Origin of the sequence: Rossellomorea sp. GAMAL-10_SWC, assembly GCF_049568075.1 — a bacterium.
Classification (GTDB): domain Bacteria; phylum Bacillota; class Bacilli; order Bacillales; family Bacillaceae_G; genus Gottfriedia.
Map to the genome: position 1 here is coordinate 2,248,212 of NZ_CP144911.1, position 115,343 is coordinate 2,363,554.

At 30.6% G+C, this 115,343-nt stretch carries 112 protein-coding genes, 2 other RNA genes, 7 pseudogenes and 1 riboswitch (2 of these 122 cut by a window edge); of the genes and pseudogenes, 30 read left to right on the forward strand and 91 right to left on the reverse strand.

Annotated features, from left to right (window positions below; translation table 11 throughout):
* From V5E38_RS11000 to V5E38_RS11040, 9 genes and pseudogenes are all read right to left on the reverse strand, one after another.
* Positions 1–72 carry the 5' end (the start) of an NUDIX hydrolase gene (locus V5E38_RS11000; RefSeq protein WP_499213323.1) on the reverse strand. 489 nt of this gene lie to the left of the window's left edge, so 72 of the gene's 561 nt are visible here — the first part of the coding sequence; it begins with the start codon at positions 70–72; the stop codon falls past the left edge of the window.
* Between the two features lie 206 nt (positions 73–278).
* Positions 279–1,022 (reverse strand): hypothetical protein, encoded by a 744-nt coding sequence (locus V5E38_RS11005; protein WP_499213324.1) that lies wholly within the window; start codon positions 1,020–1,022, stop codon positions 279–281.
* 205 nt (positions 1,023–1,227) lie between these two features.
* Entirely contained in the window at positions 1,228–1,878 is a 651-nt protein-coding gene (locus V5E38_RS11010; protein ID WP_499213325.1) for an alpha/beta fold hydrolase, read from the reverse strand.
* Entirely contained in the window at positions 1,832–1,969 is a 138-nt protein-coding gene (locus tag V5E38_RS11015) for a hypothetical protein (protein WP_499213326.1), read from the reverse strand. Before V5E38_RS11015 ends, V5E38_RS11010 begins: the two co-directional genes overlap by 47 nt.
* Before the next feature lie 234 nt (positions 1,970–2,203).
* Positions 2,204–3,112 (reverse strand): alpha/beta fold hydrolase, encoded by a 909-nt coding sequence (locus tag V5E38_RS11020; RefSeq protein ID WP_499213327.1) that lies wholly within the window; start codon positions 3,110–3,112, stop codon positions 2,204–2,206.
* Positions 3,113–3,260: 148 nt separating this feature from the next.
* The gene (locus tag V5E38_RS11025; RefSeq protein WP_499213328.1) at positions 3,261–3,971 is read right to left on the reverse strand and encodes a hypothetical protein; all 711 of its coding nucleotides are present in this window, start codon (positions 3,969–3,971) and stop codon (positions 3,261–3,263) included.
* A gap of 1,032 nt (positions 3,972–5,003) precedes the next feature.
* Positions 5,004–5,453, reverse strand: coding sequence for an Imm26 family immunity protein (locus V5E38_RS11030; RefSeq protein WP_499213568.1), 450 nt, complete (start codon positions 5,451–5,453; stop codon positions 5,004–5,006).
* A gap of 66 nt (positions 5,454–5,519) precedes the next feature.
* Positions 5,520–5,870: pseudogene (locus V5E38_RS11035) on the reverse strand (DUF4259 domain-containing protein); the annotation flags it as partial.
* 175 nt (positions 5,871–6,045) lie between these two features.
* Positions 6,046–6,711 carry an HAD family hydrolase gene (locus tag V5E38_RS11040; RefSeq protein ID WP_499213329.1) on the reverse strand — a complete coding sequence of 222 codons (666 nt, stop codon included), beginning with the start codon at positions 6,709–6,711 and terminating at the stop codon, positions 6,046–6,048.
* 210 nt (positions 6,712–6,921) lie between these two features.
* On the opposite strand from V5E38_RS11040, the gene V5E38_RS11045 reads away from it, so the two are divergent.
* Positions 6,922–7,401, forward strand: coding sequence for a DUF3888 domain-containing protein (locus tag V5E38_RS11045; RefSeq protein ID WP_499213330.1), 480 nt, complete (start codon positions 6,922–6,924; stop codon positions 7,399–7,401).
* A gap of 117 nt (positions 7,402–7,518) precedes the next feature.
* On the opposite strand, the gene V5E38_RS11050 is transcribed toward V5E38_RS11045, so the two are convergent.
* The 8 genes and pseudogenes from V5E38_RS11050 to V5E38_RS11085 all read right to left on the reverse strand — a co-directional run bounded on the left by V5E38_RS11050 (position 7,519) and on the right by V5E38_RS11085 (position 14,669).
* A complete protein-coding gene (locus V5E38_RS11050) occupies positions 7,519–7,707 on the reverse strand; it encodes a hypothetical protein (protein ID WP_499213331.1) in 189 nt (62 codons plus the stop codon).
* Between the two features lie 77 nt (positions 7,708–7,784).
* The gene (locus V5E38_RS11055) at positions 7,785–8,045 is read right to left on the reverse strand and encodes a hypothetical protein (protein ID WP_499213332.1); all 261 of its coding nucleotides are present in this window, start codon (positions 8,043–8,045) and stop codon (positions 7,785–7,787) included.
* A gap of 174 nt (positions 8,046–8,219) precedes the next feature.
* Positions 8,220–8,690 carry a GNAT family N-acetyltransferase gene (locus V5E38_RS11060; protein WP_499213333.1) on the reverse strand — a complete coding sequence of 157 codons (471 nt, stop codon included), beginning with the start codon at positions 8,688–8,690 and terminating at the stop codon, positions 8,220–8,222.
* Positions 8,691–9,185: 495 nt separating this feature from the next.
* Positions 9,186–9,488 carry a hypothetical protein gene (locus tag V5E38_RS11065; protein ID WP_499213334.1) on the reverse strand — a complete coding sequence of 101 codons (303 nt, stop codon included), beginning with the start codon at positions 9,486–9,488 and terminating at the stop codon, positions 9,186–9,188.
* Positions 9,489–9,828: 340 nt separating this feature from the next.
* Positions 9,829–11,415, reverse strand: a complete 1,587-nt coding sequence (locus V5E38_RS11070) for a recombinase family protein (RefSeq protein WP_499213335.1) — start codon at positions 11,413–11,415, stop codon at positions 9,829–9,831.
* Between the two features lie 109 nt (positions 11,416–11,524).
* Positions 11,525–12,529: pseudogene (locus tag V5E38_RS11075) on the reverse strand (KamA family radical SAM protein); the annotation flags it as partial.
* 204 nt (positions 12,530–12,733) lie between these two features.
* Complete coding sequence (locus V5E38_RS11080) at positions 12,734–12,862, reverse strand: YjcZ family sporulation protein (protein ID WP_499213336.1); 129 nt, start codon at positions 12,860–12,862, stop codon at positions 12,734–12,736.
* A 235-nt stretch (positions 12,863–13,097) separates the two neighbouring features.
* Positions 13,098–14,669, reverse strand: coding sequence for an L-lactate permease (locus tag V5E38_RS11085; protein WP_499213337.1), 1,572 nt, complete (start codon positions 14,667–14,669; stop codon positions 13,098–13,100).
* 404 nt (positions 14,670–15,073) lie between these two features.
* Here V5E38_RS11085 and V5E38_RS11090 point away from each other — a divergent pair, with 404 nt between their 5' ends.
* Positions 15,074–16,033, forward strand: a complete 960-nt coding sequence (locus V5E38_RS11090; protein ID WP_499213338.1) for an LCP family protein — start codon at positions 15,074–15,076, stop codon at positions 16,031–16,033.
* Between the two features lie 80 nt (positions 16,034–16,113).
* Here V5E38_RS11090 and V5E38_RS11095 read toward each other — a convergent pair whose 3' ends face one another.
* The 3 genes from V5E38_RS11095 to V5E38_RS11105 all read right to left on the reverse strand — a co-directional run bounded on the left by V5E38_RS11095 (position 16,114) and on the right by V5E38_RS11105 (position 18,437).
* Positions 16,114–16,764 carry a histidine phosphatase family protein gene (locus V5E38_RS11095; protein ID WP_499213339.1) on the reverse strand — a complete coding sequence of 217 codons (651 nt, stop codon included), beginning with the start codon at positions 16,762–16,764 and terminating at the stop codon, positions 16,114–16,116.
* A gap of 29 nt (positions 16,765–16,793) precedes the next feature.
* Entirely contained in the window at positions 16,794–18,155 is a 1,362-nt protein-coding gene (locus V5E38_RS11100; protein ID WP_499213340.1) for an NAD(P)/FAD-dependent oxidoreductase, read from the reverse strand.
* Between the two features lie 129 nt (positions 18,156–18,284).
* Entirely contained in the window at positions 18,285–18,437 is a 153-nt protein-coding gene (locus V5E38_RS11105) for a putative holin-like toxin (RefSeq protein WP_353615942.1), read from the reverse strand.
* Positions 18,438–18,596: 159 nt separating this feature from the next.
* Between V5E38_RS11105 and V5E38_RS11110 the strand changes: the two genes are divergently transcribed.
* The gene (locus V5E38_RS11110; protein ID WP_499213341.1) at positions 18,597–18,827 is read left to right on the forward strand and encodes a hypothetical protein; all 231 of its coding nucleotides are present in this window, start codon (positions 18,597–18,599) and stop codon (positions 18,825–18,827) included.
* A 193-nt stretch (positions 18,828–19,020) separates the two neighbouring features.
* Complete coding sequence (locus tag V5E38_RS11115; RefSeq protein ID WP_499213342.1) at positions 19,021–19,245, forward strand: hypothetical protein; 225 nt, start codon at positions 19,021–19,023, stop codon at positions 19,243–19,245.
* A 217-nt stretch (positions 19,246–19,462) separates the two neighbouring features.
* Here V5E38_RS11115 and V5E38_RS11120 read toward each other — a convergent pair whose 3' ends face one another.
* Both V5E38_RS11120 and V5E38_RS11125 read right to left on the reverse strand, forming a co-directional pair.
* Positions 19,463–19,690, reverse strand: a complete 228-nt coding sequence (locus V5E38_RS11120; protein WP_097977278.1) for a hypothetical protein — start codon at positions 19,688–19,690, stop codon at positions 19,463–19,465.
* 277 nt (positions 19,691–19,967) lie between these two features.
* Positions 19,968–20,656 (reverse strand): annotated as a pseudogene (locus V5E38_RS11125) (Crp/Fnr family transcriptional regulator).
* Between the two features lie 360 nt (positions 20,657–21,016).
* Here V5E38_RS11125 and V5E38_RS11130 point away from each other — a divergent pair.
* Positions 21,017–22,009: a hypothetical protein gene (locus tag V5E38_RS11130; RefSeq protein WP_499213343.1), complete on the forward strand. Its 993-nt coding sequence runs from the start codon at positions 21,017–21,019 to the stop codon at positions 22,007–22,009.
* 117 nt (positions 22,010–22,126) lie between these two features.
* A pseudogene (locus V5E38_RS11135) lies at positions 22,127–22,282 on the forward strand (DUF4303 domain-containing protein); the annotation flags it as partial.
* Here V5E38_RS11135 and V5E38_RS11140 read toward each other — a convergent pair.
* A pseudogene (locus tag V5E38_RS11140) lies at positions 22,281–22,450 on the reverse strand (DUF4303 domain-containing protein); the annotation flags it as partial. The pseudogenes V5E38_RS11135 and V5E38_RS11140 sit on opposite strands and share 2 nt — an antisense overlap.
* A 2-nt stretch (positions 22,451–22,452) precedes the next feature.
* Between V5E38_RS11140 and V5E38_RS11145 the strand changes: the two are divergent.
* Positions 22,453–22,592: pseudogene (locus tag V5E38_RS11145) on the forward strand (DUF4303 domain-containing protein); the annotation flags it as partial.
* 246 nt (positions 22,593–22,838) lie between these two features.
* Here V5E38_RS11145 and ade read toward each other — a convergent pair.
* Positions 22,839–24,560, reverse strand: a complete 1,722-nt coding sequence (gene ade / locus V5E38_RS11150; protein WP_499213344.1) for an adenine deaminase — start codon at positions 24,558–24,560, stop codon at positions 22,839–22,841.
* A 32-nt stretch (positions 24,561–24,592) separates the two neighbouring features.
* Positions 24,593–24,695, reverse strand: a riboswitch (purine riboswitch).
* A gap of 233 nt (positions 24,696–24,928) precedes the next feature.
* Here ade and V5E38_RS11155 point away from each other — a divergent pair.
* Positions 24,929–25,687 carry a DUF4397 domain-containing protein gene (locus V5E38_RS11155; protein ID WP_499213345.1) on the forward strand — a complete coding sequence of 253 codons (759 nt, stop codon included), beginning with the start codon at positions 24,929–24,931 and terminating at the stop codon, positions 25,685–25,687.
* A gap of 62 nt (positions 25,688–25,749) precedes the next feature.
* Here V5E38_RS11155 and V5E38_RS11160 read toward each other — a convergent pair whose 3' ends face one another.
* Positions 25,750–26,853, reverse strand: coding sequence for a histidine kinase N-terminal domain-containing protein (locus V5E38_RS11160; protein WP_499213346.1), 1,104 nt, complete (start codon positions 26,851–26,853; stop codon positions 25,750–25,752).
* Positions 26,854–27,163: 310 nt separating this feature from the next.
* Between V5E38_RS11160 and V5E38_RS11165 the strand changes: the two genes are divergently transcribed.
* Positions 27,164–27,553: a YueI family protein gene (locus tag V5E38_RS11165; protein ID WP_097977268.1), complete on the forward strand. Its 390-nt coding sequence runs from the start codon at positions 27,164–27,166 to the stop codon at positions 27,551–27,553.
* A gap of 63 nt (positions 27,554–27,616) precedes the next feature.
* On the opposite strand, the gene V5E38_RS11170 is transcribed toward V5E38_RS11165, so the two are convergent.
* A complete protein-coding gene (locus V5E38_RS11170) occupies positions 27,617–28,966 on the reverse strand; it encodes a hemolysin family protein (protein ID WP_499213347.1) in 1,350 nt (449 codons plus the stop codon).
* 493 nt (positions 28,967–29,459) lie between these two features.
* Here V5E38_RS11170 and V5E38_RS11175 point away from each other — a divergent pair, with 493 nt between their 5' ends.
* Positions 29,460–29,921 (forward strand): MerR family transcriptional regulator, encoded by a 462-nt coding sequence (locus tag V5E38_RS11175; RefSeq protein ID WP_499213348.1) that lies wholly within the window; start codon positions 29,460–29,462, stop codon positions 29,919–29,921.
* A 137-nt stretch (positions 29,922–30,058) separates the two neighbouring features.
* Complete coding sequence (locus V5E38_RS11180; RefSeq protein ID WP_056466342.1) at positions 30,059–30,250, forward strand: hypothetical protein; 192 nt, start codon at positions 30,059–30,061, stop codon at positions 30,248–30,250.
* Positions 30,251–30,294: 44 nt separating this feature from the next.
* Here V5E38_RS11180 and V5E38_RS11185 read toward each other — a convergent pair whose 3' ends face one another.
* From V5E38_RS11185 to V5E38_RS11200, 4 genes are all read right to left on the reverse strand, one after another.
* Entirely contained in the window at positions 30,295–30,852 is a 558-nt protein-coding gene (locus V5E38_RS11185; RefSeq protein ID WP_097977262.1) for a hypothetical protein, read from the reverse strand.
* A 446-nt stretch (positions 30,853–31,298) separates the two neighbouring features.
* Positions 31,299–33,170 carry a hypothetical protein gene (locus tag V5E38_RS11190; protein WP_499213349.1) on the reverse strand — a complete coding sequence of 624 codons (1,872 nt, stop codon included), beginning with the start codon at positions 33,168–33,170 and terminating at the stop codon, positions 31,299–31,301.
* Positions 33,160–35,073, reverse strand: coding sequence for a DUF8727 domain-containing protein (locus tag V5E38_RS11195; RefSeq protein WP_499213350.1), 1,914 nt, complete (start codon positions 35,071–35,073; stop codon positions 33,160–33,162). The genes V5E38_RS11190 and V5E38_RS11195 overlap by 11 nt, the downstream gene beginning before the upstream one ends.
* A 333-nt stretch (positions 35,074–35,406) precedes the next feature.
* Complete coding sequence (locus V5E38_RS11200) at positions 35,407–35,892, reverse strand: GNAT family N-acetyltransferase (protein ID WP_499213351.1); 486 nt, start codon at positions 35,890–35,892, stop codon at positions 35,407–35,409.
* Between the two features lie 154 nt (positions 35,893–36,046).
* On the opposite strand from V5E38_RS11200, the gene V5E38_RS11205 reads away from it, so the two are divergent.
* Positions 36,047–36,532: an Hsp20/alpha crystallin family protein gene (locus tag V5E38_RS11205; protein WP_176522583.1), complete on the forward strand. Its 486-nt coding sequence runs from the start codon at positions 36,047–36,049 to the stop codon at positions 36,530–36,532.
* A 117-nt stretch (positions 36,533–36,649) separates the two neighbouring features.
* On the opposite strand, the gene V5E38_RS11210 is transcribed toward V5E38_RS11205, so the two are convergent.
* Positions 36,650–37,234 carry an SCO family protein gene (locus V5E38_RS11210; protein ID WP_499213352.1) on the reverse strand — a complete coding sequence of 195 codons (585 nt, stop codon included), beginning with the start codon at positions 37,232–37,234 and terminating at the stop codon, positions 36,650–36,652.
* A 171-nt stretch (positions 37,235–37,405) separates the two neighbouring features.
* Here V5E38_RS11210 and V5E38_RS11215 point away from each other — a divergent pair, with 171 nt between their 5' ends.
* Positions 37,406–38,359: an MBL fold metallo-hydrolase gene (locus tag V5E38_RS11215; RefSeq protein ID WP_499213353.1), complete on the forward strand. Its 954-nt coding sequence runs from the start codon at positions 37,406–37,408 to the stop codon at positions 38,357–38,359.
* 45 nt (positions 38,360–38,404) lie between these two features.
* Here V5E38_RS11215 and V5E38_RS11220 read toward each other — a convergent pair whose 3' ends face one another.
* The 4 genes from V5E38_RS11220 to iadA all read right to left on the reverse strand — a co-directional run bounded on the left by V5E38_RS11220 (position 38,405) and on the right by iadA (position 42,341).
* Positions 38,405–39,247, reverse strand: coding sequence for a DegV family protein (locus V5E38_RS11220; protein WP_499213354.1), 843 nt, complete (start codon positions 39,245–39,247; stop codon positions 38,405–38,407).
* Between the two features lie 224 nt (positions 39,248–39,471).
* Positions 39,472–39,657, reverse strand: coding sequence for a twin-arginine translocase TatA/TatE family subunit (locus V5E38_RS11225; RefSeq protein ID WP_088072957.1), 186 nt, complete (start codon positions 39,655–39,657; stop codon positions 39,472–39,474).
* A 176-nt stretch (positions 39,658–39,833) separates the two neighbouring features.
* Positions 39,834–40,880, reverse strand: coding sequence for a BMP family lipoprotein (locus V5E38_RS11230; protein WP_499213355.1), 1,047 nt, complete (start codon positions 40,878–40,880; stop codon positions 39,834–39,836).
* A gap of 294 nt (positions 40,881–41,174) precedes the next feature.
* Entirely contained in the window at positions 41,175–42,341 is a 1,167-nt protein-coding gene (gene iadA / locus V5E38_RS11235; RefSeq protein ID WP_097979336.1) for a beta-aspartyl-peptidase, read from the reverse strand.
* 204 nt (positions 42,342–42,545) lie between these two features.
* Between iadA and trhA the strand changes: the two genes are divergently transcribed.
* Positions 42,546–43,172: a PAQR family membrane homeostasis protein TrhA gene (gene trhA / locus V5E38_RS11240; RefSeq protein ID WP_335480938.1), complete on the forward strand. Its 627-nt coding sequence runs from the start codon at positions 42,546–42,548 to the stop codon at positions 43,170–43,172.
* Between the two features lie 38 nt (positions 43,173–43,210).
* On the opposite strand, the gene V5E38_RS11245 is transcribed toward trhA, so the two are convergent.
* The 15 genes and pseudogenes from V5E38_RS11245 to V5E38_RS11315 all read right to left on the reverse strand — a co-directional run bounded on the left by V5E38_RS11245 (position 43,211) and on the right by V5E38_RS11315 (position 56,498).
* A complete protein-coding gene (locus tag V5E38_RS11245; protein ID WP_499213356.1) occupies positions 43,211–43,915 on the reverse strand; it encodes a lysophospholipid acyltransferase family protein in 705 nt (234 codons plus the stop codon).
* A gap of 146 nt (positions 43,916–44,061) precedes the next feature.
* Positions 44,062–44,718 carry an FMN-dependent NADH-azoreductase gene (locus V5E38_RS11250; protein ID WP_499213357.1) on the reverse strand — a complete coding sequence of 219 codons (657 nt, stop codon included), beginning with the start codon at positions 44,716–44,718 and terminating at the stop codon, positions 44,062–44,064.
* A gap of 110 nt (positions 44,719–44,828) precedes the next feature.
* On the reverse strand, positions 44,829–45,311 hold the full coding sequence (locus V5E38_RS11255) for a dihydrofolate reductase (RefSeq protein ID WP_499213358.1): 483 nt from the start codon (positions 45,309–45,311) through the stop codon (positions 44,829–44,831).
* On the reverse strand, positions 45,308–45,607 hold the full coding sequence (gene thyA, locus V5E38_RS11260; protein ID WP_387326690.1) for a thymidylate synthase: 300 nt from the start codon (positions 45,605–45,607) through the stop codon (positions 45,308–45,310). The genes V5E38_RS11255 and thyA (V5E38_RS11260) overlap by 4 nt, the downstream gene beginning before the upstream one ends.
* Positions 45,608–45,938: 331 nt before the next feature.
* Positions 45,939–46,436 (reverse strand): annotated as a pseudogene (gene thyA / locus V5E38_RS11265) (thymidylate synthase); the annotation flags it as partial.
* A gap of 29 nt (positions 46,437–46,465) precedes the next feature.
* Positions 46,466–47,251, reverse strand: a complete 786-nt coding sequence (locus V5E38_RS11270; RefSeq protein ID WP_499213359.1) for a class I SAM-dependent methyltransferase — start codon at positions 47,249–47,251, stop codon at positions 46,466–46,468.
* A 208-nt stretch (positions 47,252–47,459) separates the two neighbouring features.
* Entirely contained in the window at positions 47,460–47,888 is a 429-nt protein-coding gene (locus tag V5E38_RS11275) for a BrxA/BrxB family bacilliredoxin (protein WP_097979342.1), read from the reverse strand.
* Complete coding sequence (locus V5E38_RS11280; protein ID WP_499213360.1) at positions 47,888–49,042, reverse strand: conserved virulence factor C family protein; 1,155 nt, start codon at positions 49,040–49,042, stop codon at positions 47,888–47,890. Before V5E38_RS11280 ends, V5E38_RS11275 begins: the two co-directional genes overlap by 1 nt.
* A 55-nt stretch (positions 49,043–49,097) precedes the next feature.
* Positions 49,098–49,487: a single-stranded DNA-binding protein gene (locus V5E38_RS11285; protein WP_499213361.1), complete on the reverse strand. Its 390-nt coding sequence runs from the start codon at positions 49,485–49,487 to the stop codon at positions 49,098–49,100.
* 164 nt (positions 49,488–49,651) lie between these two features.
* Complete coding sequence (locus V5E38_RS11290; RefSeq protein ID WP_499213362.1) at positions 49,652–51,541, reverse strand: ABC-F family ATP-binding cassette domain-containing protein; 1,890 nt, start codon at positions 51,539–51,541, stop codon at positions 49,652–49,654.
* Complete coding sequence (locus tag V5E38_RS11295) at positions 51,538–52,185, reverse strand: HD domain-containing protein (RefSeq protein ID WP_499213363.1); 648 nt, start codon at positions 52,183–52,185, stop codon at positions 51,538–51,540. The genes V5E38_RS11290 and V5E38_RS11295 overlap by 4 nt, the downstream gene beginning before the upstream one ends.
* Positions 52,186–52,353: 168 nt before the next feature.
* On the reverse strand, positions 52,354–53,364 hold the full coding sequence (gene galE, locus V5E38_RS11300) for an NAD-dependent epimerase/dehydratase family protein (RefSeq protein ID WP_499213364.1): 1,011 nt from the start codon (positions 53,362–53,364) through the stop codon (positions 52,354–52,356).
* Between the two features lie 5 nt (positions 53,365–53,369).
* Positions 53,370–53,807 (reverse strand): GtrA family protein, encoded by a 438-nt coding sequence (locus tag V5E38_RS11305; protein ID WP_499213365.1) that lies wholly within the window; start codon positions 53,805–53,807, stop codon positions 53,370–53,372.
* Positions 53,804–54,787 (reverse strand): glycosyltransferase family 2 protein, encoded by a 984-nt coding sequence (locus V5E38_RS11310; protein WP_499213366.1) that lies wholly within the window; start codon positions 54,785–54,787, stop codon positions 53,804–53,806. Before V5E38_RS11310 ends, V5E38_RS11305 begins: the two co-directional genes overlap by 4 nt.
* Before the next feature lie 25 nt (positions 54,788–54,812).
* Complete coding sequence (locus V5E38_RS11315; RefSeq protein WP_499213367.1) at positions 54,813–56,498, reverse strand: DUF6044 family protein; 1,686 nt, start codon at positions 56,496–56,498, stop codon at positions 54,813–54,815.
* A gap of 290 nt (positions 56,499–56,788) precedes the next feature.
* On the opposite strand from V5E38_RS11315, the gene V5E38_RS11320 reads away from it, so the two are divergent.
* The gene (locus V5E38_RS11320; RefSeq protein WP_499213368.1) at positions 56,789–59,017 is read left to right on the forward strand and encodes an alpha-galactosidase; all 2,229 of its coding nucleotides are present in this window, start codon (positions 56,789–56,791) and stop codon (positions 59,015–59,017) included.
* A 160-nt stretch (positions 59,018–59,177) separates the two neighbouring features.
* On the opposite strand, the gene V5E38_RS11325 is transcribed toward V5E38_RS11320, so the two are convergent.
* Positions 59,178–59,660 carry a glutathione peroxidase gene (locus V5E38_RS11325; protein ID WP_335481508.1) on the reverse strand — a complete coding sequence of 161 codons (483 nt, stop codon included), beginning with the start codon at positions 59,658–59,660 and terminating at the stop codon, positions 59,178–59,180.
* Between the two features lie 167 nt (positions 59,661–59,827).
* Between V5E38_RS11325 and V5E38_RS11330 the strand changes: the two genes are divergently transcribed.
* On the forward strand, positions 59,828–60,772 hold the full coding sequence (locus tag V5E38_RS11330; protein ID WP_499213369.1) for an MBL fold metallo-hydrolase: 945 nt from the start codon (positions 59,828–59,830) through the stop codon (positions 60,770–60,772).
* A 38-nt stretch (positions 60,773–60,810) separates the two neighbouring features.
* On the opposite strand, the gene V5E38_RS11335 is transcribed toward V5E38_RS11330, so the two are convergent.
* From V5E38_RS11335 to V5E38_RS11355, 5 genes are all read right to left on the reverse strand, one after another.
* On the reverse strand, positions 60,811–62,043 hold the full coding sequence (locus V5E38_RS11335; RefSeq protein ID WP_499213370.1) for a DEAD/DEAH box helicase: 1,233 nt from the start codon (positions 62,041–62,043) through the stop codon (positions 60,811–60,813).
* Positions 62,044–62,571, reverse strand: coding sequence for a hypothetical protein (locus tag V5E38_RS11340; protein WP_499213371.1), 528 nt, complete (start codon positions 62,569–62,571; stop codon positions 62,044–62,046).
* A 123-nt stretch (positions 62,572–62,694) separates the two neighbouring features.
* Positions 62,695–64,566 (reverse strand): ABC transporter ATP-binding protein, encoded by a 1,872-nt coding sequence (locus tag V5E38_RS11345; protein WP_499213372.1) that lies wholly within the window; start codon positions 64,564–64,566, stop codon positions 62,695–62,697.
* Positions 64,563–66,797 carry an ABC transporter ATP-binding protein gene (locus V5E38_RS11350; protein WP_499213373.1) on the reverse strand — a complete coding sequence of 745 codons (2,235 nt, stop codon included), beginning with the start codon at positions 66,795–66,797 and terminating at the stop codon, positions 64,563–64,565. Before V5E38_RS11350 ends, V5E38_RS11345 begins: the two co-directional genes overlap by 4 nt.
* Before the next feature lie 104 nt (positions 66,798–66,901).
* The gene (locus V5E38_RS11355) at positions 66,902–68,581 is read right to left on the reverse strand and encodes a formate--tetrahydrofolate ligase (protein ID WP_499213374.1); all 1,680 of its coding nucleotides are present in this window, start codon (positions 68,579–68,581) and stop codon (positions 66,902–66,904) included.
* A gap of 182 nt (positions 68,582–68,763) precedes the next feature.
* On the opposite strand from V5E38_RS11355, the gene V5E38_RS11360 reads away from it, so the two are divergent.
* Complete coding sequence (locus V5E38_RS11360; protein ID WP_097979382.1) at positions 68,764–69,117, forward strand: permease; 354 nt, start codon at positions 68,764–68,766, stop codon at positions 69,115–69,117.
* Between the two features lie 188 nt (positions 69,118–69,305).
* Here V5E38_RS11360 and V5E38_RS11365 read toward each other — a convergent pair whose 3' ends face one another.
* The 11 genes from V5E38_RS11365 to V5E38_RS11415 form a co-directional block, all read right to left on the reverse strand.
* Entirely contained in the window at positions 69,306–70,076 is a 771-nt protein-coding gene (locus V5E38_RS11365) for a hypothetical protein (RefSeq protein ID WP_069031976.1), read from the reverse strand.
* 143 nt (positions 70,077–70,219) lie between these two features.
* Entirely contained in the window at positions 70,220–70,603 is a 384-nt protein-coding gene (locus tag V5E38_RS11370; RefSeq protein WP_387326738.1) for a DUF3888 domain-containing protein, read from the reverse strand.
* Positions 70,604–70,790: 187 nt separating this feature from the next.
* Positions 70,791–71,921 (reverse strand): stage II sporulation protein P, encoded by a 1,131-nt coding sequence (gene spoIIP, locus V5E38_RS11375; RefSeq protein WP_499213375.1) that lies wholly within the window; start codon positions 71,919–71,921, stop codon positions 70,791–70,793.
* 265 nt (positions 71,922–72,186) lie between these two features.
* Positions 72,187–72,630, reverse strand: a complete 444-nt coding sequence (locus V5E38_RS11380) for a hypothetical protein (protein WP_499213376.1) — start codon at positions 72,628–72,630, stop codon at positions 72,187–72,189.
* A 249-nt stretch (positions 72,631–72,879) separates the two neighbouring features.
* Entirely contained in the window at positions 72,880–73,776 is an 897-nt protein-coding gene (locus V5E38_RS11385; protein ID WP_499213377.1) for a TIGR03943 family putative permease subunit, read from the reverse strand.
* Between the two features lie 12 nt (positions 73,777–73,788).
* The gene (locus V5E38_RS11390) at positions 73,789–74,670 is read right to left on the reverse strand and encodes a permease (RefSeq protein ID WP_387326749.1); all 882 of its coding nucleotides are present in this window, start codon (positions 74,668–74,670) and stop codon (positions 73,789–73,791) included.
* Between the two features lie 69 nt (positions 74,671–74,739).
* Positions 74,740–75,681 (reverse strand): magnesium transporter CorA family protein, encoded by a 942-nt coding sequence (locus tag V5E38_RS11395; RefSeq protein WP_097979388.1) that lies wholly within the window; start codon positions 75,679–75,681, stop codon positions 74,740–74,742.
* Positions 75,682–75,867: 186 nt separating this feature from the next.
* Positions 75,868–76,053: a hypothetical protein gene (locus tag V5E38_RS11400; RefSeq protein ID WP_056466479.1), complete on the reverse strand. Its 186-nt coding sequence runs from the start codon at positions 76,051–76,053 to the stop codon at positions 75,868–75,870.
* A gap of 69 nt (positions 76,054–76,122) precedes the next feature.
* Complete coding sequence (gene uptA, locus V5E38_RS11405) at positions 76,123–76,725, reverse strand: undecaprenyl phosphate transporter UptA (RefSeq protein WP_387326930.1); 603 nt, start codon at positions 76,723–76,725, stop codon at positions 76,123–76,125.
* A gap of 157 nt (positions 76,726–76,882) precedes the next feature.
* The gene (locus V5E38_RS11410; RefSeq protein WP_499213378.1) at positions 76,883–78,517 is read right to left on the reverse strand and encodes a peptide ABC transporter substrate-binding protein; all 1,635 of its coding nucleotides are present in this window, start codon (positions 78,515–78,517) and stop codon (positions 76,883–76,885) included.
* 705 nt (positions 78,518–79,222) lie between these two features.
* Positions 79,223–80,854 carry a peptide ABC transporter substrate-binding protein gene (locus tag V5E38_RS11415; protein WP_499213379.1) on the reverse strand — a complete coding sequence of 544 codons (1,632 nt, stop codon included), beginning with the start codon at positions 80,852–80,854 and terminating at the stop codon, positions 79,223–79,225.
* 387 nt (positions 80,855–81,241) lie between these two features.
* Between V5E38_RS11415 and pssA the strand changes: the two genes are divergently transcribed.
* Both pssA and V5E38_RS11425 read left to right on the forward strand, forming a co-directional pair.
* Positions 81,242–81,976, forward strand: coding sequence for a CDP-diacylglycerol--serine O-phosphatidyltransferase (gene pssA, locus V5E38_RS11420; RefSeq protein WP_097978838.1), 735 nt, complete (start codon positions 81,242–81,244; stop codon positions 81,974–81,976).
* A gap of 310 nt (positions 81,977–82,286) precedes the next feature.
* Complete coding sequence (locus V5E38_RS11425) at positions 82,287–83,225, forward strand: metal ABC transporter substrate-binding protein (protein ID WP_499213380.1); 939 nt, start codon at positions 82,287–82,289, stop codon at positions 83,223–83,225.
* A gap of 34 nt (positions 83,226–83,259) precedes the next feature.
* Here the strand turns inward: V5E38_RS11425 and V5E38_RS11430 are convergent, their stop codons facing one another.
* The gene (locus V5E38_RS11430) at positions 83,260–84,543 is read right to left on the reverse strand and encodes an MDR family MFS transporter (protein ID WP_499213381.1); all 1,284 of its coding nucleotides are present in this window, start codon (positions 84,541–84,543) and stop codon (positions 83,260–83,262) included.
* 194 nt (positions 84,544–84,737) lie between these two features.
* On the opposite strand from V5E38_RS11430, the gene V5E38_RS11435 reads away from it, so the two are divergent.
* Complete coding sequence (locus V5E38_RS11435; RefSeq protein WP_499213382.1) at positions 84,738–85,787, forward strand: YkvI family membrane protein; 1,050 nt, start codon at positions 84,738–84,740, stop codon at positions 85,785–85,787.
* Here the strand turns inward: V5E38_RS11435 and V5E38_RS11440 are convergent.
* The 4 genes from V5E38_RS11440 to V5E38_RS11455 form a co-directional block, all read right to left on the reverse strand.
* Entirely contained in the window at positions 85,784–86,152 is a 369-nt protein-coding gene (locus V5E38_RS11440) for a DUF3979 family protein (RefSeq protein WP_499213383.1), read from the reverse strand. The two genes, V5E38_RS11435 and V5E38_RS11440, sit on opposite strands and share 4 nt — an antisense overlap.
* A gap of 162 nt (positions 86,153–86,314) precedes the next feature.
* Positions 86,315–86,692 carry a hypothetical protein gene (locus V5E38_RS11445; protein ID WP_069031962.1) on the reverse strand — a complete coding sequence of 126 codons (378 nt, stop codon included), beginning with the start codon at positions 86,690–86,692 and terminating at the stop codon, positions 86,315–86,317.
* Between the two features lie 81 nt (positions 86,693–86,773).
* The gene (locus V5E38_RS11450; RefSeq protein ID WP_499213384.1) at positions 86,774–88,939 is read right to left on the reverse strand and encodes a DNA topoisomerase III; all 2,166 of its coding nucleotides are present in this window, start codon (positions 88,937–88,939) and stop codon (positions 86,774–86,776) included.
* Positions 88,940–89,104: 165 nt separating this feature from the next.
* Positions 89,105–89,329, reverse strand: a complete 225-nt coding sequence (locus V5E38_RS11455; RefSeq protein WP_499213385.1) for a hypothetical protein — start codon at positions 89,327–89,329, stop codon at positions 89,105–89,107.
* A 303-nt stretch (positions 89,330–89,632) separates the two neighbouring features.
* Between V5E38_RS11455 and cspD the strand changes: the two genes are divergently transcribed.
* Both cspD and V5E38_RS11465 read left to right on the forward strand, forming a co-directional pair.
* Positions 89,633–89,830 carry a cold-shock protein CspD gene (gene cspD, locus V5E38_RS11460; protein WP_056466512.1) on the forward strand — a complete coding sequence of 66 codons (198 nt, stop codon included), beginning with the start codon at positions 89,633–89,635 and terminating at the stop codon, positions 89,828–89,830.
* A 164-nt stretch (positions 89,831–89,994) separates the two neighbouring features.
* Positions 89,995–90,240: a DUF2564 family protein gene (locus tag V5E38_RS11465; protein WP_499213386.1), complete on the forward strand. Its 246-nt coding sequence runs from the start codon at positions 89,995–89,997 to the stop codon at positions 90,238–90,240.
* 251 nt (positions 90,241–90,491) lie between these two features.
* On the opposite strand, the gene V5E38_RS11470 is transcribed toward V5E38_RS11465, so the two are convergent.
* Positions 90,492–90,680, reverse strand: a complete 189-nt coding sequence (locus tag V5E38_RS11470) for a zinc-finger domain-containing protein (protein WP_335447881.1) — start codon at positions 90,678–90,680, stop codon at positions 90,492–90,494.
* A 13-nt stretch (positions 90,681–90,693) separates the two neighbouring features.
* Entirely contained in the window at positions 90,694–91,350 is a 657-nt protein-coding gene (locus V5E38_RS11475) for a reverse transcriptase-like protein (RefSeq protein WP_499213387.1), read from the reverse strand.
* A 132-nt stretch (positions 91,351–91,482) separates the two neighbouring features.
* Between V5E38_RS11475 and V5E38_RS11480 the strand changes: the two genes are divergently transcribed.
* On the forward strand, positions 91,483–91,863 hold the full coding sequence (locus tag V5E38_RS11480; RefSeq protein ID WP_499213388.1) for a ribonuclease H family protein: 381 nt from the start codon (positions 91,483–91,485) through the stop codon (positions 91,861–91,863).
* A gap of 16 nt (positions 91,864–91,879) precedes the next feature.
* Positions 91,880–92,815, forward strand: a complete 936-nt coding sequence (locus V5E38_RS11485; RefSeq protein ID WP_499213389.1) for a DMT family transporter — start codon at positions 91,880–91,882, stop codon at positions 92,813–92,815.
* A 5-nt stretch (positions 92,816–92,820) separates the two neighbouring features.
* Here the strand turns inward: V5E38_RS11485 and ssrS are convergent.
* From ssrS to V5E38_RS11515, 6 genes are all read right to left on the reverse strand, one after another.
* Positions 92,821–93,003, reverse strand: a non-coding RNA gene (gene ssrS / locus V5E38_RS11490) — 6S RNA.
* A 48-nt stretch (positions 93,004–93,051) separates the two neighbouring features.
* Positions 93,052–93,885: a sulfurtransferase gene (locus V5E38_RS11495; protein WP_499213390.1), complete on the reverse strand. Its 834-nt coding sequence runs from the start codon at positions 93,883–93,885 to the stop codon at positions 93,052–93,054.
* 21 nt (positions 93,886–93,906) lie between these two features.
* Entirely contained in the window at positions 93,907–97,503 is a 3,597-nt protein-coding gene (locus tag V5E38_RS11500) for a P-loop NTPase family protein (protein ID WP_499213391.1), read from the reverse strand.
* 288 nt (positions 97,504–97,791) lie between these two features.
* Positions 97,792–98,295, reverse strand: a complete 504-nt coding sequence (locus V5E38_RS11505) for an isoprenylcysteine carboxyl methyltransferase family protein (protein ID WP_387326796.1) — start codon at positions 98,293–98,295, stop codon at positions 97,792–97,794.
* Entirely contained in the window at positions 98,295–99,386 is a 1,092-nt protein-coding gene (locus tag V5E38_RS11510) for a type III polyketide synthase (RefSeq protein ID WP_499213392.1), read from the reverse strand. The genes V5E38_RS11505 and V5E38_RS11510 overlap by 1 nt, the downstream gene beginning before the upstream one ends.
* Positions 99,387–99,671: 285 nt before the next feature.
* Positions 99,672–101,201, reverse strand: coding sequence for a carboxypeptidase M32 (locus V5E38_RS11515; protein ID WP_499213393.1), 1,530 nt, complete (start codon positions 101,199–101,201; stop codon positions 99,672–99,674).
* A gap of 224 nt (positions 101,202–101,425) precedes the next feature.
* Here V5E38_RS11515 and V5E38_RS11520 point away from each other — a divergent pair, with 224 nt between their 5' ends.
* Both V5E38_RS11520 and V5E38_RS11525 read left to right on the forward strand, forming a co-directional pair.
* Entirely contained in the window at positions 101,426–101,737 is a 312-nt protein-coding gene (locus tag V5E38_RS11520) for an ArsR/SmtB family transcription factor (RefSeq protein WP_387326805.1), read from the forward strand.
* A gap of 116 nt (positions 101,738–101,853) precedes the next feature.
* Complete coding sequence (locus tag V5E38_RS11525; RefSeq protein WP_387326807.1) at positions 101,854–102,372, forward strand: SRPBCC family protein; 519 nt, start codon at positions 101,854–101,856, stop codon at positions 102,370–102,372.
* A 62-nt stretch (positions 102,373–102,434) separates the two neighbouring features.
* Here V5E38_RS11525 and V5E38_RS11530 read toward each other — a convergent pair whose 3' ends face one another.
* The 3 genes from V5E38_RS11530 to V5E38_RS11540 all read right to left on the reverse strand — a co-directional run bounded on the left by V5E38_RS11530 (position 102,435) and on the right by V5E38_RS11540 (position 105,351).
* On the reverse strand, positions 102,435–102,896 hold the full coding sequence (locus V5E38_RS11530) for an RDD family protein (protein WP_499213394.1): 462 nt from the start codon (positions 102,894–102,896) through the stop codon (positions 102,435–102,437).
* A gap of 373 nt (positions 102,897–103,269) precedes the next feature.
* The gene (locus V5E38_RS11535; RefSeq protein WP_069031948.1) at positions 103,270–103,473 is read right to left on the reverse strand and encodes an aspartyl-phosphate phosphatase Spo0E family protein; all 204 of its coding nucleotides are present in this window, start codon (positions 103,471–103,473) and stop codon (positions 103,270–103,272) included.
* 363 nt (positions 103,474–103,836) lie between these two features.
* Positions 103,837–105,351: a carboxypeptidase M32 gene (locus V5E38_RS11540; protein ID WP_499213395.1), complete on the reverse strand. Its 1,515-nt coding sequence runs from the start codon at positions 105,349–105,351 to the stop codon at positions 103,837–103,839.
* Positions 105,352–105,515: 164 nt separating this feature from the next.
* Between V5E38_RS11540 and V5E38_RS11545 the strand changes: the two genes are divergently transcribed.
* Complete coding sequence (locus V5E38_RS11545; RefSeq protein ID WP_499213396.1) at positions 105,516–106,136, forward strand: NAD(P)-dependent oxidoreductase; 621 nt, start codon at positions 105,516–105,518, stop codon at positions 106,134–106,136.
* A 31-nt stretch (positions 106,137–106,167) separates the two neighbouring features.
* Here the strand turns inward: V5E38_RS11545 and V5E38_RS11550 are convergent, their stop codons facing one another.
* Together V5E38_RS11550 and V5E38_RS11555 are read right to left on the reverse strand one after the other, a co-directional pair.
* Entirely contained in the window at positions 106,168–108,099 is a 1,932-nt protein-coding gene (locus V5E38_RS11550; RefSeq protein ID WP_499213397.1) for an ATP-dependent DNA helicase, read from the reverse strand.
* Between the two features lie 230 nt (positions 108,100–108,329).
* A complete protein-coding gene (locus V5E38_RS11555; protein WP_499213398.1) occupies positions 108,330–109,256 on the reverse strand; it encodes a Gfo/Idh/MocA family protein in 927 nt (308 codons plus the stop codon).
* 171 nt (positions 109,257–109,427) lie between these two features.
* Between V5E38_RS11555 and V5E38_RS11560 the strand changes: the two genes are divergently transcribed.
* Positions 109,428–109,646: a hypothetical protein gene (locus V5E38_RS11560; RefSeq protein WP_069031943.1), complete on the forward strand. Its 219-nt coding sequence runs from the start codon at positions 109,428–109,430 to the stop codon at positions 109,644–109,646.
* A gap of 125 nt (positions 109,647–109,771) precedes the next feature.
* On the opposite strand, the gene V5E38_RS11565 is transcribed toward V5E38_RS11560, so the two are convergent.
* From V5E38_RS11565 to V5E38_RS11580, 4 genes are all read right to left on the reverse strand, one after another.
* A complete protein-coding gene (locus tag V5E38_RS11565) occupies positions 109,772–110,923 on the reverse strand; it encodes a THUMP domain-containing class I SAM-dependent RNA methyltransferase (RefSeq protein ID WP_499213399.1) in 1,152 nt (383 codons plus the stop codon).
* A 150-nt stretch (positions 110,924–111,073) separates the two neighbouring features.
* Positions 111,074–111,459, reverse strand: an RNA gene (gene rnpB / locus V5E38_RS11570) — RNase P RNA component class B.
* Between the two features lie 78 nt (positions 111,460–111,537).
* Positions 111,538–111,843, reverse strand: a complete 306-nt coding sequence (gene gpsB / locus V5E38_RS11575) for a cell division regulator GpsB (protein WP_097978859.1) — start codon at positions 111,841–111,843, stop codon at positions 111,538–111,540.
* Between the two features lie 107 nt (positions 111,844–111,950).
* Complete coding sequence (locus V5E38_RS11580; protein WP_499213400.1) at positions 111,951–112,487, reverse strand: SLOG family protein; 537 nt, start codon at positions 112,485–112,487, stop codon at positions 111,951–111,953.
* A 669-nt stretch (positions 112,488–113,156) separates the two neighbouring features.
* Here V5E38_RS11580 and V5E38_RS11585 point away from each other — a divergent pair.
* On the forward strand, positions 113,157–113,885 hold the full coding sequence (locus V5E38_RS11585; protein WP_387326831.1) for a GntR family transcriptional regulator: 729 nt from the start codon (positions 113,157–113,159) through the stop codon (positions 113,883–113,885).
* Between the two features lie 57 nt (positions 113,886–113,942).
* On the opposite strand, the gene V5E38_RS11590 is transcribed toward V5E38_RS11585, so the two are convergent.
* Positions 113,943–114,749, reverse strand: a complete 807-nt coding sequence (locus V5E38_RS11590) for a YppG family protein (protein ID WP_499213401.1) — start codon at positions 114,747–114,749, stop codon at positions 113,943–113,945.
* Positions 114,750–114,949: 200 nt separating this feature from the next.
* Here V5E38_RS11590 and yppF point away from each other — a divergent pair, with 200 nt between their 5' ends.
* Positions 114,950–115,126, forward strand: coding sequence for a YppF family protein (yppF, locus tag V5E38_RS11595; protein WP_084006691.1), 177 nt, complete (start codon positions 114,950–114,952; stop codon positions 115,124–115,126).
* A 134-nt stretch (positions 115,127–115,260) separates the two neighbouring features.
* Here yppF and V5E38_RS11600 read toward each other — a convergent pair whose 3' ends face one another.
* Positions 115,261–115,343, reverse strand: partial view of a hypothetical protein gene (locus tag V5E38_RS11600; protein WP_097978862.1) — the final stretch only. 169 nt of this gene lie beyond the right edge of the window; only the last 83 of its 252 coding nucleotides appear in the window; its start codon lies beyond the right edge, outside the window — the gene reads right to left on this strand; its stop codon occupies positions 115,261–115,263.

Consider the following 115,343-nt stretch of genomic DNA (forward strand, 5'->3'; position numbering starts at 1 on the left):
ACAATCTTTTCTTAAATTTCCAAAAGGAGTTTTAAATATATATTCCGAACTAAGCGTTTTCCATTTCTTCATTCTAATAGCTCCTAATAAATTTGGTTAAATTACTTCTTTAACTAAATTCAACTACAAAAGTATGCGTAAATTTTACAAGAATGTAATAAATTAGACTTCACTTTTTCTATAAATATTTAACTGACCGCCATAAGCCTGAACCCAATTCCAATTATTAAGCCATTACCCAATACAAAACACGAATACAGTGTATTTTGATCTTTTTCCTAAATCAATACGTCATTTGGTTGGATCGTACTAGATTTAATTCTCACATAATCTTTATTTTCCAGTTCTTCATTAAATTCTGCTGGAAGTACCCAATTATTTAAGTAAGATGTTAGTTTGCCCTCATCTTTCTGCAATGCTGCTAATACAGCACCCAAGCAATTCGGTCCATTGTTACTTCCAAATGTATTCAGTAAAGAAGCAATAGTTGGGTATTCACTCTTTAATGCATTCAAGTATGTTATATCCGAAGTAGAATCCATATCTACAAACATATTTGCTACGTAAAGTAATATGTTTGTTCTTATTTGGTAAGGCAAACATTTCCATAAAATACCTTGTAATGTAATCATTTTCGTTCCATCTATATTAATTGAAAAAGTATCAAGAGCATTGTGTACATTAACTGGGATGTCTCCTAAAACGTTTCGTAACTCACCTAACTCAAATATGTAACCCCTTTTGAGGCGTATTTGTTCCCTCAAAACTTCTTTTTGTAACTCTTCCTCCCATATAAGAAACTCCTCATTAGATACAATACCGATATAACTAGCTTTTGCAGAAATATTACACGGCAAGTAAGAGGTTTTTATATCTAATGACAACTCAACTGTTGCACGTGCATTAACTACAACAAAGTCTTGAAGATCCTCAAAATAAAAGTAATTAATATCAGGGACTAATTTTTGATCCCATGCTTTTAAAACTTCTTCTGTAATTCTATTATTTTTTACTTCATACATTATTTCTCACCTATATTTAACCTTAATAAATAAGGATTTTTTAACTGATTTTAATTGCATAATGATATATTTCAACACATTATGAGCAACCCCATGTCCAAATAGGTAAGCTATTTAACATAATAAAAATGACCGTGAAAGCAATCTTCTATTACTTCAATTAATGCATGCTTTAGTTGCACACCTAATTTCTCTATTATTTCTATTAAACAAACTCATAAAATTCTTTTAATGCTTTAATAACTGCATCTGGACGATCAATATGTATTGCATGTGCAGCATCAATTATTATATGCTTACTATTCGTGGACAATTTAACTAGTTCTTCTTGAAATTTACTCCAGTAAATCCATGACTCTGTTGTATGGTAGGGTTGTGTACCACCAGTAACCACAAGAAGTGGCATATTTCCGAGTGACTTAGACTTACTAACTTGTTCAAGACTTTCTTCAAATTCATTTAATGAAGCTTCAAATCTAAATTGACCATAATATTCTTTTTTTACATTATCTGAAAATAAAGGAGCCATAAATTTATTTTGGTCCTCATGAACTGAATCCAAAAGAATTACCCCAGCAACTTCTTCAGGATATTCACTTGCAAATAACCTAACATTTGCTCCACCAAATGAATGTCCAACCAATATATATGGTGGTTTCACGCCAGCTTTTTGAAGTAAAGTACGAAGGTTTTCAACATTTTGCCTACTATGACGTGGTCTATTGTCTTTACCACTTTCCCCAATACCTGCTCTATCATAAATAAACATCATAGTAAACTTTGAAACTTCATTTCTAATTGTTTTCCAATTATTTAAGTCCCAACCCATATCCAGAGTCAAATACCATAGTAACATTTGCATCTTTTTTTCCAAAAAACTCATAATGTAGTTCTATACCACCTATATCTACTTTTTGCTTACCTTCATTTTTCTTAACATTATGCATATTTAAACACCTCCAAAAATCATTATTTTTATATATTAATATTCTCTAAAATAGTAATGATTTCCTTTTTAACTAAATTGAAATAGTCGAAAGGAGCCATCATGGCTCCTATAAGATATTTTACATAATTTTAAACGTTGTTTGTTCAACTAACCTGCCTTAACTCCATAAAAAAACCGACTAAACAGTCGATCATGTTGTTTAACTAAAGCATCAGTTAATTGAATTAGGAAATTACTTAAAACAGTATTCACTTGTAATTCTATATATACCGTCTAGGATTATGTCAGGACGATCTAGAAATACAGAATGCCCTGAATTACCAGCAAATAACAATTCACCTTTTGAAGATAGTTTAACTTGGTTAGTAATTAATTCCGACCATTTCTCTTCAAAGATACTTAATTCCCATAAAGGTATTCCTGTTTTCAATTCTGACTTAATGGTGAATTCTTTATCACGTCCAATTACAATTAACGGTATGTCTGGAAAATCCCCCAATTTTTTGATAGCTTCAGCATCGTTTTTCCATTGTTTAATCTCTGATGCCATCGCTCTATAAAGTGATGGATTTACTTGAAAGTCCAATAATCTCTTTTGAATATCAATAGGTAATTGAAGATGTTTCTTATTCAGAGTTGGCTTAATTGCTTTAGATAATTGTTCAGTATCTTTACTCGCATAACTTAAACATTTTGCGATCCAATCTTCATCCGATTCTTTATCCATAACGGGTAGATTTAAATTATCCAACTCTTTCAATTCAACGGAGGTAGAATCAACTAAGATTACTCCAGCTACCATTTTAGGATAAGATTTAGTAAAGTGTTGAGCACATAGTCCACCATAAGAATGTCCAATTAAATAAATTGGTTCTTCAATCTTAAAATGATTAAGTAATGCTACTAGATCACGTACAGTCGATTCAGTATTATTGATTCCTGCTCCAATTTCACTTTTACCAAGCCCTTGCCGATGAAAAGTGAGGATTCTACTGGTATGACTTAATTTGTCTATAACCTCGTACCACTCATCATAGGAACACCCCATACCTGTAAGTATTACAATTAAAGGTCCTTTCTCTCCTTTGTATAGCACTTCAATTTTATTATTATTTATAAGAATATATCGATTACTATCCATACTACTTAATCTCTCTCCCCTGATGTAACTAATCTGCTATTTAAAACAAAAGATTGTTCAAAAAATAAGACCGCCGAAAGCAGTCGATCATTGTTCAACTAATGCATGCGTTAGTTGCATAAGGAATTGTAATTAGCAATGCACAATTTTAAGTTTGCTTAACAAATATTTTTGAAATCTCCAATTTATCATTCTTTGCTAATGAATTGATTAAATAATGTATACCAGCTTTTCCTGTACTTCCTAAGTCAAAATATGTAATATATTTATTTCTGAATTTCTTAATATATCTCATAAAATTCATATAATGATCGCCTGATTTTTCCGATTCAAGATTCCAATTTTCATATGCACTCTTTAAGGTATCAACTACTAATTGTTTATCGCCTTCATTTTCGGTGCTTAAACTTACTTCTAGGTATATGTCGGATTCAATATTTCCAGAATATTCTACTTCAAATGGAAAAGTAGAAGAATCAACAACAACAGTCATTTTCTTAGATTGCATTTTTATAGCGTTAACTGGAAAATCTTCACACCAGCTAAAAGTAATATCAATGTCTTCCACATTATCAGCAGGGAGAATTTTTTTTTTGTCAGATGAGCTCCATTTAATTGTTACATCTCTACTAAAAGATCTCCAATCAACAGCACTAACTTTCATATATCCAAGTCCATCGGTAGCAAGTTTTGCTCCATCTTCTTCGATCAATATGCCCCATAAACAATTAGTGATTGGTTCATCTAATAGTGTAGAACCACTTTCAGTAAGTTGAGTGATCATTTTTGAAGTAAATGAAGGATGAAAATCATCTACAAATGTAAAATCCAATTTTAACTCTTTCTTTTTTCTTCCCATTTATGTCACCCTTCTAAATTATTAAATAGTGTAACATTACATTTAATTTGTAACTCTTTTAATCAACTATCGCATTAGTTAGTTGAAGAAAATCAAATTTAATTCTTTGAAATAACATAACCTTAGTTAATTAATAGATAGAAAGATACAATATGCGTATCCTCCAACACATAAAAATTGTATCAACCCTAATTTTTTAGTTCTTTTATTATTACTCAGTTGACTACTTATTCCAGCAAATAAACATGTTATTAAACTTAATGAATAGAAAATGACCATATTAATTCTGGTTGAAGAATGTAACATGTCATAAATACCATAAACGGAATAAACAATAAATAGAATTAAGCCACAAAAAGCTAAATAATCAAAGATTTTCTTAACCACACACTCAATCCTCTCTTATTACGATGATAACTTTAATAAGTTTACTTTCAACTAAAGCATTGCTTAAGTTACTTAAATGGTCTTATATTTGTAGAATTATTTTTATTTTATCATTAAACAAAAAAGTATTAACCCATCAAAAGAATCATATAATTGCAATTTCTTATTGAACTAAACTGCCATTTTGTTGAATAAAAAAAGCGATCTTCTATTGAAGAATCGCATGCATTAGTTACATAAAGTAAAAAAGAATAGAATCGATGATCGTCGGCTCTTTGCCTTTTTACTTTAAAAAAGAAAAAAATAAAAACTACTAATTTAACTTTCTAATTCCTTTAAATATTGTCTTTGCAATTTCTTTTCCTCAATGATTTCTTAAGCGATTATTTCGAAAATCATTTCTCTGGTAAACATCTATTTCACTCCTTTAATTTATCGATTAATTTATTCATCAATTCATTATTCTTACTTAAAGTCTGTAATAAGTCATTATTCTCCATTACAATCCTTTATACTCTTATTGCTGCTTATTTATAAATTTATCAACTATATTGATAGTATTTATCATTTTTAAGCATAAACGGAAATAGTTTATTTAATCCTGAAGTAACTAAAGCACTGCATTAGTTCAATAAAAATTATATATTATTGTTTATAAATCATTTCTTTAAAATATTCTTCCCACTCACCATTACCAAATTTTGCATTTACTAAATCTTCTACGATTGAAGGTGAGTATGAATCAAATGTTGGAAGTGAACTTACTTCGTCTAAAGTTGCCCTTCTTATAAATTTCCCATTAATATCAACTACGATTGGTCCTCTTAATTCTTCTATAAGATAATTATTTTCTAATTTTAAATTATTAGGAATCTGCGTTTCACCAATTATTTTCCATTTTCTACTTTTTATTTTTTCGTCATCAACACTTAAACAGAATAAGATTTCACGTTGAATTATTTCATTAACCTTATTAAATTGTTCGGATGTACAGTCAAATATGATAATTAAATCTCCGTATATACCCTGATGAACTAATTGTCCATAAGCATAGTAATTTTTATTAATTGGTATGGTAAAAACTGAACCAAGCACATATTTTACTTCATCTTTCTTTTTCTTTGGTTTAAGAATTTTATCTTTTGAAGAACCCGTTTTTGAATTAATTAGTTTTTCTTTGAATTCGGATAATACTACTTTACGCTTTTCGTAATCTTCATCATTTGATTCTTTCCATAACTCAAGGTCTGCACCTCGTTCAATAAATTCAATAGTTTTTAACTTCACGTGAACAAGAAGGCAATTTTTTTCTAACTGAATAGCTGACAATCCTATATAGACTAGCGATAATATTTCCAAATCATCATTTAGATCGTATTCATCTAAATATTCTTCTAATATTATTTGGGTTGCATCTACAACAGTTTTACCTTCTTCCAAGTAATCTATAAAATCATCTCTTACATCACAAGTAGTATCATCGTCAAAAATACCAGTTCCCCAAGCACCCATAATATACACTCCATTAAAAAATTTTTTTTTTAATTATAACCATATTCGTCCTAAATTGAAATTTTCCTTATTCCACTAAACTGCCATTTTGTTGAATAAAAAAAATCGACTAAACAGCCGATCTTGTTGTTCAACTAATGCATGTGTTAGTTACATATGGTAGTTACCAAAGAATTCAATCAATTAAGTCGACTAGAGGTAAAAGTTCTCCTAAATCATCTATTGTATGTTGTATTTTAATTGAACTGCTCCAAATCGGTTCTTTCTTCCATACAGTTTTCATTCCAACATTCTGTGCGCCAATTACGTCATTTTCTAGATGATCTCCCACATACAAACTTTCTTCTGCTGTAACACTTAGTCTCTCTAATGCCCTTAAAAAAATTTCAGGTTGAGGTTTTTTAATTCCTTCTTGTTCAGAAATTAGAATTGTATCAATTAAATTATGAATTCCTAATGCTTTAAGGTTTAGGTTTTGAAATTTAGTAAATCCATTGGTAATCATACCTAACGCTATTCCTCTATTTTTAAGCTCTTTTAGTACATATTCCATATTTGGAAAAGCAATACAACTATGTTGAAAGGAATTTATATAATCTTCTAGCAGATGTTCCCAAGTTAAGTTAGAAAGTGAGTATTCTTGCACTAATTGTTTATATACTTTGTCTTTCCAAACATATCCCTTTTTATCTAATTCAATGAAACGTTCAATATATTGTTGTTCTGGTACATTTATTAATTCATCTTTGTATTTTTTATACTGATTTTTAATAAATACCTTTAAGGAACTATCGCGATCTAACAATGTTCCATCTAAATCAAAAATTACAGCTTTTATCATTTCAATCCCCCATAAAATTTTGTTTAGTTGAGCAAACATTTAATTTTTCATTTCACTATACTGCCATTTTGTTCAATAAAAAAATCGACTAAATAGCAGATCTTGTTGTTCAACTAATGCAGTGCGTTAGTTGAATAAGAACTCCAATCAATGACTAAGGCTTTGTATAAAAACTCCTTGTACACATATGTTATTAATGGAGGTGTAGGAATGAAAAAAACATTTATAGTCTCAATTATATCAATTTTCATCGGTATATCAGCCTTTTTTGGTGTAACCAATGCAAGTAATAATGAATTAATAGATGTTTCATCAATGAAATTTTCATCGTTAGACAAAGTAAATAATCGATTTTACGAAACCTTTGTACTAGATCTTTATCGTAAAGAAATAATGAACAGTATCAAAAGTTATTATAAAAACAAAAATGAAAAAGTTCGAGGTTACGTGACCCCAGAAGATGAAAAGTATGTTTCCATACAATCAGTAAGAAATGTAAAAGGTTTAGAAGAAAAATTTAGTTATGTATTAAAAATTACAATACGTCCAGTGGAAAAAGATGAAACCATCCTTGGTCTAGATACATTATATTTAGCTGTTGAACCATCAAGGGTAAACATGACTAAACTTCCTAAAGGTCTTACAAAAACGAAGTTATTAAAATATGAGCATAAGGAAATAAAAAAATAGTATTAGTTATTAATTTTTATTTACATAAGAATGTATATAGGCAATAAAAGGGGACTTTCTCATGGAAAGTCCTTTTGCTACTTATCCAACTATCGCATGCGTTAGTTGAATTAGCATTTAAATAAACCATTTGCTTTTATTTTTTAAAACCCTAAAAACAATTAATATAGTTAATAAACCTATAATGATTATCATTACCCAACTATAATCACCAGAAGGCTTTGAAATAAAATCTTTTGATTCTAGATACTCACTTATTAATACAACAATCAAAAAAGGAATTATATAACCAATAATTTTTTTCATTAATTTTACTCCCTTTTTATATTCTTCCAGCCTATTTCTTTTTTCGAATAAATAGGGAATACGCATAACTATTTGAACTATATCGTATCAATGTTTTTTTCATATTTTTTTCTTAAAAAACTAGCTAAAGCAATTAGAGATAGTCCTATTGTTATTCTTGCGGTATGGTAAACCCAATACTTTTCATGGGGAATATAGTCTTTTATAATTCTAAAACCCGCAACAAAAGAATTTCCTCCAATAAAAAACTGTAACCACGAGCCATTTAATATAAACTTTCTATAACAATAAAATGTTCCAATTATAAAAATTATAAAAAATAAAATATCAAAAATCACAATTTTTCTCCCTAAATGTTATAATAGTTGAATTTTATCATACTAACTTCTTACTTTTTGTTTGAAATAATTACCATATCATATTGAACTAAACTGCCATTTTGTTGAATGAAAAAAAGCCGCATATAAGCAGCTCGTGATCTTCAACTATTGCATGCAATAGTTGAAGAAGCATTAACATATTTTTTTATAACCTACAAGCGTCATATTTTCATTTAAACGTTTTGTTTCGCCTGTCAGCCTATAACCCATCTTTTCATATAAATGACAGTTACCTTTTTCTTCTAAGATTGTTCTTAATTCCCAAGTAGTTGCTTGTGAAAATTGTTTCTCAGCTAACTGGATAGCTTTTTGAGCAATTCCCATCCCTTGGTATTCTGGCAAAATGAATATTGGACTAATCCAAAACTGTGTTTCCTCTTTCCAATAAATACAAATTGCCCCTACAAGAACATCATCATGCAAAATTTTATAAAATCCACCAGAAGAATAATTAATTCTCTTAATTACATTATCAATCGGTTCGTTTGCTGGATTTGTGTCGGCATCTTTATATTTCTCTAACAATGGCATAAAGGCTTTCACTTGCATATCAAAAATTACTTGTGAATCTGCGTCTTTTGCTTTGTCTAATTTTATGTTCACTAGTTCTCACCTCTAAGTTTTTTAGTTCCAATTATTAAATTCTATATTTTATATTGTTTTTCCTTGTTCAACTATCCTGCCATTTAGTTCCATAAAAAAATCGACTATGAAGCCGATCATGTTGTTCAACTATTGCATGCGTTAGTTCAATAAGAAAATACTGGTTAGAATCATAAATAACAAAATAACAAAGTGTATCCAAACCATAACTTTTATAATAATTACGGACCATACCTTCTCTTGTAAACCGAAATATATGACAAAGAAATAGAATATAAGACTCGTTATTCCTCTGAACATATTACCATCTGAAAAAATTAGAATTATATTAATTAATGCTGAAATAATAAATAAAATTAAATATAACTTATATAATTTTTCGTTTGCTTTTTTCTCTTTTCCAAATTGATACATAATTTTATTAAACCTCGTTCTTCTCATTTACTCCAATTCGTAATCTTCAAATATCGTTTGCATTAGTTGCATTAGAACAACCTAAATATCAAAAAATAAATCCATTATTCCAATGATAAAAAACATAATTGCACCTATCAACCAAAGATTAAGATCATTAGACTCTTTCTTTTTTAAAATTTTCTCCTCAATCGCATTTGAAAAAAGAATAGCTGCTAATGAAATATGAAACAGTCCTTCGTATATATGATTAGTGTTATCCGACGTAAAAGAATAAACCACATACATCATCATTGGAATCATCAAAATAGTTTGGATAATTACTATTTGTTTAATTCTGTCTTCAAATGATCTGTTCTTTAATCGGCTCATGATAGTCTTCAAATTATTCTCTCCAAAAAATTCTCTTAATTTTATAATAATATTACCATATATTTCTCTTGCATTTGGTTTCTAAAAATTACCAAACCTTATTCAACTATCCTGCCATTATGTTGAATAAGAACAAGCAAATTTATCAATTTTTTATATATTTTATTTTTGTTATGGTTGTGTTTTACTTGTCTAATCATATAGTTAGAAATTTAGTAGGTTTAAGGAATTATTATATAGTTTTGGACACTAATAACTGATATTTCAATTGCTATTATTTTATTCTTTATCTACAAAGAATAATAAAACCATCTAAAACACAACAAAAAAATACCTATGTTAACAAATGTTATCAAAGGTATTCTAATTCAATCGTAAACGGTGCGTTCCGACGTATAGTGTTATTTGGAGATAAGTTTTTCAACTCTGAATCTAGCATACGATTATAATATATCTTACGTATAAACCGTTTTAAGTGTGTATTTATCTCCATAGGATCTGCATTACCATTTTCTATATCATCTAACACAGTTAAAACATTAGATAGCTTATCTGTTACTGTTGCCGTATTAGTATTTGCTAGCTTCATGGTTACTTCTTCTCGCTCTGCTTTTATTGATTCAATAGTATCCGTTATTTCTTCCTTCTTACTTGCTATTTCATTTACTGTAAATATACCGCTAATTGCTAATTCAATTAACTTGTTAAATTGTTTTGTTTGCTCTTCTATTTTCCCATTTATATGAATTAACTGTTCTTCCAAATTGGTTGTTAAATCAGTTGTATCACCATTAAGTAGTAGTTCAATTTCCAGTTCTACTTCACCCCTTAACTTACCCACTTCCTCCATGACTAACTCTTCAACGTAAATAACGTTAATACCCATATTGGGGCATTTAGTACCATCTTCCATTAAGTACTCGCACCCTTTAATGTAATAACTTTCATTTCTATTATTTTTACAAATCACTAGCTTTCTTCCACAGTTATGGCAATAACATAAATCTTTTAAAATGCTTACCCCTGTTACAGAACTAGGTCGTTCTCTTATAATCTTTGCCGTTTCTGCTCTAGCATCTCGAATACCGTTAGCCATTTCCCAATCCGCTACGCTAACAATTGGGGGGTGTGCATTTTCTACCTCTATCGTATTAAGGTTAATATACACATACTTACCATTCTGCTTAACTCGCTTACGATCATTAAACACTACCATCCCCTTATAAGCTGGATTACGAATGATACGTCTAATACTTGGTAAGTTAAACGCTTTACCTGTTGCACTTTTATATCCTTCTGCATTGAGTATATCTCGTATACGATAACTTCCTAAGCCTTCATTTTGCAGCTTATATATGTAACGGATAATATCTGCACTTTTCTCATCTATTTCTAACCGTTTAGTATCCTTATTACGTTTGTATCCATAAGGTACAGTACCACTAACATGCATACCTTGTTTAACCATTGATAATTTATTATTTTTACTACGAGCACCTATTAAGGAGTGTTCTTGTGAAGCAATTAAACTTCCAAAACGGTACATTAATACGTCAGATTGACTATTCGCCAAGTCGTAAATTCGTTCTCTTGTAATGATTGGCTTATTATAATCTACACATGTCTGCAACACTTTTTCACTGATCAGTCCGTTACGGCTTAAACGACTCAACTCAACTACCAATATCCCGTCATATAGTTCAATATCGTTTAACATGCTTTGTAGTTGCGGACGATCGCTTAACTCTGATTTACCACCGCTTAAGACTTCTTGGTACAGTTCGTATGCCCAACCACATTCCTTAGCATATTCCATTAACATGGATCTATGGTTAAGTAATGTGTCTGCGTTTTCGCCTTTCTTCTCTTGAGATATTCTTAAGTAAATAGCAACGTTGTGGATGCTGCTAGCTATGTTATTTTTTTCTAAGGTATTCAAAGTAACCCCCCCCTTAATTATTATTACTGTGCAAAAGGTTAAAACCGTACAAAATTTTGTATAAAATTAATCATACAATGAAATGAAAAGTACTGCATTATAAAAATGCAGTAGGTACTGCATAACCAGAAGTATGACCACGTAACCCTTCAATAATCTCCAACCCTTTTGCAACTGGTGCTCTAAAATGACCAATTCCTTCTGATAAATCACACTGATAAATATAATATGGTCTGACTCTTATTTTTACTAAGTCATGCATTAACTTTTTCATAATTGGTACGCTGTCATTAATCCCTGTTAAAATAACTGATTGGTTCCCAACTGGAACACCAGCATTTGCAAGCATTTCACACGCTTTTTTTGCTTCTTCAGTAACTTCAATGCTCGTATTGAAGTGTGTGTTTAACCATACAGGATGGTATTTTTTTAATATTTCACATAAGTTTTCAGTAATTCTTTGTGGGAATACTACGGGTGCTCTTGTGCCAATTCTAATAATTTCGACATGATCAATTGCTCTTAAATTTTTTAAAATATATTCCAAAATATTATCATTAATTAATAATCCGTCTCCACCTGAAATCAGTACGTCTCTTACTTCTTCATTTTCACGTATATAGGCAATTGCTTCATCTAATTGTTTTTTTGGAACTCCCATACCAATTTGGCCTGAAAATCGACGTCTTGTACAGTAGCGACAATACATTGAACATTGATTTGTAACTAAAAAAAGCACTCGATCGGGATATCGATGAGTTAATCCAGGAACTGGACTATCATCATCCTCTCCTAGTGGATCTTCCGAATCATATTTTGTTTTATTTAATTCTTTACTAATTGGTACAGATTGCATTCTAATGGGACAGCGTGAATCAGTTGGATTCATTAAAGAAGCATAATATGGCGTAATATTTAATGGAATTGTTTTCGTTGATATTCTTACCCCTTCTTCTTCATCTTTCGTTAAATCAATCACTTGTTTCAAGTCATCCAATGTTCTGACTGTATTCGTTAATTGCCATAACCAATCGTTCCATTGTTCATCCGTAACATCTTTCCATAGAGGAATATCTTTCCAATGCCTTTGAGGTTTATAAAGCTGATTTTTCATTTATGGTCCTCCTTGTTTAATAGGACAATTTAAATTAACTAAATTAAGTAAAAGTTTCTAGTTATATACCTACTTCTTTATATGCACTTAATAAAAAGTTGGTGAAAAGTGAAAAGCTTAAAAAACAGTATGAATTCTGTATAAAATGAAATAAACCGACTAACTAATCGTTAGTCGGTATCTGTGGCTGACGCTCAATAGTTTTTAGCAAGTTACAAAAGACGCACCGATGATAATTAATAAAATAAACAATACAACGATTAACGCAAATCCTCCGCCGCATCCCCAGCCACAACCATGGCCTCCGCCGTAGTAAGGTGAATAACCCTTCATTTAGATTGCCTCCTTCACTTAACTTTTAGAAATCACAATAAAGTATATGTAAGGTTTACAATCCTTGTTACATAGGCATTTGACCATATTTCTAGTGAAATTAAATAGATTTTTGGATCTAAACTTAACCTTATAGAGCTAAACTTATAGGTATATGAATAAGTAATCATTTTTTAAAAATCAACTTAAAGAAATAAAAAAAGTCTTGAGAAAAATTCTCTCAAGACTCTAAAACTTAATAAATAAATGATAATATATATGTCCAAATACAAACAAATGCCAGTAATCCAAAACTATATTTTAAAGTCATCTTAGTTAAATTTGATTCATTACCTGTTTCACCTACTGCAGCTGTTGCGATTGCAATTGATTGAGGTGAAACTAGTTTTGCAATTACCCCACCTGCAGTATTTGCTGATACTAATAACGAAGGATTTGTACCTAAAATATTACCTGCTGAAACTTGAATTGGAGCGAATAAAGTATTGTTATTTACAACAGAACCAGTCATAAATACACCAATCCATCCTAATATTGGAGATAAGAATGGAAATGCATCTCCAGTGTGTGCAACAGCTTGACTTAAAGCACTTGTTAATCCTCCATATGTCATCAATTTCGCGATACTAATAATTGCACAAATCATGATAATCGGTATCCAAAATTCTGTGATTGTTTTTTTAAGTAGAGCTAAGCCTTTCCTTACATTTATTGATTTAGAAGAGAAAATAGTAACTAATCCTGCTAATAATATTGCAGTACCTGTTGCTCCGATTAGATCAATGGTGACATTTATTGTAGAACCTGGAACAACGAATTTTATTACCGTAGCAGCTAGTGCTCCTCCATCAGCGAATAAACCTTTAAATGATTTTAAGCTCCAAATTAATACGAAAATTGTTAGTAAATAAAAAGGTGACCATGCTTTAATCACATCACCCATTGAATATGATTCAGTTTTAAACTCTTTTCCATTTAGTAAGAAAATATTTTTAGGTTGCCATTTTTTAAGAAATAATGCTAAAACACCCATTGTTAATAATGAAGGAATAATATCTGCTAACTCTGGTCCTAAAAAGATTGTCATAATAGCTTGAGAAACTGTATAAGTAATAGACGTTACTAAAATTGCCGGTAAAATTTCTTTAATTCCTTTAAATCCATCGATCAACCAAATTAACAGAAATGGAATCGTAAAATTAATAATCGGTAATGTTAGTGCAGTCATAATTGAAACTTTCATTGAAGTTACACCATGTAATCCAAATGTATCAATAATTCCCACTGGTATTCCAATTGCTCCAAATGCACCAGATGCACCATTCGCAATTAAACATAGCATAGCTGCTTGTAACGGTTTAAAACCAACTGAAACTAATAATACCGCACAAATTGCAATCGGTACTCCAAAACCTGCTGCCCCTTCAAGAAATGCATTAAAACAAAATCCAATCAATAAAAACTGAATCCGTTGATCGCTCGAAATACCAACTATACTGCTACGTAAAATATCAAACTTCCCAGATTCAACTGTTATTTTGTATAACCACACAGCCATTACAATGATATAACCAATTGGCCATAATCCTTGAATGGTTCCTTGGGTAACACTTCCAATTGATTCACCAATTGGTAATTTAAAGATTGTTTGTACGATTATAAACGTAATTCCAAGGTTTAATAACGCTGCATATATACCTTTCATTTTTAACACTGTTAAGCATATAAGAAATAATAGAATCGGTACAGCCGCTACTAGTGCTGAAATTGCAAGATTATCAAATGGATTAAAACTATCTACTAACATTTGGTTTTCTCCCTTGTTTAGGTTCTTAGATTTAACCTATAAAATCTAGTGTCCAACCTAATTATTTTATTAAATAACTTCACAAATTTTATTATCATTAATATTGCCTTATTTAATAATTAATATTTATTTCAAACTCTCTATATTTTGTGAAATAATTCACATAAAGTGATAAAAAAAATAATCTATTTACCTAATTTATTCGTTTTTATTTGTGAAGAATTTAACAAATTAAATTTTATACTATGTATTATTACTTAACAATGAACAATTATTTCTATTTATGGAAAAATACGGTATATCTCTATTTTCTTTTTTTGTTATGTATTTTCAAAATATTAGAGGGGAAATATAAACTAAAATACATAAATAGACCAAAAACATATAGAAGGAGTAATAGATTCATGTCAAAGTTCTTGCGCATATGCCTTCTTTCTTTTCTTGTTTTCTTTTTGACCAGTTGTCAAATTAAACCAACAGATCATGGCCAAAGCCAATCAAATCCACTAAGTGAGCAAAAAATGAGCTTTAAAAATAAACTTTTAAAAAACTCATTATTTTTCCTTGTTATTGGAGTTGATTCTCGGGGCGAAAAAAACTCACGTTCAGATAGTATTGCAGTAGTTCAATATAATGTTGAAGACCGAACTTTAAAAGTTGCCTCAATATTAAGGGATTCATTTGTTAAAATTAAAGGATATAAGTATGGTTACGGAAAAATTAATCAGGCCTTTTATTTAGGTGGAGAGAAACTACTAAAAGAAACAATTTATAATAATTTCGGGATTCCAATTGACCATACGGTTATAATCGATTTTAAAGGTTTTGTCGGGATTGTCGATACACTTGTTCCAGAAGGTATAACAGTTAATGTTAGTCAATCAATCATTAATGATATGAACTTAAAAATGAAACCTGGAAAAAATCGACTACATGGTGAGCAGCTCTTAAAATACGTACGTTTTAGACATGATCATGATAATGATTTTGGAAGAGTTCAACGACAGCAAGAAGTATTGTTAAAAGTCGTAAGTGCCGTTAAAGAAAAGTTAAATACTTTTGGTGGAATCGCTAGAGTACCTCTTTTATTAGACGAAACAACAAAATATGTTTCAACTGACTTAAAATTAGATGAAATACTTTCGCTTGCTTCCATTGCCTTTTCTCAACCAATTGAAAAAATTGATCGCTTGAGTATTCCTGTTGATGCTGGCTTTACAAACGAAACTGTTGAACATTCAGGGGCAGTACTAAAATTAAACTTTTCTAAGAACAGACAAACAATTAAGCAATTTTTTAAAGCTCCTGCCCCAGTAATAAATAGTAAAAATAGTAATGGTAATAAAAAGTTGAAAAATAAATGATATATTGAACTTCACAAAAAAGAGAAGGTTGTTATCCTTCTCTTTTTTGTTTATTTTTTATCATTCTGATTTTTGCACTTTCATTGATTAAAAGAAATCACCTTATAAGTATCAGATGAGTATTCCAAGATTGTGATACTAGCGTTTTTTATTTCTAGTTCAATATTAAATTCCTCTGAAAACTTTTTTACTATATTACGAATCGTATTGCCATGAGTGACAATTAATACATTCTCATCGTTTTTATTATTTTCGATAATTAGTTCATTTAGCCCTTTTTCAATTCGCTCCCATAGCTCGGAATAACTCTCTGCATGATGGTATGGATCAGATTCTTTTATAAAATTTGTAATATCTTCTAGGGATCGATTTCTTAATAGTTCTCTAAAGGAAGAATAACCGTGATCATGTGCAACTTTACCTAAGGCAACTGCTGAGAATTCTCCTTCAAAACTACCAAAAAAGGATTCTCGGAAGGCTTTTGTTTTTCTAATTACAGGAATTTCGTAACTGTTTTGCTGTAAAATTAGTTCTGCCGTTTCAACAGTTCTACCAGAATCACTAGTATATACACGGTCAAACTGGATATCTGATAATCTATTTCCACATTCAATGGCTACTAGTTTTCCTTCTTCTGTTAATGGACTGTCGGCCCACCCTTGCATTCTTTTATAACGATTTAAATAAGTTTCACCATGTCTAATTAAATATAAATGAATTCTATTTTTCATCTAATCACCCACAATGTGAATTTTGAAATCTAGTTAAAACAAGTTAAATATTGATCCTTATTTGCCAAAAACTTACCTAAATAAATCCCACTAGCCGCTGCTTGGGATAACGAGTGGGTAACTCCGGAGCAATCTCCAATTACAAATAATCCTTCTATACTCGTTTGAAAGTTTGAATTGGTTTCTATAATCGGTGAATAAAACTTTCCATCCATTCCGTAAAGAAGTGTATCCTCATCAATTGTCTCTCCAATAAATTCTTCCAATTGATTCAAAAATCCTTGTAAAATATTCAAATATAAATTAGGAACTTCATTTTTAAGGTCACCGCAATCGGCATCTAATGTCGGCTTTATACTGTTTTTTTCCATTTTGACATTAGTTGTAGGCTCACCATTTAGTAAATCACCGAATCGTTGAACGACGATACGGTCTAAACCATTATTTATTTTCCCTATAATTTGCTTAGCGTAAAGATTTGCTTCATTCAGTGACTGAAAATATTTAGGTGTGAATAACGTAAAATTTAAATTAGTTGTTCCTGATTCTTTTTCCTTAAAATTTTGTCCATCAGGCATAACTAATCCTTCTTGAAACTTTCGAACGATTCTACCTTTTGGATTCATACAATATGTAGTTGAAATCAATTCATCATATTCAAAAGCGAGTTTCGTTTCGAATGTATCTTGTAAAATTGAACGTAGCTGCTGTTCTTTCATTTCAACTCTAATCCCTAAATCTAAACGAGTTCTACCTTGTTTAACTCCAAGGGAAGCACACTGTTCATTTAACCATTCTGTTCCGGATCTGCCTGTTGCAAATACTACATTTTTAGATTCGAATTTTTCTAAGTTAGTATCCAAATAGAATTGATTGTTCTCCTTTTTAATATCTAGAACATCAACTTCAAAGCGAATAGCAATCCTACTAGATAATTCGTGATATAGTCGTTCGAATATTTCTGTTGAAAGACGCGTACCGAGATGTCTAACTTCAGTGGTTAACATATGTAAATTGCAATCCTCGGCTTTTTTAGCCAAATTTGCATTTACAGTCGAATATTTTTGTACAGAACCTCCCCCAAAAAGGCATAATAGATCGTCAACCTCTTTCATTAATTGCTCAAGATTTTCTCTGCCTACCTTTTGAGCTAATTCTCCTCCAAAATCACATGAATAGTTAAATTTGCCTTCTGATTTACCAAGTCCTGCAAAGCCATAATATTTACCACAAACATCGCAATTGCATATTCCCCCTTTGTCTATAGCACAGGCCCTTTCCTCTAAAGACTTTCCTTTTTCAAGAATTAATACTTTTTGATTTGATTGTAATAATGTATATGCTAAAAAAATGCTACTTACACCTGAACCGATAATTGTAATATCATACATCTTTTTTCACCTTCTTGATTTTTTTCACTTATTCTAATTGTACAATAGTTACTATACTTAAGTGAAATCCCTAAATTATAATTGGTAGATAATATCTTTAGTAAAAAAAACACGCCTTATTTGGCGTGTTCAAGAATTTTTATTTTTATCCTTATCTTTAAACTCTAAAATGGCGATCACAAACATACCAAAGCTAATCATTAATGATAAAACTTCGAAAGTAAAAATAAAAACCGCCTCCTTACTTTTAAGACTTCCCGGAACCAAGTTTGTCCTATACATTCAACTATTTTTTTTATTTTAATTTTAAAAAACTATCTTTAAATAGAAGGATTAACATACGGTTCTTCGATGCTGCAGTTAATCCAATTTCTTCCACAAACTTTTTAAGGTCTATTTTTTGTTAAAAGTTGGAACAATATCACCATAGGAGGAATACAAATGGATTATTTCGAAGCATTTTTGAATAGTAAGAATTGGATTGATAATGATTTAGATGCAAGGTATATAAACATAAACCACCCCTATGCAATCTTAATTTCTGGAGAAGAAGGACAAATTACTTTAAGAGGAAACACCGGTATTGATAACGGTCAAAACGGAGAAGAAATTTTCTCCTTTACATCATTAAAAGAGCTACAAGAGTGGTTTGAAGATAATATTGGGGAATGAATTAGTTGTATTTAATAAATAATTCTACTCATGCCAAAATATAAAATTATTGGCTGAGTTTTTTTATTTTATTGCAATGTAAACCCCTCAAAAACATTCAATTAATCTAGTCGATTATAAAAATTAATTTTTATGAATACATAAAGGATATTGAAGCATTTGCAACGAATAATTTTCTTTGGAGGTGTTTGATATGAGCAATAAAAATAATGAATTGAATGGTAATAAAGAAGATTTGTATCTTGAGGTAATCAACGAGATGAAAGGAATACAAATTCATTTATTAGAAGAAATCAATCGGTTAAACAGCGAAGTTAATTTTCTGATATCAGTTGTTCTACCAAATATAGATCGAGATAATTTAAATAATGATCAATTGGCCATGTTCGGAGAGATTGTATTGAATAAAAGAAGTTAAATAAAATAGTTAGTATTAAAATACTATCAAATGAAAAATTGATAAGTCTCTCAAGCAATCAAATCAAATTATGTTTTACAAATTACTTCTTTTTACCTCTTATAACCTTTACCACTTAAGATTGATTGTTAGATTGATGAACCAGAATCCATTGGTGTAAAAACATTTAAAGTAATGAAAATTATTTCTGCATCAAAATTCAAAAGAAATTACCGTTTTACTCTTCAATCTTTTTAGAAAAAACTTTACCGTTATTCAATTGACACCAGTCCAAATCTGTCGTGTCACTGTATTTTGAGTTAAATTCATCTATAGAAAGGAAAACTTCAATATTTCCTTTTTCAAGCTCTAAAAGAAGCGTATATGGAGTTAAACCGTAAACATTAGAAACAGCAATTAATTCACCTATATGTATCTTTTCTGAAAAATCAATTTTATCTTCCATTTATATCTCTCCTTACCCTTTGGAATTGGTATTCATAAATACTTTTATATACTTCCCTTAATACAAATATATCTTCAAAAATTCTTCAATATAAAATTTTTAAAATTAACCAATCTTCATTACAAATTCAATATAGTAAAAATGACTCAAGTATTTTTCTTGAGTCATTTTATTGTTGGCTTTACTTACCGAAATATTTGTATTAATAGTATTGTTAGGAATTAATTAGACCTAGTTTACAAATATATAAAGGAGCATGACATGTCATGCTCCTACTTTAGTTAAGTTCCGCTTGCATTTCTTCTATTTTTATAACAAAAAAACCTTCTGAATCAACATTAACTAGTTCCTTTTTCTTAATTGATTTATAGTCCGATTTACTGTCTCTCTAGATGAACCAATCATATTAACAAGTTCGCGATTCGTAAAATGAGTTGTTATTTTATATTGATTTTTATCTAAAGATACCCCATTTGATTTACATAGTCATAGTAATAACGTGATGACTTGATCATATTTATTATGTAATGTTTGTTCAACTAATCTAGCTTGTAGATCAATAATTTTTTCTCCAAGAAACAGTAAAAACTTAATACATAGTTCAGGATACTTAATCAAAATTTGCTCAAATTCCGCGACTGGTGTGATAATTAGCTCCACTGTTTTAAGCACTTCAGCATGTGCTGGGAAGGTTCCTTTTCAAAATAAACCAACATGAGGAAACATCTCACCAGTTCATGGTACTGAAACAATTTGTTCTCTATCCGACAGATCAGTTATATATATTTTTATTTTTCCAGAGTGTATAAAAAACACGCGATAAAGTTTTTCACCTTGCAAAAAGACAAATGATTTTGCTTTAAATAATCTCATATGTGAAATATCCACTATCGATTGAAGCTCTTCATCCGAAAGATCTTTAAAAAGTGGTTCTCTTTTAAAATGATTAAAAATCACATCTGACATTCAAAATACTCCTCTATAAAAAATTCCTTCTACTTCGTTAAATACAAGTATTTACCTATTTCCTTTATATAATTAACAAAAAAAGACCCCTGTACTAGGATAAGTAGTTCAGTTTCAGTGACCGTTGAAGAAGACTGCAAGAGGCGATGGTAAGAGTAACATTTATGCAAACTTCAATCCGAAGTATGCAGAGTACGCAATGACTAATCTTAGAACTTATTATAACTTCTGTGAAGCCTACAAATCAGCCGATGGGAAAAGATATAATCTATTTAAGATAGTTCGTCATATATTAAGCGAGAGGCTATTGGGAATTTATGTTAACATATACATTATGGAAGATTAAAAGAGGTGATTTTATTGGTTTTTTCTACCAAATCATGTGAAGCCTGTAAATTAAATTTAATAAGTGTTGAAGAAAATTCTGAGGACCCCAATCAACCTTATAAACTATGCGATTATTGTCATGAAAGATTATTAAAACGATCTTTGAGACCGATTGAATGGTACAATTTAGCGGTTGTCCATTCACCCAAAAAGTATTTACTACATGATGATTTTTACGAAGATGATGGTGAAGCTTGTCAACCAGAAGAAGACGTAACTGTAACAAAAAAAGATAAAGCACCTACTTTAAAAAAGGTCCGAAAAGATTTAGAGTCATTGTTAGATTTCTCTATAACTAGATGGTTTCTTGAGGATGATGTAATTAGTGCCCTTAAAGCACATAATGATTTATCAATTTTAAAATCTGTTAAATCAAGGTTTTATGCTACTGGAAATTATGAAATAAAATCGCGAATGTTGGAATTAGTGGCTGATGTCTTGGGTAGTTCTGCTTCGGAATGGATTAGAGAACTTTGGGATAATTATGATGAAGAGTTACTATTTGAACTATCGTTGGCGACATCGAGCAGTTTACCAACTGAAGAAGGTTTATATAATGTGTTTAATAAATTGAAATTGGTCAATGAAAAAGAGTTACCGAAACAAGCGTTTAGTTGTTTATATCGTTTCCGTTCAAGTGATGTATTAGATTGGATAGAATTGAATAGTATTGAATTTAATGATAATTGGGGTAGGCTCGCAGCAGTAAGCTTTCCAACTTGGGAGAGAATGAAATCGTGGTTAAATAAAGGAAGACCTCTCAGCTTAATCGCTCTTGACACAATGGCAAATTGTGTAGTTAGAGGTGGGGACCTTTATGTAGAGAAATTCAAACCAAAAATACTAGAAACAAACAAAAGTGAAATTGAAAATGTTCTTGATGGATATTATCAAAAAGATGGCGTTCCTCGTGTTAAAAATAGAAGGGAAAGTATTTTATATAACAAAAAAATTATATTCGCTTAGTTACAGGAAAAGGACAACTTATACTAATAATTGGCTCAGTTAACGTTTAATGTTGATTTTTAGTTAAGGTTGAAGTATGTTACAACATTTCACTACATAAAGAACGAAGAAAATACGGTGAAAATGCATCTTCAAGTAAGTTTATATGTTGAGTTGAAAAATGCAATTCGTTGTCATTATAACGAATTTATAAATAGGTGTGGTGTTGACACGTTATATGGATACTCATTATTAACAGACTATGATGTCAGTAGCATTGGACCTGTGGCTAAAGTTCCATTAACACATTTAACGATTCTTTCAACAGTCTATTTACTCGCAGAAGTCATCTTCGACGGTTTCATGATATTTCTTAATAATTTTGTTTACTTCATCAAACATTCCGAAATCGTCCCATTCGCTCCACTCAACAACTCCGTATCTATAATTATTATATAAAGGTTGAATCAGAAGGATTGTTCGGAGACAGAAATGATAATCGATTTATTGTCATTTGTGTAACTGATTCATCGAACGAAATCAATCAGCTCGATTGCTTAATACATTAAAAATATACGATGAATATGCTTCAGAATTTGCATAAGTATGAATATAAGTAAAACTGCTCTCTATAAGAGGCAGTTTTCTTTTGTTCGAAAGTCAACAATTAATATTAACAGAGCCTAATAATTAAAAACGCTTGGAATATTCCAAGCGTTTTTATATCTAAATATACTTTAATTTGAATAGTCAATTATAGAGCTATTTAAGTAGTTATTTACACTGTTATTTTACATTTTCTCCAAATTATCTGAACTACTTATTATTAGGAGTCTTCATTTTATTCTATTTATTCACCAGGAAAAACCGGAATAAATTTAAATTCATTTACATTAAATAATCCTTTAGTCGTTAGTTTTATACTCGGGATAACAGGTAGCGCTAGAAATGCTAATGTTAAGAAAGCATTAAATGTATTGTTTGGTCTAATTTGAAGTAAGGATTTTTCAATTTGATGTAATCCTGCCTCTACTTCTTCAGCAGATTTATTACTCATTAAACCGCCAATCGGTAATGATAATTTGGCAATTACTTTTCCAGATGATACGACTACTATTCCACCGTTCATTTCTTCAATTGTTTTAATGGCAAGGTACATATCATGATCATTCATACCGGCAACAATTAATTGGTGTGAATCATGAGCAATGGTTGTAGCGATTGCTCCGTCAATTAAATTTAACCCTTTAACAATTCCTAGACCAATCTCTTTTTCAGAATGATAGCGATCTATTACTGCTATTTTACATAAGTTTTCGGCGACACTTGGAATAAAATGAGTATCTTCACTTGATAATTTTTCAATTATATGGTTTGTTACAATACTATTCGGATTAATTTCAATTATATTTGCTAGCGTTTTAGAGTCTGTTTTTAATTCAAGATCTTCAATTTTTAGATCTCCTAAGCTTACTTTTGAATCAATTAAATTTGACTCTTCATTTTTAATAAGTTTACTTATTTGTTTGTTTTTAACGATAAACTCATTTTTACACCAAACGTCCGTAATTTCTACTAATTCTAAATCGTTTAAAAATACAAAGCTTGCTTCATATCCAGGAGCAATTGCACCCTTTTGTTTTAAACCATAGCATGTTGCTGGATTTAATGTTGCCATTGAATAGGCAGTCACTGTGTCAATTCCATATTTGATTGCTGTTCGAATACAAAAATCAATCGAACCTTCTTTCATGATATCGTCTAAATGTTTATCATCTGTGCAATACATAATTCGCTGTGCATTTCGATCATTTACTGCAGGTAATAAATCCATTAGATTTCTTGCAGCGGATCCTTCTCTAAATGCTACATATAACCCTGCTCTAAGTCTATCCATTACTTCCTGAACATTTGTACATTCATGATCTGTTGAAATACCTGCATAGGAATATGTGTTTATTTCATTTTTAGTTAGTCCAGCTAAATGACCATCGATCGGCTTTTGATAAGCGTGAGCTAATTTTAATTTATCGATCATTTGTTTTTCCATCGACATAACTGCAGGATAATCCATTACTTCAGCTAATCCAAGTACTCTCGGATGTGTCATAAAAGGCTCCAAATGTTCTGCATAAAGTATGGCTCCCCCACGCTCTAAAGAGGTTGCAGGTACACAGGACGGTAACATAACTCTAACGTCTAACGGAATATTTTCTGAAGCGGCTAACATCATTTTAATTCCATCCACTCCAGAAACATTTGCGATTTCATGCGGATCGCAAATAACAGTCGTTACTCCATGTGGTAGTACAGTTCTCGCATATTCACTAGGTAAAACCATTGATGATTCAATATGAACATGGGAATCTATAAAGCCAGGTGATATATATTTCCCTTCAGCATCTATTACTACATTAGCCTCATAATCACCTAGTCCAACTATTATTCCATTTGTAATTGCGATTGAATCCTCTATAATTTCTTTCGTAAAAACATTTACTATTTTCCCATTTATGATTAAAAAATCAGCCTTTTCAGCTTTTGTTGACGATTTCATTTCATGTAAGTTCATGTTTGTTTCCTCCTAAATATTTAGGAGAGAATATGCTATGTCATATCTCTCGTAGTCAAACTATATCGGCAGCTTGGTAGATACTCTTGGACCGGTAATTTCCAAAATTATACGAGCGTATTAAGAATCTCTTTATTTTTTAGTGATTCAGACTTTCTTCACACTGAATCATTTAATTTAAAGTGAATGAACTTAATTAGCTACTATTTAATTGTAAAAAACTATATTGATAGTATTCTATTAAATTTTGACTCTAAAAAGCAATAACTATTTTAAGGGTTTTAAATATAAAATAATTCATAATATTCTCGTTAATGAATATTATTTTAAATGGGATTGTAGGATGGTAATCATAGGAGGTATGTAGTTTGAACAAAGTCGTAGAAAAAAATCGAATAAACCCGAATATTTTTAATCATTTTTCATCCTATTCAAAAAAAGAGGACAATTTGTCCCAAGTAAATTTTAATCGCTTTGATTCGTTCCAAAGTCTAATAAATAATAGTTCACCAATAAGTTTTAAACAGGACAAAATAATAAAGCAAAATTTAGCTTGTATAAGACTCCTTAATGTTTTACCTAAAAAAATAAGCTTAGACATTTATATTAATCGTACTAAATTTATTTCGAATTTAACTTTTAAAGAATCAACTCAATATTTAACTTTACCTTCAGGGGAACACTTAGTTGAAATTTTTAAAACGAATGATCAATCAAAACCAATTCATTCAGAACAAATATCTTTACTCGCTGAGCAAAATTATACGATTGCTATTGGTCATAATTTTGCTCAAATCTCGCTGTTTTCTTATATGGATAATCACTCCTTGCCTCAAGGAGAAGCTAAAATCCGTTTTATTAATTTATCTCCTAATTCACCAAATTTAGATTTTGCAGTAAAGGCTGGTGAAGGCGACGTTGTTTTCCCAAATGTCCCATACCGAATAGCTTCAGAATATCTGCCTATATCGCCTATGACAGTTAATTTGGAAATACGTTTACCAGGTACGAAAACGATCATATTTCCTCTCTATAAATCAAAGTTTAAAGAAAATATAGTATATGATTTAATTTCAGTAGGGTGTGTTGAAGAGAACCCAAAATTTGAAGTTATTACATTATTTTAGACCGTTCTTAGATAAATATCTTTTATACAAAATAAAAAACTCGGACTAATCATCCGAGTTTTTTATGCCTCTTTTGGCAACGTTATGTAAAATGCTGTCCATTCATCATCAGAAAAACATTTAATATTGCCATCATGTTTTTCAATGATTTGTTTACATACAAATAAGCCAATTCCAGTACCATGATTTTTTGTCGTAACAAATGGTTCAAAAATTGTCCGTATGCTTTCTTCACTAATTTTAGGTCCATTATTTCTTATTTGAATTTCTATCTTATCCTCTAAATCTGAAACTTGATAATGAATCGTTTTTTGACCATCGTTTTCAGCCAAGGCATCGATTGAATTCATTAATATATTAAGTAAAACTTGACGTAGTTCATTTCTGAAACCTGGTATGTATATTTTTTGAGATATTCCTTCTTGTAAAATGACATTCGAATTTACAATACTCGGATATAAGAATTCTGTGATTTCTTTAAATAAATCATTAATTAAAAAGGATTCCACTATTTGATCATGATCCTTTTTCGAGACATGAAGAAATTGATCAATTCTAAAATTTAATTGATGCAATTCATGATCTATGATGTCTAAATATTTTAATTGTGGATGATCACCTTTAAGTAATTTTACAAATCCAATTATTGAAGTTAGTGGATTTCTGAATTCATGAACAAAACTAGCAGACATTTGTCCTAGGATTGTAAGTCTCTCTTTGTGAGTCTCGTCAATGAACTGTTTTTTCTCTTCTATATCTTGTGTAATGAGATATGAATAATGTTTTACTGTAAAATAAATAAACTGGTCAAAAACGTAGTTAATTTTATTAATGAGTGGCTGAAGTAGACTAATACTTTCTTCAAATTCAGACAAATGTTTAAATAGTTCACTTCTAGCTATATTTGAGTTATACACAAAATCTCCGATGTTAGCACTTGCCCTAGCTCGTTCAAGGGCGATTTTATGTGCCAAATCTTTGACTTGATCCTCATTTATTTTGCCCTTAATAAATAATAACGTAATGTCAATCAATTTAGTTCCATTAATGATAATCTCGGATTTAAATGGATCATTATCGCTAATTACCGCTTTAGCGACCCAATTCTTTACTAATGTAGGCATACTTTCCTGTATGAATGCGCTATACCTACTCTCTATTGACATATCAATAAGGAACACCTCCAATAAAAAATCTATTAATTAAATAGTAACAAATTTTTAAATATTCGTTAAGTAAAAAAATAAAAATTTGTCGAATTTATTACGACAAAGTAATATTTTTTACAATATTCTGTTAAATTGTAAATTAAATTTATGAATATTTCTTTCATTTCATTCAGCAACTGAACTTTACGATTTTCACTAGTTCTAGTAATAATAAAACTAAAAGTATACAAAAATGTCAATAATATGGTGTGTAGAATAGAATAAAGTTAGATACAATTAAATTAATAAACTGAAGGTAGGTATTTTAATGGCTGGAAATAATGTTGAAGATTATTTAATTAAAGGTATCTATGGCGAAAAGCAAATAAAAATTGAAGAACGAAATATTTTTTTAGGAACTATACGCGAAAGAATTGAAATTGCGTTAACTACAAGTCAAGTGATGGCAAATTCAATTTATCCAATCGTTGAAAAATCAATCAATATAAAAAATGTTACTTTATTATTAAATGGTACACTGCCATATAATACAATTTCAAAATATCTTTTAATGGCAAAGAAAAAAAATATTCCCTTTTCACTAGTCAATAATTTACCCGTCCCTACTCCGATCGGGCTTGTCGTTACGCATAATGACGCAATTGATAAAAATGAAATATTTATTAAAGATGAGCTTTATAAATCAACTAATTTTTAACTAGTTCGGTATGTGAAATTCCTTATAATGTGGGTAAAAGCGCAGCTCAATTGTTTTTACAATTTAAGTTGCGCTTTCTTCTTCAAGTTCAGGTTTTTTAATCGGTTCCCGTGTTAATTCAATTGATTTTATATAATGTCCGTCTAACCTAAGGACTTTAAATGTACAGTTATGATATTTAATCGAATCTCCTTCTTGCACATCAAAATTTTCAGTTAAAATCCACCCACCAATTGTATCAACATCTGTATCATCAATGTCTAAGCTAAAAACATCATTAATTTCACCAATTAAAACTTTACCTGCAATGATGAATTTATTTTCGCTTACTTTACTTATATCCTCTTTCTCATCAACATCAAACTCATCTCGAATTTCCCCAACAATTTCTTCTAAAATATCTTCAACTGTTACTAAGCCAGATGTACCCCCGTACTCATCAACTAATATCGACATATGTATATGTTCTCTTTGCATTTTAACAAGTAAATCATGAACTGATATTGATTCAATAACTTGAATGATTGGTCTAATATATTGTTCAAGTGTTTTTACCTCTGCTTCCCCTTTATGAAGAACAAAATCAGTAAAAACGTCTTTAAAATTTATTAAACCAACGACATGGTCCTTATCTCCATCTACAACAGGAAAACGCGTATATTTTTCTGTACTCATAAAGTGAATATTCTCATGAAAAGCTTCACGTAAATCAATTGCAACCATTTCCGTTCGAGGAACCATAATTTCTTTTGCTACTCGCATATTGAAATCAAATATATTGTTCACATACTTAAATTCAGATTGATTAATTTCACCACTTTTATAGCTTTCAGAAAGTAGAATTCTTAATTCCTCCTCTGAATGAGCAACTTCATGTTCTGAAGCAGGAGGAAGTCCAAATATTTTTAAGACCATCCTTGCTGAATTATTAAACAACCAAATGAACGGATAGGTAATCTTGTAAAAAAGAATCAAAGCTGGAGAAAACGTTAATGTAATCTGTTCAGCCTTTTGAATAGCGATTGTTTTAGGAGCTAATTCACCAACTACAACATGAATAAATGTAATAATTCCAAAGGCTAGTAAAAAAGAGATTGTGCCACTTACTGCAGTAGGTAAATGCAAATCGTCAAGTAATGGATGCAATAATTCATCGACAGCTGGTTCACCTAACCAACCTAAACCTAAACTTGTAACGGTAATACCAAGTTGACAAGCTGAAAGATATTCATCGAGATGCGTTATTACACGTTTTACTGCTCTTGCTTTTTTATTTCCCTCGCCAATTAACTGATCAATTCTAGAACTTCTAATTTTTACGATTGCAAATTCTGATGCAACAAAGAAGGCAGTAAATGCAATTAATACAACAACTAATAATAACTTAGTACCAATTCCAAACAATTGAGTCATCCCTCCAATTGGAAGTGAAGGCTATCTTCTTAACTAATATTTTTAAATTAGGCTTATCTTAGTATATTCAGTTAAATAATTTGTTATCAAAATTTTTTTTAGGCATTATTAAATCAGGATCGAAATGATTTTAGAAAGGTTTTGGATTTCCTGTTTTAACACTCAATATGACTTCTCCTTATTACCATTCTTTACCTTATTTCTATTTTCCTTCTCCAATCAGGTGTCTTGCATTATATGCTATTTATCTACTTTATATTCTAAAATTAGTAGAATATTTTGCTAAAAACACCGTAATTAACCGAGTTTCGATAAAAATCAATACAAAAGTAATTAAGTTTACATTTTCAGCCATTTTGAATGTTTAGATCCTATTTATTCTAAGTATTTTAAGAACTTTTGCCGAGTCAACACTAGTTTTGTCAACCTCAAAGGAATGTGCAATTTAATAAAGAATTTTTAATATATAAATTATTTGGAGGAGGAATAGCGTATGTATACAACTTCTCAAGTGGCAGAACAACTGCAATTAACAAATAAAAAAGTATTGTTTTTTTTAAAAAAAGGAAATTTAAAGGTAGAGAAAACTCATAATGGATATTTATTTACTGAGGAACAAATCGAACAAATTAAAGAAATTTATGAAGCTTCGATGCAAACGATTGAAACAAAACAAAATGACAATGATCAAATTGACATTATAAAAGAATTAACTCAAAAATTAATAAAACTTGAAGAAAAAGTTGAAACAAAAGCAAATGAAGTCGTTTCAGTACAAATTTTGGAACATCGATGTGAAATTGAAGATTTAAAGAAAGTAGTTGTTCAACTTGAAAATCAAGTTGAACAATTAAATGAACAAGTGGCCTTATTAAAAGCGGATTTAGAGGATCAGAAAAAGATTATTACATTTAAACCGAAAAAAAGATTTGCAATTTTATCGATATTCGGATAAAACAAAGCCTTACGAGGTAATGAAGCATGCAATGTTTGGCGTGCATTTAAAAACGTAGAAGAAGTTTCTTCTACGTTTTTTTTACATACTAAAATGAATGTTGGTCAAAAATAAATTTTATGAAAGGAGGAATTTCCATGCAAAAAAATGCGCGACAATATACTCAGGATGCTACTACTGAACTTAAACACGCAATTGAATGTCTTCAATCTGCATTAGAAACCGTTGAAAAACCACAAAACCACGAAAGAATTGAGCAAGCACTTCAAGCTTGTCAAACAGCTTATAATCAAACGAACCAGGCAGCAGGTATTCTTGAACAAGAATAGTATGTAAATTGAAAAACTCAGGTTATTCCCTGAGTTTTTCGTACTTACTTATCATAATACATTAATATTTCTTTAAATTCATCTGAGTATTTTAATAACTTAATAGCATGCTTAATATCCAACAAAAATGGTACAGCAATAATATCATCACTAATTTCAAAATATTCATCAATCGGTAAAATTTTAAACCCTGCACTTCTAGCAAACATATATAGTCTTTTATTTATTGTACCAATATACCAATCAGCGTTAGTCTGATTGGCATGATCATAACACGCAAGTAAAATTTGCTTAAAAAATCCTTTACCTCTATTTTCCCTTGTAATTAATAATTTACCAATTTCATAGATTTCTTCATTTTGAATATATTTAATATATTTGTTTTCGGAAAAATTATAATAATATTTATTTTGATCCTCATTTTCAATATTAAATTTACTAAATTCGAGGGTACCAATTAACTTTTTATCCGGATTACAAATTCCATAACGAGTAACTTCATTACTTCTTACTAAGAAAGGTATTTCGTTTTCTTCACAAAAATCTCCCCAAAGCTCGTTAAATAAATTATTCTCTTCTTTTGTATGAATAACACGAAACACTCTCACTCACCCCTATAATTCCTATATAAATATTCTTATCTTACGTCTATAAACCAACGTTTATACCAAATTTTAATATTGTCTCTTTAATTCTATTTATTTTGTTTGTTAAAAAAATATTTTATTGGCCTGTTTATATATGGCTCTATTGTATGGTAAAATTTAGCTTTTGGCAACGCTTACATATCTAATTATGTATAATTTGTGAAATCAAAATTATCTCATAATTAGTTTTCTAGTATAGATTAATACGATATTGTAAGTTTTCAACCGAAGTATTATTTCGTAATTTATCATATAAACAATGTATTAAAATGTCAAAAAACATCTTCGAATAAAAAAATTATGCCCTATGCCATCGATTGGTAAAGGGCACATTAATTTTGTTTTATTGGCTTTCTAAATTCAGTTACTATTACAATCGAACCGCAAAGTACTTTTTGGGATTATTTAAGTTCTTCAAGTGTTCTGTTTATTATTTCTACTAACTCCCTTTCACCTACTAGTTCATAAAAATCCTCGCCCTTTTTCTTAGGATAAAACTGAATATAAGTGCCACAACCCGCTTCAAGAACTTTACGATGAACATTACTACCCGGATATAAACAAATCACTTCGTTGATCGGTTTTCGCACATAGGTCATTTTTCCATTAACACGTTCAACATACTTTAGTCCCCAGTATTTATACATTTGTTCCATTGCCTTTGTATTCCCTACTGGTTGATAAATATTAAACATTGGACTATATTTAATTTCAAAAATGATCGAAGCAACGTATTCTTTATTATTTTTCCGATAAAAATCTAGTCTTATATCTGGTTTTTTCGACTCTTCACCACTAAAAAAGTTTGTTCCTTTTAACAGTGATACTTGCGGACTTCCCTCGATAATTTCGTTATAAACTAAATTAATGATCCAACTTTTATTTTCAAGAGACACAAATGCTCCATCCATTAACTCATCGTCTTTTATATGCATTAAAATCTGTTCAGCTAATGGTTCAGAATCATTTTTAAATTTTAACTTTAAGAAAATATCGCATAATGAGAAAAAGACAAAGTATTCATATAGTAAAAAAGTTGGCTTATAGACAGGTAAAAGCATTTGTTTTTTCCCGTATTCCTTTACTTTTTTATCAAACAAGCTTAAGGAATGAATAAAATTTAAAAATACTTTCGATGGACTAGTTGGATATTTTGAAGTATCAGTATCCGTCGCTATACGAAAGATTCCAATTGTATATTCTCTAAAATAGACTTCATAAAGTTTCTCCAAAGAATTTGTAATTCGTTCTTTTTCTGAAACACTTTTCGTTAATTTTTCTAATTCTAGCTCTTTTAACATTTTTGACTGTCTATATTTAGCTTTTTCTCGATCAGTAATTGAGCCGTTCCCAACTACATTTTGCATCATTTTTTCTATATCCTTCACTTGAAAATCGATTTGATCCATTTTATTTTTGTCTTTTACTAATTCATATTTTACAAAGGTTAGTAATGTTTCAATTGTAAGTAGAAATTTACGAACTTTATTTTTAGCATATTTTATCTCATCGATATAATTTTCTTCTTGCACAACTGGTTGCATTGTTAAATTAGTTGCATTTGAAATGGCTGGATGCAATAAAGTCCATCTAATTGTATTAAAATCTAATTTTTTTACCTGCCTTTTTAATTCATATTCCTTTTTTTGTTTCCGCTTCAATTTACTTATAAACTGCTGGATTGCAACTAGTAGTCTTTCTTCATTTGACTCGATAAATCGAATTATCGGCCAAAAATACATTGTTCCATTTTGAGTAAATGAAGCTGAAGATTTTTTAAAGTATTGCGAGTCATTCATTATTCCATTTATTTGTTGATTTAATGTTGAATGCATCCACTCTAATTGATCATAATCTAAATTTTTTGGTACTATTTTTATCATTCCATAAAATTGTTGTTCTTGATAAATAATACAAAATTCATAATATCCGCATCTCCAAGGATAAGCATTCTCGGTTTTACCATGTTCGTATATTAATATTTTTCTTTTTTCTGAAGTAAAAATAAACTGCTGATCATCCAGGTTTTCTTGTTGAAAATGATAAAGATTATTCCAAACGAACGTAATTTTACCGTCAAATTCACCATCGACTTGAAATAAAAATCTTTTTAATTCTTGTATTTCATAGGCAAATAAGTAAGCCTCTTTTGGGTTCATTGTAAGTGCATCAAGAGATATTTTTTCCTCTTTTCCCCTAGTTCCAACAAGAATTGCAATCGTAAATGGGAGATAAAGTGGCTCAAAAATTTCCGGACTATTATTAGTTGACATATCCATCAATCTCCAGCTGCTTTCTTTTCTTTTTCAATTCTTTAATAGAATACTCAAAGTCAGAAATTGATCTACCTAAATTAGATTTCATAACCATATTTAGTAGCCCTTCCTGCTCGTTCCCTTCACCTGTACCAATTAATTCTTCTAAATTAGCAAATAATCCCCTAACTTTCGTTAATACGCGTTGCTTAACAAAGAGATCGATCGCTTCTTTTCGTTCGAATTGAATATGGGAAGGAAGAGTAGGTATGTTCGCTAAATAATTTGATAAATCTTTAATCATACGTGGAGAAATGATTCGCTCACTTAGTGAATGTTCAACTATTTTATTAAACTCATCAAAAAACTTTAATTCATCACTTGTCAGCTCAGATGCACTTAAAGTTTTCTTTGTCCAATTACTATAGTTTTCTGCATTAATATATATTTGTGGTACAGTTTCATAAATATTTTCATTATTCATCTTTTCTGCATAATTTACGAATGAAGTTGATCTAAGTGAGATTATATTTACACGATCTAACAGTCTTAAAGAAAACTCACTTGAAGTTTCATCAAAGTTAACTGTTCCAACAAAAATTATATTATTACCGATTCTTACTTTAGGCTTATAATATTGATTAATAACTACGTTATGATCATGGAAAAGAGTAATTACTCTCTTATCCTGAGGCATTTCTAAAATTGATAGAAATTTACTAAACCAATGTTCAATTTGAGAAAGATTCATTTCATCAAAGATCACCATATACATCCTATGTGGAAATTGTTCAGCCTCAATCAGTAATTTCGTTAATCCAGTCTCAGAGTCTATATAAATCCCAGTAGTCGGATTTAAATAACCTAATAAATCATAATGTTCGCGATAAGATGGTGAAATTGGAACAAATAATAACTCCTTACCAAATTCAAGCCCCAAAGTTTCGCCATAAATACGTGCTAATTGAGATTTCCCAGTGCCACTTACACCACCTAAAATTGTTAGAGCCTGAAATTTACAACATATATGAAAATTAATAATATCTTTTTTTTCGTATAACAAGCCTTGCTGCAGACAATTTTGGTAAAATCGTTCAATAAAAGCATTTTCAGTATCATTACTCCATTCAATTGGAAAAGCTTGTTTCTCAGTAAATTCTTGCGTATAAATTAGTTCTTTGCATTCTTTTTTAAAGTTTTTACACAACTCTTCCCACTGTTTTTCGGGAATAAAATAAATTAAATGATTTAAATGAATAAAGGACTTTTTAAGTTCATCTTCATCATAATCTTGAAATGTAACTTCATTTTGTTTTTCTAAATAACTAATATCATTCATCATCGATTTTAAAAACAAATTGCCATATAATCTATTTTCATAAAAGACAAATTCAGGTTGATCAAAGTCATTAAAATATTTTGGCAGATGAATTGGCAAAGAACCTTTTATAAGTCGGTTTTCGACCTCTTCACGCTTTCCCTCTCCCCTAAGTTCAATGACAGGTAGTAGCTGGTAAGATGTATCCCGTTTTCCATCAAAAAACTCAACTAGATCTGCTGTGACTACTTCATTTGCGTATTCAAGACGAAACATGACTAATTTAGAATCAAAAATCTTTTTTAATCCTTCAATTATGTCATCTTTTTTCTTACTTTTAATTAGTGGTTTTATTTTACTTTCATTATTTTTATTTGCAGTTGTCCCCACAAACAAAACATCTTGAGTTGAAAAACTAGCTTTAAGCTTTGATGGAATTGGAGATAAGCACTCTACATAAAAACGAATATGATCTTCATCTTCATAGAAAAGTAAGCTCTGCTTCTCTTGGTCCACTACTCTTTCTGTAACAATTTTTCCAAGGAATAAAAAGTTGTGAATTTTTTTTACTAATTTCTGGGTCAATGCGCGTTTTAATTTCAAAGTCATTTCCCCCACTTTCCGACATTTCTCCTACATTTTACGTTCATAGTATAGAAATTATGAATAATACGGCCTTTTTACAAATAAAAACACCCAGGTAAACCTGAGTGTTAAACTAACCGCCAGACGCTCGTTTTCTTCGTTACTTCGCCTATCTGAGTGCCCATTTTTCGTCTAAGGTAACTCCGCTCCTCACAAGGCTTCGCACTGCGAGAGACAAGCGCTTGCAATTAGTTTGATCTTCAAGCATTTAGTACTTTATCTACAAGCTGACTGCCAAGTAAAATTGAGCGTTTCTTATTGCCGATATTCTTTTAAAGTTTTGTATTTGGGTTATAGCATTAATTGATAATATACAATATCCAGCCATTGATTAAATTTCTGGCCTACTTTATAAAAATGACCTACCTTTTTATATCCTAATTTCTCATGTATTCTTTCGCTCACTTCATTTCCGTTAGTAATACAAGAAATAATTGTAAAGTGACCTAATTTTTTGGCAATTTCGATCATCTCAGTCATTAATGCCTTCGCTAGTCCTTTTCGACGATGATCTGGATGAATATAGACAGATAGTTCAACCGTATGTTTATATGCATCTTTTTCCTTAAACTGTGTAAGTGAACAATATCCAGTTACTTGACCATTTTCTTTCGAAACAATTACAGGGTAAAGCTCGTTATGGTTGGCAAACCATTTTTGCATTTCTTCTTCTGTTTTTATTTTCATATCAAATGTTGCTGTCGTGTTTAGAATCGCATCATTATATATTGTTACAATTTCTAGTACATCTTCTTTTGTTGCAAACAGTATTTCCATTCTTCTTCCTCTTCTCACGTTTTATCTTTCCATCCAGTGTACATGACAAAAATTGATTTTCAACATTCGCATAAAAAAACATTACAACTAAACATGCACAGTATTTAGGCTCCATACATATACTGCGTTAGTCGGAATGATAGGAGGTATGAATATGAGTGAAAAAGAAAAAAACAACGCTCAAGATGAAAAACAAAGTCATTCATCTATTGATCTTCAACATTATTTAAAAAAGGTGGATGATCTAATAGATCAGTCGCCTATTAGAGGTCTTTTTGATGAGATTGATAAATTCTTTCATAAACATGGAGTTTTTTCCTCAATCGGTGTAGAGATTATTGAAAACGGTGAGGAATTAATCATTCAGGCAAGTATGCCAGGTGTAAGTAAAGAACAAATTTATATGGACCTTGAAGGAACAATCCTAACAATTGGCTTAAAAACTGATACGACTACTGAAGTACAAAACGATCAATCAAATTACTCCTATAAAAAATATTCTTATAGCCAATCTCAAAGAGTCGTAAAATTACCTTACCCAATTAATGCAACAACAGCTACTGCAACATACGAAAACGGTATGCTTGTCATAAAGGGTACAAAATCACCTGAATACCAAAAACAAATCTTTTTAGACTAAAAATTTACACTGCAGACAATACAATTAACTAAATTCAAATAAAAAAACTGAGTATCTTTTAGAAACTCAGTTTTTTATTAAATAAATAGAAAAATCTTTTTACTTAAAGAGTAAGCTTTATTTCCCTGTCAAAGTTTCAATATCAGATAAAATCTCATCAAATGGCACATTACTTACACCACTATAATCTTTAACGATTTTTCCGTTTTGATCAATTAAATAAAATTTAGTACCATGGATAACTTGTGAATTGTTTTCAGGTTTTTTAACAATCGTTTTAAAGTTTTCAGATGCAAATTTTTCAATGTGTTTTTGAGAATATCCCGTTAAGAAATTCCAATTACTAAAATCAGCATTAAATTTATTTGCGAATGTCGTTAATAATTGTGGCGTATCAACTTCAGGATCAATACTAAATGAGATGAAGTTAACATTCAATTTCTTCTCTGCAGCCTTTTGTTGAAGTTTTGCCATATTTGCTGTCATTGGCGGACAAACTGTTTCACAACTTGTAAATATAAAGTCTGTTAGCCAGACTTTTCCTTTTAAATCTTTTGTCCCAAAAGTTTTACCGTCCTGGTTAGTGTATGTAAATTTTTCTAAATCCCAATTTAAAGGATTATCAATTTTATTTCCACAGCCACTTAATAATGCCAGACATAAAATCATTATTAATGTCACAAATACCATATTTCTCTTCATACTTATCCCCCTACGCAAGCATTGTACTTGTCCATTGTATCAAAAACAGATCGTTTCTTTCTAATAATTTAAACTAATTAACATATATATTTAAAATTTTTCAAATGATATTTTTACAAAGTAAAGTTAAACTAAACATATTGATAAAGAATCTTGAAAGGATGACTGATAATGGCAAATAAAAAATATGAAAATTTAGACACGAGTTATCGTAAAACTTTTAAAGATTTTATCAAATGTGGTATCGAAAGAAGTAAGACAAAAAAGGATTATAGTAGTGTAATTCAACAATGTAGTCATAAAAAAATCTCCTTTTTAAAGGAAAATCGTGATAAAACAACAATTACTTGGATTGGACACTCTACTTTTTTAATTCAAATAAAAGGAGTCAATATATTAACTGACCCTGTTTATGCTAATCAAATGGCTTTAAAAAAACGATTGTCAGAGCCAGGAATACTTATATCAGAATTACCTCCAATTGACATAATTTGTATTTCTCATGGTCACTATGATCATCTGGATTTTAATACATTGCGACATTTCCCTAAAAAAACACGATTCATTTTACCGATTGGCTTAAAACAAAAATTTGTTAGTAAAGGCTATAAAAATGTCCATGAAATGAAATGGTGGGAGTCAAAAGACTTTTTAGGGATCAATATTGCATTTGTACCTTCTCAGCACTGGACGAAAAGAACTTTATTTGACAGAAATAAATCACATTGGGGTGGATTTGTAATCAAAACGTCCAATGACTGTATATATCACGTTGGTGACAGTGCTTATTTTTCAGGATTCAAAGAAATCGGTAAAAGATTTAAAATTGATACAGCAATTATTCCAATCGGAGCATATGAACCTGAATGGTTTATGAAACACAACCATATGTCACCTGAAGAAGCTGTTCAAGCGTTTTTAGATTTAAATGCAAAGTTATTTATTCCAATGCATTACGGAACATTTAAACTTGCAGATGATACTCCTTTAGAAGCTCTAGAGCGATTATGTTCTGAATGGAAAAGAAAAAAAATAAAACCCGACAAGCTTAAAATTTCTTTACTTGGTGAAACAATTCATCCCTCAATCGTAGGAAATAAAAAAGAAGAAGCCATTACCTATTAAGCTTCTTCTTTCTTATGTTAAAAAATGAAATGTTGAATTGTAAATCTATTCAGCATAAAAAACGAACCCAATTGCACCTTTTCCTGTATGTGTACTAATTACTGGTGTTGTATAATCAGTTTCATCTAATTCAAGGTTCGTTAACTGTTGTATTGATTTTCTAAGATTCTCTGCAAGCTCAGTAGCATCTGCGTGTGCAATTCCTACACCTTTTATCGTTTTTCCAAGTGTATCTTGTTCAAAATATTTAGTTAATGTTTTTACTACTTGCTGATGGCTACGCACTTTACCAACTGGAGAATAAACTCCACCTTCAAGTGATGCAATCGGTTTAATATTTAGTAAAGACCCAATGAAGGCTTTACCCTTTCCAATTCTTCCACCTTTAACTAAGTTGTCAAGCGTATCTACCATGATATATAAATACGTACTATTTTTAATTTCCGTAAGTCGGTTAACTATGTCTTCAACTGTGGATCCCTCTTCAGCCATTTGTGCTGCCTCAATGACTTGAAAAGCCATTGCTCTTGTAATAAAAGCTGAATCGATTACAGTTACATCACCTTCAACCATCCCTGCAGCTGCACATGCGGTTGAATAAGTACCACTTAAACCGCTAGATAAGTGAATTGAAATGACTTTACTTCCATCGGCTGTCAATTTTTCAAATGTTTCTACAAATGTTCCTACAGCTGGTTGTGATGTCTTTGGCAATTCAACTGATTGTTGCATTTCATCAATAAATTGCTTTGGAGATATATTAACCCCATCTAAATATGTTCCACCATTTATTTGAATTGTTAAAGGAATGACTGTTATATTTAAATTTTCAATTTCTTCTTTTAATAAGTCGGCCGTTGAGTCAGTTACAATCTTAATGTTTGACAATCAATTCACATCTTTCTTCTCTAAAATTCTACAAAATTTGCAAAGCAAATTCATTATATCATTTTTACTATAAGTTAACAGTAAATATTAAAGTTCCATTAAAATTTCAATAATTGTTTGAAAATCATATTGACATGAGGGGGGTTTTCAGTTATAAGAGAGACAAGTTGAGGCTTTTGAATTCAAAAAAAAAACCCGGTACTTTTACCGAGTCTTTTACTGATTTATTTGTTGTTCTTTTCGTCTTTGTCTTCTAAAAGATCATTTGTTAATCCTTGTGTAGAACGCTTAAATTCTCTAAGTGTATCACCAAATGCTCTTCCGATTTCAGGTAATTTTTTTGGTCCAAATATAATTAATGCTAAAATTAAAATTAAAATTAAACCTGGAAAGCCTATGTTAGCCATTATTTTCCCCCAACTTCCATCCACTATTAATAAGTAAGTACCAAACTTTCCTTATATAGTAATATTGTCAAAAATTTGTTCATTCGTCAAATAATTTCAAGGAATTTTAATAAATTTTAATAACTTATTTAGTTTTAGTTTACATAATAATATTATCAACTCTATTAATTGTTATTAAATTAAATTGATTTTTCTTTAAACTGTAAATACTCTTCTTTATTACTAGGTACTACTAAAGCACCACTTTGAATTTTATCTTTGTATTCATTAACCTTTACTAAAATTGGGTCCTCAACATTATTATCCGCTAGTATTAATTTTATACCATCTTCATTTAAACCATAAATTAAAGTTTTACCACCATGAAATTCATTGGATTTTGCTTGTTTAGCTAAATCATATACTGCCTGATCAATTTTTTTCACAAGTGAAATAAGAGTTACGTTTTCAGGTAAACCGTGTTTATACTCATTACGGTCAGCCCCTATTACCCATACTTCCCTTTGATTTGATCTCCTAATCTTTTTTGCAGTAGTAAATACGCCTTTACTTGTTAAACCTGCTACAGGAAAAATTATATCAACGTCTTTCATAAAAAAGTCATTTGCTATTCTTGAACCTATTTTAGAGTCATTAAAGGTATTTGAATAGGCTGTTAGAACTTCAATTTCTTTATTTACTGATTTTACTCCAGAAATAAATCCATACTTATATCTGTTAATAATTTCATTGTCGTCTCCACCGATAAATCCAATTTTTTTTGTTTTTGTTTTCATTGCTGCTATTACACCTGCTAAAAAACTTCCGTCTTGTTCAGTAAAATTAATACTAATTACATTTGGTTGGTCAACTCTTGAATCAATCACACCAAATTTAGTACTTTTATTGTTTTCTGCAACTTTATTCAATACAGAAGATAAATTATTACCTATTCCAATAATCAAATCATAATTTTCATCAGCCAGTTTAGTAATTTTTTTTTCAAAACCTTTAGTACTACTTGTTGTAATGTATTTATAATTCTTATCTTTTTCTAAATTTTCCTCTTTTGCAAATTTAGTGATACCTTTTTTAGCAATTGAGTTTACATAACTATTATTTTTACCGTTTGAATTTGAGACAATCCCAATTTTGAAAGTATTACTAGACTCTTGATTATTACTGCAAGCCGAAATGACGACTGCTATTATCGAAATTAAGATTAATGCAGTCTTTTTTATATACAAATCATTCACCTCATTCGAATACAATTATTTCTAGTATGAATTTTCGATTATTGTTTTATTCGTTGAAAAGAAGAGGGATTAGGAAATTGAGGGTATTTGGATGTAAAATTTATAAAGCAGGAAGTACATATACCTCCTGCTTTCACATTGCAAAAAAAGCATTCTTATTATTTAATTTTCAATTCTTCGTAACAGGAGTAGGGTGTTGTTGATTTCCACTAAAGGATGCTCTCTTTCCAATCAGAAAAGCAGGAATACTTAGTAATTCCTGCTTTTCTACCAATTAAGCTATATTCATTCAAATGTTCCTTTTACTAATACTTCTTTATCTTGCATCATAATTTTTCCTTTAGAAATAACTGCTTCGATTTCTAGCGTGGATTTATTTAGGAAGACTAAATCTGCATCGTATCCATTTTTGATTTGTCCTTTTTGTAATTTTAATATATTGGCTGGGTTTTTAGTGATTACGCTAATTGCATCTTCAATCTTAATGCCTTCATTTATTATTGCGTCTTTTACTTCGTTATATAAACTGCTTACTCTTCCAACCTTCATACCTCGGAGTATTCCGTTTTCATCAAAATCTGGTAGACTACCCTGTCCATCAGATGTAAATGTGATTTGTTCAATGCTTACACCTGAATTGAGCATTCTTTTCAATCCTACGCTACATTTGACTTCACCATTATTCAAAAAGTGTGGGATCGAGCTTGTTGTAAAGTCAACAAACCCTCCTTTTTTAGCAAAGTTAATTCCTGCTTCAAATAAATAGCTATTGCGGTTAATATGTGTTGGGTAAAATTGAGTAATTGGTAATTCGGTTTCTTCAACAATCTCCTCGATCATTGATAACATTTTTTTACTATCTCCAATATGTACATTCACAACGCCGGACTTTCCTGAAAGCAAGCCCCCATTTCGAGCTTGTGCAGCTATTCTTGCAAATTCTTCCTTTGTCGGTTGAGATGACCGATGGTCCGAAATTGCTATTTCACCAACACCGATAATCTTATCAATTAGGATGATGTCTTCCTCAATCTTAGAAAATAACGTTTTGACAGGTGTTTGGTACGAGCCTGTATAGACAAATGAAGTAATTCCCTCTTCTTCTAATGCTCTACATTTTGCAAGTAGACTGGCCATTGTTCTTGTTGTTCCATCTGTACCAATTACTCCTACTACGGTGGTGATTCCTCCTTTAATACAATCAGACAGCAATAATTCTGGTGTTCTTGTTTTAAAGCCACCTTCACCTCCGCCACCAATAAGATGCACATGAGCATCAATGAAGCCAGGCACAATATAGTAGGCAGATGCATCAAATATTTGTAAAGGAACCGAAGATGAGGTAATGACTATTTCTTCATGAACATACTCAATTTTTTCATTCGATATTAAAATATCGTTTTTACCTATTGACTTTGGGGTAAAGATTTCGCCATTTTTTAAGAGTAACATATATACCTCCGATTGGATCATATTGTTTACATTCAGATTACCATATCTGTCTGTTTTATGATTCATTTTGTTTTTTAGCAACTCTTTAAAATGATCGATCAAAATATACATACAGCTATAAAATATTGAAAACATTAAATCTCTAGATTTGTTCATAATACTCTCATAGTTAAAAATGATTCAATTAAAATAGGAGGCATTTTTATGAGTAGAGCAATGAAAGAAGAATTAGCAAATGCTATTACTCATGGGATTGGTGCAATACTGAGCATCCCAGCACTATATTATTTAATTAGTAAGGCTATGCATAAAGGGACACCCTGGCATTTAATTTCCTTTACAGTCTTTGGTTTATCTATGTTGCTACTTTATATTTGCTCAACATTGCTTCATAGCGTTAGAGACCCAAAGCTAATTAGGCTATTTACAATTTTAGATCACTCAGCAATTTATTTATTAATCGCAGGAACTTATACTCCATTTTTACTCGTAACTTTAAGGGGGAGGATTGGCTGGTCCTTATTTACAATTATTTGGGGCTTGGCAGTTTCAGGTGTAATCTTTAAATTTATATATGTTAATAGGTTTGAATTATTTTCAACCATTGTTTATTTAATTATGGGTTGGTTAATGATGTTTGCAATTAAGCCTATTTATGTAGGACTATCTGGAATAGGATTTTTCTACTTATTATTAGGGGGGCTATTTTATTCGATTGGCACAATTTTCTTTCTAGTCAAACGTTGGCCATATAGTCATGCAATTTGGCATTTATTTGTATTATTAGGTAGTGCATCTATGTATTTTTGTATATTTAAATTTGTAGTTTAAAAAAAGCGCTTCATTTTAAATGAGCGCTTTTAGTTTTATTATTCAATCATCTCTTTAATATAGTTCGTTAATTCTTTGGCATCTGTCATTCCTATTTGTTCAGGATAAATTGGTGGAAATACTTTAAGTGTAACATTTGCTGGTTTAATACGATTACCATTAGCTTCTAAAATATTATAAGTCCCTTCAATTCTTACAGGAATAACTGGAACCCCTGATTTTGTTGCTAAATGTAGGCTCCCTGATTTAAATTCACCCATTTGACTGCCCTTACTTCGAGTACCTTCTGGAAAAATAACTAATGAATGGCCATTTTTAAGTTTATCAACGCCTTCTTTTATAGCTTTAAGTGATTGTCTACGATCACTTCTGTCCATAAATACACTATGCATTTGTTCCATCCAGTCTGGTACAATCGGCAGTTTTTTTAATTCAACTTTTGCAATGAATCCAATAGGCTTATTTAAATATCCTAATAATAGTGGAATATCAAAATTACTTTGATGATTACTTACAAATAGGACTCCCTCGTCTTTTGGAATATTTTCAATCCCTTCAACCTTTACTTTACTACCAGTACAGCCAATCATCATTTTCCCGAAATAATCAGGAAATTGGTGCATTAGACGGTCTTGCTCATGTACAGGTAAATCTTTTGGTATTTTTTTTACTGATGATAATTTTAGCTTTGCTTCAATTACACCAACTACAATGCGTGTTGCAGCAAATATTGTGCGAAACATATTAATCCTCCGATAGTTGAGTATGTTAATTATTATACAAAATGCCCAACCACTTGAAAAGTATTATCCATCCTGATTATTTAATAAAACGAGAATCAAAAAAAAGAATCGGCTTTTATTGGCCGATTCCTTAATATTGTGAATCTTTAGTTCGAAACTTTTGCTCCACCGAATTCTGTAGCAAGAACTTTAGCTTTTTCAATTGCATTAGCTTTAATTTCTTGTGCTTTATCTGGCATTGCAGCCATACCTTCTACGAATAATGTAGTTACATCAGTAACACCTACAAAGTTTAAGATACTTGTTAAGTATGGGCTAGAGAAGTTTATTCCAGCTGCAGGACCTTCTGAATATACGCCACCGCTTGCTTGGATGTGTAATGCTTTTTTATTCTCAAGTAAACCAACTGGACCATTTTCAGTATATTTAAATGTTTTACCAGCAATTGAGATATTATCAATAAAGTTTTTTACAACTGATGGGAAACTAAAGTTCCAGAATGGTGTAACAAATACATACTCATCAGCTTGTGTGAAAATTTCTAAGTTACGATTCATAGCAGCTAAAGTAGCTTGTTGATCAGCACTTAATTCTTCAAAAGCAGTACCGTTTCCTAATTTGCCCCATGCATCAAATACATTTCCATCTAACATAGGAACATTTTCTTTAAATAAATCAAAATGAACAACTTCATTTTCAGGATTTGCTTTTTTGTATTCAGTAATAAATGCTTCCCCTACAGATAGACCAAATGAATTTTCAATTGCATTTGGGTTTGCAGTAATATAAAGTAATTTTTTCATCTTAAACATCTTCCTCTCAGTTTCGTTTATCTTTAATTCGAGATTTATTTTTAAAAATCAAGGGATAATCAAATCCCTTAACCTCATAATAATATCTTTAATTCAAGATGTCAACACTTTTTTTCATAAACAAAATATCTAAATTTAATTTTTGATTTTTCATCGACTTGTACATCAGAAACAGATTTAACATTCCATTCTTCCTTTGAAAAATTCGGGAAAAAAGTGTCGCCTTCAAAGTTATGTTCAATTTCAGTAATATAAAGTGTATCTAAATAAGGGAATGTTAAATTAAAAATTTCAGCCCCACCAATAATAAATAAATCTTTATTTTTATTTTCTTCAACATAACTTATAACGTCATTAATAACTGTAACGCCTTCAGCTTGAAAATCCTTTTTTCTTGTCACAACGATATTTTCTCGGTTTGGAAGTGGTCTACCAATCGAATCAAAGGTTTTTCTTCCCATAATAATTGTATACCCAGTAGTTACTTTCTTAAAATAAGCAAGCTCCTGTGGAAGATGCCAAGGCATCTTATTATTAAAGCCGATTACATTGTTTTCTGACATCGCAACCAATGCAGCAATCATACACTAACTACCCCTTTGATCGCAGGATGGCACTCATAATCTTCTAATGTAAAATCCTCATATTTAAATTCAAAAATGTCTTTGATTTCAGGGTTTATCTTCATTTTTGGTAATTTATGAGGCTCTCTTGTTAGTTGTAAGTTAATTTGATCAAGATGATTTGTATAAATATGAGCATCTCCAAATGTATGTACAAAATCACCTAGTTCTAAATCACATACTTGAGCAATCATCATTGTTAATAAGGCATAAGATGCGATATTAAATGGAACTCCTAAAAAAATGTCAGCTGACAAAATCTTCAACCAAGTTCGTTACGCTTGGCCCGTTCTAAAAAAGAACTGCTACATGTCACCATGCAGATGAGACTATATCACGACCTCATAAAGGTCCCTTGCATTTCGGGTGCCAATCACTTGCACCCTACTCCATAATTGGATAGTCGTTAGGCATTTATTATTCTTTGTAATTATGAAATATGGGGAATTAATAATTTTAAAAACCTCAGACATATTTCATAAAACCACCCACAAAGTATAAATTTAGCACGGGATTGTCTTTATTTAAGAGTTTCCCCGTTTAGCAAGGTTTTCGGTACAGATTACTCTGTAAAGGCGCTCAGAATTAACGCTGATAAAGCTGACAAGAAAGTTTTCCATCATTCACATAGAACTGGAAAAAACAATGACATGGTGCTAATGCCATCTTATCAAGTTCTCCAACATTCCACGCAGAAACAATCATTCTTCGAGAATCTGGATTTGTTTTTATTTGATTAATTACTTCAGAAATTTGATCAATTGTAGAGCCGTCAGCAGCTTTCCATGATCTCCATTGTTCACCATATACAGGGCCCAAATTACCATTTTCATCTGCCCACTCATTCCAAATACGAACACCATTTTCTTTTAAGTATTGAATATTAGTGTCGCCTTTTAAAAACCATAGTAATTCATGAATGATTGATTTTAAATGAACTTTCTTTGTTGTTACTAAAGGAAAGCCATCTTGAAGATTAAATCGCATTTGATAACCGAATGTACTAATTGTTCCTGTTCCAGTACGGTCTGTCTTTGTCATGCCATTATCTAATACGTGTTTACATAAATCTAAGTATTGCTTCATATTGACCTCCTAATTATGTAATGGAATTCTTAATTATCTTCTTTAATTTCAATATAGCCAAAATGAAATTCTGAAGATTTACGAATTAATTGATTAAATCCATATTTTTTAAATCTTTCACTTCTAAAATGATCCTTCAAAACTATTCTTTTTTTGGCAACGCGCTTAGCTTCGTTGATCACTTCATATGTAAGATCATCATAAGATGCTAAATTTTTCAATGCTGCAATACCCGAAGAGGATTCGATATTTTTTTCAAACATCGGATCAAAATAAACAATATCAAAAGATTGATCTGGAAGTGTCTTCAAATAAGTTTTATAATCTATATTTTTTACTTCAATTTTATTAATGATATTCGACCAATCTAAAATGTTCTGTTTATTTGTTTTTAAACCTTTCTTCGTTAGGTAAGCAATAATTTGGTTTTTCTCTAAGCCTAAAACTTTACCTTGGTCACCTACAACATAACTTGCAACAATACTATCTGAAGCCATTCCAAGTGTACAGTCTAGTAGAGAATCACCTTTTGTTAATAAACAAGCATCACAAAATGGATCATGTTCACCCTTCATCAATCGTCTAATTCGAAAAACTGAGGAGTTTGGGTGAAAAAAATATGGAATTGCTTGGTCATCCTCATACCATTCTAATCTATTTTTACCTAAAACAAGTATAGGTTTTTTAAATTTAACATAGATTTCTTCAATGCTAAATTCTTTCCGGAGAATTAGCTGTCCATTTAGGTCTGAAGCAATTTTCTCTGCATCCTTTTCTAAATAAACATCTGGTCTTAAGCAAGTTGTAATTATCATATGTCTCCTTAATTAAGAAAAAAAGAGGAAATATCCTCTTTTCAGCTGCCCGCCAAACGCTCGCTTTCTTAGTTACTTGGCCTGCCTGAGCGGAGCTCTTTACCGCTTAAGGGTAAACTTTGAGCCTTGAAGGCAAGCGCTAGCAAACGGTCTGAAAGTCAAATATTTGGATTTAGTCTATACACTGAAAAGAGGAAAAATCCTCTTTTTACATTTGTGCAAATATTGATTGAATTCTTGCTTTAATATCTTCAGGAGTTGAGCCTTCGATTTGTTCACGAGGAATAAATCCAACTACCTCTTTACCTTTAAATACTGCCATTGATGGTGAAGATGGTGGGAAGTCAGCTAAATATTCTCTTAATGTAGCAGTAGCTTCCTTATCTTGTCCAGCAAACACTGTCATAACTTTTGCAGGTTTTTTCTCTGATTCAATAACAGCTTGAACTGCAGAAGGTCTAGCAAGTCCAGCAGCACAACCACAAACTGAATTGATTACAAAAAAAGCAGTATCATTTAATTCATTCATAAATGACTCGACTTCTTCCCCAGTAGTTAATTCTGTAAAACCATTTGAAGTTAATTCCTCTCTCATTGGCTTTACGATCCCTTTCATGTACTCATCATATGCATTCATTAGTTTGTTTCTCCTTTGTCATTTTCTATTTTATGACGCTCAGTCATTTGTTTCCAAACTGAACCTAGTGCTTCCTCACCATTCTCAATTCGATGCAAAGCAAGTTGAACTTGTAATTTCACTTCGAATTCTGGGTCTTCTAATGCAGCTTTTAATGCTGGAATTGCACTTTCATCACCTAGTTCAAAAAGAAACATTGCTGCACGCCATCTAACTAATTTACTAGGATCTTTTAATGCTTCAATCATAGCTGGCATGGCTTCTTCAAATCCTAAGTCTGATAGACAATCTCCAGCAATTCGTCTTACACCGACTGCCTTATCCTTTAAAGCCTCATATAAATAAGGTAACACTAATTCTGATTTTAACATACCTAAATAAGCTGTAGCTAATCTTCTTATTGAAACATGTTCATCTTTTAATGCGATTTCTAGTAAAGGTAGGTCTTCAAGGGTAGGATCGATTTTTACAAATCTCGCATATCTTTTTTTCCAATCTGTTTCTTCAAAAATATCTGCAGTAAATGGTTCAAATTTAGGAACTTCTTTTTTCTCAGTAATAGATTCATCATTCGTCATCACTTCGTTGACGATATTCTTTATGTCGTTTTCAGTGTGAGTAGCCGTTAATTCATCAATAATTTCTTTCTCAATTGTTGCTAATTCACCATAACGAATTCCATAATCAATCCACTGTCTTTCAAATACTACATTTGATGCAGATGTTGTTAGTTTCATAATTGCTTCTTTATAGAATGGAGGTAAAGCTGCTCTTTGTTCTTCACCATTTACAATTAATTTCAACTGCATAGGTATATTATGATACATTTGAACAAATACTTGTACCTCTCCAAAATGATTATCAATTATCGTATCATTAGTAGCTTCATCATTTACTTCTTCACCAAATACATTTCTGACTTGAAGCAAAATGGTTTGCCAATTTGCATTTGACTTACGATCAATAGCAATAAAATCAGCTACATGATAGACACTTTTGATTCCTTCTATTCCTAATATTTCTTGAATTATTAATGGTGCCTTGTCAATATTATCAATAGAATAATGATTTCTACTTCCTGATGGCAATTCCTCATCTAATAACACTTTCATTGTATTAGGACTTGGTGTTGGTTCGATTGACTTAATTTTCATCTTATTCTCCTCTTCTTGTTATTTAGTCCATTCTATCAAAAAGAGGAAAAACTCACTATTGTAACGCCTTAACGAATTCTTCAAAGTCATTTGTTCTAGATTCGATTGCGTTGTGAGTTAACTCTTCAGATTGACGAGTAAAAAGGTGAAATTTCTCAACTATTATTTCCGTCACATATATAGGTTTTTCTGATTCTTTTACATAACTTGAAGTTTTTATAACTCCTTCAATAGAAACCTCCATCCCTTTTTTTGCTTTTTTAGTAGCATATTCAGCAATGGGACCCCATAATTTTACTGAAACATAATTCGTTCTCGTTTTTTTCAGATAATCTGAATAAACATTCGTAGCAATATTAATAAAAGTTGTTTTCCTTCCATTTGGTGTAGTTTGTAAAATTGGCTCTTTCGTTAATCTTCCTACTAATACAACATTGTTTATCATTATTACCATCTCCTTTATTATTTTCTACAATACAAAATTATTGTAAGTTCGTAAAAAAAGGAAAATGGTATTTTAAATAAACTTTTATATTTAAAAACTCATTATGAGATAAAAAAACTTGAGTAGTAATATGACATCATAATCCAAAACTCAAAATTAATACTTTACTTTAAACTTTCTACTAAATCACTTAAAACTGACCAGCGCTCCATTTTCTGTTCTAGTTGAGCTTCTTTTTCCTCAATATCTTTCGAAAGTTTATAAGCTTCATCAAAATTAGAGCCCACACCTTGTAATTTTTCATTTAATTGCTCAATCTCATTTTCTAGTTTTTCGATATCAGACTCAATACTATCCCATTCTTTTTGTTCTTGATAAGTTAATCGCTTTTTCTTTTGCTCTTTTTGATAAACTGGTTTTTCAATTGTTTCTTTTACAGCTTCAACTTCACGTTTTTCGTTCGATTGTCGTTCTAAATAATCCGTATAGCTTTCTAATGTAGATGAAATTTTCCCTTCACCTTCGAAAATTAATAATTTATTTGTAACTTTATCTAAGAAATAGCGATCATGTGATACGGTAACTACTACTCCACTAAAATTCTCAATATAGTCTTCTAAAACCGTTAATGTATCAATATCTAAATCGTTTGTTGGCTCATCAAGTAATAATAAATTCGGGGCAGTCATTAAAAGTCTTAATAAATATAGTCTTCTTTTTTCGCCACCTGAAAGTTTTCCCAATTGTACTCCGTGCGATTGAGTAGGAAATAAGAATGTTTCCAGCATTTGTGAAGCTGAAATTGTTTTTCCATCTGGTGTATGAATGACTTCTGCTTCTTCCTTAATATAATCAATCATTCTCATAGTTGGATTCACATTTTCTTGTATTTGAGTATAGTATGCTACTTTTACTGTTTGCCCAATTTCAATTTCACCAGAATCAACTTTTTCTTCTCCAACAAGCATTTTCAATACAGTTGTCTTACCCGCACCGTTTTCACCAATTATTCCAATTCGATCAGTTTGAAGTAAAAGTAAGTTGAAATTATCTAATATCTTTTTCTCGTCAAAAGACTTATTAACATTTATAAACTCAACAACTTTTTTACCTAAACGAGTTTGTTGAAAGTTCATCTCTAATTCCACTTTTTCTTGATTGTTGAGTTTACCCGAAAGGTCATCAAATCGTTGAATTCGAGCTTTTTGCTTAGTTGTTCGAGCTTTTGCCCCTCTACGCATCCAAGCTAATTCTCTTCTAAATAAATTGTTTCTTTTTTCATTAGTAGATGCCTCTTGCTCTTCTCGAGCAGCTCTTTGCTCAATATAATACTGATAGTTTCCTTCATAACGATAGATATTACTATTTGAAAGCTCTAATAGTGCTGTAGTAACTTCATCTAAAAAATATCGATCATGAGTTACAAATAATACTGCGTTTTGTAGTCTTTTTATGTATTCTTGTAAAAAAACAATACATTCATAGTCCAAATGGTTCGTAGGCTCATCTAGAATTAATAAATCACATGGATGTATTAATGCTTTTGCTAAGGCTACTCTTTTCTTCTGACCACCTGAAAGAAATGAAACATCTAAATTTAAATTTGATAAACCTAATTTCGATAAAATCGTCTTTGCATTTGCTTCTAAATCCCAACCATTTAATGAATCCATATCAGCTTGTAATTTTAGTAATTCATTTTGTAATCCTTGATTAGATGGATCTTCTCCAAGTGCTTGTAAAGTTTTTTCATATGATTTTACTAAAACCATTACTTTGTCATCACTCTCAAATACTGCTTCAAGAATCGTTTGTTTTTTATCAAAGTCTTCATGTTGAGGCAAATAACTTATTACATAATCCTTTGGAGTCGTAATTTTTCCATCATCAGCTGACTCGACACCTGCAATAATTTTTAATAAACTCGATTTACCAGTTCCATTAATACCTAATAATCCAATTTTCTGTCCTTCGCTTACGGTAAATGAAATTTTATCGAATAAAGTTTTTTCCCCATAAGTTTTAATTAAATTCTCAACACTTAAAATCTTCATATTTTAAAATTCCACTCTTTCATAAATTCATCGATGAATTTTTCTACAAATAAATGTCTTTCTTCTGCCATTTCTAATGCTGTTTTTGTATTCATTAAGTCTTTTAGTTTTAATATTTTTTCATAGAAGTGATGTAGCGAAGAACTTTTGTCACTTCTATATTCTTCGATCGTCATGTTATCTCTTATTTCAAACTCTGGGTTAAACATACTACGACCTTTTTTACCTCCGTACGCAAACGTTCTAGCAACACCAATTGCGCCAATTGCATCCAAACGATCAGCATCTTGTACAATTTTACCTTCTAAAGAGGTTGGAACAACCCCATTGCCTCCTTTATAGGAGATATTTTCAATGATGTACAAGATTGCTTTTACGACTTCATTACTATTTAATAATTCATTTAGAATTGATTCTAATTGTATTTTTTGAGCTTCAAGATCATCATGTAATTTATCATCTATTACATCGTGAACTAATGCAGCACATTCTACGATGAATTGATTTGCATTTTCTTTTTTAGCAATATGTACAGCTAAGTTTCTAACACGGTCAATATGATGCCAGTCATGCCCAGAACTATCACCTTGATGAAGATTTCGAACATAATTTTCTAATTGTAATATGATTTCCTGCTGATTCATACTCGTACCTCCATAAATCGACTAGTGATATTATATCATTTTTCTATCTCCGAAAAACATTAATAGGCTAAGTGGGATTTAAATTTACGAAAAAACCTTCACTTAGAGTGAAGGTTTTTAGTGTGTAGATAAATTCTACAAAAATATGATTTTATTTTAAATTAGAATCTAATTATATTGAGTAGTATATTTTTTCTTAAATCCATTTGGATTGGTCTTATGCCAATTCCAAGCATCTTTAATGATCAAATTGATGTCTTCATTCTTTACTGTCCATCCTAATACTTTTTTAGCTTTCTCTGAAGAAGCAATTAGAATACTTGGGTCACCTTCTCTTCTAGACCTGATTTTATATGGTATTGGGTGCTTAGTTATCCGACGAACCGCTTCAACAATTTGTAATACTGAATATCCCTTATTATTTCCAAGGTTAAAAATATCACTTTGCCCACCATTAAAAAGGTAATTAAGTGCTAGTAAATGAGCATTCACTAAATCTTCAACATGGATATAGTCTCTAATACACGTCCCGTCTGGAGTATTATAATCATCTCCAAAAATAGAAATCTCTTTCCTTTGATTTAAAGCAACCTGCAAAATCAATGGAATTAAATGAGTCTCAGGTGAGTGGTCTTCTCCAATTTCGGCTGAGCGCTTTGCTCCAGCAACATTAAAGTATCTTAGTGAAACATAATTTATACCATATGCTAAACTACTCCATTTCATCATCTTTTCCATCATTAATTTTGTTTCACCATAGGTGTTCGTTGGATTTGGAATGCAGTCTTCTGAGATAGGTACTATTTTAGGTTCACCATATACAGCAGCCGAAGATGAAAATACGATATTTTTAACATTAAATTCATTCATCACTTCTAATAGAACTTGTGTGCCAAATACATTATTGCTAAAATACTCCAACGGTTTTTCCATTGATTCACCAACTAGACTATTTGCTGCAAAATGTAACACACCATCAATCTTTTCATTTTCGAATACTGATCTTAAAAATTTCTTATCTCGAATATCCCCATTATAAAAAATGGCTTTTGAATGAATCGCTCCTTTGTTTCCTGTCTGCAAATTATCAACAATTATTACATTTACGCCATTTTCAATCAGCATGTATACTGCATGTGATCCTATATAACCAGCTCCGCCAAGTACTAAAATATTCATTATGGTCACATTCTTTCGTTTTTAAGTGGTTTTTTGGTCATATTTTTATTTTTAAAAACAAGCAATTTTTGACCAAAGTAATTTAAAATCGTATATAACCCAGAACTAATTAAAACAGCAAAGTCATTTTTATAATTTAGAGAGATAAAATTCTGTAAATTTAAAATGTAATCAATTATTTTAGCTCCGAGATTAAATGCTATAAAATAACAGGTTAAAATGACTATGATAAACAATGGAATACTTTTTTTTACAGAGCCTTGACTTTTAAATGTAAAATTTCGATTTAAAATATAACTTACACAAGCTCCTATAGAATTTCCAATAAATGTTGAAACCCAATAAGACAAACCAAATAAATGAAGTAATAAATAAATGAATGATAATCCTACAATTGTATTTGCAATTCCTACTGCAATAAAACGGATAAATGTCTTATTCATCTTTGCCCCTTATTTACTAGTTCAGAATCGCTCATTGTATATAAATCTGTTTCAATAGCGTATCTAGGTCGATTTTTTACTTCGTGATAAATCTTTCCAATATACTCACCGATCATTCCGATTCCCATTAATTGAACTCCACCTACAAACCAAATTGAAACCATTAATGACGGCCATCCACTAACCGTATTTCCTAATAAATGTTGAACTATTGCATAACCACCTGCTATCAAACTAAATATGATGGATAAAAACCCAAGCAGTGATACAAATCTAATCGGAGCTATACTAAATGATGTGATCCCATCGAACGCAAAAGATAGCATCTTTTTTAATGGGTATTTTGATTCACCTGCAAACCGTTCTTTTCGATCGTAATAAACATTAGTTGATGGAAACCCTACAAGAGGTACTAGTCCCCTTAAGAATATATTAGTTTCTTTATATTTGAATAACTCATCTAATGCCCTTTTACTCATTAATCGGAAATCAGCATGATTAGGAACTAGATTAATCCCTATTTTCCCCATGAATCGATAAAATCCAAGCGCTGTTGTACGCTTAAAAAATGTATCTGTTTCTCTACTGTCTCGTACACCATAGACAATATCAAAACCTTCTATATACTTTTCTACAAAATTACGTATTACATTTATATCATCTTGTAAATCCGCATCGATTGAAACTACACAATCGGATTGTTTATTAGCAATTTCAAGCCCAGCAATAAGTGCGTTTTGATGCCCTACATTTTTAGCAAGCTTTAATCCTTTCACAAATAAATTATCGTTACTTTCTTTTTCTATTAGTTCCCATGTTCGATCCTTACTTCCATCATCTACAAATAGAATTTTGCTATCATCTGAAATAAGAGAATCATAAATTAATTCTTCAATTAAGTAAGTAAGTTGATAGGCTGTTTCTTCAAAAACTTCCTGTTCATTGTAACAAGGTACAACAATTGTTAGTAAAGGTATCATGTATAATCACGTCCTTATAAAGTGGTTATTTTACTTCGTATAGATAGATGCGCCATGCTGAATGATCATCATTAAACGTCTTCATCAATCTAAGTCCATTACTATTAGCATTTTCTATTGGGACAGCCGCAAAAATATATTCCCCACCCAACTTTTTAAATTCGTTAATATTTAGTTGTAAATGATGGATTTTTACGTTTGAGTCCTTTTTAAATTCATAATTTTTACCTAATTCAGCTACAAATAAATAGCATCTCCCCCCCCAATGATCGAAGTAATTTTCAAGCAAGGGGCTTTTTTCAAGTTCAGGTGCTATTATTTTTCTAAATTGGTGCTTATACTTTAACGAATAAAAATTATTATACGTATCGAGCGTGTAAAAACCGTTATACTGAGCAATTGCAGGGTGAATGCCTATACTTGCAACCCGATAACTATTTTTAGGTTTTCCAATATATTTTGAGATTTCATTAAATTGATTTACAGCATAAAATTGTTTAAATGATGGTTTCCCTGCTACACGATACACAATTTCATCATTAGCACAAAACATCACAATTACTTGAACTACTAAACAAATTTTCACAAACTTTTGCCAACCTATTCCCTTTAACCAAAGAAGATAGGCTCCAACAGCAAACATTAAATAGATTATTAAAGGTCTTAAAAAATGAAATCTTGCAAAATTAAATGTATTTAAAAGCTGAAATTGTTCTTTTACTGGCTTCCATCCTTTATAAAACCAAAAGGCGTACCAAACGGATAATAAAAAATTAAGAATGAATAAGTATAGAAACCTTTTTTCAATAATTCCTCTTTTTTTATTTCTTAAAGTCCAGAATACAATAAAAGATAAAGGTACAATGACTAGAGTGTGAAGTGTCAGCACATGGGTATGGCCTAAAAAATAATTCTTAAACACTAATCGAATCGTATGCCAAAAACCCAATGTAGAGCTTAAAAACTCATTTCTACTTGTTGGTTCAGATGGAATGACTAGTGAGAATACTAACCGATATTCTATTGCTAAATACATTAAAGTCATTAATAAAATACTTAAAAAGAACACTAGATTGATTTTCTTCTTTACAAATACATCCCTTAACCATAGCAATCCCATAAATACTAAAAAGAAAAAGAATCCTAATACAAAACTAGAATAGAAAGGTAATAAAATAAGGGTAATCCATTCTTTCCAAGAATATTTCCCAATCCTTATATTTAGAAACGCCCAAAGTGCTAGTGGCATCCCCAATGTACTTAGCATTCCAGACGGCCAAAATGGCGTTAGTGCAAATGCAAGCGAGACCCATACTCTAATAAGGTAATTTTCCTTTGATGTTATAAAATGCTTTTTTAACAAGATATACATCCCAAAAAACGCGAAAAATCTAGTAATTGTCTGCCCTATGGAATAAGCTAGCATTGGCGAAAAGAGATTATTTAGCCACTGTATACCACTAAATTCAGTTCCATAAGCATTTCTTGGCAATCCATTTATGATCTGTGGGATTGTGGAATTTAATTTACCAAATAATTGCCCTGAATTTCTAAGTGTTTTATACCATGCAATATTTGAATCTAAATTATCATGTACTCTAATATGAGCATTTTCTCCTAATATGAAAAGTGGAGAAACATAAATGATCATTAAGATTGTTGAAATCATTAAATGTTTATTTTCCTGACTTAGTTTCTTAAATAGTTTCATATTTCTTACACCACTTTGTTATATATTGTTTTTTGATTACTGATTAATATTTCCCTCACTTTATCTTTTTAGTTTTATTTTCTATCTCTTTCTCACATCTATTAATATTAAAATTCTTTTCTGAAAATCAGATGAAAATTTGACTAAAATTTCATTTGAATTTTCCCTATTATTTTCAATAAGTAAAAAATATTAATTTTATAATGTGCATAAAAATTTGATTAGGCTAATTTCTTTAATAGTATAAAAAGTTTTTAGATGTAATTAAATCATGTACTAGAGGTGCAATCATGCTGATTTTTGTGGATGACGAACAAAAAAAGTTTCATCTAACAAACGGAAAAATTAGTTATGTATTTTATGTCATGAAAAATGGTCATCTTGGGTCTTTGTATTTTGGAAAAGCGATTGACATTCATTCAAATTTCACTCATATCCAAAATGACAATTCTACTACAACATATACTTCTTATTATTATGCTGATCGATCAATTAGTCTTGAAACGATCAGACAGGAATATCCTGTCTATGGTACTTCTGACTATCGTGAACCGGCATTAAGTATTCGTCAGTTAAACGGTAGCCATATTACTAACTTTATCTATAAAGATTATACAATTACAAAAGGGAAACCCATTTTACAAGGATTACCTGCCACTTATACTGAATATGAAGAAGACGCAGAAACAATTCAGATTGTTCTAGAGGACTCAACACTTAATGCTGAATTAGTCTTATGCTATACAATTTTTAAAGATTTATCTGTTATTACTAGAAGTGCTTATATTTGTAACCACAGTTCGGAACCTTTTTATTTAGAACGTTTTATGAGTACATCTATTGATTTTCCTGACCATGATTTCATGATGATTCAGCTAAGTGGTGCATGGTCTAGAGAGAGACATATAAAGGAACGTCAGTTAGTAATGGGTACACAAGGAATCTCGAGTTTACGAGGTTCAAGTTCACATCAACATAACCCATTTCTTGCCTTTAGAAGAAAAGAGACTACAGAAAATCATGGTGAAGTTTTTGGTTTTAATTTAGTTTATAGCTCAAATTTTATTGCTCAAGCTGAAGTTGATCATTACGATATGACTCGAATTACAATGGGAATACATCCGTTTCGTTTTACTTGGAAATTATCAGAAAATGAACACTTTCAATCCCCTGAAATAGTGATGGTGTATTCTGATCAAGGTATGAACGGAATGAGTCAAACTTATCACGATTTATATCGAAACAACCTAATTCGTGGTGATTGGAAAAATAATGAACGCCCTATCTTAATAAACAATTGGGAAGCCACTTATTTCAACTTTAATGAAGAATCCTTACTTCAAATCGCAAGAGAAGCAAAAAATCTTGGGATTGAACTATTTGTATTAGATGATGGATGGTTTGGTAAAAGAAATAATGCTACTAGCTCACTAGGCGATTGGTATTCAAATACTGAAAAATTCCCTAAAGGAATAGATCGTTTTGCCTATAAAATTAAAGAGTTAGGTTTAAAATTTGGTCTTTGGTTTGAGCCTGAAATGGTAAGTCAAAATAGTAATTTATTTAAAAATCATCCTGATTGGATTATTCATACACCTAATCGGCTAGTTTCTTTAGGAAGACATCAATTAGTATTAGATTTCTCGAGAAAGGATGTTGTCGATCACATTTATAAAAAAATGGCAGATGTTATAAAAAATACAAATTTAGACTATATAAAATGGGATATGAATCGAAATATAACTGAGGCTTATTCAAAGAAGTTAGCTAATGATCAGCAAGATGAATTTTTTCATCGATATATTTTAGGTGTGTATGAATTATATGAACGACTAGTAAGTGAATTTCCAAATGTGTTATTTGAATCATGTGCTGGTGGTGGTGGTCGATTTGATCCTGGTTTATTGTTTTATGCACCCCAAGCATGGGCTAGTGATAATACAGATCCAATTGAACGATTAAAAATTCAATACGGTACCTCACTACCATACCCAATTTCTAGCATCGGATCACATGTATCAGCATCACCTAATCATCAAACATTTCGTAATACCCCATTATCAATTAGAGCCAATGTCGCTTTCTTTGGAACATTTGGTTATGAATTAAATCCTTTAATACTTACTGAAAAAGAAAAATCAGAAATTAAATCGCAAATACAATTTTTCAAACAGCACCGATCATTAATGATGAAAGGAGATTTTTATCGGTTACTTGATCCTTTTAAGGAAAACGAAGTAGCTTGGATGGTAATAAGTAAAAACAAAAATGAAGCCATTATAGGTTGGTACAAAATATTAGCAAGCCCAAATCCAAGGAAGTTCCAGACTTTAAAACTGACAGGTTTAAATCCAAATAAGAAATATTTACTAAACACTACGAATCACACTTTTTATGGAAACGAATTAATGGAAAATGGAATCCCATTACCACTCGAATTTAATGGCTCCAATAAAAAAATTGCAAAACGAGCAGGTGATTTTCAATCTTGCATCTTTCATCTGGTTTGTCCTGATTAAATGTACAAAACTCGTCCTTAATGTCCTATGACGATGTTCGAAAAAGTAGAAGTATAGACCAATCAAAACGCTTGTCTTTTCGTGCAGCAAATCTTGCAATTGTGTGATAAAAACAAGCGTTTTAAATGGTCTTTAAACCATTCAACATTAATGAAGGTTCTTAAGCTTTCAATAATTTCTCAATGGTCGATTTCATCTCTTGAGGATTTGTTTGAGGAGCAAATCGTTCAATGACTTTACCATTTTTATCAATAATAAATTTAGTAAAATTCCATTTTATTGATTTTAACCCCATAATGCCAGGAGCTTCTGAGCTTAAATATTTAAATAGTGGATCTGCTTTATCACCATTTACATCAATTTTTCCGAAAACAGGGAAGGTTACACCAAAATTCAATTCACAAAAACTTTGAATTTCTTCATTTGAACCTGGTTCCTGATTCATAAATTGATTACATGGAAAACCAAGAATTACTAATCCTTCTTCTTTATATTCTTCATATAATGCTTGTAAATCTTTATATTGAGGAGTATATCCACATGCACTTGCAGTATTTACAACGATTATCACTTTATCTTTATATTTTGAAAGAGATACATCTTCGCCCTTGCTATCTTTTACTTCAAAATCATAAATACTCATTTCACATTCCTCCTACTTCCTTATAATGTTAATAGTAATTATTTTCCATCAAAAAGTCTATTCTAATTACTATTTTTTGAAAAAAACCTTCAAACCTATTAGTATTTAAATTATAGTTTAATTAAACTAATTTCTTCACCTTTTAACTAAAGAATGGAGGTAAGAGTATGCAAGATTTAGGCTTTAATACATATTTAATTGATTTATATGATTTATCGTTTCAGGAACGAACGGGTAGTTATATTATTTTAGATGAAGATATTACAATCATTGAAACAAGTGCTAGCCCTTCCCACGAGTATTTATTACAAGGTTTAAAAGAGTTACAAATTTCATTAGACAGAATTAAAAATGTTATCGTAACACATATTCATTTAGATCATTCAGGTGGCGCTGGCTTATTAATGGAAAAATGTCCTAATGCAACTCTATTTGTCCATCCAAAGGGAGCTAGGCATATAGAGGATCCTACAAAATTAATTGCGAGTGCAAAACAAGTTTATGGTGATGATTTTGATCGATTATTTAATCCAATTCTTCCAATTGACTCTACTAAAATTTATCAGGTAGCCGATGGTGAGGAGCTTATTATTGGTAAAAATCGTAAACTAACATTTTTACATACGCCAGGTCATGCTAATCATCATATTTCAATTTTCGATTCTTCTAGTAAATTTATGTATACAGGAGATACATTAGGCATTTATTATCCACAGCTTCAAAAGGAAATAGGTACGTTTATTTTACCATCGACATCGCCTAATCAATTTTCATACGAAGCAACACTAAGTTCATCTGGAAAAATTCAAGAGTATCATCCTGATGCTATTTGCTACGGTCATTATGGATTAACTAGAGATACAAATTTCGTATATGAGTCTTTAAAGCTATATTTAGATCGTTTTATGAAACTAACTGCTTCCACGATTGAAGAAAATAAAGAAAAACCTTTTTATGAGAAAAGCAGGATTTTGTCAGCAGCATTATATAATGAAGTAAAGCAAGATCTACAAAATAAGAATATAGATGAGAGTCACCCAGTTTTCCAGATTATAAAGTTAGATTTGAAAGTTTCAGCTATGGGATTAGTACTGGCTATGGATCAAGTTTAATTAAATAAAAAACTTCAGCCATTTGGCTGAAGTTTTTATTATTTTTTAATTTTTTTCATTGGTTTATTTTTACTTGAAACAGGTTTTTTATTTTGATTTGAAACTGGTTTCGTTCTTTTTTCTTTTATTTGATTTTCATTCGGTTGTCTTTCTTTCATTTCGACTTTTTGTATTTCACCGTGTGAAACCGTTAAATGTTCAAAAAACAATTTTTGCGTTCCTCTTAAGCTAAATAAGTTCTTTTTCTCTCGAGGTGTTACTAAGTTTATGACAGTACCTTGTTTACCCATTCTTCCTACACGGCCACTTCGATGAGTATATTGTTCAACTTTTTCTGGTACATCAAGTGTTATGACATAAGGTAACTCTTGTAAATCGATTCCTCGTGCTGCTACATCAGTTGAAAATAGTAAAGTCGTTTTACCGATTTGAAGATCTTTTAAAACTCGACTTCTTTCCATTTTCCCTAGTTTTGAATGCAGTACCGCTGTTTTAATTCCTCTAAAATTTAATTTAGAAGCGTATCCTTCAAGTTTAAATGGATCATTACTAAATACGATTGCTTTCATATTTTGAACAGATGCAATTCTTCTAAGTAATTCTAGCTTCTCTCTTTCTTCACAAGGAATAAAACCATGAATTATATTTCCTTCCAAGCTTTGTTCAATCGAAATTTCTTTTAGATTTGAACTTGTTTCCTTGGCAAATTGCATTGCCCCAGGTGTAATTGTTGCAGATAAAAATACTAGTTGGCGATCTTTCATCGTTGCTTTGACAATTTGCGGTAAATCTTTTTGATCATCTGTTTTTAATAATTCATCTACTTCATCAAAAACAATTGCCTTAACACAATGCATTTTTAATTTTTTCTGTTTGATTAATTGTGAAATTCGCCCCGGTGAACCAACGATAATTTTAGGCTTTTGTTTTAATTTTTCAATCTGACGTTTTATATCAGCTCCACCAACAATTGAAGCCACTTTTATATTTGTATTTTGTGTATAGTCTTGAACAACCTGAAAAATTTGCATTACAAGTTCACGAGTTGGAGCCATGATCATAATTTGAGGATTTTCTTCCATTGCATCGACCTTATTAATTAAAGGTAAAACATATGCAAGAGTCTTACCAGTACCTGTCGGAGATTGCGCTATGACATCGTTCCCATCTAAAATCGCTGGGATTGCTTCCTCTTGAACTGCTGTCCATTTCGTAATATTATTTGCTTTTATTTTTAAGATTGTTTGTTCTGCTAATTGAAAATGTTCCATTTAAATCTCCTTTAATATTTGCTCATCGTACCATTGTAACATTATTTCTGTAATATGTACCAATTCTTCTATTAGATCGAAGTCATCTTCGGTCATTTTATTTTGAAATTTTATGTTTACTGACGATTCAATGATATTTTTATCTAAAATAGAGTGTTTAATGTTATAAAATGGAGTGAATTGCTCATTTGTTTTATTTTGAAATAAAAGCAGACTTCTTTGAATGATTTCAATTTCTAATGGTTTAGGAAAGGAAAATTCAATTTCAATATAACATCCTACTTCAGTATTTCCATTAATTAATTCATTATATAAATCACTAGCTGATGTGCTCATTGAAAATATGCAACTTGTTGTCTTAGTCGACTTATTTAATTTATTAAATCGAATTGAGAATAATCGATCCATTTTGGAAAGATTAACAAAGTCATTTCGATCAGTGATTTCATATTCTCCATCTAAATCTTTGTCATATAAGAGCCCTTCTAAGACAACCTTCATATTATCAAAAGCGGTCGGATCAAACATTATCTACACTCCTTTAATCAATAGATTCCTAAGTTCGCTTATTTCCTATTATGTATCATAATGAACGAACAACACAAAAAATAATCCGATAAAATCATTGATTCAATTTTATCGGATCAATTCTTATTTTACTATATCAAATTGGCTATTATAAAGATTTGCGTAGAAACCTTCTTTTTCCATTAATTCCTCATGAGTACCTTGTTCAATAATATCACCATCCTTCATACAAAGAATCAAATCTGCATTTCGAATAGTCGATAGGCGATGCGCAATCACAAAACTTGTTCTTCCCACCATTAAATTGTCCATTGCTTTTTGAATGAGTGCTTCAGTTCTTGTATCAACACTACTTGTTGCTTCATCTAAAATTAATATTTGAGGATCTGCCAAAATTGCACGAGCAATCGTGATCAGCTGCTTTTGACCTTGGGATATATTATTTACTTCTTCGTTAAGTATCATATTGTATCCATCAGGCAATGCTCGAATAAAGTGATCAGATTGAGCAGAAATAGAAGCATTTGTTACTTCGTCATCCGTTGCATTAAGTCTTCCAAAACGGATATTATCTGCAATTGTACCATTAAATAGCCAAGTATCTTGTAGATCCATTCCAAATAATGATCTAAGTTCATCCCTTTTAAAATTCTTTATGTTATGTCCACCGATTGTGATTTCCCCACTATTAACATCGTAAAACCGCATTATTAAATTTACAATTGTTGATTTACCAGCTCCCGTTGGCCCAACAATTGCAATTTTTTGGCCAGGTTTAACGACTAAATTAAAATCATGAATAATCATTTTTTCAGGTGTATAACCAAAAGCAACATGGTTAAAACAAACATCACTTGTAACTTCATGATGCTTGATTGATCGTGCGTTTGTTACTTCAGGTACTTCTTCTTTCTCTTCTAAAAATTCAAATACTCTTTCTGCAGCTGCTGCTGTTTGTTGAAGGATATTTGAAATATTAGCAATTTGTGAAATTGGCTGGGTAAATGAACGAACATACTGAATGAAAGCTTGAATTCCTCCAACTGTCATTGATCCATTTGCAGTAAAATATCCACCTAATATACAAATCGCAACATAGCCAATGTTTCCAATAAAAGCAGTGATTGGAATCATAAGTCCGGATAGAAAATTCGCTCTCCATGCCGATTTATATAACTCATCATTATATTCACTAAAAGCTCTCGTAGATTCATCTTCACCACTAAATGCTTTTACTAAAACATGATTTCCTAACATTTCTTCTACATGTCCATTTACTTTCCCTAAATATCTTTGCTGGTTAATAAAATGTTTTTGAGATTTTTTAACGATCATCATGACAAATATCATTGAAAGAGGCAATATACATAGCGCAACTAAAGTGAGTTGCCAGCTGATTGAAATCATCATGATTGTTATACCAATAATCGAGGTAATCGATGTAATGATTTGTGTTAAACTTTGGTTTAATGTTTGATTAATTGTATCCACATCATTCGTAATTCTAGAAAGAACTTCACCGTGACTAGTCTGATCAAAATAGCTTAAAGGTAATTTATGAATTTTATCATTTATATCACTTCGAAGCTTAAAAGTTACCTTCATCGTAACACCACTCATTACATAGCCTTGAAGATATGCAAAAAGTGAGCTTAATAAATATAAACCAATTAACCATAAACCAATTATACTTATTTTTCCAAAGTTAATTTTTCCACTACCACTAATTTGTTTCATGACACCGGAAAAAATTTCATCTGTCGCTTTGCCAAGAATTTTTGGCCCTAGTATAGTAAAAACAGTTGAAATAATTGCTAGTATAAAGACAATAACGATTGTCTTTTTGTGAGCTCCTAAATGACTCATTAATTTTGCCATCGAACCTTTAAAATCTTTCGCCTTTTGACCTGGCGCCATTTGGATTCGTCCAAACATTTGACCGGGCCCGCGATCACCGCCCCGATTTTGAAAAGTATTTTTATTAGAATTGCTCATGCTAATTCCTCCTTGGATAACTGCGATGAAGCAATTTCTAAGTATTCAGGGCAATTTTTCAGAAGTTCTTTATGGGTACCTTGACCTACAATCCTACCATTATCTAATACAACAATGTGCTCTGCATTCATGATCGTATTTACACGTTGGGCAATAATGATCATCGTAGTTGATTCTATATCTTCATTTAACGCTTTTCTTAACGCAAAATCAGTCTTAAAATCAAGCGCAGAGAAACTATCGTCAAAAATAAGAATTTCGGGTTTCCTTGCTAAAGCCCGAGCAATCGAAATTCTTTGTTTTTGACCACCTGAAACATTATCTCCACCTTGAGAAATTTCAGCATTAAATTTCCCTTCTTTTTGAGAGATAAATTCACTAGCCTGAGCGATTTGGGCTACTCTTTCCATTTCTTCATCAGAAATATTTTTATTTCCGTATTTTAAATTAGAGGCAATTGTCCCTGTTAGTAAAAGTCCTTTTTGAGGTACATATCCTATTTTAGTACGTAAATCCTTTTGCTTTACTTCCCTTAGGTCTACACCATCAACTAAAACTTCCCCTTTAGTAACATCATAAAAACGTAAAATTAAATTTGCAATTGTTGATTTTCCCGAGCCAGTTGGACCAATAATGGCAGTTGTTTGTCCTGGCTTTGCAACAAATGAAATATTATTTAGTACATCATTTTCAGCACCTTCATATCGGAAACAAACATTTTTAAATTCAACAAATCCTTTTTTATCTGCTTCAAAGTTTTTATGAAGCTCTGGATCGATAATTGATACATTAGTAGACAATACTTCTGAAATACGTGTAGCAGAAACAGCCGCTCTAGGGACAAGGATAAACATGATTGAAATCATTAAAAATGCTGTAATAATTTGCATTGCATATTGCATAAATGCGATCATATCGCCAACTTGCATATTAGATTTAGCAATTTGGTGGGCACCAACCCAGATGATTAATAGTGATGAACCATTCATAATTAACATCATTGAAGGCATCATTATTGTCATGATTCGATTTACAAACAAATTCGTTTTTGTTAATTCACTGTTTACCTCTTGGAATCTTGTTTTTTCATGTGAAGCATTTCCAAATGCTCTAATTACCATCAATCCCGTTAAATTTTCTCTTGAAACTAGATTTAACTTATCTATTAGCTTTTGAATTAATTTAAACTTTGGAATAGCAACTGTCATGATTACCATAATTAAAGAAAGTAGAACAATAACAGCTAATGCAATAATCCAGCTCATCGAAGCGGATTTATTAATTGCCATTATGATTCCGCCAATTCCCATAATTGGTGCATAACAAAGCATTCGGATCCCCATCATTAAAAGAGTTTGAATTTGCATTACATCATTTGTACATCTTGTAATAAGAGATGCCGTTGAAAATTTATCAAATTCATTGTTTGAAAAGCTTTCAATTTTTTTGAAAACATCTTTACGTAAATTCCTAGCGACACCAGAGGCAATTCTTGAGGATAAGAAGCTGACTAAGACTGCTGCTATTCCTCCAAGTAAAGCAATCGCAATCATAATCATTCCTATTTTAGCGATATATAAACTTCCTAGTTTATGTAAATTAACGCCTAGTTCAGTATAAAATGATTTCGTCATCATAATACCACTTTGAGTTAGTAAGGTTTTATCCGATGAAATAGCTTTATTATGCGCATTTAGTATCGCATTTTTGGGAAGTTTATCAAACATTGGTTGCAACTCATATAGTTTTGTTAAATTAATCTTATTTGAACGCGGCGTACTACTAGTTTGTGCATGAATTACTTTTCCACTAGCTTCTTCTTGGATTATATTAAATAATGTCCAAGTGGAAGCACCAAATGATTGATCAAGTTGTTTTTCTACATTCATATTCAATTTTTTCTTTACGTAAATGCTCTGATCTGCTTTTTTGTAGATACTTATGTATTTTTTTCCTTTTGAATTTTTATCATTTGCGGATTTCAACTCATAATTTTTAAATATAATTTCTTTTTCCTTATCTGTCATAAAGGTGGTCATTAGTTTCATACCTTTTTGACTAATTGCATCTGGAGCAACATGCAAAATACCATTTTGTTGAATACCATTGTTCACAATTTCGGACATATAGTTAGGTAAGTTCAAATCACACATGGCCTGACCAAATAAGAATAATATAGCTAAAATTATACTTGTACTAAATGCTTTTAAATACTTAGCTAACTTAATCAAATGAGTATCTCCCCTATTATGATGTATTTTTTTAAATATTAACTCATACTGAAAAAACTCGCATCAAATGCGAGTATGTTTTTCAGTAAGCATTATTAAGTTAATTAAAACAATCCTTTTGGACGGCCAAGTTCATCTAAGTCCATATTTAATGCAGCTGGTTTTTTCGGTAAACCAGGCATTGTCATTACGTTACCTGTTAGTGCAACAATAAAACCTGCACCAATTGAAGCTTTAAGTTCTCTTATTTCTACTTTAAAACCAGTAGGTCTTCCAACTAAACTTGGTTGGTCTGATAAGGAATATTGAGATTTTGCCATACAAATTGGTAGGTTGCCCCAACCATTCTCATTAAATTCCAAAATTTGTTTTTTTGCTTTAGGAGAGATATTCACTCCGTCTGCACCATAAACTTCTTTTGCAATTTTTTCTATTTTATTTTCAATTGAATCAGATAATTCATATAAATAATTAAATGTTTCTTTAGGATTTTTTAACATACTAACAAGAGATTCAGCTAGCTCTATGCCACCTTTACCACCATGTTCCCAAACTTCTGTTAAGACAATCTTAATGCCGTTATCTTGTCCCCATTGTTTTAATACACTTATTTCTTCTTCTGTGTCAGAAATAAATTTATTAATGGCTACAACAACAGGTACATTGAATTTGCGAACTGTTTCCACATGCTTTTCAAGATTTTGAATTCCATCTTTAACTGCTAAAGCGTTTTCATTAGTCAATTCATTTCTATTTACGCCACCATGCATTTTTAATGCTCTAATCGTTGCAACTATTACGACTGCATCAGGTGTAACACCTAAAGCTCTAGTTTTGATATTTAAGAATTTTTCAGCTCCTAAATCTGCACCAAAACCAGCTTCCGTTACGACATATTCCCCTAATTTCATAGCCATTTTAGTTGCAATAACACTGTTACAACCATGAGCAATATTAGCAAATGGGCCACCATGAATAATTGCTGGAGTGTGTTCAATCGTTTGAACAAGATTTGGTTTAATTGCGTCTTTTAGTAATAATGCTAGAGCACCTTCTACTTTTAAATCTCCTACAGTTACTGGCGTTTTATGTATAGTATAGGCAACAACAATTCGTTTAAGTCTTTCTTTTAAGTCTTGAATTGATGTCGCTAAACAAAGAACCGCCATGATTTCTGAAGCAACCGTTATATCAAACCCATCTTCTCTTGGAACCCCGCCAGATGGACCTCCTAAACCTACAACGACATTTCTTAAAGCACGGTCATTTAAATCGACTACTCTCTTCCAAGAAATTCTACGTACATCAATTTCAAGTTCATTTCCTTGATGGATATGATTATCAATAAATGCTGCTAAAGCATTATTCGTCGTAGTAATAGCATGGATATCACCGTTAAAATGTAAATTAATATCATCCATTGGTAAAACTTGAGAATAGCCTCCTCCAGTTGCACCGCCTTTTACTCCCATCGTTGGCCCTAATGACGGTTCACGCAATGCTACGATTGCATTTTTGCCAATTTTGTGGAAAGCTTGTGCAAGCCCAACAGTGACCGTTGATTTACCTTCACCAGCAGGAGTCGGGTTTATTGAAGTAACTAAGATTAATTTACCATCTTCATTTTCTTTTAATCGGTCTAAAATTGATAATGACAATTTAGCTTTATAATGCCCATAGTTTTCAACTTCTTCATCAAAAAGATTTAAATTATCTGCAATTTCGTTTATTTTTTTCATTTCTGATTCAAAAGCAATTTCTAAATCTGACTTAACTTGACTCATTCAATCATCTCCAATTGCACTTCATTATAATCAAAATTATAGCACAATTTTACAAATAATTCATTTTTAAAAATTCAAAATTGTTAATCATATTATCCAAAATTACTAATACTTTCTACTTATCAATGGGATTCAAAGTTACATACTAAAGATAAGGCATTAAAAGAAAGGAGTGTAATTAAATGTATCGTCATAAAAAGCATAAAGAACATAAACGTAATCACAATTTACCAAAGGATCAAAATGAAGAATATAGTGCAGAGTTTTATCCCACAAGGAATGTGTTTTATTCGGAAACTACTTCAGATAAATCTCATGCCTCTGGAATTGTAATTGGATACGTAGCTCTATTTTTTTCACTATTTTCGTTATTTTTAATGCCTGTTTTATTCGGAATCGTTGGAATTGCACTTGGAATATACTCTGTAACTAAAGGTCATTCCACTTTAGGATATACAGCAATTGGATTTGGATTATTTTCGGTAATTGTCACAATATTCTATAACTTATTAATTGTCTTAAGTGCAATTCTTTAAGAATAGATTAAAAAAAGCAAAAAAAGACCTTTAAGGTCCTTTCAAAATAGATAATTTTTGTACACCATCTACTCATTGAAAGAACCTTAAAGGTCCATTTAAATTCCCCGCAAACATTCACTTACTCAATTTTCATCATCTTCCTATTGGTTTAAATAACATCACAAATCGAAAGACAATCTATTTCTTTAAACTTGAACGACAGACCATTCGTCATCTTTCTTTGAATAAGTTAAATTTGCAATATGATTTGTAAGGTCTCGATACTCTTCAACATTTTCTAAAATTTCATCTACACCAGAATAAAAATCAACTCGAAAAATAGGGATTTCGATTACTTTTCTATTTTCAACTCTTTCACTTAAATCAATTATTAATCCATCCTCCATTAAAGGGTATAATGTCAACATTAATTTAATATTGATTGGATTAATTTGTTTTGAACGATTAAATATATTTAAACTTCTTCTCTGAAGTTGTGTAATTTTATAAGATATGACATTACAGAGCATAAAAATAAAGTCATTAGTTCGTTTATAATAAACCTTTTGATACATTCCATCACTGATGTTCATGTATGCAAAGGAATTGTTTAATCTTGGTATAAAAGGTTTTTGTAATGGCTCTTTTTTGTGAGCAAGATACAGTAATTCTGCAATTTCTTTAGGCTCTAGCTCATCTAGATCTGCTAATTCTTCAAAATCGATCCAACATAGGTCATCATGTTCACTATGTTCTAATATAAATTGATTAATGTATTCTCTTTCAACATAATAAAAAGAAGAATTTAAATTAAATTCGGACCATTGAATATCGTGTTTTAGCAAAAGAATGTTTTGAAGAGGAAAAGGAAGTCCTTGAACAAACTCTTTATAATTTATGCCTGATGTTATAAAGCAATGATTATGGTTATCACCATAAATATAGATAATCTCCTTTATTGAATCAATTCCCGCCAACGATATTGCCCACCTTTAATTTTTTTCTTTATCATATCATACTTTATACAAAATTTATTATCAAAAATGATAAATTTAATTCTTTTTACCTAATATTTTTTTACATTTTTTACCATAATATCGCACTCTACCTCAAAATAATCTTATACAGGTGGCCTACATAAAGATGTAGTTTTTGTTTGAATTGGTTCTTTCGTAACAGAGCGAATACTCCATTCTCCGTCATCATTCGAAAAATTAAATTTAACAAGTGTGTAAGGTGGTTGTTGATCCTGTTTATATGCAATTAATTGAATTGTTGCTCCGAATACGTATGTACCATTATATTTCTTTTTTATATTTGTTATCGTCGCACAATTATATTGTTCTCCTGGACCGAACATTTTATATAAACGGTTATTTATACTAGGAAAAAGAATTGATAACACTGCATCTTCTAATACTTCATTTTGTACCGCAAATGCATTTGTCGGTTTTGATGTCCCAATTAAGCACATTAATAGTACGATAATAAATCCTCTTTTCATTTCTAATCCTCCATCTTAAGATTTTAACTAAAATACTTAGTATCTATTATCTATTCTCTACAATTTACTGATGGTTATGAAAGAGAGTTTAAATAAACTAGGAATAGAAATTTTATGGCAAATGGAAAAAAGAAGACCTTGAAAAGTTTTTTTCTTTTCGTGGTCTTCTTTTTATTTTTTTACAACGCTATTGATGATCCCAATAGTATTTACTCAATATATCTGAGAGCAAGTCAATCGTTCTATAAAGTTCAGGTAATGTATTATCAACCCCACCTACTTCGATTAATATGGAGTGCGGTGATAAATCTTGGTTATAAACGCCATTCCCTTGTTTATAGTTTTTACTAAATATTCCTCTTGTTAAACCTTTGTTAAATTTCATAATTTCACTATTTAAATCTTTTGCTAGTGCTAAGTTCTTTCTATAATTTTTGTTTTCTACGCCAACTACAAAGTATAGCTTTGCGTATTTTTGCCCATTAATCTCAGTAGTTGTCACATTTTTTCTCTGATCATCACGATGTATATCAATAAGATAATTTAAATCTTGATCTTGAGAAAGCGCATCTTGTACAACCAATCTAGACATTTTATATGAACTTCCCCAATTCCAATTTCTTTTCGTTAATTCAGCCCCAATATTTGTTTTATCGTCAATCGCACCAATTCCATTTGCTTCTAAATTCTTTTTCAATCGTTCACCTAATAAGCTTACATTTACTTTTGGAGAAGAAGCTTGATTTGGCGACTTTGCACCTGGGATTAAAGGTAAAAATGATTCCCAGCTATGTGTGTGGTAAATAAAAAAGACATCTTTTCCATTTGTAGTTTGTGATGGCGGATTTGTTGGATTTTTAATTGGTTCATTTACTGGATCTTTAACAGTTGGATTTTGGTTAATTTCGTCGAGTGTTAAGCTTGATTCTATTGGAAGATTCGTAAAATCAATACCTTCTCCAGCAACTAAGATATTATTTTCAAATTTTGTCATACTAGATATTTCATGCACTAATAAACTTTTTGGATCGTACAGTCTAATATTTGTAATAAATGAAAAAAATATATTTCCGATAGGTTGTCCACTACTTTTAGTAGAATCGTCACCTACCTTAAAATGACCATTTTCATATTCAAACGCTTTAATAAATCCTTCATAGCTCATTTTTTCAAACCATTGATGCACATAATATGATTTAGTATTTTTCATTGATGTCACAAATAAACTCGCTAACAAAAATAATAAGACAATGCCTACAAAGACACTTGCCGTTACACGTTTAAGATTTATAGATTTTATATATATTGATTGTCTCATTAAATCACCTCTAATAAATCGTATGTACAAGCCCTATAAAATAGAATGAAAAAATTATTAAATTCTATCCTATTAATTACTCCACCACTATAAATGAGTGTGATTAGACTATAAAATTGTTCGACACTTCATCATTTTAATCCACTCACATTTATGAATTTTATTAGAATTTGGATTAGTAAAATATAAAAAAAGAGCTGCCTTAATAGACACCTCATAAAAAAGTTCGTAATTCAATTAGTGTAAAAGCTCTTTTTTAAATAAATTACATATTATTATTATTGTTGCAACGACTGAAGTTAGTTAGTGGATTTACAACGCAACTATTTCTAGCTGCTTCTAATTGAGTATTACAAAATGAGCTTGTTGCAGGCGATACCATACTGTTATTCATATTTCTATTTCTTCTACATCCACTTCGTCTATTATTATTCATATTTCTGTTTTCGTTTCTGTTTTCGTTTCTGTTTTCGTTCATGTTTCTGTTTTCATTCATGTTTCTGTTTTCGTTCATATTTCTGTTTCTGTTTGAATGGCCATTATTCATATTATTCATACTTTCACTCATAACTCTGTCATTGTCATGATTTCTATGACAATCACAGTCATTACATGGTCTACGAACTTCAACAAACTCTCTCATATCTCTTACTGGAGATACTTCTTCTCTTTCTTCTCTTCTACGATTGCAACCACAAAATCCCCACATTTAAGAACACCTCTATAATTATTTATTGTACATTTATAACATACGTAGAAATTTAGATATTGAATGTGTACATGTCTAGATATGAACAAGTTTTTTATATTATTTTTCTATTTTTAATTTTATTACGGTAAATGAAATTTTAAATATAGGCTTTTTTATAAGATTTTGTTAGTTGTTTATCCTAAAAGTAAAAAAAAAATGAGCCAATTAGGCTCATTTCATTGTGTAGACAAAGTTCTTAGGCTCATTTTACTTGTTACGGTATACATATTCATCTTTTGGTGGTTGAATTTCCTTAATTTTAGTAACGTCTAAATAAGGAATGTTTACTTTAAATGGTTGATAGTACATTTGTTGTATATCACCAGTAGCTTCAATCCATTGATCATTTTTAAACGTTTGTCCATCAGGCAAATCAATTAGCACTCCGTATACACCGGAATCGGCAACACAGTGAATAATTCCAAATCTAAATAAGAAAACCTGATTCTTTTTTAATCCTTTTTCATGATAAATAAAGCCTTTATAAGTTAGTTGCTTTCCTAAATATTTTCCAGGCTCATCATATAAAACTTCCATTCCTTTAAGAAAGTCATAATCATTTAGGACAATGCTTTTCTTATTTATATATTCTTTTGATTCTTGTTTAATTAATTTTTGATATCCTTCTTGCCCATAGTAGATACTTAAATCAGGCTTTAAATACTGCCTTTGCATAAAAGGATCATTGTTACCCGGTTCTGAAACAGGGAAATGAAACCCTTTAGCTTCTACAATCGTAGAGTCCAAAGTTGCAACGGGTAAAAATATACCTGTAAACAATGGAAAGATGAAAACTAAGCCATTTAAAAACTTTTTAAACCCTTTAGCTTCTTTATGAACATGTCCATGTACACAAGTATGATCACAATTATGATCATGATGATGGCTATGGTCGTGGTCATGATCGTGGCTATGCTGTTCATCTTCATCATGACTAGTTCTTAAAGTATGAATTACTTGAATTAAAGTTAGAAATGCAAATAATATCCCAGCTGTCAGAGATAAATAAGAGTATTTCATATTAATATATTTTGAGATCGTACCTTTAATATGCAATTGCATTAAAAAGAAGGTAAATCCTAATAGTACATATGCTCTTGCCATATTGATTCTCCCTTAAATGAATAATGTTGTGAAAAACGTTAATACAATAACTAACCCAATAATAATGAATACATATCGACTTTTAAAATGTTGGAATAACATTAATGTATTTTTTATATCAATCATTGGACCAATAACCATAAACGCAACGATTGAGTTTAAAGAAAACGTACTTTGGAATGAAGATGCTACGAATGCATCAGCCTCAGAACAAAGAGATAAAATAAAGGCTAATGCCATCATTACTAGAATACTAGCAACTTGTCCATTACCTATATGCATTAACGTTGAAGTTGGAATAAATGTTTGTACGAATGCTGCAATAAATGCACCTAAAATTAAAAACTTACCCATAGAGAAAAATTCTTCTATAGCATGTACACAAACACTCCATAATTTTTTCCTAGCAGGAATTGAATGGTCAACTGGAATTGTCACTAGATCGTGTTTTAATGGATTCTCGATTTTTAAATATGATAATACGATTCCTATTATATAAGCAATGATCATAGCAGCCCCGGCACGATAAATCACCATTTCAATATTATTACCAAATGCTATAAATGTTGCAAACAGTACAATTGGGTTAATGATTGGACCTGTTAACATAAACGCCACCGCTACATAGTGTGGCACACCTTTTTTGATCAACCTACTTACAATTGGTACAATTCCGCACTCACAACCTGGGAATATAAATCCCAATAAAATAGCTACTAATACTGCTAGATATCTATTTTTTGGTATTATCTTATATAACATTTCTTCCGTAATAAATATTTGAATGATCCCCGATATAAAAACACCAATTAAAATAAATGGCAATGCTTCTACTACAATCGAAATAAAGATCGTATTCATTTGTAAAAACGAATGATAAAAATTCGTACTCATAATCTCTCTCCCATGTACTTTTAAAAATGAAAACTCACAAAACCTCCGAATGACCGGCGGCTTTGTGAGTTAAAAGTACCTTTTTTTCCAAAATATTAGTGCAATTGTTGTTGATAATATTGCAGATATACCAATTACAATTGGAAACGCATGTGGTATATTGGCTAATGGAATATGATCAACGTTCATCCCATAAAAACTAGAAACCATAGTTGGGATTGATAAAATAATTGTAATAGAAGTTAAAAATTTCATTACAATATTTAAATTATTTGAGATAACTGAAGCAAATGTATTCATCATTCCACTTAAGATATTACTATAAACTTCTGCCATCTCTATTGCCTGTTTATTTTCGATAATTACATCTTCTAATAAATCTTCATCATCTTCATACATTTTTAATATATTCCCTTTAAGAATTTTTTGCATGACGATTTTATTCGATTTAAGTGAAGTAGTAAAATAAACAAGACTTTTTTCAAGGTTCAGCATTGTAAATAACTCTTGATTTCTTGTGGATTGATGTAATTCAGTTTCAATTTCATTTGTTTTACGATTAATTTGTTTAAGATAACGTAAATAATAGGATGATGTCGTATGCAATAGTTGAAGTGCAAATCTAGTCTTTTTAAACGTAAAGAAGCCTTTTACTTTTTGGTAAATAAATCGTTCAAAGATTGGATTTTCACTTAAACAGATTGTGACAAAAGTGCTGGATGAAATAATCATCCCGATTGGTATTGTATCAAAAATTGTGTGCCCATTATCATCATGAGCTACAATTGGAATATCAACAATAATTAGAGTGTGTTCCCCTTCAACCTCTATCCTTGAACGTTCTTCATCATCGAGTGGGTCTTTAATAAAATCTAAATCTAAGTCTAATTTTTGAACTAGATATTGAATTTCTTGTTCAGTTGGATTGATCGCATTGATCCAACAACCTTTCTCAATAACATCGACTTGATTTAGTTTCCCTTGTGCATCTGAAAGATAAAAATTTAGCATCTTAATTCACCTCTAATTCTAAAACAAAAACTACACAATAATAGCATACGAAACATTTATATATGTTTCAACCTTTATTAAAAAGAAAGTCAATTTTCTAATAATCAAAGGCTTTTAGCAGCTATTTTAGTGAGCATTTATACTATTCACAAATAAAGAAAAAGGCCACTTATAGTGACCTATTTTTTAGTATCCGCTTTTATAAAAATAATGCATATCACTTAATTCATCAATGTATTGATAAACTTCTAACTGACTTTGTAATTGCTCTTTTGTATGTAATGAATAATCTTCCGTATTCAATTGATTTTGAACATTTGAAAGAGTATTTGATAAATCTGATTTTAGTGCATCATATGACATAGAATACATAAAATTCATCCTTCCAATTGAAATTTATCATATTATATGTAATATAATGTAAAACAAATCATATTTATTTTATTTTCTACCTTTTCCCACTAATTTTTTTATTAAAAAATATACAACAAATAGGGCAATCGCTATAATGATTAACATTGGTGTATATGGGGCTAAAACAGATTTAGCAGTTTCCCAATTTTTACCTAATTTCTCACCAATTTTGATAAAAAGTATAGACCAAGGAATGATTGCAAGAACTGTATAAAGTGTAAATTTACTTATTGGCATCTTTGCTAATCCCGCTGGAATCGAAATGGCATGTCTAACAACTGGAATAAAACGCGCCGTAAACACTACTCCAACGCCATATTTTGAAAACCATTTTTCAGCTAAATCAAGATGATGCTTATTAATTAGAATATATTTACCATATTTTTCAATGATTGGTCGACCACCAAAATAACCTAACCAATATAAAAATAATTGTGCAATAGTTCCCCCAATCACACCTGCTATTACAGCACCTACAAAATTTATATGCCCTCCGGCTACTAGATAACCAGCATATGCTAAAACAATCTCACTCGGGATAACTTCGATCATTAAGCCTAAAGCTACCCCTAAATATCCTAATGATGCAAAAAATTCTAATATTTGATGTATGATATTTGTCAATAGGATCCCCCCTCTCTAAAACAACTTGTACTACAATGATAATACATACCAAGATAAAATATGTCAAAATAAAGAAATACTCAAGTGAAAGTATTATTTCATATAAAAAAAGGCTGTCCAAGTCAGTGACCTGACATTAGAACAGCCTTTTTTCATTTCTTAATTATTTAATTACAACGTTTTTGTAAGTGTAATCTGGTCCGAATGCATGCTCAATTAATCCAGTTACTTTTGGCTTCATAACGTATGCAATAGCACGTTGGTAAATTGGAAGAATTGCTGCATTGTCTTGAACTAAAATTTTCTCAGCTTGTAAGAATGCATCAGAACGCTTAGTTGGATCTAATAAGAAATCAGTACCTGCTTGAGAGATTAACTTATCATACTCTGCGTTAGAGAATCCCATTTGATTGAATGGGCTCTTACTTGTCCACATATCGAAGTATGTCATTGGATCTTTGTAGTCTGGACCCCATCCGCCGAATGAGATGTCGTAATCTTTCTTAGAGTTTAAGTCTAATTGTTGTGCAAATGGAACTGATTTAATGTTAATTTTTAAACCTGGTAAGTTTTTAGTGAATTCACCTTGTAGGTACTCACTGATTTTTTTGTTAGTTTCAGTATCTGAACCTAATAATTCGATTGAAACATCTTTCTTACCGATTTCTTTTAATCCTTGTTCCCATAATGTTTTAGCATCAGCTGGATCGTATTTTACAAGTTGTCCAGAAGCATCACGGAAGTCTTTACCATTAGCATCTAAGAAGTTACTTGGAGCTAAACCGTATAAAGGTACTGAACCGTTATTTAAGATTACGCTAGTAATTGCTTCACGGTCAAATGCTTCGTTTAAAGCTTTACGGATGTTAACGTTTTTAAGAGCTGGATTTTTCGATTCGTTTACACGTAAGAAGAATACAGTTGGCTCTTTAGTTGTTCCGTAGTCAGGGCTAGATTTATATTTGTCAACAAACTCTGCAGTTAAACCAGCACGGTCAACATCACCAGACTCATATAAGTTAACACCAGTTTGTGGGTCTTTTACGATTTTAAAGTTAACTTCTTTTAATGTTACGTCTTTAGCATCATAGTAGTCAGGGTTTTTAACTAACTTGTAGCTTTCATCATGTTTCCACTCTGATAATTCGAATGGACCATTGAAAATTAAATTAGATGCTTCTAAACCATAGTTTTTACCTTGAGATTCAACAAATTTTTGATTTAAAGGGAAAAATGTTGGGAACGTTACTAAAGAATCAAAATATGGAATAGCTTTTGCTAATTTAACTTCTAAAGTTTTATCATCAACAGCTTTAACTCCTAATTGATCAACTGGTTTTTTACCAGTAGTAACATCTTCACCGTTTTGTAATACATTCAACATGAATGCATACTCAGATGCATTTTTAGGATCTGCAGCACGTTTCCATCCGTAAACGAAGTCTCCTGCAGTTACAGGGTCACCATTTGACCATTTAGCATCACGTAAGTGGAATGTATAAGTTAAACCATCAGCTGATTTATCAAAAGATTCTGCCATACCAGGTTGTACAGCATCATCTTTACCTAACGTGTTTAAACCTTCCATAATGTTACCTAAAACGTTGAAAGATTCAGCATCTGTACTAGTACTTGAATCTAAACTTGGAAGTTCAGCTCCGCCTAGTAAGTTTAATACTTGTGGTTTTGCTTTTGCTGTTTCTTTTTTACCTTCATTTGATTTGTCTGAGTTACATGCAGTTAAAAGCATGCTCACAGCAACAGATAAAGATAGAAAATACGATACCTTCTTTTTCATTAGATTGCCTCCCCAAAATTAAACAATTAGACTTAAAAACTATTAAAATATTCAAACAATTTACATTGTCCGAATAGTTAATAACCTTTAACTTACTTTTAATTTTACATACTTTTTAGAAAATATCAACAAAAAATCGACATTTTTTTCAAAAAAATTAATAAATTTAAATAAATCTTTACTTTTTTGTAACCAAAAGCTACATTTTGAAGTATTTTTTTGCATATTAAATCAAAACTATTAATAATTGCCCCAATTTCAATAAATGTTTAAAGTTGGACAAATATGTATATTTTTTTAAAGTTTCAAAAAAATAGTTTTAAATTTAATTTTTTCTATATTCATACTCAAAATAAAACGTATCCAGCTAAGTAATCCTCTGAACACACTATAAGATTTACTTTTACAACTTTTCTTATACAGAAAAAATGAAAAAACCCTTTCTATCACGCTGTTGAAAAACAACTTTGTCAGTTGTTTATTAATCCTTTTGTAGGTCAATTAATATCGAATATTACTTACAATTTTAAAACCATTAATAGATCATCCCCAAAAATGATATTTCATTATTATAAATGTTCATTTAATGTCCGTTTCCTCTATTGCAATTTTATATTTCAACACTCTGAGTGAAAATTCCTTTTTTTATACCAAAAACTTCCTAAAAAAGAGAAGGATGATCCCTTCTCTTTTTGTTTAATACTATTATTTTTTGTTAGTTGCCCATTTGTAAGAGAAATCTCCGCCAAATTTGTGCGCAATAATACCATTAACAGAATCTTTTTGTAAATATGCACGACCGCGTTGGTAAATAGGAGAAATACCAGCTTCATCCATAATTACTTTTTCAGCTTCTACCATATCATCCCAGCGTTTTTGTGGATCTGCTTCTTTCTTAGCAGCATTTACAAGCTGATCGTATTGTGGATTGTTGTATGCCATTTCATTGAATGGACTGTTAGATAAGAACATATCAATAAATGTCATTGGATCTGGATAGTCTGGACCCCAACCTGAGAATGAGAAGTCATAATCTAATTTTTTCTCGTTATCAAGTTTAATTTCAAACGGTTGTGGAGCAACTGTAATTTTTAAACCAGGTAAATTCTTCTCAAGCTCACCAGCTACATACTCAGCAGCTTTTTTACGAGTTGTATCATCATAAGAAAGCATTTTTAGCTCAAATGTATCTTTACCAAGTTCTTTTTTAGCTTCTGCCCATAATTTTTTAGCTTCTTCGACATTATATTTGTTAAAGTCACCATTATGATCACGGAAATCTTTTGAATCTGGTCCTTTTACCCACTCAGAAGGTACTAACCAGTATGCAGGTTTAGAACCATCATTTAAAATCGAAGATGTAATAGCTTCTTTATCATATGCTAAGTCAAATGCTTTACGAGCTTTAGCATTTTTAAAGATTGGTAGTTTTTCATTGAAACGGAAGAATACTAAACGCGCATCTAATTGAGTTTTGTATTCAGGGTCATTTTTATATTTATCAACGTACTCAGAATCAAGCATTACTTTATCAATATCGCCGTTTTCATATAAGTTAACTGCAGAAGAAGTATCTTTAACTACATTGTATTTAATTTCATCTAACTTAACTGAATCCTTGTCCCAATATTTTGGATTCTTCTTTAATGTAAAGCTTTGCTCATGCTTCCAGTCACTTAAAGTAAACGGACCATTGTATAATTGAGTATTTGCTTCTAAACCGTATTGATCCCCTTTAGATTCAACCCACTTTTGATTTTCAGGTAAGTATGTCCCAAAAGTAGTTAATTGTAAGAAATAAGGAGTTGGTTGTTCTAGTGTTACTTGTAATGTTTTATCATCTAATGCTTTCACACCTAATTGGTCTTTTGGCATTTTACCATTGAAAATTGCTTCAGCATTTTTCACATAGTATAAAATGAATGAATATTCAGATGCAGTTTTTGGATCTACAGCACGTTGCCAACCATAAACGAAATCATTAGCAGTTACTGGCTCACCATTTGACCATTGTGTATCACGTAAATGGAATGTATATGTTAAACCATCTTTACTAATTTCAACCGAATCTTTCTTAGCAACACCATCTACTACTTCGTCACCCTCTCCTAAACGAAGTAAACCTTCATTTACGTTGTTTAAAACTTCGAATGACATTGAATCAGTAGTTTTTGCTGAGTCCATAGAAGGAATCTCTGTAGTTGTAGTTAATCTTAATGTTTGCTTCGTATCTTTCTGAGAATTGGTTGCTGTTTTCTCCGTGTCTTTGCCACAAGCCGCTAGTACCGTACTTAGTACCAATAAACTTGAAACTGTTGTTGCTAATCTACGCTTCATTAGAGCACCTCCATATATTAGTGATTATTCATTTTATAATTTACTTATTTTTCTGAAAAATCACTTTTTACTTTTTCAATATACTACATATTTTTCAGAAAAAAAAGTATTTTTTTAATATTTAATTTATTTTTTATTAAATTCCCCCAAATTCCTAGTTCAAATATCATATTTTTTTTAATTTTAGCGTAGTGCAATATGATTGTAATACTATTCACATATTTTATTGGTGCAAAATACGACAAATTTTATATGACTTTATGTCGATTCTAGAAACATTTTATGAACTAAATTATTAGATTCCATTATTACTAAATTTTGGGTTATAATATATCTTATTGAATTTGAACATATCAATTTTTTATATCAATTTTAGGAAGTGAATGTATGATAAGAAAAAGTATTCCAAACCTATTTACTCTAGGGAATTTATATTGTGGGTTTCTATCGATCGGCTTTGCCGCTAAAGGAGAATTTAGAAATGCCGCTATTCTTATTTTAATAGGAATGATGCTCGATAGTATGGACGGTCGAGTTGCTAGAGTTTTAGGAGTCCAATCACAATTAGGAAAAGAACTAGACTCTTTAGCTGATATAGTTACTTTTGGAGTTGCACCTTCCTATTTGGTATATTGTACACAATTTTCAACTGAAGGTATCTTTGGTCTAGGAATTGCCGGTTTATTCCCACTGTTTGGGGCATATAGATTAGCAAGATTTAATGTTACACCGATTTCAACATCACTAAAATATTTTACTGGAGTACCAATTACAGCAGCTGGTGGTCTTGTTGCCTTTTTAACATTATTTGGAAGTCGAATACCGCAAATAGTCATCATAACAGTTTTTGTTGCATTAGCATTCTTAATGGTTAGTAGATTAAAAATTCCAAGCTTTAAAGATATTCCGATTCCTAAATATGCTACAATTATTACGATTTTTTTAGGATACGCATTATATCTAGTATGGCATGCTAAAAAAGAACAGTGGCCATTCTTTATTTATATAGCAATTCCGCTTTATATCTTCTTTATTTTCTTTCAATTTTTCAAAAGTAAAAAGAAACAATCAAGTAACGAAAATAAGAAACCACGTAAATTCCGTTTAAAACGAAAGTCTTAATAAAAAGTATGTTTTGATGTATTTTTTCATCAAAGCATACTTTTTTTATATATTTATCCACTTAAATCGCATTTTTCTTGCACATTAATAATTACTGTTCTATAATGACAAAGGATTAAATCGTATTTATTACGATTTTGAATATTTTATTAAATTATGTACCTAATTGTTTGATAAGAATCATCTTACATTTTTTTTAAAGTGTAAAAAGGAATGATTACGAATTAATTAAATTTTTTTAACTTTATTCGTTTATTAACAACCTCATTATAAAATACTAAAATGATTAATTTTTTAGGGAGAGAAAAAAATGAAATTTAAAAAATTAGCAATAACGACTTTGCTATTAACCAGTGCAGTTCTGTCAGCTTGCAATAAAGACACACATCAGCAAAGTACTAAAAATAAAAATAAACTAACGATTTATACAACCATTTATCCCCTTCAAGATTTTGCTGAAAAAATTGGTGGTAAATACGTTGATGTACATTCCATATACCCTACTGGCGTTGATACTCATGATTTTGAACCAACTTCTAAACAAATTGTAGAAATCGCAAACTCCGATTTATTTGTTTACAATGGTGCAGGTATGGAACCTTTTGCAGATAAAATCAAAGATACACTTAAAAATAATCATGTTGCAATCTTAGAGGCAACTAAAAATATTGAATTAATAAAGTCAAGCGAAGAGGAAATTCAGGAAGATGAAGATCATCATGACGTTGATCCCCACGTTTGGTTAGATCCATCTCGTGCAAAAATTGAAGCACAAAATATTAGAGATGAATTCGTTAAATTAATGCCAAAAAACAAACAGTACTTTGAAGCAAATTATGATAAAATTGAAAATCAATTTGATGAACTTGATAATGAATTAAGAAATTTAGTTTTACATTCTGCACGTAAGGATATTGTCGTTTCACATGCAGCTTATGGATATTTGGAACAACATTACGGAATTGAACAAATCCCAATCACAGGACTTTCCCCTTCTCAAGAGCCATCACAGAAGGATTTAAAGAAAGTTGTTGATTTTGTTAAAGAACATCATGTTAAATATATTTTGTTCGAAACGTTTGCTACACCAAAAGTAGCAACAGTAGTAAAAAACGAAACCCATGCTGAAATCTTAAGACTTAACCACCTAGCAACTATTTCAGAAGATGATTTAAAGAAACATAAAGATTATTTCGACTTAATGCAAGAAAATATAGACACACTAGATAAGACATTAAATAACCGTTAAAAAGAGGACCCGATGGGTCCTCTTTTACTACTACTTATCCTACCTTCATATTATCAGTAAACGGTTCAGGTTTTTTCTTGATTTCTTTAAACATCAATTCAAATAAATATGCTCCAATCAAGGCTAGGATCGAAATTATGCTAAATGTCCATTTATATCCAATTAGCCCAGCTAGTGGAATCGTTAATGGTGCAATAGTTCGTCCGAGTGACCATCTTAAGCCTGCTGCTGCAAAATACTGTCCACGTTGATTTTCAGGGGCAATTTTTGCAATAAATGAGTTCTGATTTCCTACAACTAATATTTCACCCAAAGTAAAGAGTGCCATTGCAATAAAAATAACATAGGCTGATAGCGTGAAACCAAACAATAACATAGATAAAGCATAACAAACTGATGATGCAAAAAATAGAAATCTTTCATTAAACTTATTGGCAAATTTCGTTATTAAAACTGTAAATAATGCTACGATTAAACCGTTTTCGGCTATGACCCAGCTAAATAATGTTTCACTATTTGTCTTTAAAGTAAAATCGCTAAAACTAAATAATGTTTGAACAGGAATACTTTCTTTTATATAAACCGCTAGTAATAAGTCTAATTGAGTAAAAGTTTGAGAGATTAATATACCAGCTGCAACAAATAAGAAAAAAACCTTATCAGTAAAAATTACACGATAATTTTTTACTTGTTTAATTAAAACTTTTGAAATAGACGCTTCTTTTTCTTGTCTTACAGAGTCTGGTAATGACTCCTTTATTAATAGTAGAATCATAAAAGCGACAATTAAAAAGATCAATGAAGATGTAGTAAATAATAAAAATCTTGCTTTAAAAAATAAAATACCACCAATAATTGGACCGATCACTACATTAATATTTATCATCGTATAAAAAACAGCAAAGACTAAGTTTCTTTCATCTTTATCCTCAACTGTATCTGCTACCATGGCCGAACTTGCTGGATTATATAACATTCCTGTGACACTAATAATTGCAAATCCTAAAAAAGTTAGCCATGGAGAATTTAAAATTGGTGAATTTGCAATTGTTAGCAAAATCATTCCTCCAGCTTGAATGAAAGCTGAAATGACCATCATTCGTTTTCGGCCATACGTATCAGCCAAATATCCACCGATTAAATTTGCAAATACTCCAACTGCTTGAGAACACATAAGTAAAATCCCTGCTGTCACTTTACCTAATTCTTCAGCAAAATAAATTGCTAAAAATGGTAAATACATCCAAAAGAATAATCCAAAGAAAAACTCAGCAACAAGTCTGATCTTCATATTAAAATTCCATTTAAGTATATTCATGATGTCCGTCCCCCCAACCTTCTCACTTTAACATAATTAAAAAAATGGGTAAATTGAATTTTAATTGTACTTCCTTCTAATATGAATTGGATAAATACATTTAATTGATTTTTTTGAAACTTTTAACTAAAGGAGCATGTCTATTTTCCTAAAATGTATCATACAATTTAGTACTACATTTAGGAGGACTTCCTATGAAATTCAACTTTAGTAAAGAAGCTCGAAATATAGCCTTTACGTATGTCGGAACAGTGATTGGAGCAGGTTTTGCCACGGGTAAAGAAATTGTAGAGTTCTTTTCAATTAACGGGGTATATGGTGCAATGGGGATCCTTTTTGCCACTATATTATTTTGTTGGTTTGGAACTAAAATTATGACAATTGCTCATACATATAAATTAAATTCTGCTCAGCAATTTAATGTACTTTTGTTTGGAGAACTCGGAGGAAATATTATTAATGGGCTATTATTCTTTGTTTTAATCGGCGTTACTAGTGTCATGTTGTCTGGTGCTGGAGCTGTATTTAAAAATTACTTACATTTTGATTCATTTATCGGCTCATTATTTTTTATCATTTTGACTTTTATGGTTTTAAGAAAAGGGACAAGTGGTTTATTCAGTCTAAATAATACGGTAGTCCCAATTATGTGTGCTTTTATCGTCGCAGTTTTCATCAACTCACATTTACCATTTACGATGCATGAAATAACACTAGACCATATTCTTCCTTCTATTAATTCGCTTAACTATACAGTGTTTACAAAACCAATAACCTATGTTTGTTTAAATATGGCGTTAGCCCAGGCTGTTTTAGTACCGATTGGTTTTGAGTGCAAAGAAAAATCTTCTATTGTACAAGGCGGTGTATTAGGCGGTCTAATCTTAGGCACTATTTTATTACTAATTCACCTGAACGTATCAGGTGTAACCAATTTTCAACAATATGAAATTCCAATGGTAGAAGTAATCAAAAAAATCCATCCAATTTTCTATTACTTTTTCCTAATGGTTATTCTAGCTGAAATTTTCACCACACTAGTTGGGAATATATATGGGATGTCTAGACAAATTAATTCATATATCCGATTAAATACAAATTTAGTCGTTATCTTATTATTAATTTGCTGCTTATTTATTAGCATTATTGGCTATGGACCATTATTAACATTCCTTTATCCACTTATTGGTTGGATTAGTTTTCTTGTAATCCTAACTTTACTAAAACCTAAAAAATCATCTTAATCGCAATCATCACAAACTTCATAATATAAACCAAATTCAATGTGTAACTTTGGCTTCCATTGAATCTTGAACATTCTGCTTTGCCAACGTTCTAATACAAATTGAATTGAATTTTCATCATGATCGTTTATTAAAATCATTTGATGAACTTGTAGGCTTTTTACTGAAAAGCGATTTTCATTTTCGATAAACCAATCAATCGTTAACTCATCGTATTCATTTATAATAAACTTAACATACGTGCTCGGTTTATCTTTCAGACTCATCTCGCTAAATATTCCTTCGTCAGTCACAATAATCGGATAATCACCTTTATCATTTTTTTCTAATTTTATTTGAAAGGTATTTTCTAAAAAACAAATCATTTTGTCACCTTCTAATTTATGATATGTTGATAGTTTAACAAATAAAGACAGGAAAAGACAGGAATATGCCGGTTCACAAGAACTCGTTAGACTGGTGATACTGAAATTTTGTCCTTAAATTGAAAAAGGATTACTCTTAAATCAAAGAGTAATCCTTTTTATTTATTTTCGATTGTATAAAGCTTTATATTTAGACCATGTATTTCTTCTTTCTTTCATTAAACTAATGAATTCCGGTTTACATTCATCTAAATTAGTTAACGCTACAAGTTCGTTATTTTTCCATTTTGTTACAATACCTTCTGTAGTATAAATTAAGTATTGGTATTCTAAGTAACTTCCTAACGTTGATAAGCTTATTTGTTCAAAAATATTTTCTGCAAAACTGTTAGAAAATGATACACATACCGGCCTAGTACCCACTCGATCTAAGTCAAGTACATGTACAATTTTCCGATTACAGTCTATACATAATGAATAGACGGAAGGAACAATTCCACCAGTTAGAAAAACTTGTTCATTGCTATAGAATTCCTTCACTCTAATCCTCCTATTATCATTGTATATAAGTATATGCAATAAAAAATAGAATTGACTAGTTAAATTACATTATGCCTCACTTTATTTAATGGAATTTTGGATAAACATAATCTTTCCTGATTCATTAAATTTTAAAGAAGCCTCAAATTCTTTGCCATCCTTTGAAAATCCTTTAATAACTTCTGTGGTCTCATTGTTTAATAACTGCTTCATTAACGCCTTTGTAATTGTTTTTCCTAATATTTTTTTTGAAATTGTAACTCCACATTTTGTTTTTTGGAATTGATCGCACCCATAAAACGATCCTTTATCGATCATTTTACCACCACATTTAATGCATTTTCCAACACTAGTTAATTTTTTCTTCGGACCAAACTTCGAATTTTGCATCTCTTCAATTTTAAACTCTGAAAAATTCCATATCTTCTCGTTTTCATATGCATCAAGAATTATTTTTTCAGTTAATTTTTTGGTTTGTTCCATGAACTCAAGACTACTTGCTTTTCCTTCTCCAATTTCACTTAATCTCTGTTCCCATTTTGCAGTCATTTCAGGTGAAGTTAAAATATTTTCCCCTAGAGCATAAATTATAAGCTTCCCCTTATCTGTAGCAAAAACTTGATTTTTCTTAACTTCAATATATTTTCTATTTTTTAAAGTACCAATTATACCAGCCCTAGTTGCCTCAGTACCTAATCCTTCAGTTTTATTTAGTATTTTCGTTAATTCCGGATTATCAATATGTTTTCCGGCATACTTCATTAATGTTATTAATTGTCCCTCTGTATATCTTTTAGGTGCTTGAGTTTTCTTTTCTTTTACCTCTACCTTTTTTACAATTCCTTCTTGCCCAGTTTCAACAACGGGTAAATTTTGTTCTTCTGTATTTTTTTCTTTTGTTTTTTCAAATATGACTTTACGCCAACCTTCTTGAACCATAATTTTCCCTTTAGAAATAAAAGTCGCTCGCCCGTCTACTAACGTATGAATTGTTGTATAATCAAAAATTGAATTAGGATAATGTGCACTAATTAAACGATTTACAATTAGTTCATATATTTTCAATTCCTCATCATTCATTTTATGGATATTAGGTACTTGCTCAGTAGGAATAATTGCATAGTGATCAGTGACCTTTTTCTCATTAACATAGCGACTATTATTTAAGATAGATTGATTTGGCAGTGGAAAGAATTTTGAAAATTGCTCAATATTTTCAAGTTTCTTCAATATATCTGGGAGCATCATTGCTTCTTCTTTCGTAATAAAACTTGAGTCTGAACGTGGGTATGAAATATTCCCTTTAACATAAAGTTTTTGTGCAATCTCGAGTGTTTTTTGTGGTGAAAATTTATATTTACTGTTTGCATCTGCTTGGAGTGCCGATAAATTATATAGAAAAGGTGGTTGAAACTCTTTTCTTTCTTGCTCAATATCAGTAATTTTTACATTTTTATTTTCACAAAAGCCAGCAATTTTTTCAGCTAATTCCTTTGACATTATTTTAGAATCTGATTCGTTATGCCATTTTCCAAAAAACTTTTGCTTATCAAACTGAAAAGTAGCAAAAACCTCCCAATAAGGTTCTGAATTAAACCTTTCAATCTCAAGTTCTCTTTTGACAATAAGAGCGAGTGTTGGTGTTTGAACTCTTCCTAACGAAAATACATCCTGGATTCCTTTTTTTTGTAAGTGTAATGAATATACTCTTGATGCATTCATGCCAACTAACCAATCAGCACATGCACGGCTATACGCCTCAAAGAATAAACTTTTAGTTTCACTTTCATCCAATAGTTGACTAAATCCTTTTTTAACAGCATTTTCTGTTAATGACGAAATCCAAAGTCTTCTCATTGGCTTTTTGTTTCCAGCTAAATTTAAAATAAGGCGAACGATATGTTCTCCTTCCCGCTCACAGTCACCTGCAAGAATTATTTCAGTAACCTCATCTAAATGCACTAAGTTCTTAATGATTGAAAATTGATCCCATTTTCCTTTTGATACTTTATGCCCAAAGCGATTGGGTATAATTGGCAAAGTATTTAATGACCACTTTTTCCATTTTTCATCATATTCTTCAGGTGATAATAACTCACATAAATGCCCAATAGCCCAAGTTAAATAAGCACCTTTTGGAAAAAACTCGTTAGGTTGAATGACTAAGAACCCTTTTTTCTTTTGAAACTTAAAAGGGGCTGCAAGCTTTAAACCTTGATCAGGCTTTTCGGCAATAATTAATTTCATTTTCTTCCTCACATTTTAAACTAATTTTTGTATCACTTTTTTTGTTAGATATAGTTATTATATAACTTATGTAATGGTAGGGAAAGCAGTAAGAAACGAAAAAAGGCAGTACCAAAAGAATTCATTCTCTTGAACTGCCTTTACTTCTCTTCCTAATTAGACGGTTTAACTACACGCTGGATTACGTGGTATTTGAATAAATTCAACCTCTTCTAATATTTTAATTCGTTTTGTTACAATGACAACAAAGTTAGCTGTCCATATATATTGAGGAAAGTTATTTTCGTCAACCATCATTGCTTGAAATGTATCATTCATCATTTCTTTAAATTTTTCCTCTGTAATTAAATCATTTTCAATAGTAAATTCAATCCATTCACAATGAATCATTTTCATCTCTCCGTCTCTATATAAAGTGAAATCAAGATTGATTCTTAATCGTAATTTAAATTACTTCTATGGTTGTAGTATATCATGTACCTTTCTATTTGTGAATAATTTCACAAATTAATTTTAACTTTTTATTTTATTTATGAAATTTCCAAGTCAATTGAATGTATATTTTGATATTAAGCGCTTACTTGACTTATATTCTTAATAGTTGTATATTAATTTCAACATTTATTATTAAAAATATTAATAAATGGAAATTCTTTCGCGCTTCATGTGCAATGTTTTAGGAGGAAAAGAAAAATGCAAGGAAAAGTAAAATGGTTCAACAATGAAAAAGGTTTCGGATTCATCGAAGTTGAAGGTGGAGACGATGTATTCGTACATTTCTCAGCAATCCAAACTGACGGATTCAAATCTTTAGAAGAAGGTGCTGAAGTTTCTTTTGACATTGTTGAAGGTAACCGTGGACCTCAAGCTGCTAACGTAGTAAAGCTATAATATAAACTTGACTACATAAAGGACTGATCTTATCAGTCCTTTTTTATTTTTCCGGAGAGATTATAATAAGAATTATTCATTATACTCAAACAAAAAAATCCTCTCGCTTTTCATGATTCCTATTTTATTTGGGAATACTACGAAGTGAAATAAGGAGGGTGTTTATGTCAAACTTTAATAATTTTGAGGATGTTGAAATGAAAGTTAAAGCTGCTCAAAAGCTTGTGGGCTATGCAACAATGAGCATGGACGAGCAACAATTAACAGATGCAACAACTGCAGTTTCTCAAGCAAGAGAACAGCTTGAAAAAATGAAGGGCCTTGCTACTGATTTAGATGATGAGTTTTTAAAGAAACAAGAAGAAGAATTAATGCAAATTGAGCAACAAATAAGAGAAGCTCAAATGTAAAGAAAAAGAAGGTACTTTTATTAGTACCTTCTTTCAGACTGCCCGAAAACGCTCGCTTTCTTCGTTGCTTCGACTGTCTGCGGTGCTCATTACCGTCTAGGGTAACTCCGCTCCTCACCAGGCTTCGCGCCTCGAAAGACAAACGCTTGCAATCAGTCTGAAATTCAAGTTTTTTATACTTTGTCTACACACTGAAAGAAGGTACTTTTATTAGCACCTTCTTTTTTAAGTTTAATTTAGTTAAGGGCAAGTTAACAGTCAGAAGTTAATTGCTTACCGATCGTTTTTATTTTTTCTCCGATTGTACATTTATTAATACAAAATGATTGTGCGAATTTTTGACTATGGTCTTTTCTAAAATGTTTATAGACAAAACAGCCATCACAATAAGTCTTCATTAAAGTATCTATTTCCTCCAAAATTTCTTTACGTTCCAACATTCAATTCACCTCTTCATGTAACTTCAATCGTACTTATTATCTTATTCCCTTTAAGTGCTTGCGTTGCTAAATTATGAGCTTCTTTATTATCATTACGTTTAATAAGTTCTAATTGTAAGGTTATTTTTAAGTTTTTACATCTTCTTTCAATTCGATTTATGAATCGTTCATGTTGTTCTTCATAACAAGGCCAATCTCCAGTTAATTGATTAATGACTACTTGTGAATCTCCTTTTATAACAATTGTTTGTCCTGTTATATTCATTTCCTCTAATAGTAAGATTGCATTTTCAATCGCAGCAAACTCCGCTTCATTATTTGTCAATAACCCATCTAATTTTTCATTAAACCTTTTTCGATAGTTTTTACCATTTTGACTAAAGTATAAGCATACACCTATTCCTGATAGAGATGTTGCTAGATCAAATCCACCGTCAAAAAATATTGAAATATTATGAGGCTCTTCTTCGAGTTCTTTTAAATACTTTATTACTTGTTTTTTCGTCCACTCTGTGTCGAATTGATCTAAAAAAATGATTTCTTTTGTTCTACCTGTACTTTCAAAATCTTCCGCTAAAAGTAGTGCTTCTTTTATTTCTAACCAATCAGTTTCAAGTGTAATTTGATATTTCTTTTTGGTTTGATACTTCCAACTGATCTTTATCTTCATCCGACACACCTCTTCTTTTATTTATTTTAGACTTGCTATAGTTGAATATAAATTACTTCATTTCATATTTTAAGTTTTCATTTTTTTGAATATATACTAAAATGGTAGATATATACGTGTTGGAGGTTTACTATGATTGAAGTTTATATTGACGGAGCTTCCAAAGGAAATCCCGGGCCTTCAGGTGCAGGTATTTTCATAAAAGGAATTAAAGAACCTGTTTTTTTAAGTATTCCATTAGATTCAATGTCTAATCATGAAGCTGAGTTTCATGCATTGCTACTTGCACTAGATTATTGTGTCAAAAATAATTTAACAATAGTTTCATTCCGTACGGATTCAAAAGTCGTTGAAGAAAGTATTGATAAGAAATATTCGAAAAACGATTTGTTTATTCCTTTATTAGAGAAATCACTTAAGTTGATCGATCAACTTGAACTTTTCTTTATTAAATGGATTCCATCAAGCGGAAATAAGGTTGCTGATGAACTTGCTCGAAAAGCTATAAAATAAAAAAGGAATGGACGATATGAAAAATAAATTAATCGCTTTTTCTTCTTTACTCTTTGTGTCCTTCATTTGGGGTTCTTCGCTTTTCATTGTTAAAGAAACACTTAAGTTTGTCCAACCATTTACATTTAATGCATTACGATTTATAGTAGCAGCAATTGTATTATTTACAGTTCAGACTTTATTAAATCGAAAAAATAATAAAAGATATCGCGGAAAAGATGGTTATATTTTCCCTGGAATCGCTATAGGATTATTTTTATTTCTAGGTTTTGTATTTCAAACATTTGGATTACATTACACGTCTATATCCAAATCAGGTTTTATCATAGGTATTAGTGTGGCGATTGTTCCTTTTCTTTTATTCTTTAAATATAAGAAAAAAACTACTTTACGGGAAAATGTATGTGCAATTATTGCCTTCATCGGATTATTTTTATTAACACTATCAACAAATTCTAAGTTTAATTCTGGTGATATTATTTCCTTTTTCAGTGCAATTGCGTTTGCTCTTCATATTATTTATTCAACGATCTACTCACCTAGTTATAATTCACTACAACTGGCAACTGTACAAATTACTTTTGTAGGTTTAGCCTCTTGGACATTTGCTTTAATCTTTGAAGATTGGCAAGTCATTTTCAATCATGCATTATGGACAAATAAATTTTTTGTTTTTTCCATTCTATCTACTGCAATTTTTTGTACCGCTGCCGCATTCTTTATCCAAATGTTTGCCCAACGTACAATAAGTGCGACTGAAGTAGGGATTATTCTCGCTACTGAGCCAGTTTTTGCAGCGATTACTGGATATTATTATGGTGGAGAAAGATTACAAGAAATTGGTTTATTCGGTTGTAGTTTGATTTTAGTTTCTACAATTGTAACTCAAATTAGAAAGAACAAAAGTAAAAAACAATTATATAAAGAAGAAAAAACCATTCACAAAATGTGAATGGTTTTTTTCCCGCAAATGCCGTTGTTCCTTTTATGCCTAAAGTAAACCGAACTCCAAGGTGGATGTCCTCACAAGTAACTTTCATCCTCCTATAAATAGGCACGATGTTGTTACTTAAATATCGGTCTTCCTATACAAAATCATTGGTTTAAGGCATAAACTGACAACGCACACAGCAGGTTTTGTTAATTTGTATTCTCATTCTATACCAATTAAAACTATTTTGCAACTAATTATTTTTTCTTATTCACAACATTTTCCTCATAAGAAATCCAGTCACTAAAACTTCCCGGATAAAGTTTTACATTCGTATATCCAGCTTCAATTAATCCTAAATAATTAACACAACCTGTGACACCTGAACCACAATAAACAACAGTTTCATTGTTATTGTTAAATGGTTTAAAAAGAGTTTGTAATTCTTCTTTTGTTTTAAATTCTCCGGCTTCATTTAAAACATCTTTCCAAAATGAATTTTTTGCTCCCGGTATATGACCAGCAATTCGGTCAATAGGTTCAAATTCGCCAATATATCGAATAGATTCTCTAGAATCAATTAAATTGAAATCCTCTTTTTCACCATTCTTCTTAACTTCATTCATCGAAGTAATCATATACTCTTGAACATTAATCTCGAATTTTTTTGGTAGTACTTCTTCAATTTTAGTTGTTACTTCAAAATCGTTTTCCAACCATTTTTTATAACCACCATTTAAAATAAACGTAAACTGATGCCCTACTAAATTACATAAAAACCAACATCTTGCGGCATTATCATTCGTACCATCGTCATAACAAATAACAATCGTATCATGATCAATCCCTAGATCTCCTAAAAGATTTCCAAAATCATTTAAATTAGGAAACGGATGTCTACCTCCATGCTTTTGTACAGGACTAGATAAATCAATATTTAAATCAACATAACGAGAAAGCGGAATATGATTTTTCTGATACTCACTTAAACCATATTCAGGATTTGACAATTGAAATCGACAATCTAAAAATACAACATTTTTATTTAAGCGCAATTTATGTGCAATGTTTACATCAATAATATTTTTCAATTTTAATTGTCCACCCTTATATTAAATTAATTTTTTGAATAAGTTTAAAACTTTTTCATCTACTACTACTTCATTTAAGTTTTCTGTTGCTTTAATTGTTTGTTGAACATCATTTTCGATTTGAGTGCTACAGTTATGCAGTACAGAATTTAATGCATCAACATATTGAATGTGATAATGCTCTGCAAATAAGCTATTCATATTTGCTAAATAGTCTTTTAATGGTGTTCTCAACTCATTAATGCATTCATCAATCATAGTTTCTTTCATGTTTTCAACAAAAAAGCTTTTTGGATTTTTGAAGTAATTCTTTAAACTTTCAAAACGATCTACATTAATAAATTGATCTGGATTTTTTATCGTTACTGGTAAGATCTCATTAATTTCACTTTTTTGAACGATAAATTCAGATTGAATAGAATGTATTTCACCAATTACTCGATCTTGCGACATTGAAATTTCATTCGTTAAAAACTTCTCTAATCTAAATCCTGTTACTCTTAATTCCTTTAAAATCTCTTCCAGTATTTCATAGATAAATTCACGAAGTTTAGTTACAAATAATTGTTTAATATTTTTCGTTGTATTATTGAAAATGCTTGGATTAAAGAAATAAGGGAATAAATCTCGCATCCTTAATTCGATACGCTTTTCGATGAAGAAAATCAATTGTTCGTTTTCTTTCATAAATGCTCTTGGTAAATTAGTAGGTTCTGCATTTTTAATCGTTTCTTTAACTTTTTTCTGAATTTGCTCAAGTTCGTTGAAGAATTGATCTTTTTCACGTTTTATTCTTTCAAAACGATTAATCGTATCACGTAAGATTTTTTCAATTGTTAATAGGTCATTAATAAATGTTTTAAAGACTTCATTCGCAATCTCGAATTGGAAGAAATTTTGGATTTTCGTATTTAATTTCTTATAATTATTCTGGATTTCTAAATTTAACTCTGAATCACCATATCCCTTCATCTGAAGCATACTTGAAATTGCAAAAACAGATGGGAAACGTACTCCTAATTTCGTTAATTGGTTAACAAAGAAATTTTGCACGATTTCGATTTCGTTTTGATCCTTTGCTAAATCCGAAGCATTTAACACAAAGTAAACTTTATCACTATCAAAGCTTTCTCTCATTCGTCCGATTTGCATTAAGAAAGACTCATCTTGACGTGTAAAGGCATGTTGATAATGTGCAACATATAGAATTAAATCAGCTTTTTTCAAATAGTCGAATGCTAGTTCAGTATGTCTTGAATGGATACTATTTCCCCCTGGCGTATCCACTAGTACGATTCCACTTAACGTGATCTCACAATCAAAATAAACTGTACTTTCTTTTACAAAACACGCTCTATTTTCTTCACTTATAACACTTACATACTCACTTAAATCATATCGCTTAGTTGTACCTAGTAAGCTTCTCATTTCTTCATAATTTTGACATACGCTTTCTGCATAAACGAAAGCATCAGTAGGGATTTTATCCTTTTGTTTCTTAATTAAATTTTGAAGGGTACTAAACCATTCTTTTTCATTTGCTTCCACGCCCCATTTTTTGAAGAAATCAAGAAACTCTTCTTTTAAAGATTCTTCCGATTTATAACTCACATCAGCTTTTTTATTTCCAGTTTCAGCTGTTGAACGTTTAATCTTACAAATTGCTGCTGTTGTTGGGTGTGGAGAAACAGGTAATACACGATCGCCAAGTAAAGTATTTATATACGATGTTTTTCCAGAACTAAACGCTCCGAATAATGCAATTGTGTATTCGTTTGATTTTATTTGATCTCTTTTTTCTTTTAGAATACCGATTTTACTCTGGATAAATTTATTTGAAGTTAATTCGTCTAATATAAAATCAGCAACTTCATATTTAGCTTGAATTTCTTCGTTTGAATATTTTTTTGAATTAGTTTGTTCAATGTCAATAATAAGTTCTTCTTTTATTTCCGGTGCTTGAACAGTTAAGATTTTGTGATTAATTAATTCACTTACTGATATTAAAGTAGGCTTAATTTCTGGCAATTCTTGATTCATTGCTTGATGATTATTTAAAATCGTCTTAATTTCTGAGACCATATGTGAAATTTTTTGATTATTAAACTCTAATTCATCAAATCCATCTATTTTTGATTGTAAATCATTCTTTTGATTTTTTAGTTTTAGAATAGTTGATTCATTTTGTCCCTTAAGTTCCTTTGAAAGTGTATAAATAAATTCAGCAATACTTTTACGATATACCGCCTTAATTCCTTCACTTACTTCCTTCGTATACTGTAATAAATAGTTACCACCCGTATCAATCAAATGGGAGGGCTTTGGACAAATTACATCTTCACTCAAATTAGGCTCTAAGATTTTATCAAAGTCACTGCTATCAATTTTATTATTTTCAATTTGTTTTACAGTTCGAATTGCTGCTTCTTTTACAAAATACTCAATTTGTTTATTTGTTAATTCTTGTACCTTGTAAATAAATTGACTTTTAGATTCATGTAAAGAATTTTCAAGTTTCTTTCTAGATTGAAATAATCCTTTATTTTGCAATGCCTTTTCTGATTCTAGATATTTTGATGCTAATTCTCTCATTTCAAATGGTGTAATGTTTGAATTAGTAAGAACTTGTTGTGTTGACTGTAAACAATTTTCCTCAAATGTTGAAACTGATGTTTCAATAACTTCAATTTCATTATTTAAATTATTATATTGCGATCTAATCTCATCAGCATTTTGATCGAGATCAATGTAATCGTTCTCAAGTTGTTGTATTTGTTCATTCATAATTGTTAAAAAGCTTGCATAGTCATTTTCAATTTGTACTACATCTTGATGATTGTATAAGTCATTTAAATAATTAATAAACTGGTTATATTCGTTATTATCTACAGATTTATCTCTTGTAGAAATATAAAAAACTTGTAAGTTGCCTAATCCTTGTTTTTTCAAGTTTCCAATTACACCATGTTTAAATTGTTCAAACGTCAATTCTGTTTCATCGTGTTTATCAATACATGTAATAACTAAACAAACTTTATTATTTTTTTCAACTAAATTATGAATAAAATCAATATTAGTTTTCGAATGAACATGTTGATAATCCATTAAATAGAAAATACTATCCGCTAGATGAATGACTGAGTTTGTCGCCTCTAAATGATCCATATCTGTTGAATCAATTCCAGGAGTATCAATTAAAACTGATCCAGTTGGAATTTTAAATAGTTCTTGTGCCCACTCGAGCTCAATAATTGAACCACTATCAGATGCTAATTTTTTTAGTTCATCTACTTGAATATCCTCTTGAATCTGATACATTTCACCATCTTTAAGCGTAATTAACATTTTACTTTCGCCATTTTTTAATTTTACAACGTTTGCACTTGTAGGTATTGGGCTTGTAGGTAGTTTTTCTACTTGTAAAAGATCATTTAATAAAGATGACTTACCAGCAGAAAAATGCCCACAAAATACGTAATAACTTTCCTTATTTTGTATTTTGTATGCTAATTTTTTTAATTGAAATAATTCCTTCGAATTTCCTTGTTCAGAAAGTAAATTGATCCCTGAAGAAACCTTATTCAGTATTTCCCCTCTGTTAATCTTAGTGTTTTGCAACGTGATTTCCCCATTTCATGTCATACTCAAATAATTTCCCTAGCATTATTTTATCCCCATATATATTAATTTGGAAGAAGAATGTATAGGCATATGCATATAAAATAAAAAAAACTAGGTAACATCACCTAGTTTTGAACTTGTTTAAGTACATATTTAGTTAATAAAAAGTATAAAAGAATTGTAGCTGACACAAATCCAAGAACCATTTGACGCACAACCTTCCGAAGTTGATAATGATTTTCATTCTACATTAATCATAATCAGTTATTTTCCATTTGTCAATAACTATTCGATTGATTGTAAAAGCGCTTTATTTTCTTCTCGGATTCTTACTTTTAATAAAATTAAATTACAAACAGAAAAGATTACAGTTGTAATATACGCATGAAACATAATAGGTATTACTAATAATTCAATGGTAACGATCATGTAATTTGGATGCTTGATATATTTATAAAGGCCACGTTTTACTAATTTTTCATTAGGTAAAATAATGATTTTTGTATTCCATCTTTCTCCTAACGTTGAAATAACCCATACCCTTGCTAATTGTAATATGATAAAAACGATAAGGAGAAAGGTAAAAAATCTAATTTCTAAATAATGAATGAAATAATTCTCAATTAGAATTGAAATAAAAAACATGCTATGTAAGATGATAAAAAATTTATAATGCTCTTGGCCAAATTCAAGTGCGCCTCGCATTTTTAATTTTTTTTCATTATTCTTTGCTATACCTAGCTCAATCACTCTTTGTATGACGATGAATAAAAAAATAATCTTTAACATTAGCATTCTACCCACTTTAACAATGATAACTCTGAACTAAATCCTGGTCCTAAAGCACAAAGAAGACCGTACTCATTCGTTTTTCCTAACTTCATATACTCACTTAACACAAATAAGACAGTACAAGATGACATATTTCCATATGATTTTAAAATATTTAAGGAAATTCCGATTTTCGCTTCGGAAAGTTCTAATGAATCGATATATGCGTCCAATACTTTTTTTCCACCAGGGTGAGCAATGAAATGAGTTACATCCCTTATTGTTAGTTCATTTTCCGTTAAAAAATTTGAGACAACTGGGTGTAACCAATCTTTAACGATTGTTGGTATATCTCTTGAAAAAATGACAAATAAACCATCATTCCGAACATCCCATCCCATTACGTCTAATGAATTTGGCATTAGAGTTGAATTAGTTTGTTCAATTGACGGTAAAGATTTATGGATCGTTCGATTTTTCAAATCACTCTCATCGCCAATAACTAGAACCGCTGCTGCTCCATCAGCAAATAATGAAGTTCCTATTATATTACTTTTGGAAAGATCTTCTTTTTGAAATGTTAAACTACATAATTCAACTGCAACTAGTAAAATATTTGACTTTGGATGGGCTTTACAATAATCAAATGCTCTAGAAATTCCACTAGCACCACCGGCACACCCTAAGCCCCATATGGGTATTCTTTTAATCGAAGAATGAAATGGCAGGATATTTGCGATATGAGCATCAATTGTAGGGGTTGAAATACCAGTTGAAGAGACAAAAATAATTCCATCAATTTTGTCATATTGAATTTCCGAAGATAGAAATTCATTACTATTCAAACAATTTTTAATAGCTTCTATTGATAATTCAATTGAGATTTCAGTGTAAGCCTGATTTTTTTGCTCAAAGCTATGTTCTTCGCTATACCAAGAAAGCTCCTTAGAAATAAATCGACTTTGGATCTCACCATTTTGAAATACAGATAATAAGCGATCGATTGAAGGATATCTTTTCAAAAAAAGCTCTCGAATAAAAGGCACTATATTTTCCTGATCTATTTTATATTTTGGTACAGCTTTCCCAACAGATAAAATTAAAGGCATAATTTCCCACTCCTTATAGTCATTACCTTTTGTATTAATTTGGAAAATTATTCTTTAATACATGAAAAATCCTAGAGTGGAAATAAGATGCCATTCAACAAAAAAAAGACAATTCACTATTCATTCATGGACCATGAACAAATAATAAGAATTGTCTAAGCGTTTCAAAGGAGTTTTCTTTCTGTTGTGCAGTTTTAGTATATCTCATTTTACTTGAATCTACATTCGCAATTATTACCATTAAAATGCTTCTAAAAAAAAGCCTACAACATTTCTAATTCACAATTATGATTTATTTACTTCTTCTAACTCATACAATTTTGTATATTTTGATTCTAAATAATCAACAAAATATTTCACATTTAATTCTTCACCAGTAACGTCTTTCAATATTTGTTGTGGTTCCTTCATTGCACCATATTGATGAATATTCACTTTTAACCAATCAAGAATTGTTTGAAAATCATTCGTTTCAATTAATTCACTAAAATTTGGTAATTCTTTTTCCATTGTTGCTTTAATTTGAGCAGCATACATTGCACCTAATGCATAAGTTGGAAAGTATCCAAAATGCCCCATTGACCAATGTACGTCCTGTAAAACACCTTCTCGATCCGTTTCAGGAATTATCCCTAGATACTCCTCCATTTTTTGATTCCAAATTAATGGAAGCTCTGAAACTTGAATTTTTCCATCTAATAAATCCTTTTCAATTTCATAACGAATCATAACGTGTAAAGGATAAGTTAATTCATCAGCTTCAATACGAATAAATGAAGGCTTACTATTATTTATCACTTTATAAAATTCATCTAACGTAACATTATCTAGCACTCCATTAAGTTGCTCTTTTAATTTTGGATAATTTGATTTCCAGAACTCATAACTTTGTCCAATAATCTTTTCATATAAAAGGGACTGAGATTCATGAATACCTAAAGACGCTCCATGGGCGATCGGTAAACCATCCAAATCTTTGGAAATATTTTGCTCATATAGTGCATGACCACACTCATGAATTGTACTAAAAATGGCTTTTTCAAAATTATTTTCATGATATTTCGTTGTTACTCGAACATCACCTAAATTAATAGAAGTAGCAAAAGGATGTGGAGTTGGATCTAATCTTCCAGCATCAAAATTATAACCAAGAGATGCTAATAGTTGTTCACATATTTCTTTTTGTTTTTGCGTCGAAACGAATGCTTTCATCTCTTCTTTTTCAAAATTTTTCCCACTAGTCGATACTGCTTTAACAATCGGTACTAATTTATTTCTTACTTCTGAAAATACTTCGTCTAGTTTATTTACAGTCATTCCAGGTTCATATTGATCTAAATATGTATCATATTTACAGTCTTTATATCCTAAATATTCAACGAACTTACGTTTATACTCAATTATTTCAGTTAAATAAGGTTCAAATTTAGCAAAATTATTTTCTTCCTTCGCTTCTGCCCAAACACTTTCAGAAATTGCTTGGCATTTAATAAATGCTTCAAACTCATCAACTGGTATTTTCGTATTTTGATCGTATTGCTTTCTTAAATATTTTACTGTTTTTTCAACTTCTAATGAACATTTCCCTGCACTAATGGCTTCTTCCATTGTTATTAAATAATGAGCCATATCTTTTGAAGTACTCATTTTAAAAACATCGGCTGATAATTGACTAATTACATTTGAACGCTGACTTACAGCATTTTTAGGTGCACCTGTTCGAAGATCCCAATATAAAACACTAATTGCTTCTTCAATGTTTAACATTTTTCTTACATAATCTAGAAACGAAGCCTCATAATCTTTTAAGCTCATCAAAACACCCACCTTTTAAAATCAAATTTTCAAGTCAGCTAAATAGTAACATAAAAAATATGTGGATAAATAAGAATTACCTTAATTTTCAAATAATATTTCTCGACAAAATGAATATCGTTCAGTAATTTCGTAAATACTACTCAAGTATTTTTTAAATCATCACAAATTTATATCCCGAATATTCCTTGACAGGAATATTCCTAATGAGGTATATTCAATTTATGAATTCGACTTTAATTGCTCTTGCAGAGCCGAACCGGTTACAGATTGTCGAACTCTTACGTGACGGTCCTCTATCAGTCGGTGAAATTGCTGAAAGCTTAGGACTTAAACAACCACAGGTTTCAAAGCATCTTCGCGTTCTAAGTGAAGCTGGGCTTGTCGAAGTTCAACCTATCGCCAATAAAAGAATTTATAAACTAAGACCCCAGCCGCTAAAAGAAATGGATTCGTGGATTCAGTCATTCCGTCACGTCTGGGAACAGAGATTCGATCAATTGGACGATTATTTAAAAAAATTACAAGGCAAATAATCTTAGCTTATTCATTGCACACAATTTAATTAGTACTAACTATTATTGAGAGGAGAAGTACCTAGTTTTTTAAGGAAGAAATAAAGTAAATAATAAATTAAATGGAGGAATTAATAATGAGTAAAAATACGTTTAATGTAGATGAGCAAGGATTAGTTTTAACAAGAGTTGTTGATGCACCTCGTGAATTAGTATTCAAGGTTTGGTCAGAAGCAGAACACCTTAAAAACTGGTGGGGTCCAAAAGGCTTTGAAATGGATGTAGCAACGCTAGAATTTAGACCAGGAGGTAAATTCCACTATAAAATGGAATCACCAGAAGGATTCGTTATGTGGGGATTATTTGTTTTTGGTGAAATTATTGAACCTGAGAAAATTGTATTTGTTAATTCATTCTCTGATCAAGAAGGTAATATGGTTCGCGCTCCATTCTTTGAAGTTTGGCCATTGGAAATTCAAAACACTTTAACTTTAGAAGAAAATGATGGTAAAACAACTATTACATTAAAAGGTTTTCCAATCAATGCTACTGATGAAGAAGTTGCTGCATTTATTGCAAATAAAGATTCTATGCAACAAGGCTTTACTGGTACATTTGACCAATTAGATGAATATTTAGCTAAAACATCTTTATAAGATAAATAGATAAATACCCTTTAAAGCTTGAAAATAGCTTTAAAGGGTATTTTTTAGTGCTATTAATAATAGACAACCTTCGTTTTAGCGATTAAATCATGCAATGTTTTCCGATCTTTTCGGAAGATAAAAAATAGATCAATTAGATACAAAATTCCGATTGCTTCTATAAATATTGGCAAATTTAGCTGACAACCAAAAGCAAAGATCGAACGTAATGTCATTGTTTTGAAATCAACTAAGTCATCTGTATCTCTCACAACCATAATACTTAATAATCTTTTTCCTATTGTTTGTCCGTTCCAAATATAAGTAGGTACAATGACATAAAATAGAAAAATATATAATAGCGACCAAATTGAATATAAAAACAGTTGCTTACTACTAAACATAAATAAATCTAAAATGTCTTTACTTTCTAACCCAAGTATTAATAACCCCAGTTTCGAAAATAAAAGATTTAACGAGCCATCGATCCAAGCTGCAAACAATCTTCTAATACGACTTGCCAGTTCGAAATCCATCTAGAACCTCATTCCACATTTTTATAAAAAATGGATATTAATCGATATACTCTATTATATTTATGGAATTTTGTTTTTGATTAGTGATTTTTAACTATTTGTATTAATTTTTTTAAACAAGCTACATTATTACCATTTTTCACTACAAATCGAATGCTATTTTTTTCTTCAGTCCAGTTGAAACACAAACCAAAACTTCTCGATTTTTTAAACGTCACATAACTTTACAATTTCTACCCTTGTTCTCACAATTTTTATAATAGAATCTATAAAAATAAATTTAGCTAATTGTTATCTAATTCTTTATACTAATAGCTTTCCACTTTGAAAAAAATAAGACCACAAAAAATTTTGTGGTCTATGTAATATTTTATCATATTGGTTTAATATTAATTTTTGATTGTTTAACTGCAACCGTTTTCAACAATTTCTGTAGTTCTCTTAAATCAGTGTCCAACTGATGACGAATCTTTACTACTTCTTGATGATTGTCATTATTTTGATTTTGAGCTTCTTGCAACTTGATTCGTTTTTCTTCAATATTTCGTTCTAAAGATCTGGCTGTCCTAAAAAACATTCAAATTACCTCCTTTTCAAAAAAAGTATGAACACGCTTTCATTTTTATCTATAATACTATAAAAAAAATATCTTAAGACTTTCTAAATGTGAATATTTTTTGAATTTAATTTCAGTTACTTTAAATCTTCAATATTTCACTTAATTAAATTCAAATCTTCTTACTAAGCAATTGTGAACACGCTTTCATTTTTATCTATGATACTATAAAAAAGTAATTTATTAAATATCTAAATATGTCTATTCTTTGAACTTATTAAAAAAACATAAAAAAATAATAACTTGAAATTAATTATTTATTTATGTTTTCTTTAATAATGAGTATGAGGAGGTTCTTAACAACCTCCATCCATACGAATCAGATTAAACTAGATTATACAATTTAGAGTATTTATCTTCTAAGTAATCAATAAAGTATTTTACATTTAACTCTTCCCCTGTAACATCTACTAATATTTCTTTTGGTTCTTTTAGTTTTCCATATTGGTGAATATTTAGGGTTAGCCAATTAACAATTTGATGAATCTCGCCGTTTTTTAAGATCGTTTCAAAATCGCTTAAATCCTGTTTCATTTTATGCTTAAACTGTGCTGCGTACATCGCACCTAATGCATACGAAGGAAAATAACCAAAATCTCCACCTGCCCAGTGAACATCTTGAAGAACACCTTCTCGATCGTTTGATGGAACGATACCTAAGTATTCTTCCATTTTATTATTCCATACTTTTGGCAAATCCTTTACTTGTAAATCACCATCAAACAGTTCTTTTTCAATTTCATATCGAACCATTATATGCAATGGGTATGTACATTCGTCCGCTTCAATTCGAATTAATGAAGGCTCACTATGGTTTATTGCTTTATAAAATTCTTCTACCGATAAATTTTTAAAATAATCTCCAGTTTTTGCAATTAAATTTTGATACTGAGCTTCCCAAAATTCTTTACTTCTTCCAATCATATTTTCAAAGAATAGCGATTGAGACTCGTGAATTCCCATCGATGCACCTTCACATAAAGGTGTCCCAATTAAATTCGATGATAAATTTTGCTCATATAGTGCATGTCCACATTCGTGAATGGTTCCAAAAAGCGCACTCATAAAATTATTTTCAATATATTTCGTTGTTACTCGAACATCACCAGGGTTTAATGTAATCTGAAATGGATGAACTGTTTCATCTAAACGACCAGAATCAAAATTATAACCTAATTTTACAAGTATCTCTTCACTAACTTCTTTTTGAAGATCAATTGAGATCGGTTGTGACAATTCTTCGCGAATTAGTTTAGTTTGTGAATTTGAAATTTTCGCAACTAATGGTACAAGACTTTTTCTTACTTTACCAAAAACTTCATCTAACTTCCCAGTTGTCATGCCAGGCTCATAAAAGCTTAATAATGTATCATATTTCTTATCTTTATAGCCCCAATATTCAATGAATTGTTTTTTCATCGCTACAATTTTTTCTAAATATGGTTGGAACTTACTAAAGTTACCTTCATTTTTAGCGTCTTCCCAAGCATTTTCACTTAATGAACAAAGCTTTACATATTCTGCATATTCATTTTTAGGGATTTTACAGTTTAAATCATAATTTTTTCTACATTCTTTAACAGATTTTTCAATGATTTCATTTAAATTTCCTGTGCCTATTTCTTTTTCCAATAAATTTAAATAGTTTTCCATCGTACTTGATGTTGTCATTTCAAATACTTCTGCAGAGAGTTGACTGATGACATTTGATCTTTGTTCAGCTCCATTTTTAGGCGCACCCGTTCTTAGGTCCCAATACATAACATTAATTGCTTCATTATAATTTTCGATTTTCTTTAAATAGTCAGTAAATTCTTCTTGTATTTTATTAATTGCCATATTTACCACTCATTTCTAAATTTTGTTAATTTCATTCTATCATAACTTTTCTATTGAATTAATATTAAGCTTAAAAAGCGCTTTCATAAATAGAATTCAAATGATTAAGTTCATATAAAAGACATATTTAACAAAAGTATTGTACAATACAGCAAGGTGATGTTATGAAAATATTATTATTAGGAGCAACCGGAAGAGTTGGTTCTTTTTTAGTGGATTTATTATTAGAAGCTAACTGTGAAGTAATTGCTTTAGTAAGAGATGAACAAAAAATAACGATTAAACATGAAGCTCTTACAGTTTTAAAAGGAAATACGCTAAATGAAAAAGATTTAAATTTAGCTTTAGAAAACGTAGATGGAGTAATTTCTGCCTTAAATACTGGAGGTGAAAATATTTTATCTAAAACAATGGGACTACTAATCCCTCTTCTTGAAAAGAAACAAATAGGTAGGATCGTTACAATTGGAACTGCAGGTATTCTACAATCAAGAGTTAATCCAACCATTCTACGCTATAAAAGCTCTGAATCAAAACGAAAATCAACAACTGCAGCAACTGATCATGAAAAAGCTTTTAACTTATTAAATGAAAGTCGGTTAAATTGGACGATTGTTTGCCCAACTTACTTACCTGATGGTCCAATAACTAAAAATATTCGTACTGAAAAGAATTATTTACCAATTGATGGCCATCGTATTACGACTGGAGAAACTGCTTTTTTCGCATTTAAAGAATTTTTCGAATGTATTTTTAGTAAATCTAGAGTTGGAATATGCAATTAAAAAAGCTAGCGTATGCTAGCTTTTTTAGCTTTTAAGATGGATTAACAGGTAAACTGTTTAAGATTTTTTCTTTCGTTTCATTGTTTAGATCATTCCCAATAAATAAAACGATTTTTCCTTTATCTTCATGACTACGGATTAGTCGTCCAATACCTTGGCGTAATCTTAATAACATATACGGCTCATCGATCTCGAAGTAAGGGTTTTGTGCATTTTGACGTTTTGATTGGAATACCGGATCATTTGGCGGGAATGGTAGAGCGTGAATAATCACTTGACTTAGTGACATGCCTTGAATATCTAATCCTTCCCATAAATGAACAGCACATAAAGACGCGCTAATATCTTCTTGGAATTTTTGTACAATTGAACTAATTTCTTCTTCACCTTCAAAGTATAAATTGAAGTCTAATTTTTCTTTCTCAACTTGCAGTTTAAACTTTTTCATTTCTTGAGTTGAATTGAAGAGAATTAATGTACTTCCGTTATTTTCCTTTAACTTCTCTATAATCTTTTCATTTTTTTCCTCAATTTTGGTTGGGTCAACTTGATTTAACTCTATTTTCATTTGTTCATCATAATCAAACGGAGAATTGACCGAAAATGATAAGTAATCTTTTATCCCTAAACTACCTGCGATATAATCAAAAGAACTATTTTGAGAAAGAGTTGCAGATGAAAATACAATCGGCATTTTTTGATTAAATACTTTTTCTTGTAAAAGCTCATTTACAGCCTTTGGCATAATGACAAGTGTTAATTCATTTTGATTATATTCAATCCATTGAATCGCTGTAATTTCATTAATAAATAAATTTAAGCAACGCTCAACATCATCTAAATGCTCATCAACAATATTTAACTGATATTCATCAATCGTGTACATTTCACTTTCAAAGACTAATTCATCACCAATGCTACTAATTTGGGACTTTAATCTCCTTGCTAACATAATTAATCTTTCATTCATATTCAGTTTAAAACGTCTAGATCCTTCAACTTCTTCGGTATTGTTATCTAATTCAAAAAAGAATTGATCGTACGTTTCTAATGTATCTTCTAGTAACTGTTGGAAGCTTTCACGCGTACCTGATTGCATTAAAAATGATAAAAATATATTTAATGTCTCTTGTTGTAGACGATAAGTTAACGATTTTTGACTTGCAAATTCAAGTAAATGTCCTTCATCAAATACTACACAGCTTGGATTAGGTAGTAATGGCAATTGACCTTCACGTTTTCTAGATTCTACCGTCCAAATATGCTCCATATAAAATTCTTGTGAGCATACAATTAGGTCAGTGGCTTTACGATAATGTTCTCTTGATAGAGTTTGTCCACATCGATGTCTTTGTTCACAAGTAGAGCAATCCTGGAAATAATCATATGAAATTGTATCCCACTCTTCATCTGTTAGATCCTTATATTCAGTACGGTCTCCATATGGAGTAAACTTTTGGAGTGTTCCATAATCATTTACAAAGCTTGGTAAATTTTCATAAACCCCTAAAACAGCATCTGATACATCAATTTCTGAACGTTGTAAATCCAATTTCTTTAAACATAAATAATTTGTAGTTGATTTTGCTAATCTAACATCAATTGACAAATTTAAAGCATTCGATAATTTTTCAATATCCCCATTTTTCTTTACTAGCTGCTCAATTAAAGATTCATCGGCACATGCGATAATAGCTGGCTTACCTGTATATCTTGCATAGCATAAACAAAATAGCAAATAGACAAACGTTTTACCTGTACCAACACCTGCTTCAGCAAAAATAACTTTCTTTTCCTTAAACGCTCTTTCAACCTGATAAGCCATAAAGATTTGCTCATCTCTTAATTCATAGCCAGCATCTGGTAATAAATCGTAAAAAACGTCCCCAATCCATTCCCCTAACTTTTCAATAAATTGGTCTTGCTTTCCTACCTCAAAAGGTAATTTAGTTGAATGACTCATTGCTACCCCCAAAATGTAAATTAAAAAGAAAAAGTCCTCTTTTGAGAACTTTAATTTTGCAAATTTATTCGATCCATTATTTTATTTAAAAATTGTCTCTACCCGCTATCATACAAAAAATGTGAGGGAAAGGCAAGGGAAATAAGGCATGATCACCAAAAGACTAAGGGAATTGGATATTTGGAACGAAAATAAATTTGCTTTAAATTCGTAAAGCTTTCTAGATAACTTTACCAGCCTTTTGCTTGCTTTATCATTTCTTCAACAATAATTTGAGATTTTAATGCTTCTTCCCCATTGATTGATGGATTTTCATCAGAATATATGCAATTGATAAAATGGTTAATACAATCCTCAAAACCTCTTTGTTTTAATGTTGATTCCCATGAAGATGAAAACGAATTATTTATTGAGTTATTTCTTTCTACTTCAAAGTTGTTCATATTTTTTACCCTTATAATCGAACCTTCAGTAATTAATTCTAAGCGCTCAAGATTTGTTCCTGCTATTCGGTGCATTACTGTATTAATTGATGTTCCTTCTATCGATTCATATTGGTGAGTAGCATACTCTAATTGATTAGTATGAGTGAGTTGAACTCTTCCATTAATCAAGTTAACTTCTCCATCTGAAAACCATCTAATCGTATCAACTAAATGTAAATAATCATCCAACATCGTAAACTCGAATGAATTAGTCCCAATTTTATTCTCTCGATGTTTTTCAAATCTGATTACCGCTATATTCTTTGCTTGTTCTTTTGCCTGCACATACATTGGACAGAATCGACGGTTGAATCCAACCATAAGTTTTCGATTTAGTTTAAAACTTAATTCAGTTAATTTTTCCGACTCTGGCAATGTAGCTGCTAGTGGTTTATCAACATATACATCTTTACCTTTATTTAATAAATACGATACAACCTCAAAATGTGAACTAGTTGTACTATGTACAAATACTGCGTCACTTTGTTCAGCAAGTAATTCCAAACTTTCAAAATCTTGAATTCGGTATTGTGAGCATATTTTCTTACGTTTTTCTTTATTTGGTGAAAATGCACCGATAAAATCCCAGTTTTCTTCTTTTGTAAGAATGGGTAGATATGCTTTTTGTGCAATATTACCTAATCCTACCATTCCAATACGTGGTTTTTTCATTTTTGATCAGTCCTTTAAATTGGCTTATTTTTCTAGATTTATTGTAACAAATCATCATTCTCCATTAAAAAGAAAAATGATTATATTTCAAAATTAACTAATGGCAATAACATTTGAATTATCGGGAAATCTATAAAATAATGATAAAAATGGTAGTTTGGAGGTGTTTATTTGTACTTATATTCTTTAATTCAGACTAATTTTGATACAAATGATGATATAAGTGTTGTAAGAGACCTTTATTTACTTCAGCATGAAAAGAGTTTCTCTAATGATGAATTCCATGATCTAGTCACTCAATATAAAAGTACTGCAGAAACGAATTGGCATGTTGCACATTTACTTGAAAAAAATCACGGTTTTAGAATTGTACCTGCAATAAATTTATAATGCTACTAAACGAATTCAATTTTTGTTCAAGTTTTCTTCGTAAAAACTTGAACAAAATACGTTATTATAAATAAAAAGGTGCCCCAATCGTCTAAATAGACATTGGGAACACCCTTTTAACCATTTTACTCTTCGATTCTTCTTGGAGGTCTTTTTCCAAAGTATTGATAATAGTCAGTTTTAATGAAACCATTAAATAATTTACGCTTCTTTGTTGCTGGTTTACCATAAAATTGTTCAAATCCCTCATGACTAGTTAGTACATACACTGACCAAGTATCTAATTTTGTAAAAACATTCCCCATATCTGAATATAACTTTTCAACGTAAGGTCGATCGTTTAATCGCTCACCATATGGTGGGTTGGTAACAACATACCCATACTCAGATCTAGTAGTAAAGTCTTTTACTTGCATTTGTTTAAAAGCAATTGAATCTGATAATCCAACTTCATCAGCATTCGCTTTTGAAACATTAATCATTCGATGATCAATATCTGATCCGATTATTTCAAGTTTTTGATCATAATTTGCTAAGTCTTCTGCTTCTTGTCTTGCTTCATTCCATCTTTTTTTACCAATCCAATGCCAATCTTCAGACGCAAAGCTTCTAAACGATCCTGGAGCGATATTATGTCCAATTAATGCAGCCTCAATTGGAATAGTACCAGATCCACAAAACGGATCAACAAAAGGTAAATCAGCATTCCAATTCGTTAGTAATATTAATGAAGCCGCAAGTGTTTCTTTTAATGGTGCTTCACCTTGATCTACTCGATATCCTCTTTTATGTAAGCCTTCACGACCAGTAGTATCAATGGTTAATGTTACGATATCTTTTAAAATAGAGACTTCCACTCGAAATAATGGACCATCTTCAATTAACATACCTTGAATATTTTGGATTGTTTTTAATTTATCAACAATTGCTTTTTTGACGATTGCTTGGCAATCTGATACTGAAAATAATTTTGATTTATGCGATTTTCCTGACACAGGAAATTGACCGTTTCTTGGGATAAACAAATGCCAAGGTAAGGCTTTTGTTTTTTCAAATAATTCATCAAAAGAGGTTGCCTTAAATTCACCAACACGTAGTTTCACTCGATCAGCTGTTCTAAGCCACAAATTCGCTTTCACAATTCCAGCTTCGTCCGCTTTAAATAATACTCGACCATTTTCAACTACTACATCTTCAAAACCTAGGCTTTTGATTTCTCTAGCAACTAGAGCTTCAATCCCCATTGCAGCAGTAGCAATTAATGTATATTTCGCCAATTTAACCACCTATCTCATTCAAATTAAGAATGAACTTTTCTTTTCATATTTTCATTTTGATTCCTATTTTCATTATGAACAATTTACGTCGAAATTACAAAAAACTCTCCATAGAATGAAGAGTTTTAAACAGTTTCATCATTTCATATGTTCTGTAAGCCATGTTCTGTACCATTCGTACTTCAAGCGGCTCTCGCCTCGTACTACTAGGTGGTAATCATCTATCTACAGAATAATCTGTCCCTTTCGCTGTTCAATTCCTTTGAAAGGATTCCCCTACCATAATTTGGGTTTCTCACTCGTGGGGTTTACCGCGTTCCACTCCTCTCATTTCTTCGAGGACTACGTCACTGTGGCACTTTAAAGGTAGTAGAACCATATCCGTAAAGGACTTAGGTCCGTTCCCTGCCGTTAGCTGATTACACAGCTACCCTATCTTATGACTTCGATAGGCACGAACACTACAGCCATCGCAGGACTGTGCGAGCATGGACTTTCCTCAACAACGTCAAGCGTTGCAGCGATTACCCGAACATATTGAAACGAACATTTATTAGTATAGTAAATTATACTTAAGTTTGCAATGCTTTCTTAAAATATAAATTAAGTTAAAATTATTCGAATAGTTTACTACCAAAGACATGCTTCTCTAAATTTGATAATCTTTTTAGAACATCAGTATTCGTATTATTAAAAGGTGAAGGCGGAGGTGTAGCTGTGTTTTTTTGATCCTCCAACAATTTTTTATACTTTGCATTTTCTTGTTGTAGGGCTACGATTTGATTTTGAAACGATTCATAATCTTTAATGACCGTGTCTAAGTATTGATCCACTTCCTCTTGATTATATCCTCGCATTGAAACTTTAAATTCTTTATTTAGGATATCTTTTATACTTAGTTTTATTTTTGTTGATTCCATGTGTGTCACCCCAAAACATTTAGAAATATTTACCTTCTATTTTTTCAAACTCTTCATAAATTGTCAATTATCTATTCTATAATTCCCTATATTTATTGTCATCATTCTCAAAATGACTCTTCTGCAATCACTTGTAAATCGTCAAATGTGATGATTTCTACAGGATAATTAAATAGTTCATTTTTCTTATATGCTAAATCATATAAATATTTAGGACTACCTTCTTTTTCATTATCGTAAAATAAAATACATCCGTCACTTTTACTAACTAAAAATTCATTTTTTGCTTTTAACTGTATTGGAGATTCGTATGGTTTTCTTGAAATTGAGTCGACGTGATCCGCCCCAATTAAGATTTCATTATAATATTCTTTATTTGCTTCATTCCAATTTTTCTCTTGATCTTCGTAGGGTGTAAAAATACCCAACTTTAATTCGGGATAATCAAGCTGAAGATCGAATACTACTTCTGCGGCCCATAATTCAGTACCCATTTGCCCTGAAATAATAATCCATTCTAGTTCATCTATAAATAAAAGTATTTTATTTTTTATTGCTTTTTTTATGTACTTAACTGCATCGTGTTTATTCGAAAAAATTCCTAATTCAAATGATTTATAACCAGATATAAGTAGTATCTTCATATTACCTCACAATAATAAATTAGGAAGAACTAAAAGTTCTTCCACAAATTTTATTTTATTAAATACTCTGCTTTATTTCAAATATTTAGTAACAAATAAATATTGTAAGTATATTTATCTCGCAAAAATCATTTATTTAAATAATATTCAAATGTAGAAATTTATATTGAGGGAATCTAATATTTAACTTTGCATTGTAGTCATAAGCTTAGTGGAAATCAACTATTAAGACCAATTTAAGATCAATATTTCAATATTTGATTGCTGCTTATAGAGGATATTTTATTCCCTTTAGATTAGTTATTGTGATAGGAATATTATTGTTAAAATTTTTTCGTCGAAATGTCGAAATTTTATGATAAAATTACATATAAAGCTTGTTTAAAACTCGTAAAAATAATTAATGTTAATGTAATTGTGAAAAAAAATAAAAAAAGTATTTTGTTCAAAATTATCCTCTCCAATATCCTAAATATACTTTAATGTCAACTTTTTTATTTTATTAGGTTTGAACATATTTCACAACAATAAAATTAATAATGATTAAAAGTTTAAATTTTCTGATTTTTGTGAGTATACACAATGATTGCCGAAAGCATTTTATTCCTTTAAAATGAGTTATGAAATCGTTTTAAATATAGATAATTAATGCAATTCAAGGAGTAAAAAATGATTAACAAAAATTCCCCAATACCAATTTATCATCAATTATTAGAATACATAAAATGTAAAATCACATCAGGTGAATACCCTGCAGATGAATTGATTCCATCAGAAAGAGAGTTTTCAGAAAAATTCCAAATATCTCGTATGACCGTTCGACAAGCATTAAATAATTTAGTTCAAGAAGGAATTGTTTACAGACAAAAAGGTAAAGGTACATTTGTTAGTCGTCAAAAAGTTGAAAAAAAAATTAGTAGATTAAATAGTTACACAGAAGAAATGATTGAGAGAGGTTTAAAACCAAGTAGTAGGTTAGTTCAATTTGATATTTTAAATTCTGATAAAGCATTATCCAATATACTAAAGATAAAAGAAAAAGATCCTATTTATTTTATAAAACGTGTCCGTTTAGCAGACTCAATTCCTATGTCGATTGAAAGTATCCACGTGTCATGCGATATTGCTCCAAACTTAAATCAAAGTGTTTTAGAAAAATCATTCTTTGATTATGTAAATGCCAATATTCCAGATCCTATTCAATATGCTGATCAATCGATTCAAGCTAGAATGCCTTCTGAAGAAGAAGCACAATTATTAGAAATACCGCCAAATTGTCCCGTATTGGCCATTTATCGTACAACATATTTAAGAAGTGGCAAAGTTTTAGAGTACGAATTGACTGTATACAGAGCCGACCGCTACAAGCTTGTACATTCTTTATCTAGAAATGATTAATCGTATAGTAGGTAAATTCTTTATACGATTTAAAAAAGCCAGGAGATCCTGGCTTTTTTATTTGAATAAAACCCCTATTTGTTTAAATAGTCCACCTACTTGATTCATCGTATTCATCATTTGACCCGCAGTAGACATCATTTTTGGGACATCGTATGAACCTGAACCATTTTTAAATTGATTTAATATTGATGAAAACTGAAATGATTGACCATTATTATTTTGCTGGTTTAATTTTTTTGGTTGTGTTGGATAAGGTGTACTAGGCGCAAACATTGGTGGAGTTGTAAATGGGCCTTGTTGTAACATTTGAGCATGTTGAGGTTGTATTGAATACTGTTGATTTTGAGGGCTGCTTAAAAAGTTCGTTTGATTACCGAATTGTGAAGAATACATTGGCATATATGGATATTGGTTTTGCATCATTCCGTAATAATTAGGATCGTATTGATACCCTTGGTTATATGAAACAGTAGGATGCTGCATTGAAAAGTGTTGTGGTGCTGCATACTGCATTTGACTTTGATCATAACTACCTGTTTGTGTTGATGGTCCCACATAAGGAGATGGCTCAATCATCTGAGATTGTTGGATTGATTGAGTTGATTGTGTTGGTTGAACTGGTTGTGTTAGTTGAGTGGATTGTGCATGGTGAGTCTGTTGCGATTGAACTGGCGATTGTAGTGTATTCATAGTATGGTTTTGGGAAAAAGGTTGAATTGTATTTCCATAATAACGCTGATTTTCATTTAATATTTGATTTATTTCTGGAAAATTAAAATTCTCATCAATCACTTGATTTTGCTTTCTAAACCATTCAAAGCTGTTATCTGAATGATTTGGAGGAAACATTTGAGATCTCATATTCTCACATCCATTATAAGTTTTCTCATTTATAAATATGTTACAAATGCCTATTCTGTTACTTCTATTATTTTATGCGCTATTTGTCATAATATGTCGGAAGTTTAAATTTTTAAAAAAATTTAAATTTTAAATATTTATGGTACATTTTATTTAGTTATACAAGTTGTTAATTAAATTTTAATGTTGGAGGGGTAATAATGACTTTACAAGAATTAAAGAGCAAGTTTATTTCATCAAAAAGTTTCGAACCAACTGACTTTAATCAATTAATGGACTTTTTACAACAAAATTACCTAAATGGTGAGGTTACTATTCAACATTACAGAGAATTAGTTAAAGAACTTGAACTATTTGGCGCTTGTAAGCCAATTTAGAAATCGGGAATATAATATTATAAGAAATAAAGCGATACACATTTACTAAATTGTAAAAGTGTATCGCTTTATTTAATTCCATTATTCTCTTATCCCTTCATTCAAATCAAATATGTTTTACTTATATATATTTATTAAATATTAAATGCTAATTGTCTTCCTAAAAATGGTGTTGAGATCCAACTACCACCCTCTTTTGCTTGACTTACTTTCTTTT

What these genes read in the sequence shown, in the direction of transcription:
- V5E38_RS11175 (WP_499213348.1), top strand. Translation starts at nt 29,460, where the DNA reads ATGTATACAACTTCTCAAGTGGCAGAACAACTGCAATTAACAAATAAA.
- V5E38_RS11535 (WP_069031948.1), bottom strand. Translation starts at nt 103,473, where the DNA reads ATGTTTTTTAGGACAGCCAGATCTTTAGAACGAAATATTGAAGAAAAA.
- V5E38_RS11415 (WP_499213379.1), bottom strand. Translation starts at nt 80,854, where the DNA reads ATGAAGCGTAGATTAGCAACAACAGTTTCAAGTTTATTGGTACTAAGT.
- galE (WP_499213364.1), bottom strand. Translation starts at nt 53,364, where the DNA reads ATGAATATTTTAGTACTTGGCGGAGCTGGTTATATAGGATCACATGCA.
- V5E38_RS11370 (WP_387326738.1), bottom strand. Translation starts at nt 70,603, where the DNA reads ATGAAAAGAGGATTTATTATCGTACTATTAATGTGCTTAATTGGGACA.
- ade (WP_499213344.1), bottom strand. Translation starts at nt 24,560, where the DNA reads ATGAACTTACATGAAATGAAATCGTCAACAAAAGCTGAAAAGGCTGAT.
- V5E38_RS11215 (WP_499213353.1), top strand. Translation starts at nt 37,406, where the DNA reads ATGGCAAATAAAAAATATGAAAATTTAGACACGAGTTATCGTAAAACT.
- V5E38_RS11335 (WP_499213370.1), bottom strand. Translation starts at nt 62,043, where the DNA reads ATGGAACATTTTCAATTAGCAGAACAAACAATCTTAAAAATAAAAGCA.
- V5E38_RS11010 (WP_499213325.1), bottom strand. Translation starts at nt 1,878, where the DNA reads ATGTTACTATGGTATTTGACTCTGGATATGGGTTGGGACTTAAATAAT.
- V5E38_RS11275 (WP_097979342.1), bottom strand. Translation starts at nt 47,888, where the DNA reads ATGAATGCATATGATGAGTACATGAAAGGGATCGTAAAGCCAATGAGA.
- V5E38_RS11515 (WP_499213393.1), bottom strand. Translation starts at nt 101,201, where the DNA reads ATGAGCTTAAAAGATTATGAGGCTTCGTTTCTAGATTATGTAAGAAAA.
- V5E38_RS11505 (WP_387326796.1), bottom strand. Translation starts at nt 98,295, where the DNA reads ATGTTAAAGATTATTTTTTTATTCATCGTCATACAAAGAGTGATTGAG.
- V5E38_RS11470 (WP_335447881.1), bottom strand. Translation starts at nt 90,680, where the DNA reads ATGTTGGAACGTAAAGAAATTTTGGAGGAAATAGATACTTTAATGAAG.
- V5E38_RS11210 (WP_499213352.1), bottom strand. Translation starts at nt 37,234, where the DNA reads ATGAAGAGAAATATGGTATTTGTGACATTAATAATGATTTTATGTCTG.
- V5E38_RS11475 (WP_499213387.1), bottom strand. Translation starts at nt 91,350, where the DNA reads ATGAAGATAAAGATCAGTTGGAAGTATCAAACCAAAAAGAAATATCAA.
- V5E38_RS11095 (WP_499213339.1), bottom strand. Translation starts at nt 16,764, where the DNA reads ATGAAAAATAGAATTCATTTATATTTAATTAGACATGGTGAAACTTAT.
- V5E38_RS11050 (WP_499213331.1), bottom strand. Translation starts at nt 7,707, where the DNA reads ATGAAAAAAATTATTGGTTATATAATTCCTTTTTTGATTGTTGTATTA.
- V5E38_RS11290 (WP_499213362.1), bottom strand. Translation starts at nt 51,541, where the DNA reads ATGAAGATTTTAAGTGTTGAGAATTTAATTAAAACTTATGGGGAAAAA.
- trhA (WP_335480938.1), top strand. Translation starts at nt 42,546, where the DNA reads ATGAGTAGAGCAATGAAAGAAGAATTAGCAAATGCTATTACTCATGGG.
- pssA (WP_097978838.1), top strand. Translation starts at nt 81,242, where the DNA reads ATGATAAGAAAAAGTATTCCAAACCTATTTACTCTAGGGAATTTATAT.
- gpsB (WP_097978859.1), bottom strand. Translation starts at nt 111,843, where the DNA reads ATGGAATCAACAAAAATAAAACTAAGTATAAAAGATATCCTAAATAAA.
- V5E38_RS11085 (WP_499213337.1), bottom strand. Translation starts at nt 14,669, where the DNA reads ATGTTAGTAGATAGTTTTAATCCATTTGATAATCTTGCAATTTCAGCA.
- V5E38_RS11525 (WP_387326807.1), top strand. Translation starts at nt 101,854, where the DNA reads ATGAGTAAAAATACGTTTAATGTAGATGAGCAAGGATTAGTTTTAACA.
- V5E38_RS11530 (WP_499213394.1), bottom strand. Translation starts at nt 102,896, where the DNA reads ATGGATTTCGAACTGGCAAGTCGTATTAGAAGATTGTTTGCAGCTTGG.
- V5E38_RS11360 (WP_097979382.1), top strand. Translation starts at nt 68,764, where the DNA reads ATGTATCGTCATAAAAAGCATAAAGAACATAAACGTAATCACAATTTA.
- V5E38_RS11395 (WP_097979388.1), bottom strand. Translation starts at nt 75,681, where the DNA reads ATGCTAAATTTTTATCTTTCAGATGCACAAGGGAAACTAAATCAAGTC.
- V5E38_RS11590 (WP_499213401.1), bottom strand. Translation starts at nt 114,749, where the DNA reads ATGAGATCTCAAATGTTTCCTCCAAATCATTCAGATAACAGCTTTGAA.
- V5E38_RS11020 (WP_499213327.1), bottom strand. Translation starts at nt 3,112, where the DNA reads ATGGATAGTAATCGATATATTCTTATAAATAATAATAAAATTGAAGTG.
- V5E38_RS11025 (WP_499213328.1), bottom strand. Translation starts at nt 3,971, where the DNA reads ATGGGAAGAAAAAAGAAAGAGTTAAAATTGGATTTTACATTTGTAGAT.
- V5E38_RS11455 (WP_499213385.1), bottom strand. Translation starts at nt 89,329, where the DNA reads ATGATTCATTGTGAATGGATTGAATTTACTATTGAAAATGATTTAATT.
- V5E38_RS11385 (WP_499213377.1), bottom strand. Translation starts at nt 73,776, where the DNA reads ATGGCAAGAGCATATGTACTATTAGGATTTACCTTCTTTTTAATGCAA.
- V5E38_RS11160 (WP_499213346.1), bottom strand. Translation starts at nt 26,853, where the DNA reads ATGTCAATAGAGAGTAGGTATAGCGCATTCATACAGGAAAGTATGCCT.
- V5E38_RS11250 (WP_499213357.1), bottom strand. Translation starts at nt 44,718, where the DNA reads ATGAAAAAATTACTTTATATTACTGCAAACCCAAATGCAATTGAAAAT.
- V5E38_RS11330 (WP_499213369.1), top strand. Translation starts at nt 59,828, where the DNA reads ATGCAAGATTTAGGCTTTAATACATATTTAATTGATTTATATGATTTA.
- V5E38_RS11110 (WP_499213341.1), top strand. Translation starts at nt 18,597, where the DNA reads ATGGATTATTTCGAAGCATTTTTGAATAGTAAGAATTGGATTGATAAT.
- V5E38_RS11410 (WP_499213378.1), bottom strand. Translation starts at nt 78,517, where the DNA reads ATGAAAAAGAAGGTATCGTATTTTCTATCTTTATCTGTTGCTGTGAGC.
- V5E38_RS11090 (WP_499213338.1), top strand. Translation starts at nt 15,074, where the DNA reads ATGTCAAAGTTCTTGCGCATATGCCTTCTTTCTTTTCTTGTTTTCTTT.
- V5E38_RS11005 (WP_499213324.1), bottom strand. Translation starts at nt 1,022, where the DNA reads ATGTATGAAGTAAAAAATAATAGAATTACAGAAGAAGTTTTAAAAGCA.
- V5E38_RS11315 (WP_499213367.1), bottom strand. Translation starts at nt 56,498, where the DNA reads ATGAAACTATTTAAGAAACTAAGTCAGGAAAATAAACATTTAATGATT.
- V5E38_RS11170 (WP_499213347.1), bottom strand. Translation starts at nt 28,966, where the DNA reads ATGACTCAATTGTTTGGAATTGGTACTAAGTTATTATTAGTTGTTGTA.
- V5E38_RS11345 (WP_499213372.1), bottom strand. Translation starts at nt 64,566, where the DNA reads ATGAGCAATTCTAATAAAAATACTTTTCAAAATCGGGGCGGTGATCGC.
- V5E38_RS11245 (WP_499213356.1), bottom strand. Translation starts at nt 43,915, where the DNA reads ATGTTTCGCACAATATTTGCTGCAACACGCATTGTAGTTGGTGTAATT.
- yppF (WP_084006691.1), top strand. Translation starts at nt 114,950, where the DNA reads ATGACTTTACAAGAATTAAAGAGCAAGTTTATTTCATCAAAAAGTTTC.
- V5E38_RS11480 (WP_499213388.1), top strand. Translation starts at nt 91,483, where the DNA reads ATGATTGAAGTTTATATTGACGGAGCTTCCAAAGGAAATCCCGGGCCT.
- V5E38_RS11555 (WP_499213398.1), bottom strand. Translation starts at nt 109,256, where the DNA reads ATGAAAAAACCACGTATTGGAATGGTAGGATTAGGTAATATTGCACAA.
- V5E38_RS11545 (WP_499213396.1), top strand. Translation starts at nt 105,516, where the DNA reads ATGAAAATATTATTATTAGGAGCAACCGGAAGAGTTGGTTCTTTTTTA.
- V5E38_RS11280 (WP_499213360.1), bottom strand. Translation starts at nt 49,042, where the DNA reads ATGAAAATTAAGTCAATCGAACCAACACCAAGTCCTAATACAATGAAA.
- V5E38_RS11105 (WP_353615942.1), bottom strand. Translation starts at nt 18,437, where the DNA reads ATGTATAGGACAAACTTGGTTCCGGGAAGTCTTAAAAGTAAGGAGGCG.
- V5E38_RS11080 (WP_499213336.1), bottom strand. Translation starts at nt 12,862, where the DNA reads ATGAAGGGTTATTCACCTTACTACGGCGGAGGCCATGGTTGTGGCTGG.
- V5E38_RS11510 (WP_499213392.1), bottom strand. Translation starts at nt 99,386, where the DNA reads ATGCCTTTAATTTTATCTGTTGGGAAAGCTGTACCAAAATATAAAATA.
- V5E38_RS11435 (WP_499213382.1), top strand. Translation starts at nt 84,738, where the DNA reads ATGAAATTCAACTTTAGTAAAGAAGCTCGAAATATAGCCTTTACGTAT.
- V5E38_RS11040 (WP_499213329.1), bottom strand. Translation starts at nt 6,711, where the DNA reads ATGATAAAAGCTGTAATTTTTGATTTAGATGGAACATTGTTAGATCGC.
- V5E38_RS11520 (WP_387326805.1), top strand. Translation starts at nt 101,426, where the DNA reads ATGAATTCGACTTTAATTGCTCTTGCAGAGCCGAACCGGTTACAGATT.
- spoIIP (WP_499213375.1), bottom strand. Translation starts at nt 71,921, where the DNA reads ATGAGACAATCAATATATATAAAATCTATAAATCTTAAACGTGTAACG.
- V5E38_RS11310 (WP_499213366.1), bottom strand. Translation starts at nt 54,787, where the DNA reads ATGATACCTTTACTAACAATTGTTGTACCTTGTTACAATGAACAGGAA.
- V5E38_RS11305 (WP_499213365.1), bottom strand. Translation starts at nt 53,807, where the DNA reads ATGAATAAGACATTTATCCGTTTTATTGCAGTAGGAATTGCAAATACA.
- V5E38_RS11320 (WP_499213368.1), top strand. Translation starts at nt 56,789, where the DNA reads ATGCTGATTTTTGTGGATGACGAACAAAAAAAGTTTCATCTAACAAAC.
- V5E38_RS11485 (WP_499213389.1), top strand. Translation starts at nt 91,880, where the DNA reads ATGAAAAATAAATTAATCGCTTTTTCTTCTTTACTCTTTGTGTCCTTC.
- V5E38_RS11115 (WP_499213342.1), top strand. Translation starts at nt 19,021, where the DNA reads ATGAGCAATAAAAATAATGAATTGAATGGTAATAAAGAAGATTTGTAT.
- V5E38_RS11190 (WP_499213349.1), bottom strand. Translation starts at nt 33,170, where the DNA reads ATGTCAACTAATAATAGTCCGGAAATTTTTGAGCCACTTTATCTCCCA.
- V5E38_RS11580 (WP_499213400.1), bottom strand. Translation starts at nt 112,487, where the DNA reads ATGAAGATACTACTTATATCTGGTTATAAATCATTTGAATTAGGAATT.
- cspD (WP_056466512.1), top strand. Translation starts at nt 89,633, where the DNA reads ATGCAAGGAAAAGTAAAATGGTTCAACAATGAAAAAGGTTTCGGATTC.
- V5E38_RS11550 (WP_499213397.1), bottom strand. Translation starts at nt 108,099, where the DNA reads ATGAGTCATTCAACTAAATTACCTTTTGAGGTAGGAAAGCAAGACCAA.
- V5E38_RS11295 (WP_499213363.1), bottom strand. Translation starts at nt 52,185, where the DNA reads ATGAATCAGCAGGAAATCATATTACAATTAGAAAATTATGTTCGAAAT.
- V5E38_RS11585 (WP_387326831.1), top strand. Translation starts at nt 113,157, where the DNA reads ATGATTAACAAAAATTCCCCAATACCAATTTATCATCAATTATTAGAA.
- V5E38_RS11045 (WP_499213330.1), top strand. Translation starts at nt 6,922, where the DNA reads ATGAAAAAAACATTTATAGTCTCAATTATATCAATTTTCATCGGTATA.
- V5E38_RS11285 (WP_499213361.1), bottom strand. Translation starts at nt 49,487, where the DNA reads ATGATAAACAATGTTGTATTAGTAGGAAGATTAACGAAAGAGCCAATT.
- V5E38_RS11100 (WP_499213340.1), bottom strand. Translation starts at nt 18,155, where the DNA reads ATGTATGATATTACAATTATCGGTTCAGGTGTAAGTAGCATTTTTTTA.
- V5E38_RS11015 (WP_499213326.1), bottom strand. Translation starts at nt 1,969, where the DNA reads ATGCATAATGTTAAGAAAAATGAAGGTAAGCAAAAAGTAGATATAGGT.
- V5E38_RS11355 (WP_499213374.1), bottom strand. Translation starts at nt 68,581, where the DNA reads ATGAGTCAAGTTAAGTCAGATTTAGAAATTGCTTTTGAATCAGAAATG.
- V5E38_RS11465 (WP_499213386.1), top strand. Translation starts at nt 89,995, where the DNA reads ATGTCAAACTTTAATAATTTTGAGGATGTTGAAATGAAAGTTAAAGCT.
- iadA (WP_097979336.1), bottom strand. Translation starts at nt 42,341, where the DNA reads ATGTTACTCTTAAAAAATGGCGAAATCTTTACCCCAAAGTCAATAGGT.
- V5E38_RS11390 (WP_387326749.1), bottom strand. Translation starts at nt 74,670, where the DNA reads ATGAGTACGAATTTTTATCATTCGTTTTTACAAATGAATACGATCTTT.
- V5E38_RS11430 (WP_499213381.1), bottom strand. Translation starts at nt 84,543, where the DNA reads ATGAATATACTTAAATGGAATTTTAATATGAAGATCAGACTTGTTGCT.
- V5E38_RS11205 (WP_176522583.1), top strand. Translation starts at nt 36,047, where the DNA reads ATGAGTGAAAAAGAAAAAAACAACGCTCAAGATGAAAAACAAAGTCAT.
- V5E38_RS11450 (WP_499213384.1), bottom strand. Translation starts at nt 88,939, where the DNA reads ATGAAATTAATTATTGCCGAAAAGCCTGATCAAGGTTTAAAGCTTGCA.
- V5E38_RS11540 (WP_499213395.1), bottom strand. Translation starts at nt 105,351, where the DNA reads ATGGCAATTAATAAAATACAAGAAGAATTTACTGACTATTTAAAGAAA.
- V5E38_RS11120 (WP_097977278.1), bottom strand. Translation starts at nt 19,690, where the DNA reads ATGGAAGATAAAATTGATTTTTCAGAAAAGATACATATAGGTGAATTA.
- V5E38_RS11165 (WP_097977268.1), top strand. Translation starts at nt 27,164, where the DNA reads ATGGCTGGAAATAATGTTGAAGATTATTTAATTAAAGGTATCTATGGC.
- V5E38_RS11380 (WP_499213376.1), bottom strand. Translation starts at nt 72,630, where the DNA reads ATGTGGGGATTTTGTGGTTGCAATCGTAGAAGAGAAGAAAGAGAAGAA.
- V5E38_RS11255 (WP_499213358.1), bottom strand. Translation starts at nt 45,311, where the DNA reads ATGATTGCTGCATTGGTTGCGATGTCAGAAAACAATGTAATCGGCTTT.
- V5E38_RS11180 (WP_056466342.1), top strand. Translation starts at nt 30,059, where the DNA reads ATGCAAAAAAATGCGCGACAATATACTCAGGATGCTACTACTGAACTT.
- V5E38_RS11425 (WP_499213380.1), top strand. Translation starts at nt 82,287, where the DNA reads ATGAAATTTAAAAAATTAGCAATAACGACTTTGCTATTAACCAGTGCA.
- V5E38_RS11270 (WP_499213359.1), bottom strand. Translation starts at nt 47,251, where the DNA reads ATGATAATTACAACTTGCTTAAGACCAGATGTTTATTTAGAAAAGGAT.
- V5E38_RS11440 (WP_499213383.1), bottom strand. Translation starts at nt 86,152, where the DNA reads ATGATTTGTTTTTTAGAAAATACCTTTCAAATAAAATTAGAAAAAAAT.
- V5E38_RS11340 (WP_499213371.1), bottom strand. Translation starts at nt 62,571, where the DNA reads ATGTTTGATCCGACCGCTTTTGATAATATGAAGGTTGTCTTAGAAGGG.
- V5E38_RS11200 (WP_499213351.1), bottom strand. Translation starts at nt 35,892, where the DNA reads ATGGAAATACTGTTTGCAACAAAAGAAGATGTACTAGAAATTGTAACA.
- V5E38_RS11325 (WP_335481508.1), bottom strand. Translation starts at nt 59,660, where the DNA reads ATGAGTATTTATGATTTTGAAGTAAAAGATAGCAAGGGCGAAGATGTA.
- V5E38_RS11400 (WP_056466479.1), bottom strand. Translation starts at nt 76,053, where the DNA reads ATGTATTCTATGTCATATGATGCACTAAAATCAGATTTATCAAATACT.